This is a genomic window from Candidatus Poriferisodalis multihospitum (assembly GCF_028283155.1).
Classification (GTDB): domain Bacteria; phylum Actinomycetota; class Acidimicrobiia; order Acidimicrobiales; family Poriferisodalaceae; genus Poriferisodalis; species Poriferisodalis multihospitum.
The window spans coordinates 1-89,247 of the sequence record NZ_JAPYOK010000113.1 but is presented as its reverse complement, the minus strand read 5'-3'; the positions used below and the strand labels follow the sequence as shown (position 1 = coordinate 89,247).

The window sequence follows — 89,247 nt, the reverse complement described above, 5'->3', positions numbered from 1 at the left end:
GTCCATGAGCGCTGGATCAGTGCTGCGAGCCCACTGCCGCCCGTTCGGCGTTCGCACCGCCGCCAAGGCCACTTCGGGCGCCTCCCGGCCGTGCATGACGGTGTACGCCTCGACGGTGGCGTCGCCGCTGTAGTCGTCATCCAACTCGACCGACGGGAACTGGTCGATTTCATGCTGGCAGTCTTCGTGGCGGAAGCCGTCGGAGGGCGGCGAGGTCGAGTAGATCCCGAACGCATGCTTGGTGAGGTAGCCGCCGTTCGCCGAGCACAGCCCGATGCTGCCCGGGTTCTCGCGCAGTGTGTTGGCCATCGTGGCGATGGAGTGGGTGACGTAGTTGTTGAGCGGCCCGCCGGCGAAGGTGAGCCCGCCGGTGAGCGTCAGCTCGCGCTCGAGTCCGAGGCCCAGCTCGGTGGCGGAGATCTGCACCGCAGAGGGGAAGCACGAGTACAGGTCGACGTAGTCGATGTCGTCGACGTCCACGCCTGCCAGCTCCATCGCCCGTCGGCCCGCCACTCGGATGGCGGGGGAGCTGTGCAGATCGCCCCGGTTGGACACGAAATCGGTGTCGCGCCCGTCTGTGCCGGCATGGGGAAACACCCAGCGGTCGGTGGGCACCCCCGCGGCCGTCGCCGCCTGTGCCGAGCACACGATGAGCGCAGCGGCCAAGTCGAGGTCCCAGTTGGAATTCATCGACTTCGTGTAGGGGAAGCCGACGAGCCGGTTGCTGGGGCTCGGGTTGCGGATCTCCTCTGCCGTCATGGGCGTTCGTACCCATGAGTACGGGTTGGCCACCGCTGCCTGGTTGAACTTCTCCCACATCGCGGAAACGCGGTCGCGGTGGCCGTCCATCGACTCGCCTCGCGACGCCCGGAAGGCCGACTCGAAGACCGGGTAGAGGCAGATTGGGTCCCTCAGGCCGCGTTCGGTCTCCACATCGTTGTTCATCACGACGTCTTTGCCGAGATACTCGTCAGGCCACACATCGGTCTGGTCGGTGTAGGGAATGCGCTGGTTTGCCCGACGCGCCCGGCGTCGACTCCAGATGCCTTCCGCTCCGGCGATCAGCACGATGTCGGCCTCGCCGGCGCCGATGCGCTGGCAGGCTTCATTCACGAGCGACTGCGGCGTGTTGCCGCCGTCGGTGGAGAGCCCGGTCTTGCCGGTGGCCCCGAAGCGTTCGTTCAGCAACGCGGCCGGGTCGGAATAAGGCCAGGCACCCTTTACGACCCAGGTGTGCGTGGCGCGGCTGGTCAGTGCCGGTGCGCCAGCATCTTGCGCAGCCGCGGCCAGTGCCTCGGCCATCATGGCGATCGGTTCGAGCGCGTCGACCGGAACCTCGGGGCGCTGCTTGAACTGTCCAGCGCCCACAAGAACGGGGGTGCGGGGATCGATCTGGCTGTTCGTCATGGCGATGCGACCTCATGGTCGGGAACTGCGGGGTGAACGGGACGCGACGTTAGCGAACAGTGTTCTGGCGAGGCCGGGTCGACAGGCGCGCGCAGGAATCCTGGTCAGCGGCGTAGCGCTCGACGAGCGGAAGTAGCGTCACCGGTGGGAGGCCACCGGTGGCCCAACTGCCCGATCATTACGCGACGCTGGGAGTACGCCCGGACGCCGACACCGCCGCGATACGGCGAGCGTGGATCCGAGCGGCGCGGGCCAATCATCCCGATCAGCGCGGCGATGTCACAGAGGCCCAGAGCGAGCGTTCCGACAGCCGGATGCGGTCCGTGAACGAAGCGTGGCGCGTGCTCGGTTCCGCCGACTCGCGCCGCTCCTACGACGAGGAGCGCGCTGCCGCAGCGCCGCGGCCGTCCGAACCTTCGCCCCCAGCGAGACCGGCCGAGCGAGCGGCAGCTGGCGGCGCCAGTCACGACGAGCCCAGCGACCCGTGGTTTGACGACGGCGCCACCACCGTTGAGCCTGGCGGTCCAGGCGGCTTCGTGGTCCGGCACCGCAGTGCGGCGCTGGTGGTGCGGGTGCTGCCGTGGCTGGCGATCGCTGTGGTGGGCCTGGTGATCTTCGTGGCCAGCGCGTATATGACCGCCAGCGACAACGTGGATCAATCGAGGGTTGCTGCGCTTGAGGTGGGGGAGTGCTTCTGGTTTGATCCCGATGGCACGCTGTTCACGGTCGCGTGCGAATGGCCGCAAACCGACGGTGTGCTTGATGAGATCATCACAACGTCCGCCAGCGACCGCTGCCGTCATCCTGATGCTGCCGCTCACCCAGCCCCGATCGCTGGCCGCCGCCTCTGCCTGGTGCCCGTAGACCGCTGGGAGCCGCCTGCTGCGGAGTAGTTGCTGTCAGCCGCGCTCGGTGAGCATGAGACGCACGCCCAGGTTGTGCTCTGGCGGCACGATGAACATCGCGTCCTGCTGCTCACCGCCGCCGCACACGCCGACTCGTTGCGCGCCGGGGACGAGGCCGGGGTCGTCGAGCTGGAAGTGCAGGAGCTGCAGGCGGCCGGGCCGGTTGCCCATCCAGTGGGCCAAGTTGGCGTCGGTTGGCTGGATGAGCTTCAGGTTCCACGGGCCTGAGCGCAGGTCCACTCCGGTTCCGATATTGGGGTCTTTCCATTCGTCGGTCTGCTCCATGCCCAGCGGTCCTCGGAACAGCGCGGCTGCAGCTTGTACATCGGACGTCAAGTGGACCACGGTCGCCAGCGACGTGGGCCGCCCGTGGCGAGTGGGCGGCAATGGCGGGGCGTCGTCCCAGCCATCGCCGCCCGCCCAAGCGATCTGGATGACCATTCCCCAGCTGTCCTTGGGGTGGAGGAACGCTTCCTTCCACAGCGGGTTCTCTTCGTTGACCCCGATGACGTTGTAGCCGGCGTCGCCGAGCGCTCCGACGGTGTCGGCGAAGTCGGGCGTCTTGAAGGTGAAGTGGTGCGGGCCGGGGCCGTTGCGGGCGAGGAAGCGGTGCAGGAAATCGCTGCCGGGGTGCTCCAGCGGCTCGAGGATCTCGACCCGCGCGCCGCCGTCGAACGCCACTTGGCAGAAATAGAAGTCGTCGCCCGCCTGCGAGGCCGGGTCGTTGTCGGGACCGCCGATCCAGCGGCCGCCCAGGTCGCGGCTGTAGCGGATCACGTTGTCCCAGGCGCGTTCGCTGACCACCGCCACGTGGTCCATCACGAGCTTGTCTGTCGGCATGGCGTCGCAGGCTATGCCCGAAAGGAGGATTCGCTCCCGTTGGGCGAGGCAGGCGGAGCATTCACGGGCATGCCGCGGGCGATGTCGTCAGCCTCGATCAGGGCAGCAGCCAGGCGCTCGTACATCTCGGCACGGCGTGCCGGGTCGCTGTGGCCGAGCGGCGCCACCTCGTCGGGATCGGCCGCAGTGTCGAAGAGCTGCTCGGAGCCATCGCTGTGGCGGGTGAGGCGCAGATCGGCGGTGACGAGCGTGCGGGTCTTCACTGGGGTCCGGATGTCCAAGGTGAGCGCTCCCGGGAAATCGTCTTCGATGAGCACGTCGTCACGCACAGACGCCGCCGGATCATCCAGCACCGGCACCAGGCTCTTGCCGCCGATGCCGTCGTAGCCAGGCAGATCGGCAAGCTCCAGCAGCGTCGGCCCCAAGTCGATGCTGCCGGCCAGCGATTGGGTGCGGCCCGGCGAGCGCCGCGGGTCGACAATGACATACGGCACGGCAAGGGTGCCGCGGTAGTGCAAAAAGCCCTTCAGCATCAGCCCGTGGTCGCCCATCATGTCGCCGTGGTCGCTGGTGAACACGACGATGGTGTTGCCGGCCTGATCGAGCCGGTCGAGCGCAGCCAGGATCTGGCCGATGCCGTCATCGATCATCTCGATCATGCCGTAGGTGGCCGCGAGCGCCTCCCGCAGCATCTGATGGTCGCCAGCCACGCCGCACGGCGTGACCCAGCCGCGCTGATCGCTCGGGTGCAACCGGCTGATGTGCTGCACATATTGAGGGGCACCCTTCAAGTCGTCGTCGACCGAGACGGGAACTTCCATGTCGTCGGGACTGTGGCGGTCGAACCACTCGCCGGGCGGCGTCATCGGGTGGTGCGGGTCGGGAAAGGAGGCCCAAGCCAGCCACGGCCCGCCTTGCTTGGCTGCGTCTTCGATGAAGGCGATCGTGCGCTCGGTGACGAACGTCGTGGAGTGCAGCTCCGGCCCGTAAGGCGGTTCGTACACCTGCCACCAGCGTTCCGAGCGGCGGCGGGCCGGTGACTCCGCGGTCAACGGCACCATGAGGTCTTCGAGGCGGCCTCCGCAATCGAGTGCCCACAGCAGATGGTGACCGCTGACCCGTGCGCCGTGGTCGATGGCCAGCTCGACGTGTTCGAATCCGTAGAAGCTGTCGGGGAACTCGGGAGCTCCGTTCACGTAGCGCTCGGCATCTTCGAGCGTGTCCCAGCCCGCCGGCCAGTACTGGTCGACTGCGCCAGCGGGCGCACCTGTCGGTAACACCGCGTTACGAGACATTCCGTGCTGCAGGTGCGACTTGCCGATGAGTGCCGTGCGGTAGCCCGCGGCCCGGAACTGCCGCACATGGGTGTTGGCGCCCGGCTCGAGGGACCGGTCGTTGAACACCACGCCGTGCGCACTCGGCATGCGCCCCGTCATGATCGTGGAGCGGTTCGGCATGCAGATGGGGTTCGCCACCCAAGCGTTGTCAAACACCATTCCTCTGGCTGCCAGAGCATCCAGGTTGGGCGTGCGCACCACGTCGTTGCCCCCAAAGCCGGCATGATCGGCTCGCTGCTGGTCGGTGATGATGAACAGCACATTGGGTTGCGACGCAGCACCGTTTGCGGCAGCGGTCATGGCAATTCCCCGTCGATGGTGTGGGCTGCGGGATGGTCGGGGCGGTACGGGCGGCTCAGCCGAAGTTCATGGCGGCGGGGTTGCCGCCGTCGACCACCACGGTCTGGCCGGTGATCGACTCGGCTTGGCACAGCATCACGGTGGCGTTGGCGATGTCGATCGGGCTGCCCACCTGGCCAAGCAGCGACGCCCTGCGAGCGCCTTCTGAGATCTCGTCGGGCAGGCGGGCTGCCATTCGAGTGCCTTCCACCAGGCCCGGCGCCACGCAGTTGACCGTGACCGTCGGCGACATCGCCACGGCCAGGCAGTGGGTGAGATGGATGAGCGCCGCCTTCGAGCAGCTGTACGCGATGCTGCTGGAGCCGGGCAACAGCCCGCCGACCGAGGCGATGTTCACGACACGCCCGCCGCCATCGGCCTGCAACAACTCGGCCAGTGCTCGTGTCAGCAGGTATGGGCCGCGCAGATTGGTTTCCTGCACCCGGTCCCAGGTGGCCGAGTCCAGCGTTTCGAGATTCCGGAAGGGAATGCCGATGTTCCACGCAGCGTTGTTGACCAGCACGTCGCAGCGCCCGCCTTCGGCGATCGCAGCAGCGGCTGTGTCGATCGAGGCCTCGTCGCGTTGGTCGAGCTGCAGGATGCTGGCCTCACGTCCCGCCGCACGCACCAGCCCGGCGCTGGTCTCGGCCCGTTCTTGATCGCCCACGTAGGTCACGATCACGTCGGCGCTGGCCGCGGCCAGCGCTTCGCATATGGCGCGCCCGATGTCACCGGAACCCCCGGTGACAACGGCCAGCTTTCCTGTCAGGTCCATGTTCGGTTGCCTTTCGATCAGCGCCTCGTGCCGTTCAGTGTGCTGGACTGCTACACCCTCTCAGTTCGCGACCAGCTCGGCCATTGCCGCGAGCAGCGTCGGCGGGCCCGAGAGCTGCAGCACCGTTACCACGGTGTCGTCCCAGCGCCGCAGGTCTGCCGCGATTTTGTCCATCGGGCCGATAAGCGCGACCTCCTCGACCAGCTCGATCGGGATGGTCCCCGCTGCTTCCTGCTTGTGGCCGGTGAGGTACATGTCCTGCACTTCGTCGGCGACGTGCTGGTATCCCATCCGGCAGAAGACGTCGTAGTGGAAGTTGGCGTCCCGGGCGCCCATCCCGCCCATGTAGAGCGCCAGCATCGGGCGGATCCGGTTCGCTGCCCGCTCGATGTTGTCGTCGGGCACGACGCTCATCGGGCACACCACCTCGAAGTCAGCATCGGCGGGGATGCGACCGTCGTTACCGATCAGCGGCTTGCCCGCAGCGGTGAAACCGGCGTTCAGCGCATCCACGTAGAACTGGTTGTCCTTGGGAGCGAAGAACAGCGGCAGCCAGCCCTCGCACAGTTCGGCTGCGAGGGCCACGTTGCGGGGCCCCTCGGCGCCGAGGTAGATGGGCACGTCGGCCCGCAGCGGGTGCACGGTGGACTTCAGCGGCTTGCCGAGGCCCATGCCTCCCGGGTAGGGCATCTGGTAGTGGTCGCCGGTGAAGCTCACCGGCTTGTCGCGTTCGAGGATTGCCCGGACGATCTCGATGTACTCCCGGGTGCGGGCCAGCGGTCGGGGGTAGGGCTGGCCGTACCAGCCCTCGACGACTTGGGGGCCGCTGACGCCGAGGCCCAGGATGAACCTGCCGCCGCTGAGGTGGTCCATCGTGATCGCCGCCATGCCCACTGCGGCCGGTGTGCGGGCCGAGATCTGGATGATCCCAGTGCCGAGGCCGATGCGCTCGGTGTGGCTGCCCCACCACGCCAGCGGCGTCAGCGCGTCCGAGCCGTAGGCCTCCGCGGTCCAGAACGAGTGAAAGCCGAGCTGTTCGGCGAGCTGCAGCGTCTCCAGCGCATCGGGCGGCGGACCAGCCGCCCAGTAGCCGACTCCTGTTGCAAGCTTCATGTCACGCCGCCTTGTGATTTCTCATACTGCAGGAGTGCCCAGTATGGGCGCTGGGGGTCAAGCGATTCTCAGCTTGGGGGTACAGTCCGCGCGCACGCGGTCGCAGGCCGCACGATTGGCAGGCGGACGGGAAGGAAAAAGCCATGAGCACTGACCGCAGCGACGGCCCGACCAAGGTCGTTCTGGACGAATCCGAGATACCCACCCAGTGGTACAACGTCGTGCCGGATCTTCCGGCACCGCCACCGCCGCCCCTGCATCCGGGCACCCTCGAGCCGATCGGGCCCGATGACCTCGCCCCGCTGTTCCCGATGGGGCTGATCCTGCAGGAGGTCAGCGGCGAGTCCCACATCGACATCCCCGGCGGCGTGCTGGACGTGTACCGGCTGTGGCGGCCGAGCCCGCTGTACCGGGCCCGCCGGCTCGAAGCCGCGCTCGACACGCCCGCCAAGATCTTCTTCAAGTACGAAGGTGTCAGCCCGGCTGGCTCGCACAAGCCCAACACCGCCGTGCCGCAGGCGTTCTACAACCACGCCGAGGGCGTCACCAAGCTCACCACCGAGACGGGAGCGGGGCAGTGGGGATCGGCGCTGGCGTTTGCGACGGCGCAGTACGGCATCGAGTGCGAGGTGTGGCAGGTGGCGGCGTCGTACCGCCAGAAGCCGTACCGCAAGACGATGATGGAGATCTGGGGCGCCCGCGTGCACTCCAGCCCGTCGGAGGCCACCGAGTACGGGCGCTCGCTGCTGGCTGAAGACCCCGACCATCCCGGGTCGCTGGGCGTGGCGATCTCTGAGGCGGTCGCCACCGCGGCTGCTGACCCGAACGCCCGCTACTCGCTGGGCAGCGTGCTGAACCACGTGCTGATGCACCAGACCGTCATCGGCGAGGAAGCGCTGCTGCAGCTCGCCAAGGTCGGCGAGACGCCCGATGTGATCGTGGGCTGCACCGGCGGCGGCTCGAACTTCGCCGGGCTGGCGCTGCCGTTCCTGCGGGAGAAGCTGGCCGGGCGGATGGACCCGACTATCCGCTGCATCGAGCCGGCTGCCTGCCCCACGTTCACCCGGGGCGAGTACCGCTACGACTTCGGCGATCACGGCATGATGACGCCGCTGCTGAAGATGCACACGCTGGGGCACAGCTTCATCCCCCAGCCGATCCACGCCGGAGGGTTGCGTTATCACGGCATGTCGCCGCTGCTGTCGCACATCTACGAGCTCGGCCTCGTCGAGGCGCTGGCCATCCCGCAAGAGGAGTGCTTCGCCGCGGCGATCCAGTTCGCCCGCAACGAGGGCATCGTGCCGGCGCCCGAGCCCACGCATGCCCTGGCCGCAGCGCTGCGCGAGGCCGAGGCGGCGAAGCAGGCCGGCACCGAGCGCACGATCCTGACCGCCATGTGCGGGCACGGCCACCTGGATCTGCCGGCGTACGAGGCGTACCTGTCGGGTGCGCTCACCGATGTCGACCTGAGCGACGAGGCCATCGCCGAGGCCATGGCCGGTATCCCCGCAGTGGGCTGAGCAACCGTTTCGCGCAATCGAGTCCGCCGCTGGGTTCAGGCCCAGCGCTGCCCGATGGGTGGCAGGCTGAGGCTGTGGCCATCGAGCAGCGAGCGATTCCGTGCGTGCTGATGCGGGGCGGGACGTCGCGGGGGCCGTTCTTCGCCGCTGAGGACCTGCCCGACGAGCCGGCTCTGCGCGATGCGGTGCTGGCGGCAGTCATGGGCAGCCCGACCGGTCGACAGATCGACGGGCTCGGCGGCGGCACGACGGTCACCAGCAAGGTGGCCGTGGTGGGACCGTCGTCGCATCCCGATGCCGACGTGGACTACCTGTTCGCCCAGGTTGACCCGGTCTGGGGCACGGTGGACACCAAGCCCACCTGCGGGAACATGCTGGTCGGCGTCGGCCCGTTCGCCATCGAGCACGGATTGGTCCCCGCAGGCGATCCGACCACCTCGCTGGTGGTGCGCAACGTCAACACCGACAGCTTCATCGATGTGGTCTGCTGCACGCCCGGCGGCGAGCTGACCTTCCACGGTGACTATGAGATCGACGGCGTCGACGGCACGGCCGCGCCGGTGGAGCTGCGGTTCCGCGGCATCGAGGGCTCAGTGACCGGCTCGATGCTGCCGACCGGCTGCGTCAGCGAGACAGTCAGCGCCGCAGGCGTCGACGTCGAGGCCACCCTGATCGATGTGGCCATGCCGATGGTGATGGTGCGAGCGGCCGATCTGGGCAAGTCAGGCCATGAGGCCCCGTCCGAGCTCGAAGCCGACGCCGATTTCATGGCCGCCATGGAGGCCATCCGCCGCGAGGCCGGCGGGCGCATGGGCCTCGGCGACGTGTCCCGCAGCGTGGTGCCCAAGTTCGGCCTGCTGTCGCCTGCCCGCCACGGCGGCACGATCACGTCTCGCTACTTCACGCCCACCCAGTGCCACCCGGCCCACGCAGTCTCGGGCGGCATCTGCGTGGCGGCGGCCGTAGCCGTGCCGGGCACGGTCGCAGCGGCGCTGAGCAGCTCATCGGCCGAAGATGCGGCTGGTCGTGAAGTCGGCAATGCTGCCGATGGAACCGAGCTGATCGACATGCAGATCGAGCACCCGAGCGGGTCGCTGGCGGTTGCGCTGGCCATCGAGCACGCACGCGGTGACGTACGCATCCTCTCAGGCGGGGTCACCCGCACCGCGCGCAAGATCATGTCCGGCACGGTCCACGTGCCCGCCGAGGTGTGGTCGCGCTGACCCGTTGATCGGCCTGCCCGCCGCTGGGCTGGTCAGTCCCAGTCGAGCCAGAGTTCCTCGGGTCCCCGGAAGGTGATGTTCGGGAACGTCTGGTAGTCCTGCGGCGGCAGCCGCAGCGACGGCACCACCTGGGTCAGGATCTCCAGCGCGATTCGGGCCTCCATGCGAGCAAGGTTGGCCCCCAGGCAGAAGTGGATGCCCTTGCCGAAGCTGATGTGGCGATGCGGGTCGGGCCGCGTGAAGTCGTAGTCGTCGACGTCGTACTGCTCGGTGTCGGCGAACGCGCAGGGCTCCCGGTTGGCCGCCGCGAAGTTCAGGAACACGCGCGTTCCCTTCGGCAAGTGCATCCCAGCAAGCTCGGTGTCACGGGTGGTGACGCGGCGCCAGGCCACCTGGCTGGAGTCGAACCGCAGGGTCTCCTCCACCGCTGTGGGGATGAGCGACGGGTCGGCGCACAGGGCGTCCCACTGGTCGCGCCGCGGCAGCAGGCAGCGCAGTGTGTTGCACAGCAGGTTCGTGACCGGGTCGTGGCCCGCGAAGGAGATCCCGTAGATGATCGACTCCACCTCGCGGTAGCTGAGGCCGGTGCCGCCTTCGGGGTCGGGGTCGGCATCGTGCGCATCGAGCAGTTCCGAGCAGAAGTCGTCGGTGCGGTTGCGATGGCGTTCGGCCACGAACTCCCGGCAGTAGCGCCAGTACGCCAGCATTCCCTCGGCCATGTGGGCCTGCTCGGCAGCCGTGGGCTTGCCCCAGGCGAACGCCTTGCGGTTCACGCACCACGACTTCAGCATGAGGTCGTCGTCGGCCGGGAAGCCGATGAAGCGGAACACGATCTCCGCCGGCAGCGGGAACGCCACCGCCTTCACATACTCGGCCGGGGCCGGTCCGGCCAGCATCTCGTCGATCAGCTCGGTCGCTCGCGAGCGCATGTAGTCCTCGAGCGTCCGCAGGCGTCGCACCGAGAAGCCGGCCCGGGTGTGGACCCGGATGCGCCCGTGGTCGGGCTCGGCCCGGTTCGACATGACGGCCTGGGGGTCGTAGTCGGCTGCCGACAGCACGTCTGCTGCTTCGGGCGCCAGGGGGAAGATCGGATCCTGCACGTTGGACGAGGCATACGTGTCGGGATCCATGAAGACCGCCTCGATGTCGGCCATGCGCGTCACCACGACGTGGCCCATCTCGGCGGCGTAGAAAACCGGGTGGTCCTCGCGCAGGCGTGCGGCGATGGGGTACGGATCGGCCAGGTACTCCTCGCTGAGCGGCGACCAGCTCTCGTGCACCGGGCAACCGGGCGGCGGGGGAGCCAGCCGTTCCGGTGCGGTGTGGTACGAGTCTGTGCTCACTGGGCTGTCTCCTTGCGGATTGCCGAGCGCTCGCCGGCTCCGGCAGCGCCTATCATCGTCGGCCCGCGGGCGATTGGCTCAGATGGTTAGAGCGCTGCCTTCACACGGCAGAGGTCACTGGTTCGAGTCCAGTATCGCCCACGTCACCGGTGCTGGCGGAAACGCGCGGGGTCAGCCGTGCTCGGCAAGGTGGCCAAGCAGCAGCTCGGTGAAGACGCCCGGCGCCTCGTCGGTGACGAAGTGGTTCACGCCCGGCAATTCGGCGAACTGGTACGGGCCGGTCACGTAGTCAGCGGTGTTCTCGGCTGCCATGCGGCCGACGGTGACGTCCTCATTGCCCCACACGAACATCGTCGGCACGTCGATCACCGGCGTGGTGCTGGACTGGATGCTCGACTGGCCCATTGCCCGGTACCAGTTGACCGCAGCATCGAGTGCTTCGTGGCTGCTGAGCGCAGCGAGGTAGGCATCGATGTCGGCCTCGGGAACCGCGTTGCGGGCCATCGCGCGCCGAAGTGCGCCGGCATTGTCGACGAGCAGCGCGTCGGTCGCCTCGGGGCGCTGGAACGCCGGGTGATGGCGGGAGCGGTGCGGCTGATCAGGGTCGTCCCGCATGGCGGCCATGAACGCGGCCGGATGGGGCCGCGAGATGACGCTCAGCGAGATGACCCGCTCGGCGTGATGCGCTGCGATGAACCATGCCAGGGCGCCGCCCCAGTCGTGCCCGACGATGTGGAATCGATCTGCGGCGAGGCTGTCGGCGATGCCCAGTGCGTCGGCCATCAACAGCTCGACGCGGTAGTCGGCGATGCCGCCCGGGCGGGCGCCTTCGGAGTAGCCGCGCTGATCGGGGGCGCAGGCTCGGTACCCGGCAGCGGCTAGTGCTGCCAATTCGGCACGCCAGGTGTGGCGAGTCTGCGGGAAGCCGTGCAGCAGCAGGACGGCCGCACCGTCGTCCGGACCGGCCACGTCCGCGGTGAAGCGGAGCCCGTTCGCCTCGATCACGGTGGTGGCAACGCCGTTCGCACTCGTCATCGTCGCAGCCCTTCAGCGGAATGAGATGGCGCACAGCATGCCGCATCAGTTGGACGTGATGCCGGAAGTCGGCGAATATGGTCGCCCCTCAAAGTCAGCGCGGTGACCGCTGCTGGAGTTGACAGGCTCTCGCGCGCGCCTGCTCAGAACTCCATTGCGTCGAGATCGTCGCACACGATGAGCTGGCCTTCGTAACCGCCTTGACGGATTTCAGCCTCGAACTGCCGCTTCTCATCGAGGTTGCGGGGTGCCGGGACGAGGTGGGTCAGCATGAGCACTCCCGGGTCGGCTCGCTTCGCCATGGCACCCAAGGCGAAGGTATCGCTGTGGTAGTCGCCGATCGTCCGCGCCGTCGGATCGTTCGATCGTTCTACGAATGCATCAACGCGGAATACCTCATGCACGAGCACGTCGCATCCGCGTGCGAAGTCCTCGACTTCATCGCAGACTCTGGTGTCGCCGGAGATGACCACGGCGCCGTCTGGGGTCTCGACCCGGTAGGCCACGGCTGGGTCGACGGGATGGTGGTGCACGGTTCGGGAGAGCACGCGGACATCGTCTCGTTCCCAGACCGCAGTGGGTGCCGCGGTTGCATCGAATCCGATAATCACCGGTGCCGGATAGGCCCTGCCGCTGTGGTGGACGCGAACGGCAAGATCCTCGTCATAGGGCTCCAGCATGCGGTTGAGAAAGCGAATGCACGGCCCGTTGGGGGCCACGCATGTCAGGTTCACCGAGTCCGGACGGTTGAGCCAGGCGCTGAAGATCACGTCGACGACGCCGGTGATGTGGTCGCTGTGATGATGGGTGAGAAAGAGCCCGCTGAGTCGGGCGGGATGGGAACCTGCCTCCGCGATCCGCAGTGCGGTGGCCCGGCCCGCATCGAATTGCAGGACAGTGTCGCCGTGCTCGACCAAAACACCTGCGCCCGCGCGATGCGGAACCACAGGCGGGCTGCCGGTGCCGGTAATCGTCACTCGCGTCGGCATGTCCACACCTCAGTGCTTGATCAGGCCGAGAATCTCGGCGCGAATCTGGTTGTATCGCGGCAGGCCCTTGGTGACGATCTGGTCACGGGGTTTTGGCAGGTCGTTGCGGATCTCGTCGTTGACGGTCGCCGGACGTGCGGTGAGCACCACGATCCGATCCGACAGGTACGCGGCTTCGTCGACATCGTGAGTCACGAACAAGATGGCCTTGCCTGACGCGGCGTGAAGCTCGAGGATGAAGTCTTGAAGCTCTGCTCGAGTCTGGGCGTCGACGGCAGCAAAGGGCTCGTCCATGATCATGAGGGGGGCGTCATAGGCAAGTGCGCGCGCAATGGCGACGCGTTGCTGCATGCCACCCGATAGCTGCCATGGGTAGGACGTCTCGAACCCGGCAAGACCTACCGACGCCAAGGCTTCGTGAGCCTTCTGCTTCTGGGTGGCCCGGTTATGGGACCTCCGCAGCGGCAGCATGACGTTCTCTTCGACGGTCTGCCAAGCGAGCAGCGATCTCGAATAGTCCTGGAACACGAATGCCATGTGTTCGGGCGGTTCGGTGACCTCGACTCCTTCGAGGCGCACGGAACCCGAGGTGGCCAGATCGAGCCCGCTTACAGCGCGGAGCAGCGTCGTCTTCCCGGCGCCCGACGGGCCGAGCAGGCAAACGAACTCGCCCGGACCGACCCTGAAGTCGAGCTGGTCGAGCACATGCAGCGGCCCCTTGTCGGTCTGGAAGATCTTGTCGACCTTGGACACCGTGAGGAGTTCATGGCGGGATTCGTCGCCGGTCATCAAACATCCGTCCCTTTTGCATAGAACCAGTGGAGAATGCGCTTCTCGAACTGGGTGACGATGACGTTCAGCAGGTATCCGAGCGCACCCAGCATCGTGGCGGCGGCGAACATGTTGTCGAACTTGAAGGCCTCGTTCTCGGCGCGGAGATGGAAACCGATGCCGCGTGCCTCGCCCACCGATTGCACAACCACGAGCAGGATCACGCCGATCGACACCGATGTCCGCAATCCGGCGAAGATGTTCGGCGCAGCGGCTGGCAGGATCATCTTTGCGTAGCGGTCCCGGCGGCTGATCCGGTAGGACCTCGCGAGATCATGTACGGCTGGACTCACCCCAGCGACGCCGTCCATGGCGCCGAGCAGCAGCGGCCACAGCGCGCCGGACATGATCACGATGACGCTGGTGGTCGCGCCACTGCCGGCGAGGGCCACAATCGGCGTGATCAGCAGGATCTTCGGGATGCTGCGGATGAAGTCGAGCAGCGGCCGAGTCGTGGCGCTTGCTCGGCGGCTCGAGCCGATGAGCACCCCGAGTGCAATTCCCAGCACCAGGGTCACGCCGATGCCGAGCGCAATCGTCCACAGGGTCGGGAGGATGTCGGAGCCGAACCGCTCGAACCACCAGAACCCCGTCAGGGACTGCCACACCTCATAAGCCGGGGGCAGCCAGGTGCGGTCGCGGTTCGGCCACGGCCAGCTGAGGGCGCCGATCCAGTAGGCCACGAACAGCGTTGCCGGAACCCACGTTTTCAATGCGGCGTTGGCTACTCGCTCGTGAACACCAGCAGGACCGAAGTTCTCGCTCGGGCCGACAACACCCCGATCGACGGGCGCTGTTCTGGCGGCGCGGTCGTGGATGCTCAAGAACCCGATGGTCGCCTGGCCGGCGCTGCTCGCGGCCAGGCGCCAGATTCCTAGACAGAACAACAGGCTCGCGCCCGCCACGGCGACCACCATCAGCAAGCCGTCGAGCGCGCCGTCGATCACCCCGCCAACGAATCGCAACACCATGACGACGACGGCCAGCGCCGCGGCTCTCAGTGGCAGCGACAACACCTCGCGCACAGCGGCTCTCGCCGGCCCCACCGTCGCACCGGTCGCTGGGTCGACAATCAGGATTCCCGCTTGATCCTGTCCGAGCGAGCACCCGCGACGGCCGACCAGAAGCACCCGGTTGTACACGTGCACGGCTACTGCTGCTATCGACGCATGCATCATCCCCGATGTCGGAACGTCGACGTCGAACAGTCTCCCGACGGCGAGGCCGATGAAACCGCCGACGAGGCCACACAACAGGACGACGGCGTAGTCCAGCAACAATGCGGCGACGAGCCGTTGGGGTGTGCGAACTGGGATCAGCGCGTCGTTGACGCTCGCCCGACCGGTGCGGGCTTCCACGGCCGTCATGACTCCACCGGACGATTGCTGGGATGCCACGCCAGGGTTGTGCGGTCAAGCCAGCCGACGAATTGATTCAGCAGGACGCCGAGAACGCCCGCCGCGAGAATCAAGGCGTACACCTCTGCGTACAGGTCGTCCCCGCGCGCGATCACCACTTCACGGCCGATTCCCGGCGCTGATCCCCAGTACTCGGCTGCCACGTTGACGGTCAGGGCGATCGAAGCCGCGAGCCGGATGCCCGTGATGATGAATGGCATCGCCGACGGCAAGGCCAGCTTGAACAGGCGGTCGCGGGGGCCGATGCGGTACGCGGTCGCAAAGTCGCGCAGTGTCGCGCTCATCGCCCGTGCGCCGTAGACCGACTGGATCATCACCGGAAATCCGGCCGCCGTGGCAACTAGGCCGTACTTCATTCGCACCGCCGAGCCGAACAGGCCCACGAAGATGAAGATGAGCGCCACCCCCGGGATCGACCGCAGGAAGTCCAGGAAGCCCAGCGTTGAGTCGGCAAGAAACGACGATCGTCCGATGGCGAGCCCGATGGACACGCCGAGCACGATCGCCAGCGCGAGACCGATCGCCCAGCCCAGCGCTGTGGCCCGGACTGCATGCCAGAAACTGCCGTCCTGAACGAGACGGCCGAGCGCCGCAACAGCATCGGTGAACGAGGGGAAGGTTTCCTTGTCGACGATGCCTGACCCCACGCTCCATGCCGCAGCGACCGCCACGAAGACGAGGATCTGGGGCGTCCGCGTTCGGACGCCAGCGATCAACGTCGACATCTCGTCGTCATCTCGTCACCGACCATGGCGATGCGACCTCGGGCACGCAACAACCATTGATGATGGCCCGGGCTCATGGTCCGGGCCATCATCAATGGTCAGTTCATCAGTCGAAGACGTTCTCCACATCGACTGGGCCGTCGGTGAGCCCGAGCGCTTCGACAGTGGCGAAGATCGGGCCGAAGTCCCAATCGGTGACAGGGCCGCCGCCCACGTTGAGCGACAGAATCGATGTCGCTGCCTGCTCAGGCTTCATGGACGTGATGTCTGGGAGCAGCGCCCGCCAGCGCGCCTCGTCCTCGTTGGCGTACGCAGCCGATGCCCGCATCGCTGCATTCCAATGTTCGACAAGATCTGCGTTCTCGGCGGCGAACCCGTCGCTGACGGCAGTCACGCCCACGGGGATCCCGCCGGGGTAGGCGGACAGCGTCGACCCGATGATCACAGCGTCGTCCCCGACGACACCGCCGGCAAAGGGATAGGTGAAGCAGGTCGCATCGATGTCGCCGGCGAACAGCTTCTCTTTGAGGTCGCCGTTTGATTCGCCCTGGACATAGGTGGCCGCAGAGTTCGGATCGCCGATCCCGGCATTGATCATCGCCTGCTTGATGACGACTGTGCACAGCGAGCCTGGAGAGCGGATGCCGATGTTCTTGCCGGCGAAGTCGGCCGGGCTGGAGATGCCCGATGCCGGATTGGCGATGAGCACCAGGAAGTCGTTGCCCTCCACGGCGGCGGTACGGACCGAGGCGATCTGAATCGGCTGGGCGGCGTTGGTAACTGACGTCGCCACAGGCACTGCCGCGACGAGGCCGAAGTCAATCTCGCCGGCAGCGAGTCCGGTCACGATTCCCGGCCCATTCAGACCTTCGGCCAGAGTCACGTTCAGGCACTCGGCTTCGAAGAGCCCGTTCTGGAGCGCATAGTTCAGCAAGTCGTTCGGGTTCACCGTGGCTGCGACGACATCGTGCATCTCGGAGCACGCCATGTCGTCCATGTCGTCCTCCGCCGCCTCGTCCGACATGTCGTCCGTGTCGTCACCGGCCGATTCGTCTGCGGCAGCGTCTTCGGCCGGATCCTCGTCCATGCCGTCACCGGAGTCGTCGTCGCTCGCCGTGTCGTCCATGGCGTCGTCATCGGGGGTCTCGATGGGGTCTGCGGCAGCGGTGTCGGCCGCGGCTGTCCCCGTGTCGCTCGTGTCGGCGTCGTCCCCGCAGGCCGAGGCCACGAGAGCGGCCGCGAGGAGTAGGGCGAGCAGTCGCCAGAGTCGAGTGTGCATGATTCCCTCCCGGAACTCGTGAGCCCCGAATGGACCCGTCGGGCGCTCCGACACAGAAGGCGGGCCCTGTCGGCGAACGCGGCCTGCGGCATTGAGTTCCCGCAGATGACCGTATGTCGGCCGCTTCATCAGCAAAGGAACTCTCTAATTATGTCGTGATAGTTTTTAGTTATGGCCCGTGGCCGCCTCGGCCTGCTGGATGTCCGCTGCTTCGATGCCGTCGTGCGCGAGGGCTCGTTCCGGAGGGCCGCATCCTCGCTGCATCTGTCGCAGCCGGCGGTGTCAGTGCACGTCAAGAAGCTCGAACAAAGCCTCGGGACCCAGCTGCTCCGGCGGACGACGCGTGGCTCAACGCTGACAGATGCCGGGACGGCGATGCTGCCGCATCTCAGGAGTCTCCTTCGCGCGGAAGAATCCACTCAGCAGCACGCCGCTGCGGTCGCCGGAAGACGGTTCGGAAGGGTTCGAGTTGCCGCCGTGAATTCGGCCCTGACCGGGCTCCTGCCCGAAGCCGTGCGGATGGTCCAATCCGATCATTCCGCTTTCGATGTGGAAGTCGCAGAACTGACCTCAAAGGCAGTTGCTGACGGTGCGCATGACGGTACGTTCGACATCGGCGTCGCAGCTCACCCGGTCGATGCTTCGCCTCAATTGCGTGTCGAGACTTTGGCGCGCAGCGGATTGATGCTGGTTGCGCACGAAGGTCACCCGTTGCTGCATGGACCGGCGGTCACCCGGGAGACAGTGGCCTCCGAGCCGTTCGTCACGCTGCAGCCCGGCTACACCCTGCGGGACCTCGCCACCGAGTACCTGCGCCCGTACCCGCTCAGAATCGCTGGCGAAGCACTCAATCACGACACCGTTCGACGCCTCGTTGCAGCGCGGCTCGGCGTGACGATCATGCCGAACATGACTTTCGAGATCGTGGGGAAGGGCCAGGGCCTCGGCGCGGTGCCTCTCGCTGACAGCGACGAGATCATCCAGCTCAGCATGCTGCATCCGGGAGATCTCGCCGCTCCAGCAACTCGCGCCGTGTCGAGCGCCATACGCCGTGTCGCTCGACGGAGATTCGGCAATACCGCTGCGACGAGCGTCCAAACGATTCAGTGAGCATTCTCAGCCGCGGCGAGAGCGGCCGGGCTAGTGGATGGCGGTGTCGGGGTAGGAGACGTGGACCGAGACAAGGGCCTGGCGGCCTGAGCGGCAGACGTCGATGGCTTGTTCAAGCGCAGGTCGCAGCTCATCTGGCTCGTTGACATGCTGTCCGTGGCCGCCGTAGGCCTCGACCAGCTTCGGGTAATCGGGCACTGGCTCAAGGGAGCTGAGCGGCATCCTTGCGACCCGCGCGGCGGCACCCTCGGGGTAAACCGCCAGCGTTGAGCGGCGAACGGCGTTCCAGACTCGGTTGTCGGCGATGACGGTCAGCAATCCGAGCCCGAGCGACGCCGCGCCATGGTGCACAGCCAGCGGATTGGAGAACACATACGAGCCGTCGCCCGTGGCCCAGATCACCAGCCTGGAAGGATCGGCGAGCTTGGCGCCCAGAGCAGCGCCGCCGCCCCATCCCAGACCACCAGAGATTGCCGGACCGAAGAAGCTGCGCGGACCCGTGAACGACATCACCGCCGGGGCCAAGCCGAGTTCGTTCACGACGGTCGCGTCGCTGCCGATGATTTCGCTCAGCGTGCCGCTCATGAATTCAGGCGACATCGGTTGGCCGCCCGGGTCGTGCCCCGTCGCAACTTCCCGATCCCGGCGCGTACGCAGCTCCGCGGCGAGTGCCGCGCGCCTGCGCTGGGTCGGATCGGCATCCGCGAACCCGATGCGGTCGAGTTCGGCGGCCAGCGCCTCCAGACCGGCCGAGGCCGCAGAGGTGATGGTGACATCGCTGCGGCACGATCGCACCGGCGTGCCGGAGAACAGCGGATCGGGGCCGATCTGGATGAGGCGGGCATCAGGACGAGGCCGCATGGCGTTGGGCACCCACGGCACCATCGAGTCGATCACGACGACGCAGTCCGATTTGCCGAGCAGTTCGGCTGGGTTCTCGCCCGCGTACATCGGATGTTCGGTGGAGATCGCCACGCTCGTCCGCCAGAACTGAACGACTGGCAGCGCAAAGCGGTCTGCAGCCGGTCCAAGCGCGTCGAAGAGATCAGGCCCGCCTCCCGATGTGATGACGAGCGGCGCTTCAGCCTTGGCCAGCAGGCGAGCCGCAGCCTCGACCGCTGCCGGGTCGGGATGCGGCGGCGCCGGTGACTCCACGCTGCGCTCGCCCAGCGTGAATCCCTCGGGCAGCGCATCGGCCAGCACTTCCCGGGGCAGGCTTAAGTACACCGGGCCGGCGGGCTGGGCCTGTGCAATCGCCAGCGCCCTGTCAACCTGATCCACCACCTGCTCGCCGGCGCGCAGCTCGTAGTCCCACTTCACGAATTCGCGGACGACGCCTCCCTGGTCGAACATCTCCTGGCCCCAGTGGATGGGAGCGTTGCGGCTCCCCAGCCGGCCCTGCTCAGTGATGGGCGTGCGGCCCGAGGCAAACAGGATCGGCACCCGGCCCCGTGAGGCGTTCATCAGCCCCATCAAGGAATTGGCCACGCCCACGTTCACATGAACCATCACGCACTGGGGCCGTCCGGTCATCAGCCAGTAGCCGTGCGCCATTGAGGTCGCGACGGTTTCGTGAAGAACCTCGACCGTTCGTGGCATGGATAGCGGACCGTCGGCGTTCGCAGCAAGCGCTTCGATGACCGGGGCAAAGTCCGTTCCCGCATTGCCGAAGATCCACTCCACACCGCGATCGGTGAGCACAGTCAGAAAGGCCTCAGAGACTGTGCGGGGATGGGCGGCCAAGGGAGCACTCATAGCCGGCACAGCCTTGCAGATCGGCAACAGCGGAAGCCGCGGCAGCCTGTTGTCTGGCGTTCCTGAGACGCGAGTTGGATCGGTTGTCGCGACCTAGCGAATATGGTCGCCTCCGGAATCCAACAGGGCAAGCGCCGCGAGTGTGCCGGCGTGACCAATGCGGGAAATCTCAGCGGGAGGAGGCTGCAGTGATCATCGACTGCCACGGCCACTACACCACCGCCCCGCCGCAGTTGGGCGAGTACCGCGACGCGCAGCGGGCTGCGCTCCAGTCAGATCCGGAACATGTCGGCGCCAAAGGCGTGCTCGACATCAGCGATGACGAGATCTGCGACAGCATCGAGCACAACCAGCTTCGCCTGCAGCGTGAGCGCGGCTCGGACCTGACGATCTTCTCGCCGCGGGCGTCGTGGATGGGCCATCACGAGGGCAACGAGCACACGTCCCGGTTCTGGTCAGAGCACTGCAACGACCTCATCCGCCGGGTCTGCAACCTCTTTCCCGAGAACTTCGTGCCGGTCTGCCAGCTCCCCCAATCGCCCGGTGCGGCGATCGACAGCTCGGTGCGGGAGCTGCGCCGCTGCGTCACCGAGATGGGCTTCATCGGCTGCAACGTCAGCCCCGATCCCTCCGGCGGCTTCTGGACCGGCCCGCCGCTGAGCGACCGCTACTGGTGGCCGCTGTGGGATGCGATGTCCGAGCTGGACGTGCCCGGCATGATCCACGTCAGCGGCACCTGCAACCCGAACTTCCACGCGACCAGCTCGCACTACCTGGGGGCTGACACCACGGCGTTCGTCCAGATGATGATGAGCGACCTGTTCGCCGACCATCCCGGGCTGCGATTCGTCATTCCGCACGGCGGGGGAGCGGTGCCGTATCACTGGGGCCGGTTCCGGGGCATGGCCCAGGACATGGGCCTGCGGCCGCTCGACGAGTCGCTGCTCGGCAACGTGTATTTCGACACCTGCGTGTACCACCAGCCCGGCATCGACACGCTGGTCGAGGTGATCCCGCCGCAGAACATCCTGTTCGCATCCGAGATGGTCGGCGCGGTGCGGGGCATCGACCCCACCACGGGCTTCAACTACGACGACACCAAGCGCTACATCGACGCCGCAGACCTCAGCGACGATGCCCGCCGCATGATCTTCAGCGAAAATGCGTTGCGGGTCTACCCGCGGCTGGCTGGAGTCCTGGAAGCCCAGAAGAGTGCCGCAGCGGCGAGAGACCGGGAGGGATGATGGCGGCTCAGCACATCGTGAAGCGCACTATCGAGCGGACCGACAGCGAGGTCATCGCGGGTCTCGGCGATGCCGGCACCGCCACTGTGCACGAGGCAATCGGCCGCCGCGGCTATCTCGGCCCCGATCTGCGACCCATCCAGCAGGGCACCAAGGTCGGCGGGTCCGCGGTCACCGTGCTCTCGCATCCCGGCGACAACATCATGATTCACGCCGCTGTGGAGATCTGCCAGCCGGGGGACCTGCTGGTCGTCACCAACACGGCACCGTCCACGCACGGCATGTTCGGCGACCTGCTGGCGTCGTCGTTGATGGCTCGCGGCGTCGTGGGCCTCGTGATGGACGCCGGAGTCCGCGACACCCTGGACCTGCGCGCCATGGGCTTCGCGGTGTGGAGCCGGCACGTGTCATGCGAGGGCACGGTCAAGAACACCCCAGGCTCGGTGAACGTTCCCATCAGCATCAACGGCGTCATCATCGAACCGGGCGATGTCATCTGCGCCGACGACGACGGCGTGGTGGCGGTGCCCCGCAGCGAAGCCGACTGGGCGCTCGAGCAATCCAACGCCCGGCTGGAAAACGAAACGGTGAGCCGTGCCCGCTTGCAAGCAGGCGAACTGGGGCTCGACATGTACGGGCTGCGCCAGAAGCTGATCGACCTCGGCGTGGAGTGGATCGAGTGAGTGCAGGCCCTCATGACCCGGCAGCCTCGGGCGTTCGCTGCATGGTCATGCGGGGCGGCACCTCCAAGGGCACCTACTTCGTCGCCGGCGAGCTTCCCGACGACCCCGACGAGCGTGATTCGCTGCTGGCGCGAGTGATGGGCTCGCCCGACCCGCGCCAGATCGACGGCATCGGCGGCGCGCATCCGTTGACGTCCAAGGTGGCGCTGGTGTCGCCATCGTCTGACCCCGACGTTGACGTGGACTACCTGTTCCTGCAGGTCGGCGTCGACGATGGCTCGGTCAGCGACCGGCAGAACTGCGGCAACCTGCTGGCTGGTGTGGGGCAGTTCGCAGTGGAGCGCGGACTCGTCGCCGTCAGCGGCGCCGGGGCTGAGGTACGGATTCGCATGGCGAACAGCGACTCGGTCGCGACGGCGTCTTTCCCGCTTGACGTGGGACTTCCGGTCTATGACGGCGACACCGCGATCTCCGGCGTGCCGAGCACGGCGGCCGAGGTACGTCTCGACTTCGAGGCCACCGCGGGTTCGACGTGTGGGGCGCTGCTGCCTACCGGTGCCGTCGCCGATGCGATCGACGGCATCGAAGCAACCTGCATCGACAACGGCATGCCTACGGTTGTGCTCCGGGCGGCTGCTCTGGGCATCGCCGGCGCCGAATCGCCAGCCGCACTTGAGGCCAACGAGCTGTTCCGGCGACGCTTGGAGAACATCCGCCTACGGGCTGGCGAGCTGATGAAACTGGGCGACGTCAGCACCACGACCGTGCCGAAGATGACGCTGGTGTCCGCGCCTCGGGCGGGCGGCCACATCTGCACCCGCACGTTCATCCCGCACCGCTGTCATGAGGCCATCGGTGTGCTGGGCGCGGTCAGCGTGGCCACTGCCCTGCGCCTGCCGGGCGGCGTCGGCGCAGAGCTCCTGGAGCCCGGTGACGACCCCGATCTTGTCGAGATCGAGCACCCCACCGGTACGTTCATCGCCCGCGTCGAGCTCGCAGACGGCCCCACAGGCCCCGTCGTCGGCCGTTCAGGCATCGTCCGCACAGCCCGCAAGCTGTTCGACGGCATCGTCTTTCCCAGGAGCGCCTCATCGGGCGATAGCGAATGAAGGCACGCACGATCCTGCCGCCGCACCCCGAGCCGCACGCTCCCACGGCGTTCACACCGCCTCCGGGCGCCACCGATGCCCATTGCCACATCTTCGGCCCGGCGCACCGGTTCCCATTCGCCCCCGAAGCCACCTACACACCGCCCGATTCCGGCATCGACGACTTCGAGGTGCTGCAGCAGCGCCTCGGGCTGTCGCGGGCCGTTTTCGTGCAGGCAAGCTGCCATGGCACCGACAACGCCGCCATGGTGGACGCGCTCGTGCGAGGCAAGGGCCGCTATGCCGGCGTGGCGATGATCGACGAGTCGTTCGGCGAGGCCGACATCGGCGCGCTGCACGATGCCGGGGTCCGCGGCACCCGCTTCAACTTCGTCGCTCACCTCGGCGGCGCGCCCGAGCTCGACGTGTTCTGGCGCCTCGTCGACCGGGTGCAGCCGTTCGGCTGGCACATCGTGCTGCATTTCGATGCGAAGGATCTGCCGCGCTACGCCGAGTTGCTCGACCGGATGCCCTGCCCGTACGTGATCGACCACATGGCCCGGGTCGACGCTGCCGCCGGGCTCGGCCAAGAGCCATTTGAGGCGCTGCTCGACCTGATGAGGGACGAGCGCGCATGGGTGAAGGTGTCGGGCGCCGAGCGGCTCACCGCCGGCGGAACTCTGCCGTATGACGACGTCGTGCCCTACGCCCAAGCGCTCATCGCAGCTGCACCAGACCGGATCCTGTGGGGCACCGACTGGCCCCATCCCAACGTGCGCCACATGCCCGACGACGGCGATCTCGTCGACACCCTGGCGGCGTTCGCCCCCGACGAGTCGACCCGCAACCTCATCCTGGTCACCAATCCAGAGACGCTCTACGACTTCGGCTAGGGACGGCGGATGAAGACGCAGGTGGTCATCGTGGGTGCCGGACCGGCGGGAACGCTGCTGTCGCACCTGCTGGGCCGAGCAGGCGTCTCCCATGTCGTGCTGGAGCAGCAGTCACGGGCCTACGTGCTGGCACGCATTCGCGCTGGCGTCCTGGAATGGGGCTCGGTGGAGATCCTGCGGGATGCGGGGCTGGCCGAGCGCATGGACCGCGAGGGCCAGGTCCACGACACGATCAACATCGCGTGGCGTGGCTCGGAAATGCTGTCGATCGACTCCCATGAGCTGCTCGGGCGCCGGATGATGGCCTACGGCCAGACCAACATCCAAGAGGATCTCTACGAGGCAGTAGATGCAGCGGGCAACACGATCATCTTCGAGGCCCACGACGTACAGATCAGCGACCCCGCCCGCCGGCCGTCGGTGACCTTCGTGGCCAACGGTGTCAGCGAGCGCATCGACTGCGACTTCGTGGCTGGCTGCGACGGCTCTCATGGCGTGAGCCGCACCGCCATCCCGGCCAGCGTCCGCACCGAGTTCGAGAAGGACTATCCCTTCGGCTGGCTCGGCATCCTCTCGGAAACCCCGCCGCTGCCGCACTTGCTGTATGCCAACCATCAGCGGGGTTTCGCGCTGTGCAGCATGCGCAACCCGATGCTGAGCCGGTACTACGTGCAGTGCCCGCTGACTGACACCATCGACGACTGGCCCGACGACCGCTTCTGGACTGAGCTGCTGACTCGCATCCCTGCCGACAAGGCGGCGCTCATCGAGACCGGACCGTCGATCGAGAAGTCGATCGCTCCACTGCGCAGCTTCGCCTCCGAGCCCATGCGCTACGGCAGCCTCTTCCTGGCCGGCGACGCAGCGCACATCGTGCCGCCAACCGGTGCCAAGGGCCTGAATCTGGCGATCTCCGACGTGCATTACCTGGCGCGGGCCTTCGTCGATCACTACCAGCGTGGCGACGACGGCTACCTCGACAGCTATTCAGAGATGGCGTCGCGGCGGGTGTGGGGCGCCATGCGGTTCTCGTGGTCGCTCACGATGCTGCTGCACCGGTTCCCCGACATGAGCGACTTCGACCAGCGCGCGCAGGAGCAGGAGCTGTACCACCTGTCCACGTCGCAGTCGGCCCAGATCGCCTTCGCCGAGCAGTACGTCGGTCTGCCGCTCGAGGTCTAGCGCTGCCGTGCTTCCCGCTCTTGTTCGCTTCGCTCACGGGCCGCTCGGGCCACGGCTTCGCCTAGCGGCTCGGCCTCTGGCGTTCTGCAGGATCAGCAGGCCGTTGCCGGTGTTGGAGGTGGGCACGTGATGCATGCGGAACACCTCGTCGACTTCATCGTCGAGCACGCCCCGCATCACGAACCACATCACCAGCTCGATGCCCTCGGAGCCCGCCTCGCGGATGTATGCAGTGTGGGGGCGCAGGCAGCCGGTGTCGGGCTCGGCGACCAGTTCGTCCATGAACGCCAGATCGAACTCTGCATTGACTAAGCCGGCCCGCTCCCCTTGGAGCTGGTGCGACATGCCGCCGGTGCCGAAGACGGCAACCTTGAGCGAGTCGGCATCGGAACCGGCGTAGCTGTCGAGCGCTCGCCGGATCGCCCGCCCGAGACTGAGGCATCGCTTGCCTGACGGCGGCGGGTACTGGATGACGTTGACGCAGATCGGGATGACCCGGCACGGCCAAGCGTCGGGCTCGCCGAACATGACCGACAGCGGCACCGTGAGGCCGTGGTCGACGTCCATCTCGTTGGCGATGGTGATGTCGAACTCGTCGCCGATGAGCGACTCCGCAATGTGCCAGGCCAGCTCGGGATGTCCCTGCACCGTCGGGACCTGCCGGGGTCCGTAGCCCTCATCCGCTGGTTGGAACTCGGCCGCTACGCCGAGAGCGAAGGTCGGGATGAGCTGCAGCGAGAACGCCGACGCGTGATCGTTGTAGACGACGATGCAGACATCAGGCTGCTGTGCGGCCATCCACTCGCGGGCCGGCTGAATCTTCTCGAAGTAGGGGCGCCAGTAAGGCTCGTCCTGCTTGCCGTGGTCGATGGCAGCCCCGACCGCGGGGACGTGTGAAGTGCCGATGCCGCCGACGACTGTGGTCATGGCGTGCCCCCTGCAGAGCCGCTTGTCGCTGCGGACTCGCCGACGCGACGGTTGCCCTCGATTGACCGGCCGCCGTCGATCATCATCTGCGTAAATTCCTGACCGCTGACACCCGACATCGCGCCGCCGACGTCTTGCATCGACAGCCCGTCCAAGATCGCCAGCTTGAACGTGTAGTAGATGTTCCCGCCCTGCTGGAGCATCCCCAGCCAGTCCCGCTCCAAGACCGCCTGGCGCTGCTCAGGCGAAAGATCGAACCCGTCGACGTAGGCGGCCTCGTCTGCCCGGAATCGCTCCCGGTTGGCCTCGGCGTTCAGGCTCATACAGAACATGTTCAGGTGGTAGCCCTGCTGCGACCGCCGGCCGTCGAAGACGTACGTCCCAGGAATGTCGTCGTAGTCGCGTGTCGTCGCCATGGCGCCCCCTCGGCCAACCGAGGCTATTGACTTCAGATTCTGCCCGGTAGGTCTGTTTGCGCCGAGCGATCAAATCGGAATCGTCACAAGGTCCGCCTAGGGTCGGGGCCGCCAGCGGACAGGGGAGTGCGGTGAAGATCATCCTTGCCGGAGAGGGCGCTATTGGGCGCAAGCACATCGCTGCGCTGCAGCGGATTGACGATGTCGAGGTGGTCGCCATAGTGGGCGGCCTCGCCGACGACACTGAGGCGTTCGCAGACGAGTTCGGCATCGAGCGGTGGACGACCGACCTGGCCGAAGCGTTGGCGCTCGACGCCGATGCGGCGATCCTCGCAACCCCGACACAGATGCACGCAGCCCAAGCCATCCAGACCATGCGGGCGGGCAAGCACGTGCTGGTCGAGATCCCGATGGCCGACAATCTCGCCGACAGCTCCGAGCTGGTGCGGACCCAGCAGGAGACCGGCGTCACCGCAATGGTCTGCCACACCCGGCGTTTCAACCCGAGCCATCAGTGGGTGCAAGACCGAATCCGCCGTGGCGAGCTGACGCTGCAACACCTCGTCGTCGAGACCTATTTCTTCCGGCGAGAGAACCGCAACGCCATGGGCAAGCCCCGCACCTGGACCGACCACCTGCTGTGGCACCACTCGTGCCACACGGTGGATCTCTTCGGCTACCAGACGGGCGAACTGATCACCTCGGGCTGGGCACAGCAGGGGCCGACGCACCCCGAGCTGGGCATCGCCATGGACATGACGATCGGCATGAGCGTGCCGTCGGGGGCGCTGTGCACGCTGTCGCTCTCGTTCAACAACAACGGGCCGCTCGGCACGTTCTTCCGCTACATCTGCGACAACGGCACCTACATCGCCCGCTACGACGATCTGGTAGACGGCTACGACAACCCGGTCGACCTGTCGGGGGTGGCGATCTCCAGCGACGGCATCGAGCTGCAGGACCGCGAGTTCATCTCGGCGATCACCGAGGGGCGTGAGCCCAATGCGTCAGTCGCCCAGTGCCTTGGCGCGATGGAGACCATCGACATGCTGGAGAAAACCATCGCCGAGCACTGATCGCGCTCGCCGGACTCAACGCCGGCAAGAACCGATCTCAAGCGGGTCACGAGCGTTGGTGACACGTGCGCACACCTTGACGCGCTATCAAATGGGCCATGGCGGAACTGCGGAAGCCTGACGCCGAGTTCCCTGCCTATGACGAGGCGTTCGACCGCGACGGCTCCATTCGGCCCGTCTACGCGGCCATCGTCGAGCGATTTTCCAACTTCGACACGGCCGAGCTGCGGCGCCGCGAGGGCATCATCGAAGAGGAATTCCGCCGTCAGGGCATCACCTTCACCGTGTACGGCGACTCGCAGGGCACCGAGCGGACCTGGCCGATGGACTTGTTCCCCCGGCTCATCGCCGCAGCAGAGTGGCGCGAGATCGAGCGGGGCCTCTCACAGCGCGTCACCGCGCTGAACAGGTTCCTGGCCGACATCTACACCGGCGAGGGCGCGGCCATGGCCGACGGCGTCGTGCCTGCGTGGCTGGTGCAGTCGTCGGACGGATTCGAGCGCAACGCGTTCGGTGTCAGCGTGCCGCACGACGCGCACTGCGTCATCGCTGGCATCGACCTGGTGCGCGATGCCGAGGGCCAGTACCGGGTGCTCGAGGACAATCTGCGCAACCCGAGCGGGATCAGCTATGTCATCGAGAACCGCGCGGCGATGACCAAGGCGTTCCCCCGCGTGTGGGAAGACCACACCGTCGAGCCGGTGAGCCAGTACGGCCGGATGCTGCGCACGGCGCTCGAGTCGGTGGCGCCCACCGGGTCGGGCGACAAACCGCTCATCGTGATCCTGACGCCGGGCATCTACAACTCGGCGTACTTCGAGCATGCGTTCCTCGCCCGGGAGATGGGCGTGGAGCTGGTAGAGGGCCCCGACCTCGTCGTGGACGAGCATGTTGTGTACCTGCGCACCATCGAAGGGCTGGTGCCGGTCGACGTGATCTACCGCCGCATCGACGACTCCTTCTTGGACCCGGTCTCGTTCCGGCCCGACTCGACGCTCGGCGTGCCGGGGCTGCTGGGCGCCATGCGTGCGGGCACGGTGACGGTGTGCAACTCGATCGGCAACGGCGTGGCCGACGACAAGGCCATCCATCCCTATGTCACCGACCTGATTCGCTACTACCTGGGCGAGCAGCCGATCCTGCCCAACGTCGAGACCTACGTGATGTGGGAGCCCGACCAGCGGGAGGCGGCGTTCGACCGGCTCGACGAGCTGGTCATCAAACCGGTCGGGGAGTCGGGGGGATACGGCATCGTCATCGGCCGCGACGCTTCCGATGAGGAGTTGGCGGATGCCCGGGCCGAGATCGAGCGGGACCCGCGCAACTGGGTGGTGCAGGAAGTAGTGGAGCTGTCGACGTTGGCCTCCCTGTGCGACGACGTGCTCGAGCCGCGCCACCTCGACCTGCGGCCGTTCGTGATCACCGGCGAGCGGACGCAGGTGTTCCCCGGCGGCCTGACGCGCGTGGCCATGCGCAAGGGCTCGCTGATCGTGAACTCGTCCCAGGGCGGCGGTTCGAAGGACACCTGGGTGCTGGCCGACGGTGCCCACTCGAACGGCGCCGCAGCACAGGACTCCGCCCGATGATCCTGGCCCGCCACGCCGATTCCCTGCTGTGGGCCGGTCGTTACCTGGAGAGGGCCGACACCATCGCCCGCTGCGTGTCTGTGGAGACCAACGCGGTCATGCACCGCCAGGCCACTGAGGCCCGGTTGGCCTCGCGCAGGCTGGTGCAGGCCTTGGGGCTGCAGGACGAGTTCGTCGCCGCGCAGGTTGGCACCGGCCCGTATGCCGTCATGGATTTCCTGGTCTCGGACGACTCGCATCCCGGCTCGGTGGTGTCGGCGGTGCAAGCCGTACGCGAGAACCTGCGCATCGTGCGCGATCGCATCCCGGTGGAGCTGTGGGAAGAGGCCAACAGCCTCCACATCCTGATGCAGAGCGCCAAGTCTGTCGGTGCCGCCGCGCGGGAGCAAACCGGCGGCGAGGTGTCGCGCATGTCGGTGATCACTGCCCGGCGTGGGTGCCGCTCGCTCAGCGGCGTGATGACCGAGTCGATGAGCCGCGACGAGGGCTACGCGTTCATGGAAGCGGGCCGGCTGCTCGAGCGGTCGATCCTGACCGTGGAGTTGCTGAAGTCGGGCCTCGGGACCGGCAGTGACGTCTTCGACGGCAACCGGCTGCTGGCGTTCACACACTCTCTGCAGGCCGCCCGGCGCGAGCTGGGGCACTCGCCGCAGTGGCCTGCAGTTGCCAAGTTCCTCCTGCAGCACGAGCAGATGCCCCGCTCGGTGCTGTGGTGTCTCGGACGGGTGGAGCTGCGCTTGGAGGATCTGGCCGCGGCAGCGGGCGCCGTCGCCACCCCCCGCCGTCGCGCCGGAGCACTGCGTGCGCACCTGGAGTACGGCGAGCTCGACGAGCTGCTGGTCGAACCCGAGGCTGAGCTGGCGTACCTGGGCTCGGCGCTGGCCGAGCTTGCCGCCGATGTGCACGCCAGCACGGTGGCGAGATCGAGCTTCGCCGAAGTGCATGCGCAGTTCGTGCGCCCCGGCGACGGGACGGGCAGGCTGCGATGAGGCTCGACATCGCCTACCGGCTGCACTTCACCTACGCAGAGCCCGTTTCGGAATCGCAGAACGAGATCCGGGTACGGCCCCGCGACGACCTGCGTCAGCAGGTGCTGTCGTACCGGTTGACGACCACACCGGCGACCCGGGTGTTGCAGACGCGCGACTACTTCGGCACCACCGTCGATCACCTGGGCATGCGCGCACCGCACGACGATCTGCTGGTGGTGGCCGAGGCATCGGTGGAGACCACGCCCGCCGACGGCGCCCCGGCGCCGGTGAGCTGCGAGCGGCTGAGTGACCAGCAGTTCGTCAACTCCCACATCGAGTACCTCGCGCCATCCCAGCATGTGCAGTGGGGCGAACTGGTCAACGAGGTGGCCTCGTGGGCCGTCCGCAGTGCGGCTGATGACGTGTGTGAGCGCGTGCTCGCAGTCGCCCAGGCCGTCCCCACGGTGCTCACCTATGAGCGAGGTTCGACCGCTATCGGCGTGACGCTGGAGGAGTTGATCGACGGCGGGCGGGGGGTTTGCCAGGACTTCGCACACCTTGCGGTGGGAATGCTGCGGTGCACCGGCATCCCGGCGCGATACGTCTCGGGGTATCTGTTTGCGCTCGATGAGACGCGTCCCGACCATGACGCTGATGGCGATTCCGATTCGACGGCCATCTCGGTGCAGACCCACGCATGGATCGAAGCCGCGGTGCCCGGTTACGGGTGGCATGCGCTCGACCCAACTAACGGCGGGCCGGTTGGCGAACGCCACGTCGTGATCGGTTACGGCCGTGACTACAACGACATTCCGCCAGTGCGCGGGGTGTTCAACGGAGCGGCCGACGCCAAGGTTGACGCGGAGGTGATCATCGCCCAGCCGACGGCGCCGGTCTCGATGGTGACCGAACCGATCCGCCGGCAGGCTCGTGTTGCGGTGAGCCCGCCGGCAGACGCGGCGGCCCAGCAGCAGGCCGCACAGCAGCAGCAGTAGCGGCCGGGGCGGCTACCAGGGGTCGATGGGGTGCTTGCGCCCCTCGCGCGGAGCCGGCGGCGGGAACGTCGCGAGCAGGCGGGCGATCAGATCCCGTGTTTCGGCCGGGTCGATGATGTCGTCCAGCAGGAACGAACGGGCGAACTCCAGGCCGGTATTGCGCTCTTTCCACTCGGCGACGCGCCGATCGCGGATCTCGCGCTGGGTCGCGTCGTCGGGCGCAGCCTCGAGCTCGTCGCGGTACACGATGTTCACCGCGCCCTCGAGGCCCATGCCGCCGAACTCCGCGGTCGGCCAGCCGACGTACAGGTCGGGGTCGAGAGCGTCGGAGCCCATGGCGTAGTAGCCGAGGCCGTACGCCTTGCGCAGGATCACGCCCAGGATCGGCACGTCGGCAGCGCTGATCGCCACCAGGGTGCGGGCGCTGTGACGCACGATCGCAGACTTCTCCGCAGCCGTGCCGATCATGAAGCCGGGGGTGTCGCACAGGAACAGCAGCGGCAGGTCGTACGCATTGCACAGCTCGACGAAGCGCGAGAACTTGGCCGAGCCTTCCGAGTCGATGGCACCGGCACCGAACATCGGGTTGTTCGCCAGCACGCCGATGCGGTGCCCCTCGATGCGGCACAGCGATGTCGACAGGCATCGCCCGAAGAGCGGGCGAAGCTCCATCACCGAGTCTTCGTCGGCCAGGATCTCCACGATCTTGCGCACGTCATAGGCGCGCCGGGGGTTCTCGGGCACCATCGTGCGCAACGGGGTCTGGTCGTGGGCGACCGGCGGCGGGGGAGCTGCCACGTCGGTGAAGTACGACAGGTACCTGCGAGCTGTCTGCAGGGCCGCTGTCTCGTCGTCGACCACCAGATCGACAGCACCGGTCCGTTCATGCAGCGACATGGGGCCGAGTTCTTCGGGGGTCAGATCCTCGCCGGTCGCCGACCTCACCAGCGGCGGCCCCGACAGTCCCATCGTCGAGTCCCTGGTTGCAATCACCACGTCGGAGGTGCCGGCGATGTTGGCTTGGCCGGCAAAGCTCGGCCCCGACAGGATCGTGACGATCGGCACCAGGCCCGAGAGCCGTGCGAGCTGGATGAAGGTAGTCGCCGTGCCGCTTTCGTAGAACAGCTCGGTGGCACGTGCCCCCGCGCCCTCTGACCAGAAGATGACCGGCCAGCGGTTTCGCTCGGCAACCTCCATCAACCGGTCCACCTTGCGATGGTTGGTCGGGCTCTGGCTGCCGCCCATCACGGTGTAGTCGTAGGTGAAGGCACACACCGACACGCCGTCCACCTGCCCGACGCCCATGACGAGGCCGTCAGCCGGCCCGTCGCCCAGCGAGCGGATCTGGGGCTGTGCGAGTTGGCCGTACTCGACGAACGTGTCCGGGTCGAACAGCGCGGCGATCCGTTCCCGGGCGGTCCACCGGCCACGCGCGTGCTGGCGAGCCACGGCCTCGGGCCGGGCCTCGTCCAGCGTCGCCTCCCTCGCAGCCATGGCCTTGGCCAGCAGCGGTGGCATCTCTGGTTCAGGGGCAGCTTCGTCACTCACGCGCCAAGAACTTAGGGATCGCGCGGGCGGGCCGCAGCGGCGGCGTTAGGGTGCGCGGCGTGAAGCCGACTGACGAGGCGTTGGCCGAGCGGCGGGCGCGGGTCGCAAAGCGCTGGGAGCTGACCGACGAGGTAGTGGTTCTGCGGGCGGGCGAGCCGTCGGGCTGGTCGGGAACTGACCAGCATTTTGCCTTCCTGCCCCACCCAGATGTGGCGTACCTGGCCGCCGTGGGCTCGCCGGGAACGACGCTCGCTTACGACGCCGCGGCGGGCGAATGGGAGCTGTTCGGGCCGCGCTTCACCCCAGAGCGGCTCGTGTGGGAGCAACCGCCGACGCCCGTCGGGCGGCCCCTCGACGAGCTGGAGGAGTGGCTGGCGCAACGCAGCGACCGCACGCTGATCGAGCTGGGAGCCGGCGCGATGATGCCCGACGTGCTGCCCGCGCCAGCAGAAACGAACGATGAATCAGGGTCTGATGGCACCGCAGCGGAAGCCGGCGAGCTCGCACCCGGGGCGGCCGTGCTTCGGCTGAGCGCTGCCGTCGCGCTCGAGCGCATGACCAAGGACGAGGCCGAGCTGGACGACATCCGGCGCGCCGCCACAGCCAGCACCGCCGGATTCGAGTGGGTCTATGCCAACGCGGCACCGGGCATGACGGAACGTGACATCCAGGTCGGCATGGAGGCGCAGTTCTACGCCGCAGGAGCACCCCGGGTGGCCTATGACAGCATCGTGGCATCGGGGTCGCACGGTGCCTACCTGCACTACGTGTATGCGGGCGACGACCCGCTGCGGCCCGCGACCCGGACGATCGAGGCCGGCGACCTGCTGCTCATCGACGCCGGCGCGCAGTTCGGCGGCTACGCCAGCGATGTCACCCGCACGATGGTCGTCGGCGCCGACCCCACCGACGAGCAGCAATTCCTCTGGGACTTGGTGCTCAGCGCGCAGCAGCAGACCATCGACATGTGCCGCCCCGGCGCCGTCTGGAAAGAGGTGCACCTGGCCGCTGCACGCATCTTGGGCGCAGGTCTGGTCGAGATGGGGCTGCTGCGCGGCGATCCGACTGAGTTGGTGACCGAGGGCGCCGTTGCGCTGTTCTTCCCCCACGGGCTCGGCCACCTGCTGGGGCTGTCGGTGCACGACATCACCAGCGTCCCCTACAGCCGCGAGCCGAGCGACGATCCGGTGCTAGCGAAGCTGGGGCCCAATCGAGTCCTCGAGCGCGGCATGGTCACCACGGTCGAGCCGGGCATCTACTTCATCGACGCGCTGCTGGGCGATCCAGCCCGGCGGGAGAAGTTCGCCGAAAGCGTCGTGTGGGAGCGGGCGGATGAGCTGCGGGGGTTCGGCGGCATCCGCATCGAGGACGATGTGCTGGTGACCGACGGCGACCCCGAAGTGCTCACCGCCGCCATCGCCAAGCCGCTCCGCATCGGCTAGGGCATGAGCTACGACGCCGTCGTCATCGGGGCAGGTGTCATCGGAACGGCGGTCACCTATGAGCTGGCCCAGCGCGGCTGGCGGGTGGTGGGCGTCGATCGCAACCCGGGCGCCGGCCAGGGTTCCACCAGCTCGTCGTCGGCCATCGTGCGGTTCACCTACTCCACCCGTGCGGGCGTTGCGATGTCCTACGAGGGTCTGCAGTACTGGCTGAACTGGCCTGCCCACATCGGCGATTGCGACGAGGCCGGCTTCACCACGTTCACGAAGTGCGGGATGCTGACGCTGATCAGCGGCGACGGCCCCCACCTGCTGCCCGTGCCGCACTTTGAGGCACTCGGCGTGCCCTATGAGGTCTGGGATCGTGACGAGGCGGTCGCCCGACTTGGGCACCTCGACCTGTCACGCTTCGGTCCGCCCAGGCAGATTGGCGACCCGGAGTTCTGGGCCGAGCCCACCTCGCAGCTGGAAGGCGCACTGTGGACGCCAGAAGCCGGCTATATCGGCGACCCGCAGCTCGCTGCCCACAATCTCCGGCTGGCGGCAGAGGCCGCCGGGGCCGAGTTCCGCTTCGGTGAGACCGTCACTGGGGTCGCAGGCTCCGGCCGTGCCGAGGGCGTCGTGCTGGCCGGCGGAGCGGTGCTGTCAGCGCCGGTCGTGGTGAATGTGGTCCGGCAGGCATCGACTTCGAGCGCGTGGGTGCGGCGATGGCCGATGACGACTGCGGCTGCTACGTGCGACCCGAAGTGGGCAACAACATCCTGATCGGTTCGCTCGAGCTGGACATGGACGACTTGGAATGGCTCAGCACCGACGAGATCGACGACTGCTCGCAGGATCTCACCCGCGAGCAGTGGGAGACCCACGTGCTGCGGTTCGCCCGGCGCATGCCCGAATTGGGCCTGCCCCACCAGCCGAGAGGCATTGTCGGTGTGTATGACGTCACCGACGACTGGATCCCGATCTACGACCGCACGTCGCTCGACGGCTTCTATGTGGCCATCGGCACCAGCGGCAACCAGTTCAAGAACGCCGCAGTCGCCGGCCACTGCATGGCTGAATTGATCGGTGCGATCGAAGCCGGCCACGACCACGATGCCAACCCCCTCGTGGTGACGGGCAAGCACACCGGCTTCGACATAGACATGGGCACGTTCTCGCGCAAGCGCGACCTGCACGGCTCGTCGATGTCCGTGCTCGGCTAACGCCAGGCGCTGTGTTTGATGGTTCGCATGGTCAAGACCATGCGAACACGGGCTGCTCCAGTTCGTCGACGCGGGTGGTGAGGCCGTCGTAGGCGACGGCCCGGAATTGGTAGAGCACGGCGCCGGTGGGCGCGTGAATGAGGTCGCCGCCGATGGGGACCTGCACGACGGGGCGGTCGCTCTCGGGGATGCTCACAAACCGTGGCGAGTCGGGCCGGACCAGCTCGCGCAGCGCGACGCGGTGCACCGAAGCGACCTCGGCGGGATTGGCGACCGGTTCCCGATCATCGGAAAGCCAGAACACGAACGGGCTGATGACATAGCCCGAGCGGGTCGGGTAGTCGTCGAGCTGGCCGAGCAGGTCGTGACTGGTCAGCTCCAGCCCGACCTCTTCCGAGCACTCCCGGATGGCCGCTTCCAAAGCTGTCTCGCCTGCATCCATCCGACCGCCTGGCAGCGCCCACTGCCCGCGATGACCGCGCAGGTGCGAGCCTCGCCGGGTCAACAGCACCGAAGCGCCGCCCGCAGTCCCTTCGACGTCGCCGGTCAGCATCGGGTCGTCCACCGCTCCGGGAACCTCGGCCAGCATCTGGCGGCGCTCCTCGGCATTGAGACCGCTGAACTCGGGATCCGCTCCGTGCAGCTCAGCGTCGCTGTCCAGCACGATCACTGCTACCGCAGCGTGCTTGCGTCCCTGCGCCGGATGCCGGCGAACCTCATGGCGCGCCAGATTCGCTGCAAGCCGTTCCCGAAGGGCCTCGTCGTGGGCAACATCGGCTCGCGGAGACGTCGGCATGGGCGTCGAGTCTGACACTTTGCTGTCCCGGCCCGCCGGTGAGCCGTCGTGCGGCGCGATGGCTCTCTACCATCGCTGGGCGTGAGCGCTCAGCGTCAGATCGTGCTGGTGGGATTCCTGCAGGCCCAGAACTGCACCACCATTCCCGCCGCGTGGCGGCATCCCGACGCCCGCCACGACGTCACCACCTTCGACTACTACCGCCACATCGGCCAGGTGCTGGAGGCCGGGCGCTTCGACTTGGGCTTCTTCGACGACCGCTTGGCGATGCCCGACATGTACGGCGGCGACCACCGGCACACGGTGGAAGCGGGCATCCGCTGCGTGAAGCTCGACCCGGTCGCGGTGCTCACGGCGATGGGCATGACGACCAGCCGGCTCGGCCTGGGCGCCACCTACTCCACCACCTACTACGAGCCGTTCCATGTGGCCCGGGTGTTCGCCACGCTCGACCACCTGACGGGCGGGCGAGCGGCATGGAACGTCGTCACCTCGGTCAACGACAACGAGGCCCGCAACATGGGCCTGGCCCGGGCACCCGCCCACGACGTGCGCTACGACCGGGCGGACGAGTTCATGGAGGTGGTGCACGGCCACTGGGACACCTGGGAGGCCGATGCCATTGCCGCCGACCGGGCCGCAGGCCTGTATGCGCACGGTGACCGGGTGCGCCGGCTCGATCACCAAGGGCAGTGGTTCTCGTCGCGTGGGCCGTTCACGGTGCCACGCACGCCCCAAGGCCATCCGGTCGTGATCCAAGCCGGCCAGAGTGGGCGCGGCACCACGTTCGCCGCCCGCTGGGGCGAGCTGCTGTTCGTGAGCCAAGTCCGGCTTGACAGCGCGGTCGAGCACTACGCCGCCGTGAAGTCCCAGATCGAGGCACTCGGCCGCGACCCCGACGAAGTGAAGATCACCAACCTGACGTTCCCGGTCGTGGGCCGCACCATGGCCGAGGCCGAGGACCGCCGGGCCGCCTACGACGAGCTGCCGACGCTGGTCGACGATCTGTCGCTGCTGTCAGAGGGGCTGAACTTCGACTTCGCCAGCCGAGACCTCGACGAGCCGCTGTCCGACGACGACCTCGATGCCATGACCGGCATCCAGGGCATCCGCAACCAAGTGCTGCAGATCACCGGACGGGCCAACCCCACTGTGCGCGACTTCGTGCAGGTGTCAGGCCGGGGCCGGCTGGCTCACCCGACCGTGGGTGGACCGGTCGAGATGGCCGACTACTTCGAAGAGTGGTTCACCGAGCGCGCTGTCGACGGATTCGTGATTGCGGGCACGCACATGCCGGGGGCATTCGAGGACTTCGTCGAGCTCGTCGTGCCCGAACTGCAACGCCGCGGCCTGTTCCGCACCGGGTACTCGGGCAACACGCTGCGCGACCACCTCGGCCTGCGCGTGCCCGAGCCCGGTTCTTGGCGTCTGGCCTAGCTGGCCGCCTGCACTGCAGCGTCAAGACTTCCAGGGACAGTGTCAGGCGAGCCGCGGTGACTGCCTGGCTCAGCGCAGCGTCGAGCGCGCGTGGACAGCCAATTCGCTCGCGGTGGCGGTGTGGATGTTGCCGAGCGCCATCACCTGGGCGAGTGCTGTGTCAAGCGTCGGCACGCGGAACGGCTGGCCCGCAAGCCACGGTCGCAGAGTCAGCATGAGCAGGCGGCTTCCGGCGGGATGCTCGGCGCCGTCGCGGTGCATGCGGGCGGCGGCGCCGGTGACGATCTCGCGCCAGCCATCCAGCGGCACCCGCCGGTGCCACAGCGCGAACTCGTCGTCGGCTTCGAGGAACAGCGGCAGCGACACCATCGGCGGCGTGGCATCGGGCCTGCCCACCCCGGCCAACACGCCCTCAGTCGCCATGAGAACCGGCTGCTCGTCGTTGGGCCAATCCAGCACCGTGTCGATACCGGCCTCTGCCAGCAGTGCCGGGGTACGGAACGATTCGACCCCCTCGGCGGAGAACCACGTTGTGGGGCGGAGCCCGGTGGCCGACTCGATCGCGTCGAGGCTGCGCGCGATGGCATCCCGCTCCTCGGTCTCGGAATTCTTGGAGGTGATGAGCCGGGTGGCCGCGATGCCCCGACCGGCGATCTCGCATCCGCGCTCAGCCAGATGCGAGACGAGCCAGCCGTAGTGCTCGGCGGTGAGCGCATCCACGGCGACGGTGGCGGCGATGCCGTGGCGGTCCAGCAGGTCGAGCAGGCGGAAGATGCCGACCCGGTGGCCGTACTCGCGGATCGTGAGCTGGGGGTAGTCGGGTGCGGGCAGGCGTGCCAAACCGCCGCTTCGGCGGCGCAGCGAGTAGGCGTCGGAGGGAGGCTCCCACTCGACGTGCTCGAGCACGACGACCGCGCCGACGGCCAGCGGGCTGCGGTCGGGCCACTCGAATCGGGGTCGGCTCGGCAGCGGCGACCAGTCGTAGTAGGGGTGGTCCATGCCGTGCTGGTGCTGGGCCGGGCCGAATTCGTAGGCCTGGGCTGGGTCACCGGCAACGGCGCTCCCCTGTGCATGGCCGGCCGGGCTTGCAATGCCAGTCGACGCAACCTTGGGTCGAGCGTTCGGCGACTCAGGTTCGTGGGCGATGAAGTTGTCGTAGTGATGATCGAGGAAGTGCTGGGCGATCTGGCTGGCTGTGGTCTGCCACACGTCGTCGTGACTCATCAGGTAGTCGAGCATCGCCGCCAGCCCGTCGACCCGGTGTGGCATCCCCATCAGATAGGGGTGCAGCGCCACGCACATCACCCGGCCGCCGGCGTCGTCGTCGGCTTCGCGTCGTAACACGTCGAGCTGCGCCTTGGCCATCGCCACGAATTCGCTGGTGTCGAAGTGCTGGGTGAACACCGGCACGTCGTTCAGCTCCATCGAATAGGGCACCGACACCAGCTGCTGCCCGCTGCGGGTTGCCAGCGGTACGGGCTGATCGTCGTGGAACCAGTCGGCGTGGTAGATCAACCCGGCTTCGGCCATGAGATCCGGAGTCAGAACGGTGTTGGAGACCGCCGGGCCGAGCATGCCGCGCAGCTGCTGCCCGGTGTGGCTGCGCAGCGCCTCGATGCACTCGATGTAGAAGGCCCGCTCGGCGGTCTCGTCAATCGAGGAGATGTAGCGGGTGTTGTAGATGCCGTGGGACATGATCTCCCAGCCGCGCTCGACCATCGCAGCGCCCACTTCGGGGTAGTGGTCGAACACGGCGAGATTGGTGGAGGCCGTGGCAACGACGCCGAAGCGATCGAGCACTTCTGCCATGCGCCAGAAGCCCACCCGGTTGCCGTAGTCGCGGTAGCCATAGCCCTGCACATCGGGATGCGGCGAGCGCGTCCAGGTGTTGCGCTGGGGATCACGCGGCGGCAGGAACTCGTAATGCTCGACATTGGGGGCGATCCACAGCGCCACGCGCGCATCGTTGGGCCACCGGATCCGCGGCCGGTCGGTGATCGGCAGGTACCGCACCCGGTGCGGCGCCAAGCTGCCCGGCAGCGGTGCAATCAGGCCAGGCGCCGTGTCGTTCATAGGTGGCTCCTCTGCCGGCCACTCACGCGAGCAGCCCCATCGTGGCGGCGAGTTGGGCGCTTGTGACGTTACGCCGATATGCAACTCGAACTCGCTCGATACTGCGGAAGTAGCATCAGACCGTGACCGACGATCAGGACGCAGCCGGCATCAGACCGGTACCGGGTGACAAGCGGCCCCGACCCGCACCGCCTCCGTCCGAGCGCGATACGAACGATGCTTCGTCCCGAGACGATGACGAGGCCGGACTGTGGTCACCACTGCCTCCCGGGAAACCACGGCCTGCGCCGCCTCCCGGGTCAAACCCCGAACGGCCATGGAGGTACGTCCCCCGACAGGCGCCGGGCGAGCTGCGGCGGATTCCCGATCTCATTCGTGATTCGTTGTCGCTCATCGGTCGGCGCTGGCGACCCTTCGGGGAATTCGTCCTGATCGGTGTCGCGGGATACCTCGTGGCATTCGTGATGCTGTTCTTGGGGTTGAACGCGCTGTTCAATGGACAGTTCTTCTCCAAGATCTCCGAGCTGACGGACCCGACGGGCGGCACGGTGGTCGACTACGAAGCGTGGCTCGAGTCATTCGATGTGACGCCGACGACCACGGCCATCGTCCTGCTGTTCGCCTTCGGGTTCGCGTGCTGCCTCGGCTTTCTGGTGCAAGAAATCGCCGTAACGCGGATGGCTTTCGATGACGTCCGAGGACGACCCATCAACTTCGGGGAAACACTCATGGCGGCCATACGGCGCATGCCCAAGATCTTCGGCTTGTCAGTACTCCTCGGCTTGGTCATGGCCCTGGTGGGGTGCGGTCTCAGCGTGCTTCTGTTGTGGGCCGCACCTGTGCTCGGTGTCCTCTGGCTGCTGGCGTATCTCGTGGCATTCGTCGTGTTCTTCCCGCTGCTGGTCGTCTACTTCGTGATGGCCTATGTCGAGCCTCGCATACCTTCGCCACGGCGCTGGTGGCGACTCATTCGTGGCAGGAAAGCGGCCATCTGGGGGCGGGTCATGCTGCTGGGTTTCGCAGCGAACCTCGTCGGTTTCGGGCTCACCGCTGGATTGGGTGCGCTGCCGCTGCCCGCCTTGTACGGCGACCTCTTCATCAACGCCGCCGTCTTCCCGCTCATCTTCGTCCTGGGTGCGGTGTTCCACCTGCTGATCTACGTCGATCTCATTGCGGGCGAGCAGTCCGCAGACCCGCAGGTCGAGGTCGAGCCACTGGGCTGACATCGCTGGGTCCGTTTGATTCGGCCGAAACCGTCCGTTGTTCGAGAGGTTCGCTAGCTTCGCTGCGTGCCCGTCGGCCGCCCGCCGCAGCAGGAAACGCCGCTGATCGTCCGTCAGATTCCCCGGGCAGAACCTCTCGATGCGGTCGAAGCACCCGAAGAACCGCCGAAGGACCCGCCTGAGCCGTTCTTCTGGACCAGAACCTCCGAACCCGAGCCCGGAGTGCTTCGACCCATTCGGGCTCTCATCGGCGACACCTTCCGCTTCGTCGTGCGTCAGTGGCCAGCAATGCTGTTGGCGGCGGTACCCGTCGTCGCGCTGGTGGTGCTCGCCGGTTTCGTGCGTTGGGGGGCATACGAGCAGCTCGTAGCGCCTGCCGAGGCGAACCGCAGGTCGTTTGCCGGTTTCGCGCTCATTTCCGTGATCAGCGGATGGGTGACTGGACTTGGGATTTACTTCCAAACCACCGCCGTTGCTTTCCTTGTTCGGCAGCATGCCCAAGGCGAATCAGTGCAGTCCGGAGCGGCCTGTGCTGGCGCCCTGCGGCGCCTCCCGCGAGTTGTGACCGTCAATGTGGTGTACGGACTGCTCGTGGCAGCGGTGTTCGGCGCCCCGCTCTTCTTCTTGGGGCTGTACTTGGCCGAACGCGACCTCTGGCTGCTGGAGGCTTGGACCTACTTGATCGCAGGCGTCGTTGCATACACGGCGCCGCAGATCAACATCTACTTCAGTGCTGTCAAGCTCGAAGAGCGACGACCGAAGTTCCGCTGGGCACGGGAACTCTGTCGCGGCAAGGCGGGTGCCATTTGGGGGCGCGTCCTGCTCTGGCAGTTGGTGTACATCGCTTTCCTCGCCATGTGGCAGATTGTCGCACCCGAACCGTGGAGCATCGGCTTCATCTTGCTCTCGGTGGTCTACGTCGTGGTGCCTGGAGCAATCCTGACAACCGCGTACATGCTCATCTACGTGGATCTCGCCGGTACCGCCAGAGACGGAAAGGTCCCTGTCGACGAGGGTGGAACCGGGGACATCCTCCAGGTCCCGGCTGGGACCTAGCATCTCGCCGTGGCTGATGATGACCTGCGGCCGCGTCCGGCACCCGCGCCCTCTGGATCGGGACATGGTGGGCGCCCGCGAGATGCGCATCGCGGCATGGGTGCCCTGTGGGCTGGAACGTTCCGGGTGGTCGGCCGGCGTTGGCGTGACCTTGCCGTAGCCGCGACGCTCGGTGCGGCCTCGTGGCTTGTGGCGTTCGTCAGCGCGTACGTGGGCGTGAACGAACTGTTCGACGGCCAATTCTGGGCCAAGCTCGACGCCCTGTTCAGCGGCGAAATCGAGACAACAGCCGAGATCGACGCATGGTTGGCGTCCTTCGAATTCACCTTCACGCCGCAGGCGGCGGGTCTCCTGCTTGTTGCGCTCGTAGCAAGTTTCGTCAGCATCCTCCAGTCTGCCGCAAGCGCTCAGATTGCGCGCCAAGAACTGGCTGGTATCGACGCCGGTGCCAGCACCGCCGTGAGCATCGCGCTCGGCCGGTTGCCGGCACTGCTGCTCGTCAATGTTGTGCTCACGGTCGTTCAGGCGGCCGTATTCCTCATCGGGATCGGACTCGCTGCAGTCGCGGACCCGCTCGGTGCCGTGTGGGATCTCCTTACGTTCCTTGTCTCCATTGTCGTTCTCCCCCTGCTGGCCATCTTCTGGGTCATGGTGTACGTGGAGCCTGGATTGCCGTCGTTGCGCCGGTGGAACCGGCTACTCGGACGCAACAAGCTGGCGACATGGGGCCGCGTGATGCTGTTCGACGTCGTGCGCATGGTCTTCGCGGGGATCGTCTTCCTTGTAGCAGTCGTCAGCCCGCTGTCCTTCGCGTATTCGCTGGCGATCGTGACTGTGCTGGTCTGGCCCGCAACTGTTGGCATCGTCACCGTCACCCACGTGATCATGTACGAGGATCTTGCGAGCGGCATGGGGTCGGGCGACGACTCGGCCCGCAGCGGCCAAGGCTGAAGTTTCACGGCCGCCCACATCGCATCGCCGCCAATCGATGCCTCCACGGCAAATGGGCGCAAGTGCGCGTGCTGAAATGTGCGCATGAGTGGGGATACGAATTCCGATGCCCGGGGCGTTCTGGCCGACTACCGCGTCATTGACCTGACCGACGAGCGCGGCCACCTGGCCGGGGCGATCTGGGCGCAGATGGGTGCTGATGTGATCGCGATCGAGCCTCTCGAAGGCTCGTCGGCGCGCAGGTTGGCCCCCTTCGCAGGCGATGTCGAAGGACCGGAGCGCTCGCTGCACCACTGGTCCTACAACCGTGGCAAGCGCAGCGTGGTGCTCGACCTCGGCACGGCCGAAGGCGTCGAGCACGCCAAGGCGCTCATCGCCGGGGCCGACGTCGTGTTCGAGTGCTTCGAGCCCGGTGAGGCGGAAGCGCTGGGCCTCGGCCGCGATGTTCTGGCCGAGCTCAACCCTGCGCTCATCCATGTCTCGATCACGCCATTCGGCAGCGACGGACCCAAGGCCAACTGGATGGCATCAGATCTGGGGCTGCAGGCCTCAGCGGTGAACATGGCCGTCACCGGCGACAAGGACCGTGCGCCGCTGCGTGCCGGGGGCACGCTGCCCCAAGCCATGCACAATGCCGCCTCCGAAGGGGCCGGCGCAGCACTCATTGCCCTGTGGGAACGCCAGACCCGCTCGGGGCTCGGCCAGCACATCGACATGTCCGCACAGCAGTCGATGAGCCAGGCATCCATGTCGTCGACGCTCAACACGTCGCTGAATGCCACCGTGACTCAGCGCATCGCCGGCGGCGCCAGCCTGCAAGGCATCGACATCCAGCTCATGTGGGCCTGTGCCGACGGACACGCGTCGGTGACGTTCCTGTTCGGGCCCGGCTTCCGCGCCTTCACCCAGAACCTCATGGACTGGGTGCACGAAGAGGGTTTCTGCGACGAGGCCACGAGAGACAAGAACTGGACCGAGTACGCCATGATGCTGCTCGACGGCCGTGAGCCGGTCTCCGAGTACGAGCGGCTCAAGCAGCTCCTGACCGGGTTCTTCGCCACCAAGACCAAGGCCGAGCTGCTCGATGCGGCGATGAGCCGCCGGCTGCTCATCACCCCGGTGTCGACGACAGGCGAGGTGGTCGACTCCGAGCAGCTCGCGGTCCGTGAGTACTGGGAGGACGTCGACCACAGCGATGTGGTGCCTCAAGATGAGACAGGTGCGGGCGCAGGCTCGTTCGATCCCGCTGCAGTGCGCTACCCGGGCGCGTTTGCGAAGTTCACCGAGACCCCGCTCGTCAACCTGCGACGAGCGCCCACGCTGGGCGAACACACCGGCGAAGTGCTGGCCGAGCTGGACGCATCGGAGCGCCTGCCAGCCGTGCCGGCGTCGATTGCTCCGGTGGCGCACACCTCGCCGCCGCTGGAGGGCGTGAAGGTGCTCGATTTCATGTGGGCCATGGCCGGCCCTGCGGCGTCGCGGGTGCTCGCCGATTACGGCGCCGAGGTGATCCGGGTCGAGTCGGCCATCAAGCTCGACGCTGTGCGCTCCATCCAGCCGTTCCATGACGACGTCGGCGACCCTGACGGCTCGGGCCTGTTCAGCAACTTGAACGCAGGCAAGCGCGGCCTCGCGCTCGACATGTCCAAGCCCGAAGCGCTCGACGTCATCTGGGACCTCATTGACTGGGCTGACGTGATCCTGGAATCGTTCTCTCCCAAGGCCATGACGGGCTGGGGCATGGGTTGGTCCCAGGTGCTCGAACGGCGGCCGGACGTCGTGATGGCGTCGAGCTGCCTGATGGGCCAGACCGGGCCGCTGGCGCTGCTAGCGGGCTTCGGCACGATGGCTGCGGCAATCTCGGGGTTCTTCTATCCCGTCGGGTGGCCCGACCGTGCACCGGCGGGACCCTTCACCGCGTACACCGACTACACCTCGCCCCGCTGGCTGGTGGCTGCGGTGATGGGGGCGTTGGAGCACAAGCGGCAGACCGGCCGGGGGCAGTACGTGGACCTGTCCCAGTCCGAAGCGGCGCTGCACCTGATGGCGCCCGCCCTGCTCGAGCGGACCACCAACGGCCGCATCTGGGAATCGGCCGGCAACCGGGACTTGGTGTTTGCGCCCCAAGGTGCGTACCAGACCGCTGCAGGCAGCTCGGCCGGTGATGACCACGACGACAACTGGATTGCGATCTCGAGCTGATGGCCGAGCTGCAAGCTGCGGGCGTGGCCGCCCACATCGTGCAGAACTCGCCGGAGTTCACGGTGGATCCGCAGTTGCTGCACCGCAACGCGCTGGTTGAGGTGCCGCATGGCAAGCAGGGCACCACGACGGTCGAGAACACGCGCTTCGTGATGTCGCGCACTCCAGCTCAGGTGGACCGCGGCGGACCGACGCTCGGCGAGCACACCTTTGAGGTGCTCACCGAGACGCTCGCCTACGACGGCGACCGCATCGCAGAGCTCGCGGTGGCAGAACTGCTCGAGTAGCGCCGCGGTCGCTGCACGAAGGCGCGGCGCCCAAGCCCGAACGGCGCTGCGCGTCCGTGCTGAAATGTGCGGATGCCTGACGCCTCGACTGATTCTGAGAACGCATCCATGCTGAGCCCGTTCCGGGTGCTGGATCTGACCGACGAGCGGGGCCACCTGTGCGGGGCGATCCTCGCCCAGATGGGCGCCGATGTCATCGCGGTGGAGCCTCCCGAGGGCTCGTCCGCACGGCGGATGGCCCCCTTTGCCGGGGACGTCCCCGATCCCGAGCGCTCACTGCATCACTGGGCCTACAACCGCGGCAAGCGCAGCGTGGTGCTGGACCTGGCGGACGACGATGGCGCAGAAACGCTGCGGGATCTGGCTGCGGCGGCCGACATCCTGATCGAATCGGCTGGCCCGGGCCAGATGGAGGCCCTGGGGCTGGGCTACGGCACGCTGTCGGAGATCAATCCCGAGCTGGTGTACGTGTCGATCTCGCCGTTCGGCTCCGACGGGCCCAAGGCCGACTGGGCAGTCTCGGACCTGACGTTGCAGGCATCGGCGGTGAACATGGCGATGACCGGCGATTCCGACCGGGCACCGGTGCGCACCGGCGGCCTGTTCCCGCAGGCATTCCACAACGCGGCCTCCGAGGCTGCAGGGGCCGCGCTGATCGCCCTGTGGGAGCGCCAGACGGTCTCGGGTCTCGGCCAGCACGTGGACATGTCGGCCCAACAGAGCATGAACCAGGCCTGCCAGTCGTACGCGCTGTCAACACCGCTGGGCGCGACGCCGCCGACCCGCCACGCAGGCGGCGTGCTGGTCGAGGGCTTGCATGTCCAGCTGATGTGGCCGTGCAAGGACGGGCATGCCTCGGTGACGTTCCTGTTCGGGCCCGGCTTCCGTGCGTTCACGCAAAGCCTCATGGACTGGGTGTGCGAGGAGGGCTTCTGCGACGAGGCCACCCGCGACAAGAACTGGACCGAGTACGCCATGATGCTGCTCGACGGCCGTGAGCCGATCTCGGAGTACGAGCGGCTGAAGCAGATCCTGCACGACTTCTTCGCCACCAAGACCAAGGCCGAGTTGCTGGACGCGGCCATGAGCCGCAGGGTGCTGATCACGCCGGTATGGACCGCCGACGAAGTGGTGGATTCACACCAGCTGGCCGCCCGCGACTACTGGGAGACGGTCACTCAGGAACTGGTTGACGGGGACGGCAGTCCCGCCGAGGTGCGCTACCCGGGCCGCTATGCCCGCTTCAGTGCCACGCCGATGCAGCCGCTCGGCCCGCCGCCGAAGCTCGGCGAGCACACGGCTGAAGTCTTGGCCGAGCTGGACGAACAGTCCGAGGGTGAGGCAATCCGGGCGAGACCCCGTATCGAGGCCACTGGTGCCGACGTGAGCGCCCAGACAGCCTCGACTGCGCGTCCGCTGGAGAACGTCAAGGTGCTCGACTTCATGTGGGCGATGGCGGGGCCCGCAGCAGCGCGGGTGCTGGCCGACTATGGGGCGGACATCATTCGAGTCGAGTCTGAGACGCGGCTCGAAGTGGCCCGTTCGCTGCAGCCATTCCGTGACGACATCGGCGACCCCGAGTACTCAGCGCTCTACAACAACATGAACGCCGGCAAGCGGGGCATCTGTCTGGACATGTCCAAGGCGGCTGCGCTGGACGTCATCTGGGATCTCATCGACTGGGCCGACGTGATCGTGGAGTCGTTCTCGCCGAAGGGCATGGCCGGCTTCGGGATGGGTTGGGAGCAAGTGCGTGAGCGCCGGCCCGACGTGATCATGGCGTCGAGCTGCCTGATGGGCCAGACCGGGCCGCTGGCGATGCTGGCGGGCTTCGGAACGATGGCCGCGGCGATCTCGGGATTCTTCTACCCGGTGGGTTGGCCTGACCGGGCGCCCTGCGGGCCGTTCGGCGCCTATACCGACTACACCTCGCCCCGCTGGCTGGTCGCGGCGGTGATGGGGGCGTTGGAACACCGGCGGCGCACCGGCGAGGGCCAGTACATCGACATGTCCCAAGCAGAGTCGGCGCTGCACCTGATGGCGCCGGCGGTGCTCGACCGCACGGTGAACGGCCGGGTGGCGCATCGGGTGGGCAACCGCGACCGGCACATTGCACCCCAGGGCGTCTACCAGACAGCCGCCAGCGACCAGTTCCACGCTGTCGTGCCCGACGACAGCTGGATCGCGATCTCGTGCGTCGACGATGCCCAATGGCAGTCGCTGGCCGCGCTGATGGGCCGCGGTGACCTAGGCGATCTGACCGTGGCGGAGCGTCAAGAGCGCCACGATGAGCTCGACGAGGTCATCGCCGGATGGGCCCGCGGCCACGACGGCGTGGCATTGATGCACCGCCTGCAAGACATCGGCGTGGCTGCGCACATCGTGCAGAACTCGCCGGAGTACACCGTCGATCCGCAGGTCATCCACCGGGGTCAACAGGTCGAGGTGCCCCACGCCAAGCAGGGCACCACCATCGTGGACGCCTCCCGCTTCGCGCTGTCTCGCACCCCAGCGCAGGTGACCTACGGCGGCCCGACGCTCGGCGAGCACACCTTCGACATCCTCACCGAGGTGCTCGGCTACGACAGCGACCGCATAGCCGAACTCGCCGTCGCCGAACTACTGGCCTGACTCACGCCGGTTCGACTCATCGAGGCCGGCCGGCGACGGCGGTCGCTACCAGGTGTCGACCATGGGGCGTTTCTTGCCGGTGCGGGGGGCTGGCTCGGGGGCCGAGAGCAGGGCCATGCGGATCCAGTCGCGGCTCTCGGCGGGGTCGATCACATCGTCGATCTCGAAGAACGTGGCGGTGTTGACGGCCTTGCCCTGCTCGTACAGGCGGGCGACTCGCTTCTCGTACTCCGCGATGCGTTCTTCGGGGTCTTCGATGGCTTCGAGCTCGCGCCGGTAGCCGAGCTTGACGAAGCCTTCGAGGCCCATGCCGCCGAACTCGCCGGTCGGCCACGCCACGGTGAAGATGGGCGCCTTGAAGCTGCCGCCGGCCATCGCCTGCGCGCCCAGCCCGTAACCCTTGCGCAGCACGATGGTCATGAACGGCACCGTCACGTTGGCCGCTGTCACGAACATGCGCGCTGCGTGACGCACCGTGGCCTCGTACTCGGCCTGAGGGCCCACCATGATCCCGGGCGTGTCGCACAGGAACAGCAGCGGGATGTCGTGTGCATCGCAGAGCTGGATGAAGCGCGCCGCTTTGTCGCCGGTGTCGGCATCGACGGCGCCGCCGAGATGGTGGTTGTTGTTGGCCACCACCCCGATCGGCCGACCCTCGACACGTGCCAGCGCCGTCACACAGCCTGGCCCCCAGCCGCGGCGCAGCTCCATCACCGAGTCGACATCGCAGAGCTTGTCGATGATGTCGCGCACGTCGTAGGCCCGCAGGCGATTCTCGGGCACCAGGTGGCGCAGCTCCCGCTGGTCGTGGCACTCCCATTCGTCGACGGAGCCCTGGAAGTACGACAGGTACTGCTTGGCGGCCACGATCGCCTCGGCTTCGTCGGCCACCAGCACATCGATCACGCCGTTGGGCCACTGCACGTCGACCGGGCCGACTTCTTCGGGACGGAACACGCCCAGGCCGCCGCCTTCGATCATGGCGGGGCCGCCGACGCCGATGTTCGAGCCCTCGGTCGCGATGATCACATCGCAGCAGCCCAGCAGCACCGCATTGCCCGCAAAGCAGCGGCCGTTGGTGACGCCCACCAGCGGCACCAGGCCGCTGAGCTGCGCGAAGAACGTGAAGGCCCAGCAGTCGAGGCCCGAGCCCCCGATGCCATCGGTATCGCCCGGCCGGCCGCCGCCGCCCTCGGCCAGCAGCACCACCGGCAGGCGGTTGTGCTCGGCGATCTCGAACATGCGGTCCTTCTTGCGGTGGTTGTTGCCGCCCTGGGTGCCCGCCAGCACCATGTAGTCGTACGACATGACCATGGCCTGGGACTGCTCGGGGCCGAACAGGTCGCCGTTGACACTGGCTACGCCGGCCACCATGCCGTCGCCCTGGGTATTGGCGATCAGGTCTTCCATCGAACGGCGGCGGCGCTGCGCCGCCACCATCAGCGGGCTGTACTCCACGAACGTGCCGGGATCGACGAGGTCGGCCATGTTCTCGCGCGCCGTGCGGTGGCCCCGACCGTGACGCTTCGCCACGGCGTCGGGCCGGTTCTCGTCGAGGCCGAATCCGCGGCGGTCGAACACTTCGGCCAGATCGGGCCGGATGTAGTCGAGATCGACTGAGGAGGCTGCTTCGGCGAGCTCCACGGAAACCTCGGCCTCCTCGACGAACAGCAACGAGTGCCCCTCGTACACCGTGTCGCCGGGCGCCACGCCCAGCATCCGCACGATGCCCGTGACCGTGGAGGTCACGACGTGCTCCATCTTCATCGCTTCCATCACCGCGACCTGCTGGCCCTCGGCAACGGGATCGCCTTCGGCGACAGCGAGCGAGACGATCGTGCCCTGCAGCGGAGCCGCAACTGCGATGCTGCCGTCGGGGCCGGTCACGGTCGCCACCGGTACGCCGTGGAGCGAGGCCGTGCCCGCAGCCATGGCTTGAGCCCGAACAGCATCAGATGCGGCCCGGTCGGCAGGGGCGTCATCGATGTCGCCGTGGTGCAGCACGGCCAGCGGATCGTCGCCGACCGTGGCACCAGCCCGCCCGCCGGCACCGGCGGCGGCTGTCGGCTCGGCGGGCGCCCAGACCGATGCCGCCTGGGCAGCAGCGGTGCACAGCGCCTCGGCGTGATCGGCCACGAAGCTAGTGGTGAGCTCGTTGCTGGTCACCTCGGGCCGGTCGAGCAGCGAGGTGAGGAACCCCAGGTTCGTCGCCACGCCGTCGATGCGGAACTCGCCCAAGGCCCGGCGCGCCCGGCGGACCGCGTCGGCGTAGTCACGGCTCGGGCTGTAGGCGATCACCTTGGCGAGCAGCGAGTCGAAGCTGGGGTTCGTGCCATATCCCACGTAGCCGTAGGTGTCAGTGCGCAGCCCTGGACCCGTGGGGGGCTCGAAGGCGGTGAGCACACCACCGCTTGGGCGCGAGGTGCCGTCTGGCTGCATCGTCTCGGTGTTGACGCGGCACTGGATGGCGTACCCGCGCGGCGATGGCACGTCGGGCTGGGCCAACCCCACATCGGCAAGGCGGGCGCCGCCAGCGATTCTGAGCTGCGCAGCTACCAGGTCGACGCCGGTGACTTCCTCGGTGACCGTGTGCTCGACCTGGATGCGAGCATTGACCTCGCAGAAGGCGATCGTGCTCGGCTTGTCGGCGTCGATGAGGAATTCCCAGGTGCCCAGGCTGCGGTAGCCGACTGCTCTGGCCATCTCCACCGCGGCGTCACACACCGCCTGGCGGGTATCGGCCGTGAGCGTAGGCGAGGGTGCGATCTCCACGATCTTCTGGTTCTGGCGCTGCAGCGTGCATTCCCGCTCGCCCAGATGGGCAACCGACTCGCCGTCGCCGACGATCTGGATCTCGATGTGGCGGGCGCGCTCGATCAGCTGCTCCACGTAGAGATCGCCATTGCCGAACGCGGCGGCAGCCTCGCTGGCGCAGCGCTCATAGGCCGCCTCGAGCTCGTCCGCCGAGCGCACCACGCGCATGCCGCGCCCGCCGCCCCCGGCCAGCGCCTTGATCATCATCGGCCCGTGCTCGGCGAAGAAGGCCTGTGCGGCCTCGACCGAAGTCGGCTCGGACGTGGCGGGCAGCAGCGGTACGTCGTGCTGCTGCGCGAGCGCCCGCGCTGCGAGCTTGTCGCCGAAGAGCTCGAGTTGCAGCGCGCTGGGCCCCACGAAGGTGATGTCGGCGGCCTTGCAGGCAAGCGCCAGGGCCGGGTTCTCGGCCAGGAATCCGTAGCCGGGATGGATCGCATCGCAGCCGGCCTCCGCAGCGGCGCTGACCACCTGGTTGACATCGAGGTAGGGGGCCACGCCGCGTCCGTCGAGCGTGACCGACTCATCGGCCACACGGGTGTGCAGTGAGGCAGCGTCGTCGTCGCCCGCAATAGCGACCGTGCCGATGCCGAGCTCGCTGGCCGCCCGCGCCACCCGCACTGCAATTTCGCCGCGGTTCGCAATCAGCAGCTTCTTGAAGCCCATCGATGCTGTCTCCCTGTTCGCAACCCTGCTGGATGCCGGCACAAACTGCCGCGAACCCTCCGCGGCAGTCACGGTGCGCCATTTCCGCCCCGCGTGTTTACCGCAGAGCGCCCAGTTCGCGTCGATTGAGCGCCAGATCTGTACTAGGGCCATGCGGATTTTGGCGCAGGATCACCAGAAACATGAGCGCTCGTCCATCTGAGGCTTGCATTTGCCTCATACAGGTCCACTACCCTCCGGCGGGCCCTATGGCCGCATCCATGACCAGCGACACGTCGCCGGACTTGCTCGGGAGCTACCGCTCGGTGCGAGCGCACACCGATGCGCTCACCGCACCGCTGAGCGATGAAGACCAGTGCATCCAGACGATGCCCGATGTCAGCCCCACCAAATGGCACCGCGCGCACGTCACCTGGTTCTTCGAGACGTTCCTGTGCAAGCCGCATCTCGCTGGCTACATCGAGCACGATCCTGCCTTCGGATTCCTGTTCAACTCGTACTACGAGACCATCGGGAAGCGACACCCGCGCCCGGAGCGGGGCAACCTGTCGCGCCCGTCGTGCGCTGAGATCACGGCATACCGCCGCTACGTCGACATGGCGATGGAACGGCTGCTCTGCGGCGGCATCGCCCCCGGGATCGCAGACCTGGTGACGCTGGGCTTGCATCACGAGCAGCAGCATCAAGAACTCATCCTCATGGACATCAAGCACGTGCTGTCGTGCAACCCGGCACTGTGGCCGGCGTACCGAGAGTCCTGCAACGCAGCGGCAGCCGGAGCTGGCGAGGCCTGTGCCTCCGAGGCCCGCTGGGTGAGCTTCGACGGCGGCGAGATCGCGGTCGGTCACGACGGATGCGGCTTCGCCTTCGACAACGAGGGGCCTCGCCACCAGGTGCTGACGGCACCGTTCCGGCTCGCCGACCGCCCGGTGACCTGTGCTCAATGGCTGGAGTTCATGGCCGATGGCGGCTACGACACCCCGACGCTGTGGTTGTCTGACGGCTGGGGCCAACGCAGCGTTCACGGCTGGGACTCGCCGGCGTACTGGCATCTCGGCGACGACGGCTGGCAGGTGTTCACACTCGGGGGCCTCAAGGCGGTTGCACCCAACGAGCCGGTGTGTCATCTGTCGTACTACGAGGCGGACGCGTTCGCTCGTTGGGCCGGTGCGCGGCTGCCGACCGAGTTCGAGTGGGAGCACGCGGTGACCGGCCTGCCTGAGGTCGGCAACATCGGGGACGGCGCCAGACTGCACCCCGCTCCGGCGTTGGCTGTGCCGCAAGCATGCGCATCCAGGTCAGCGCCGCTGCAGCAGATGTACGGCGACGTGTGGGAATGGACGTCCAGCCCCTACAGCGCGTATCCGGGCTTCCGTGTCGCTCCCGGCGCCGTGGGCGAGTACAACGGCAAGTTCATGATCAACCAGATGGTGCTGCGAGGCGGCTGCTGCGCGACACCTGAAGGTCACATCCGGCCCACCTATCGCAACTTCTTTCACCCCCACACCCGCTGGCATTTCTCCGGTTTGCGCCTGGCGGTCGACGCCTGATGATGCCCCCCGAGCGGGCGGCGCCTCCCGCCGCCGATCCCGCGATCGACAATTGGCTCGACGCCGGCTGGTCCGATCGGGAGTTGCGCGCCGATGTCTCGGTGGGCCTCTCGTCGAGCCCCAAGGAGCTGCCGCCGAAGTGGTTCTACGACGACCGCGGCAGCGAGCTGTTCGACGAGATCACCCGTCTCGACGAGTACTACCCGACTCGCCGCGAGCGGGAGATTCTTGAACGGGAAGCCGATGCCATTGCAGCGGCAGCCGGAGCTGACTGCATTGCCGAGCTGGGATCGGGCACCTCGACGAAGACGCGCATCCTGCTCGACGCGTTCGCGGCCGCCGGCCAGTTCCGCCGGTACGTGCCGTTCGACAACAGCGAAGCGACGCTGCGCAACGCTGCGGGGGAGGTGGCCGCGGCGTACCCCGATCTGGCTGTGCAAGGCGTTGTCGGTGACTTCGAGCACCACCTCGGGCACCTGCCGCTCGATGACGCCGACGCACCGTTCGGCGCGCCGCCCCGTGCGCCGGCGATGTTGGTGCTGCTCGGCGGCACGATCGGCAATTTCTCGCCGGCACGCCGGCCGGCGTTCCTGGATGCTGTTGCCGGCGCCATGCGAACCGGTGACACATTCCTTCTGGGCACCGATCTCGTCAAGGATGTCGACCGGCTGGTGGCGGCCTACGACGATGCGGCCGGCGTCACGGCACGGTTCAACCTCAACGTGCTATCGGTGCTCAACCGCAGGCTCGGCGCCGACTTCGACCTCGACGCCTTCGCCCACGAGGCAGTGTTCGACGCGGACAACGAGTGGATCGAGATGCGCCTGCGTTCCCTGCGCACGCAGACCGTGCACATCCCGGCGTTGGAGATGACGGTCGACTTCGCGGCGGGCGAGCGGATGCGCACCGAGATCAGCGCCAAGTTCCGACCCGAGCGCGTGCGCTCAGAACTCGGCGCCGCAGGCCTCGTCGTGCAGCGGATGTGGACCGATGCCGACGGTGACTACGCCCTCACCCTCGCACGGCGGGTGCTGTGACGCAGCCCGCCGATTCCAGCTAGACAGCGGGGCAGCGCAAGTAGGGGGAGTGCGATGCCCGTCGAAGCCAGAGTTGTCGTCATCCCGCAGGAGGCTGGTGCCGGACCTGAGGTGATGGACGTGACGCTGCCCGATCCGCGCGGTCATCAGGTGGTGGTGAAGCAGTACGCGTCGGGTGTCTGCCACAGCCAGCTGCACACCATTCACAACCCGCGGGCGGCGCCGCAGGTGCTGGGTCACGAGTCCACCGGCGAGGTGATTGCAGTGGGTGACGACGTGACCAGCCTTGCGCCGGGGGACACCGTGATGGTCACGTGGGTACCGAAGGACCAGGCGAGCGCGCGCCGCCGGGGCGGTCCGTTGCAGCTCGATCTCGGCGACGGCCGCACGGCGACCTCCATCAACGTGTTCACCTGGGCCACTCACACCATCGCCGATGAGATGTTCGTGGTGAAGGTGCCCGAGGGCATCGACGTGGAGGCCACCTCCATCATCGGCTGTGCGGTCATCACCGGCGCCGGTGCCGTGCTCCACACCGCAGGTGTGAAGGCAGCGGACAGCGTGGCCGTCTTCGGTGTGGGAGGCGTCGGACTGGCTGCGGTGGCTGCGGCGAGGTTCGTCGGCGCCGACCCCATCATCGCCGTGGACCTCTCGGAAGAGAAGCTGGAGTTCGCGAAGCGCTTCGGGGCCACCCATGGCGTCAACGCCTCCAGCGCAGATCCCGTCGAGGAGATCAGGGCGCTCACGACCGACGAGCAACGCTTTGACATCCTGCGTCAGCCGCTTCGCGGTGTGGACTTCGCCTTCGACTGCATCGGACACCAGAGCACGATGGAGCAGATCCACCAGGCCACTCGCTCAGGCGAGTTCGGCCAGAGCCACGGCGGAACGGCGGTGCTCGTCGGCGTGCCCCAGCGCAACCTCGAACTCGACACGCTGCACCTGTTCATCGGTGAGCGGGCGTTCATCTCCAGCCTGGGCGGCAGCTGCGAACCGGCGGTCGATTTCCCTCGCTTCCTGCAGTGGCACGCAGACGGCGACCTTGACCTCGACGCGCTGGTGACACAGCAGTACGCGATCGACGACATCGGCCAAGCAGTCGACGACCTCGAGAACGGTCGGATCGCCGGCCGATCGATCCTGGTCTTCGACTGACCGGCGGTTACCAGCCGTTCATGTGGACGAAGTCGTCGAACGGCTTGCGGCGGCCGGGCTTGAAGTCGGTGCCGATGGTGTGGGCCACGGGCAGCAGCGCCACCTGTTGCACGTCGTCGTAGGGGATGCCCAAGATCTCGGCGACTTCCTGTTCGCGGGCCAGGTGCACGGTGGTCCAGCAGGTGCCGAGGCCCCGGTTGCGGGCGGCGAGGCAGAAGCTCCAGGCCGCCTGGATGACCGAGCCCCAGCGCAGTGCCTGCAGGCCCGCGGGCGCACCGTCGAGCCGACCCTCGATGCACGGCACGAAGATCGCCGACGTACGGGGGAAGTTCTCGGCCAGGTAGCGGGCCGAGTCCATCATGCGCAGCCAGTCGACTCGAGCTGCCGGGTCGGTCTCGGCTGCTGCCGCCTTGGCCAGGTAGTTGTCGTCGATGCGGCCCAGCCAGACCTCCTGGTAGATCGTCCCGACGGCCCGGCACTGCTCGGGATCGGTCGACACCACGAAATGCCAGTCTTGGCGCAGCGATCCGGTGGGCGCTTGCAGGGCAAGCTCCAGGCATTCCCGCAGGAGCGCCTCGTTGACCGGGCGGTCGAAGTCGAGCCGTCGCCTGACGGCTCGCGTGGTGGCGAGTGCCTCGTCGACGCTCAGCGACAGTGTCATGGCTGCGCTAGTCGGCGAGTGCGGCGTTGATGGCAGCGACGCCGTCGGCCAGTGCTTGCGCCTCGCCGGCGTCGAGCACGCCGTAGATCGGTGCAACGAGATCGTCGGTGAGGGCCTCGGCGGCGTCCCACTTCGCCCGGTGCTCGTCGGTGACGTCAGCGTCGCCGGTCCAGCCGAACATCTCGACGTCGTCGGGGCGGCGCACCCGGTGAGCCATCTCGGTGCTCAGGCCCGAGGCCACGATGGCAACCAGGTGCAGGCTCCCGCGCAGCTCCCGCAGGACGGCGACGTTCTGGAACGCCCGGGCAGCGGCCTCGTCGCTGCGGGGCTCCGATGCGATCGCTGCGAAGAGCGCCTGTGCGGAACTGTCGACGAGCCCGGCGTCGATCACCTTGTCGGCCGCGGCATTGAAGGCGTCGAGACCTGCGACATCGCTGAGCTTGGCGGCGCCGAAGGCGCCTGCGCATTCCATGTAGAGCCGGCCCCCGTCACGAGGCGCCATGACCTCCTTGGCCGAGTTCCAGATCTTCGCGATCAGATCGGGATTGAAGTAGCCGAAGGCGCTGTGCACGACCGTGGACTCGACATCGCCGAGCACGCCGCCGCGGCCCAGCGCGTAGAGCCGGAAGCCGTCGAGTCCGGCTTCCTTCCCGCGCGTCAGCGTTGCGGGGTCGAAGTAGAACATCGAGCCCATCGTGGCGATGGGCGGGCATACCTTCTGGACAAGTTCACGTGTTTCCATGGGGCGACAGTGTGGCACCGCGCCCCGGCGCCCGCCCGTTCAATGCTTCCCGCTCTAGCTCCCTGTTCCGATTCGATACGGGCTCGCGGGCCGCTCGGGCCACGGCTTCGCCTGTCGGCTCAGCCTCAGTGCAGGCGGCGGGCGAACATGTCCAGCAGCAGCTCCCAGTGGCGCTCGGCGGTGGGCTTGTCGTACACCTCCCGCTGGGGGAACACGAAGCCGTGGTGGGTGCCGTCCACCCAGTAGGTCTGCGCATCGGTGCCGGCATCGGCGAACGCCTTGCACAGCCGGTCGTAGTGCGCCCGGTCGACGTAGTCGTCGTGCTCGGCGGACATCACCAGCACCTCGCCGCCGATGTCGGGCGCCCGCAGGTGCGGCGAGTCGTCGGCGTCGACCGCCAGCCGCACCCCGTGAATCGACGCAGCGGCCGTGATCTGGTCGGGATAGTCGGCGGCCAGCCAGATCGCCATCGGGCCGGTCATGCAGTAACCGGTGGTGCCGACCCGCTCGGTGCTGGCCGCCGGATCCGCGTCGGCGTACCGCATCAGCGCCGCTGCGTCACGCGACACCATCGCATTGGACAGGTTGGTCATCAGCTCGAACATGAACTTGCGGCTGGCCGGGTCGTCACGCTGCACGATGAATCCCGGCACGTCGCGGTAGTACAGGTTCGGCAGCAGCACGTAGTAGCCGACGGTGGCGATGCGCCGGGCCATGTCGTGCAGCTCTTCGCGCTTGCCGGGCGCGTCCATTAGGAACAGCACCGTCGGGAACGGCCCCGGTCGGCGCTCGCTGGGCTCGGGGTGCACCACGAAGGTGCTCATCTCGCCCTCGCCGGTGTCGATCGAGACGTGGTCTTCGAACATCGCTGCCTCCTTGGGTACGGCCGTGCCCTTCCACGGCCTGCTGCCAGCCCTCTGGCATACCATCCCGGCCATGCAGGCACTCGACTTCGAACCGCAGTACTTCGTCTACGAGGAGATCCGGCCCCGGGTGGCCCGCATCACCATCAACCGGCCCGAGGTGCGCAACGCCATCAACACCCCGGCCCACAAGGAATGGTCCGACATCTTGGACCACGCCGCCGCCGATGACGACGTGTGGCTGATGGTCATCACCGGCGTGGGCCGGCAGGCGTTTTGTGCCGGGCGAGACCTCAAGCACCTGTCGATGATCCGCCAGTCCGACGAGGCCGCCCAGGCTGCCGATCGTGAACTGATGGACCAGGTGACTCGGCTCATCGAGCGGTTCGACTACCCCAAGCCGCTGATCGCCCAGGTGAACGGCGTGGCGCTCGGCGGCGGCTTCGAAGTGGCCATGGCCTGCGATCTCGTGGTGGCCGCCGACCACGCCCAGTTCGGGCTGACCGAGCCGCTGCGGGGCCTGTACGCGGGCGGCGGGGGAGTGCACCGGCTGCCGCGCCAGATCCCGATGAAGCTGGCCATGGAGTACTTGCTGACCGCCCGCACCATGAGCGCGCAGCGTGCGCTGGAGCTGGGCATCGTCAACGACGTGGTGCCCTACGACGAGCTCGAAGCGGCCACCGACCGGCTGATCGACGACATCATGCGGTGCGCGCCGCTGTCCATCCAGGCCACCAAGCAGGCGGCGATGCGCGGGCTCGACATGCCGCTCGGCGAGGCCTTCCATCACCCCTACCCGGCCGTCGCTCGCCTGATGGCCAGCGAGGATGTCAAAGAAGGCCCCCGAGCCTTCGCCGAGAAGCGCCAGCCCAACTGGCAGGGCCGCTAGAGGGCGGCTGCGCGAGACTGCGCCGTTGACGGCGGGGCTGCGGGCTGGCACAGCGAGCGGCCGATCCACAAGAACGACCCACAGCGACAGGGGCGAAGATGAACGATGCAACGGCACTGGCAACACGTGTGCAGGCTGGGGAGATCGACGCCGCGGCGACAGTCGAGGAGGCCATCGCCCGCTGCGAGCAGCTCAATCCGACGATCAATGCCATTGTTGAGCCGACGTTCGATGATGCCCGGCGTCGGGCCGCGGGCGCGGACGCTCAGGAGGATCGGGATGGTCTGCTGGCGGGAGTGCCGATCGCGCTGAAGGACCTGTTCTGCCCGGTCGAGGGCGAACCCGCCTATCAGGGCAACCGCCGGCTCGCCGAGCTCGACCACCGCTACAGCGAAACCGGGGCAGTGGCGCGCCGGTGGGCCGAGGCCGGTGCGATCAGCATCGGCCATTCGCACAGCCCCGAGCTTGGCGGCGGGCAATGCCCCGGTGCGGCCGAGACGATGCTGTATGGCCCCACCCGCAACCCCTGGAACACCGACCACACGGTGCTCGGCTCCAGCGGTGGCGCGGCGGCAGCCGTGGCGGCGGGCATCGTGCCCATCGCGCACGCCAGCGACGGCGGCGGCTCCATCCGCATACCCGCCAGCGCCAACGGGCTCGTGGGACTCAAGCCGTCACGCGGCCGGATCTCGAGCGCCCCGGCCGGCGAGGGCTGGGGCGGCGGCACCACCGACGGCGCCGTTGCGCTGACCGTGCGCGACGCGGCGCTGGCGCTCGACGTGCTGGCCGGGCCCGAACCCGGCGATCCCTACGTGCCCGCCCATCCGGCACCGGCCAATCGCTACGTCGCCGAGGTCGGCCAAAGTCCCGGGCAACTGCGCATCGGCGTCAGCTCCACCATCTCGTTCGAGGACACCGATCCGTTCTGCACTCAGGCCGCCGAAGCCGCTGCCAGCCTGCTTGACGGCCTCGGCCATTGCGTCGAGCAAGCACTGCCCGAAGCCATGGCGACCAACGACTACATGTACGACTACGTCCGCATCATGCGCGCCAGCGCCACAGCGACGATGCGATCCTTCGAGAGCGTGCTGGGACGCCCGTGGAGCGAAGACGACATGGAGCCCGTCGCGTGGATCAACTACCAGCGCGGCGCCAAGATCAGCGGGGCTGACATCCTGGCGAGCCGGGAGCGCCTGCACCTGTTCACCCGCCGCCTCGTGCAGTGGTGGAACCCCCAGCCCGGCACCGGCGACGGCTTCGACCTGCTGCTGACCCCCACGCTGGGCCTGGTGCCGCCCCCGGTCGGCTACCTGGTCGAGGGCGACGAGCGCACGCTGGTGCGGCGCTTGGCCAAGGTGACGCCCTACTTGCCGCAGTTCAACGTCAGCGGCCAGCCTGCCATCTCAGTGCCGCTCGGCACGCCCGAAGGGATGTCGCCCGAGGGGCTCCCCATCGGGGTCCAGCTCGTGGCAGCGCCAGGCCGCGAGGACGTGCTGCTGCGGGTCGCCGCCCAGATGGAACAGGCTGCACCCTGGTCGGGGCGCCGCCCGCCGGTCCACGCGACCAACTGAACAAGCTCCCGGCTGCGACCGGCGACGTCAGCTCGCCGTCAGCCCTAGGTCAGCTTCGTGCGGGACTGGTCGAGCACCACGGCTGCGAGCGCGAACATCACCACCGCCATCCCGACGAACTGCCACAGCGACACCTGATCGCCGAGGAACACCCACGCCATCAGCGTGCTCGTGACTGGGATGGCCAGCGTCATCGTGGAGCCCAGCCACGACGGGATGCGCACCAGCGACCAGTTCATCAGCATGTGGCTGGCGACACCGGGTCCGATGGCCATGATGCCCAGCCACAGCCACGCCCCCGCCGATGGCCAGTCGAAGACCTGCCCCGAGGCCAGCGCGAACGGCGTGGCCACCAACGAGCACACCAGCGCACTGCCGCCCGTGTATTGGGCCGCAGCGATCTTCTGCGTGCTGAGCTTGGAGAACACGAAATAGCCCGTCCAGGCGAACAATGCACCGAACGCCAGCAGGTCGCCGAACACGCTCCACTCGGTCAGGCCCGATGAGCCCAACACGACGATCGCGATGCCGCCGATCGCCACCAGCGCCAGTCCCCAATGGCGCCGGCCCGGCTGCTCGTCGAAGATCCTGGGTGCCAGGAACAGCATCAGCAGCGGTTGCAGCGACGCCACCACCGTGGCGTTGGCCACGGTGGTCATCCTCAGGGCGATGAAGAACAGCATGATGTCGAACGCCAGCGAGAATCCGCCCCAGAACGAGACCTTGATCGACGACAGCCGCAGCGGGGTGCGGTTCGCCCACAGGAACAGAGCGACCAGCCCGGTGTAGAGCCACATCCGCCAGAACACGACGGCCAGCGGCCCGAGTTCGGAGATGCCCTTGGCGATCACGCCCGAGGCGGCCCATCCCACCATCGCCACGGCAGCCGCGGGCACCCCCAGTGCGCACTCGGACAGAGCAGGTGCACCGCGCCCCCCGTACGGCGCTCCCGGCGCCGTGCCCGGTCCGCTGTCGGCCATGTGCCTGCTCCGCCCCGCCGTTCCAGCCTGCAAATCGCGGCCGCGGGCAAGCCGAGCCGATACCGGAAGACTACGCCTCGGTTGTGCCAGTCTTCTCGACAAGAGGCTGAGCCGTTAGGCGAAGCCGTGGCCCGAGCGGCCCGTGAGCGATAGCGAACAAGAGCGGGAATTGACTGGTGCGACCACGAGAAGGTTCACCTACCTGCGCGGCTCCACAGGAGGAAGCCATGGCAACAGCAGAACACCGACCGACCGAGCTCACCGACGACATGCGCATGAAGCTGAACGCGGTGTCCACGGCGACGCTTGCGGGCCAGATGCAGAGGCGCGGGATGCGCAACAGCTTTCTGAACGGGCTGAGGCCGCTGAACGAGGGTCAGCGAATGCTCGGCTACGCCCACACGCTGCGCTTCGTGCCCAAGCGCGAAGACTTCGAACGCCGGCTGGAGGGTCCGAACGCGCAGCGCCGGGCCGTGGAGTCCATCGAGCCCGAAGAGGTGCTCATTGTGGAGGCGCGTGGAGAGCCGCATGCCGGCACCATCGGCGACATCTTCACTATGCGCATCAAGCACCTCGGCGCTTCCGGCTTCGTCACCGACGGCGCGCTGCGCGACACGCCGGCCGTGGCCGATGTCGGCCTGCCCGTGTATCACCAGTCATCCCACGCGGCGACCCTCGGCCGCGTGCATACGCCGCTCGAACACCAGGTGCCCATCGCCTGTGCCGGCGTCACGGTGTTTCCGGGCGACATCATCGTGGGCGACGGCGAGGGGGCCGTGGTCATCCCGGCGCTGCTCGCCGAGGAGGTCGCCGACGACTCCTATGCCCAGGAGCTCGAAGAGGAGTGGGCCATCGAGCGGGTCGCTGCCGGCGAGAGCTCGATCGGCACATTCCCCATCGCCAAGGATCGTCGTGCCGAGTTCGAGGAGTGGCTGGCCAAGCGCCAGGGCTGACGTCGACGCCCCACAGGCCGAAATGCGGGTGGGGCTAGGCTCCTCTTACAGAAGCAGCGGTCGGCTGGAGGCTCCGGCAACACATCCGACAAGGCGGTCAGTCCATGAGCGAAGCGATCAAGAAGCGCACGAGCGCAGTCACGCCGCGGGGCCTGAATCACCTGGTGCTGAACGTGCGCGACATCGAGGAGTCGCATCACTTCTGGTGCGACTTGCTGGGCTTCAAGCAAGTCGGCGAGCTCGAGCCGCGTGGCGGCAAGCCGCCGGCCATGAACATGCGCTTCTACAGCGGCGTCATCGACGACGTGAACCATCACGACATCGCGCTCGTGGAGCGTCCGGAGCTGCCGGCGCCACCCGAGAAATGGAGCATGGTCGAGGGCGCGTGCGCGGTGAACCACATCGCGATCACCTATCCGGATCGGGAGTCGTGGCTGGAACAGGTGCAATTCCTCGAGGAGCGGGGAGTGCCGATGAACGTCCGCGTCGATCACGGCATGACTCACAGCGTGTACGTCAACGATCCCAACGGCTACGGCGTGGAAGTGCTGTACGAGCTGCCTGAGGAAGTCTGGAAGCACGACATCAACGGTGCCCTCAACTACGCCAAGCGACTGCCTCCCGAAGATCTGCTGGTTGACGACACCGACTACGAGACCGACTTCTCACCAGCCTGAGCTGCCTGGCCGATGAGGGCAGGCACACGGGGGCAAACGAGATGAGCGGGCCGGCTGAGACACGGTCGCCGATGACCGGCGACGAATACGTCGAGAGCCTGCGCGACGGGCGCACGGTGTACTTCCATGGCGAGAAGGTGCGTGACGTCACCACCCATCCGGCGTTCCGCAACAGCGTGCGCTCCATTGCCCGCCTCTACGACGCGCTCGGCGACCCTGCCCAGCAAGACGTGCTGACGTGCGAGACCGACACCGGCTCGGGCGGCAAGACGCACAAGTTCTTCCGGGTGCCTCACAGTGCAGACGACCTCGTCGGCGCCCGCGACGCCATTGCTGGCTGGCAGCGCCTGACCTATGGCTGGATGGGTCGCAGCCCCGACTACAAGGCGTCGTTCCTGGCCACCCTGGGAGCGATGCCGGAGTTCTACGGCGACTATTCCGACAACGCCATCCACTGGTATCAGCGCAGCCAGGAGGAGGTGCTGTACTGGAACCACGCCATCGTGCATCCGCCGGTCGACCGTCACCTTGGTCCCGATGCGATTCGTGACGTCTGCATGCACGTCGAGCGCGAGACCGACAACGGCCTTGTCGTGTCTGGCGCCAAGGTCGTGGCCACCGGCTCGGCGCTGACGCACTACAACTTCATCGCCCACTACGGCCAGATACCCATTCAGGACCGTGACTTCGCCATCGTGTGCACAGCGCCGATGGATGCCGACGGGGTGAAGCTGATCTGCCGCAACTCCTATGAACTGCAGGCGGCTGCCACCGGAAGCGTGTTCGACTACCCGCTGTCGAGCCGGCTCGACGAGAACGACTCGATCCTGGTGTTCGACCAGGTGCTGATCCCCTGGGAGAACGTGTTCCTGTACGGCGACGTGCCCAAGGCCAACAGCTTCTTCCCCTCCATCGGCTTCCTGCCTCGGTTCACCTTCCACGGGCTGGCCCGCCTGTGCGTGAAGCTGGACTTCATTGCCGGGCTGCTGTCGAAGGCGCTGCGCGCCACCGGCACCCGCGACTTCCGGGGTGTGCAGGCCAATCTGGGCGAGGTGATCGCCATCCGTAACCTGATGTGGGGACTCAGCGACGCAATGTGCCGCAACCCCGATCCGTGGGCGAACGGCGCTGTGCAGCCGTCCGTGCTGTACGGCTTGGCCTACCGCACCTTCACGCCGTACTTCTATCCCCGCATCAAGGACATTGTCGAGCAGGTGGTGGCGTCAGGCCTGATCTATGTCAACTCGAACGCCGCCGACTTCAAGTCCGACGAGATCCGGCCGTACCTGGAGCGTTTCGTGCGAGGCTCGGACGGCATCCCGGCGCTCGAGCGGATGAAGGTCATGAAGCTGCTGTGGGATGCCATGGGCAGCGAGTTCGGAGGACGTCACGAGCTGTACGAGCGCAACTACGCCGGCAACAACGAACAGATCCGCTACGAGAACGTGCATGCGGCCGATGGGGCGGCACCCGGTCAGGAGTCCTTGACAGCGATGCTCGAAGGCTTCGCCGAGCAGTGCATGGCCGAGTACGACCTCGACGGCTGGACGATTCCCGGTTTCTTCAACCCCGACGACGTCTCGATCGTGGGCCGCGACTGGGACTGAGCCGCTCCCGCAGCGGGCGCACGCTCGATCACAACCCAGAGTCGAACGCGGAGTAGATTTTCTGGCGAGCCGCAAGGAGCACGCCGTGAAGTCGATCTTCTTCCACCTGATGCCGTACCCGGAGCTCCCGCCGGACTTCCCCGAGCAGCACCGCTCGGTGTGGGTCGACATCGACCCCAAGCTGTATGACCCCACGGTCGGCCACGAGACCTACAACACGTACCTCGACCAGCTCGAGTTCGCGGCCGAATGCGGGTTCGACGCCGTGGGCATCAACGAGCACCACTCCAACGGCTACGGCCTCATGCCCAGCCCGAACATCATCGCGGCGGCGCTGTCGCGCAACTGCCCCGACACCAACATCGTGGTGCTGGGCGACTCGGTGGCGCTCTACAACCCGCCGCTGCGGGTGGCCGAGGAGATCGCCATGCTCGACGGGATCACCGGCGGGCGCATGATCGCCGGCTTCCCGGTGGGCTCGCCGATGGACACCATCTACGCCTACGGCCAGAACCCGGCCACGCTGCGCGAGCGCTACCACGAGGGCGTGGATCTCATCCGCCAGGCGTGGGCGTCGGACGAGGTGTTCAGCTTCAACGGCAACTACAACAAGCTGCGCTACGTCAACGTCTGGCCCCGGCCGGTGCAGCAGCCCCACCCGCCCATCTGGATTCCCGGCGGCGGCTCGGTGGACACCTGGGACTGGTGCGCCGCGGAAGACCTCGTGTACTGCTACCTGAGCTACTTCGGCTACAAGGCCGGCTTGCGCACCATGCAGGGCTTCTGGAAGAAGGTCCAGGAGCTCGGCAAGGAGACCAACCCGTTCCAAGGCGGCTTCGCCCAGTTCATCGCCGTGGCCGACACCGAGGCTGAGGCCTGGGAACTGTACCGCGAGCCGGCTGAGTACTTCTTCAACACCTGCCTGCACGTGTACGCCGGCTATGCCGACCCGCCTGGTTACAAGACGCCCAACACAGTGCGTGCCGGGGTGGAAGGCATGGTGGAACGGGCCGCGCGGGAAGCCACCGCCCGGCGCGAGGCCAACGCCGCCGATGCCGCCAAGGCCGGCAGCGCGAAGCCCTCCTACGGCTCGAAGAAGCTGAGCTTCGAGGACATGGTGGAGAAGGGATACATCATCTTGGGCGACCCCACCCAGGTCACCGAGCAGGTGCATGAGCTGGCCACCACCATGAACGTGGGCCACCTGATGGTGTTCAGCCACTTCGGCAACATGGATCCCGAGCTGGTGAAGATGAACACCGAGATGTACGCCACCAAAGTGATGCCGGAGGTAGCCGGCCTGTTCGAGGACGACTACGAGGACCACTGGTGGCCGAAGACCGACCACCAGCTCGAGCCCGTGGGAAGCCGCGCCCGATGAGCACAGGCACACCGCTGGCCGGTCACTTCGCGCCCGGCACGCTGCCATTTCGAGACGGGCATGTCGGCATCGTCGAGCTGGGTGAGGGTCCGACTGTGGGCTACCTGCACGGGATGCTCGGCAATCCCGGCGTGCACGCAGTACTCGAGGAGCTCGCCGCAGTGGGCCACCGCGTGGTGGCGCCGAGCCTTCCGGGCTTCACCGGCTCCAGCGAGCCTGACGGTCTGCGCAACCTGCACGACTGGGTCGTTGCCACCAGCGAGGTGGTCGACGTGGCCGGCCTGGCCGGCGCGCCGCTGGTGGCCTCCAGCGTGGGCGCAATGCTGGCGCTGGAACTGGCCGCGGTCCGGCCCGAGGCGTTCGGCCCGATGGTGCTCGTGGCGCCGTTCGGCCTCTGGGACGACAGCGACCCGGTGGCCGACCCCTTCGGCACGACGCTGAGCGTGCAGCGGGCGATGCTGACCGAGGACACCGAGGCGTCGGCGGCGTTCTTCGACGACCCGACCGACCTGCCGGCCGACATGGTGGTGGAGCACGGCGTGCACCGCTATCTCACGCGTACCGCCGCCGCGCAGCTGATCTGGCCGCTGCCCGAATGGGGTCTGGCAGAACGGCTGCACCGGGTGACCAATCCCGTAACGCTGGTGCACGGCGCCAAGGACCGGATCATTCCGGCGTCGTACCTGGAGCGTTGGGCCGAAGCACTGCCGAACGTTGCCAGCACGCACCTGCTAGACGACGCCGGCCACCAAGCCGACTTCGACCAGCCCGCCGCAGTAGCCCAGATCGCGACAGCGGCCCTCGCCTAGGCAGACACTGACCCCATAGCGGCGGAGGCGGCAGCGAATTCTGCGACGTTGCGACCTGCCGGATCGCTGGTCGCAGAATTCGCTGCCGCCTCCGCCGCGGGCGCGCGGCTGCTAGACGGACCGATCGCGTAGCGCCCGGCGGGCCTCGCGATCCGTTTCTCGCTTGCGAATGGCCTGCCGCTTGTCGTACAGCCGCCGGCCCCGGGCGAGGGCGAGTTCCAGCTTGGCCCGCCCATCGCGGAAGTAGATCTCGAGCGGGATGAGCTGCAGGCGGTCCTGCTCAGTGCGGGCCCGCAGCCGGTTGATCTCGCCACGATGCATGAGCAGCTTGCGAGGGCGTTCCACCTCATGTCCCAGACTCGGCGACGCATGGGTCCATGGGGCGATGTGCAGGCCCATCAACCACATCTCGTCGTCGCGCACCCGGGCATAGGCATCGCCCATCTGGGCGCCCCCGGCACGCAGCGACTTCACCTCCGTGCCGCGCAGGACCATGCCGCACTCGAAGGTGTCGAGCACTTCGTAGTTGCGGCGCGCCCGGCGATTCGACGCCACGACGGTCCGGTCGCTCTCCATCAACCCGAGGGTACGGTTGGCGCGGCCCGTAGAATCCTGAGTCAATAGGTCAGGAATCGCCGAGGCGGCTTGCACGTTCCTGGCCGGCAATCACCCAGCCGCCGAACCGGGAGCTCCGATGGCTGTCACCGTCCGCCTGCCGACCGTCCTGCGTCCCCACGCCAACGGGCAGTCACGGGTTGACGCCGAGGCCAGCACCGTGGCTGAGGCCATGTCGTGGCTGGTCGGCGAGTTTCCCGGCATCGCCCCCAACCTGCTCGCTGAAGACGGCAGCCTGCACCGCTTCGTGAACGTGTATGTCAACGACGAGGATGTGCGCTACCTGTCCCAGATGGACACTGCGCTGTCCGACGGCGACGAGCTGTCGATCCTGCCGGCCGTCGCCGGTGGCTGAGCCGGTCCGGCCCCGCTCCAGTACGCACCACTGAGCCGGCACGTGGCCGTCTATCGCTCTGTCGACGAGCTGATTGGCGCCACGCCCACCCTCGACGTCAGCCGCCTCAGCCCCAACCCGTCGGTCGCGCTGTACGCCAAGCTGGAAGGGCACAACCCGACCGGCTCGGTCAAGGACCGGGTTGCGCTGGCGATGCTGGATCGTGCTGAAGCTGAAGGGGGGCTCACGCCCGGATCGGTGATCATCGAGCCCTCGTCGGGCAACACCGGCATCGCGCTGGCCATGCTCGGGCAGCGCCGCGGCTACCGGGTCAAGATCGTGCTGCCGGGCAACGTCACCGCCGAGCGGAGGCAGATGCTCGAGATCTTCGGCGCCGAGATCATCGATAGCCCGGCTGAGCAGGGCTCCAACGGCGCTGTGCGGATGGCAGTGGAGCTGGCCGAGGCCAACCCCGATTGGACGATGCTGTACCAGTACGGGAACGAGGCCAATCCCGAGGCGCACTACCGCTCCACCGGCCCCGAGATCGTCGCCGACGTTCCGGGCATCACGCACTTCGTGGCGGGGCTGGGCACGAGCGGCACGCTGCTGGGCGTGGGCCGGTATCTCAAGGAGCACTCACCGACGGTGCAGGTGTGGGCGGTCGAGCCTCCGGCGGGCGAGCAGGTGGAGGGCCTGCGCAGCCTCGACGACGGGTACGTGCCGCCCATCTTCGAGCAGTGGGGCGGCGTCGATCTGCTCGATCGCAAGATGATCGTGCGCCCGAGGGAGTCGATCGAGGCGACGCGGATGCTGGCGGCCGAGGGCGTGTTCTCGGGCATCTCGGGCGGCGCGGCGCTGGCCGGTGCACGCAAGGCTGCTGCCCGCATCGACGATGGCGTCATCGTGTTCGTAGTGAGCGACCATGGCTGGAAATACCTGTCGGTCGGCGCCTGGACCGACGACCTCGATGCTGCCGCTGCCCAAGCCGAGAACGTCATCTACTTCTGAACGTCTCTGCAGGCAGTTCGGCGGTTGATCGCCCGAGTCTCTGTCGTACCGTTTCCGGCATGAGGGGCACCACTTCCCGTTGCTGGGCAGCGGCGGTGATTGTGGTGCTGGCGTCGGCCGCGGGCGCCTGCACGGGTCCGCCGCTGCGGGTTGCTCCCACTCCGCCGTCCACCAGCGCCCTGTCCCTCGACATCACCGCAACGACGCTGCTGCCCTCGCGAACATCATCTGAGCGTCCTGCTGCAGTGCTGGTGACAGCTCCGGCGGGAAGCGATGCGGGTACGGCCTCCGACGCTGCGGCTGCGACAACAGCGCCCCTGCGGCTGGGTGGGGCGGCAGTGCCCCGTCCCGAAGGCGTCGTGCTCGCGAGCGACGGCCTCGGTCTCGTGCCGTTCGGCACCGACGCACAGGCTGCCCTGGACGTGCTCACACGCGCGCTCGGCCAGCCGGTTGCCGACAGCGGCTGGACCGACACGTTCTCGATCTACGGGGACTGTCCCGGCAGCCGGCTGCGAGCCGTGGAATGGCCAGGCCTGCTGGCCCTGTTCGGGAATGCCGAAGACGGCTACCAGCACCGCGACGCCGGCGATGAGCACTTCATGACCTGGCGGCTGGGAGCGTTTGGACCCGACCCGTACATGCTGCAAACGGCCGAGGGGATCGGTGTCGGCGCCGGCCGTGCCGAGGTCGCCGAGGCATACCCGACGGCCACATTCCACCCTGCAACCGTCAACGAGTCGGCCTCGGTATCGCTCGTAACCAGCGGCGGGCGGCTCGTCGGCGTTTTCGACGAAGCCGGCGTCCTCCGGTCGCTCGAAGCAGGAACGCGCTGTCCGATCGGCTGAAGTTCTGCTGGGCTGGGCACGATGTGAGAAGCCCCGCCTACCTGCGTAGTATCGGCCTCCGTGAGCAAGCTCTCGGTGACGGTGTTGGGTTGTTCGGGCAGCTACGCCGCCGCTGGCGAGTCGTGCAGCGGGTACCTCGTGCGCAGCGAAGCCACGAACCTGTGGGTGGACTGCGGGCCCGGCACCTTCGCCAACCTGCAATCCCATGTGCCCCTGGAGACGGTGGATGCGCTGCTGGTGAGCCATCACCACCCTGATCACTGCGCGGAGCTGCCAGTGATCTACAACGCAGCCAAGTGGTACATGGGCATCGAGAGCATGCGGGTGCTCGCCACCGAGGGCGTGCGTGAGGTCACCGAGGTGTACGGCGACAGCTCTGATCTCTTCGGCTGGGAGATGGTGAAGGATTCGTCGGAGGCGCGTGTCGGCGACATCGACGTGCTGTTCTCCCGCACCGATCACCCGGTGGAGACGCTGGCGATGCGCTTCGAGTGCGACGGCAAGTCGATCGTCTATACGTCCGACACCGGTCGTGGCTGGGCACTGTCTGCGCTCAGCCGTGACGTCGGCCGGCCGTCGCCGGACCTCGTGGTGGGTGAGGGCACGCTGCTGCACGCAACCGACAATCCCGAGATCCCACATGTCAGCGCAGCTTGGCTGGCAGCCGACGCCAACGACGTCGGTGCACGCCAACTCGTGGTGACCCATGTGCCGCCCGGTTCGGATCCGCAGGATCATCTGACCGAGGCGGGCGAGGTATTCAACGGCGACGTGGCAGTCGCACGCACCGGAGCAACGTTCTGGGCGTGAACGATGTGCTCGCGGTGAATGCAAGGACCCGGTTGTGACGCGCGCCGACGGCCGGACGCCGGGCGCCCTGCGGCCCGTCACGTTCGAACGCGACTTCACCGACCAGACACCGGGCTCGGTGCTGGTGTCTTTCGGGCGCACCAGGGTGCTGTGCACCGTGTCGGTCGACGACGACGTGCCGCGCTGGATGCGCGGCCGGGGGACCGGCTGGGTGACTGCCGAGTATGCGATGCTGCCCGGCTCGAGCGGGGAGCGTGTCGGCCGGGAATCGAAGCGAGGCAAGCAGAAGGGGCGCACGCTTGAGATCGAGCGCCTGATCGGGCGGGCGTTGCGGGCCGTGTGCGACATGGCGGCGCTGGGTGAGCGCGAGGTCACGGTCGACTGCGATGTGCTGCAGGCTGACGGGGGAACGCGCACCGCTTCGATCTGCGGCGGCTATGTGGCGTTGCACGACGCATGCACCCGTCTGGTCAGCAGCGGTGCCATCAGCCGGCATCCGCTCATCGACGACCGTTCGACGACGCCCAGCTCAGCGCAATGCTGGCCCTGGCCCGTTCGGGCATCAGCGAGATCGTCGATCTGCAGCGAACGGCACTGGCCACGCCGCCGGCCTGATGCTGCGCAGCGACGCGAGTCTCTGAGCAGGCGGGCCCGATGCGCGTTGCTGACGGGGCTTGAGGGCATGCGACTGGTGATGGCTTCTGCGAATCCGCACAAGGCGATCGAAATCGCCGCGGTGCTGCAGGCGGTGATGCCAGATGTCGAGATCGTGCCGCGGCCGCCCGGATTGGGCGATGTGGTCGAAGACGGCGAGACGCTGGAGGCCAACGCGCTGATCAAGGCCCGGTTCGTGTGCGCAGCGGCTGGCGAGCCGGCCATCGCCGACGACACGGGACTGGAAGTCGATGCGCTGGACGGAGCCCCCGGGGTGCACAGCGCCCGCTTCGCCGGGCCTCGGCAGGACGCCGCCGCGAACGTGGCCAAGCTCTTGACAGCCCTGCGGGATGTGCCTGCGCACGAGCGCACTGCGCGATTCCGCACGGTGGTGGCGGTGGTGTTCGGCGACGGGCGGGAGGTTCTCGCCGAGGGTGCGGTCGAAGGCAGCATCACCGCAGTGCCGGGCGGCGAGGGCGGATTCGGCTACGACCCTGTCTTCGCTCCCGGTGAGGCATCCCCGCTCACCTTCGCCGAGATGTCCGCCGAAGCGAAGAACCAGATCAGCCACCGAGGTCGCGCCTTGCGGGCCTTGGCCGAGCGACTCTGAGCTTGGCCGCGGCGCCTGTGGCCGCAGCTGGCCCAAGCGGCTGCGCGGCGAGGAGGCTCACCCGTCGACGCGGCTGCTCATCGACCAGGCTGGGCTCGAAAGCCCCGTCGGTAGCCTGCGGCGCATGACCGATCTTCCATCGATCTCATGCAGTTCGTGGCCTGCGACGTGGCCACTGTCTGCTTGGGGCTGGGCGCCTCGATGGGGCAGTTCCTGCTGACCGCAGGAGCGCCGGGCAAGCGCTATTGCCTGCCCCACGCCAGGGTGATGATGCACCAGCCGTCCGGCGGTGTCCGGGGCCAAGCATCAGACATCGCCATCCAGGCCGAGCAGATGGCCTACGTCAAGCGCCTGATGGCCGAACGCACGGCCCTGCACAGCGGACAGGACGTGGAGCAGATCCTGCTCGATTCCGAGCGGGATCGTTGGTTCACTGCGGAGGAAGCGAAGGCGTACGGCTTGTGCGATCACGTGATCGTCAAGCGCGGCGAGATGATCTAGCTGGTTCAGCCAGGCGCAGCAGTGCTCGTGCGCCTGGCTTCACCCAGGCGCAGCAGTGCAATTGCGGGTCACGTAGTCCACGACCCGTTGGGTGGCGGCATCCTGCGTCTCGAGGAACGGGTCCTGTGCCGCGATCACGGCAGCGGCGCGGTCGAACGTCTCGCGTGAAGCGGTCTCGGCGACGGCCTCGGACAGCGCGGCAGTCAAGTCGGCCAGCAGAACCATGTCAGAGCGGATCTCTGCCGGCGCCGCCGCTGCGGCATCTGCGAATTGGCGGGCTGTGCGATCCATTGCCTCACGGGTGCTCGTGTCGTCATTCGGGTTGACCGTCAGGCTGAGCTGATCGACGACCAGCAGGTGGGCGAACTCAGCGCAGAACTCCTCGACGGAGGGTTCACCGCTGTCGCGCCACAGCGTGAGTCGCAAGGCAAGTGCGATCGCTACGACGGCGGCGGCGACGAGGAGCCAGCGCCGGCGAGCTGTCACGGTCATCACGCCCGGAACGCAGCCTCCGCACGGCAACGCAGGTCCGCGCCGGCTGAGCGTCCGGTGCAGGTGCGTCACCGACTCGGCGTGCACGATCAGCATCTCGCATCCGGCGTCGACGTAGGCGCCCAGCATGGGGTCGGGGTCGGCGACCATGAGGTGCGCCTCGAACATGACGCCGGCGTGGGGGCGGCAGGCCGCGATCACATCGGGGCCGAACGTCAGGTTCGGCACGAAGACGCCGTCCATGACGTCCCACTGGATCCGGTCGACACCTGCCGCCTCCAAGGCAGCGCACTCGTCGCCGAGGCGCGCGAAGTCGGCAGGAAGGACAGATGGGACGATCTGGATAGACCGGGGTGCCGTCGGCGAAGCCGTGTTCACCCGGCCAGTGTTGCCGACGCGCCGCCCCGAAGCGCGGCAGTTATCGGCTCAGCTGCTGGTTTGAAGCAGCGATCTAGTTGAGGCGCTCCACGATCATGGCCATGCCCTGACCGCCGCCGACGCACATCGACTCGAGCCCGAAGGTCTTGTCGCGGTCGGAGAGGCCGTTGAGCAGGGTGGTCATGATGCGGGCGCCGGTCATGCCGAACGGGTGGCCCAGTGCGATGGCGCCGCCGTTGAGGTTCAGCTGGTCGACGATGTCGATGCCCAGCTCATCGGCAGACGGGATCACCTGGGCAGCGAAGGCCTCGTTGATCTCGACCATGTCGATGTCGCTCATGGTCATGCCCGCGCGCTCCAGCGCCTTCTTGCAGGCCTCGATCGGGCCGAGGCCCATGATCTCGGGGTTCAGCGCCGACACTGCCGACGAGATGATGCGCGCCAGCGGCGTGATGCCCAGCTCCTCGGCGCGCTTGCGGCTCATCACCATCACGGCGGCAGCGCCGTCGTTCAGCGGGCAAGCATTGCCGGCAGTCACCCGGCCGTCGGGGCGGAATGCAGGCTTCAGCTGCGAAACGGCTTCGTAGGTGACGCCAGCACGCGGACCGTCGTCGGTGCTGACCACACTGCCGTCAGGCAGCTCCAGCGGGGTGATGTCCATCTCAAAAAAGCCGCGCCCGATGGCGTCCTCGGCCTTGTTCTGGCTCATCACGCCGTACTCGTCCATGGCCTGGCGGCTCACGCCCTTGTGCTCGGCCACGTTCTCGGCGGTGAAGCCCATGGCGATGTACAGGTCAGGTAGGCCGACCGGCGGTGTCCAGTCGCCGTGACCGCCTTCGCCGCGCACCTTGGTGCGCTCGCCTGCGGCCTTGAACTTGGGGTTTGTGGTGCCGGGCAGGCTGTCGGAGTTGCCCTTGTCGTAGCGGCTCACGCACTCGACGCCGGCGGCGATGAAGGCATCGCCCTCGCCGGCACGGATGGCGTGCGCCGCCATGCGGATGGTCTGCAGCGAGGACGAGCAGTAGCGATTGACGGTGGTGCCGGGCACGTCGTCGAGGCCGGCCAGGATGGCCGCGGCACGCGCGATGTTGAAGCCGGCCTCGCCGCCGGGCTGGCCGCAGCCCAGCATGAGATCCTCGATCTCGCCGTGGGGCAGCTCGGGCACCTTGTCGAGCAGCTTGGTGACGATCTGCGCCGTCATGTCGTCGGGCCGCATCTCGGTCAGCGAACCCTTGAAGGCTCGCCCGATCGGGCTGCGGGTGGTTGCAACGATGACCGGGTCGGTCGCCGCATCAGTACTCATGTGGTGTCCCCTCGCAGGGCGCGCCGAACCCGTCTGCAGAGCCGGTCACGCTGGGTGTGCGAGCACAGAGGCTAGGTCATTGCCCGGCGCTTCGTCCGGGAAGGCGCGCCACACCACAAGCGGGTGCCAGATGCCAGCGTCTCGGCGGCCGTAGCGCTCTGCGCCGGAATTGCACAGTAGCGATCAAGTCCATTGCAGATAGATGGCTGCATCTGTTGCATTTCGTTGATCCGCTCTATTGCACTCCAGTGCTGCTGTTCGAGTCGTTCGTCGTGGTGACGGCCTTCGGGTACGCATATGACCGTCTCGACGGGGTCGCCGTAGTGCCCGTCACCACCCTCGGCCCCGAGCGTGCTTGGGGGAGGCGCGGCGGGGAGCGACGGTACGATTGCGGCGGCGGGGGGTGAGGGATGCCGGTTCGGATTCGGCCTCAGCGCCAAGAGCGTGCAGAGAAGCCCGTCTATCGACGAATGCGGGCGGACGACCTGCCTCCGGCGATGGCCGAGCGGACCAAGCGGGAGCACGTGCCGCTGGTGTCCTTCGTCCGTGAGTGGGATGCGTGGCCCGATGAACGCCGCGCCATGATCGCCGACGCCCCGACGGGCGACGACGCCGACGACCTGTGCCGCATCGCCGCGGTAGTCCACGCGCTTTGCGACCGCGTCCCGGTGCCGGCGTGGGTGTTCGACCACCGATCGGAGGTCGACATCGCCTGGGGCCGAAACTGCGTCATGGAGGGCTTCATCTGGGAGCAGACCGTCGCTGATGCCCCCGCCGCGTGCGCCTACCACCGCGTCTGGTTCGACCGCGAATTCGTCGGCATCCCGTCCGAGCACCGCCGTCGCCGGACTGGAATACGCATCACAACCGCCGCCGTGGCCTGAGCCGTTCTACGGGGTGCCGAAGCCTGTTGGGTGCCCCATGCCATGCGACAGAGCGAGGCGTTCTGATTCGGTCACACCCCTCTGAGAACATGGGCATCCATTGAAGAACGGGAACCCACCGGCGAGGAGCGCCAATAGGGTGACGCGGATTGGTGTCGTGGAGATCGTGATGCCTCATCAGATCGACATCTCATGTGCTGGGATGCGTCGCCCATGAACGCGCGATCTGAGCCGGCCGCATTGGGCGCGATGTCGACGAGCTCGGTCGCGGCGCGGATGGCCGAGCTTCTTGCGGTGACATACGCGGACTGTGAGGATGGGCGCGGCGTCGGCCATCGAGCCGGTTCTCACGGCATCGCCATCGCCGGTGGCGAAGATCACGGCGCGAAGGGCACGTCTTCGGTGTCATTCGATACCGATCGGACGGGAGACGGTCAGACCTCCTGTGCGCCGCTATGCGAGTGCAGCATCGCCGCCGACGTACAAGTGAGCCGAATGCTGGGCCGTCTCGGCACGATCAGCCATCACCCCACCGGCAGTGAGGTTGGCGCGTTCGTGGATTCGGTGCCGAAGAAGGACCGCTCCGGCTTGGCACGGCACTTGATGATCCATAGCCGCGTGGTCTGCGCCGACCCCGAGCCGCGCTGCGCAAGTTGTCCGCTCATCTCGTTCTGTGAGACAGGTCGCAGCCGCGTCATGTCTCAAGAAGGGAGCGCTACGACGGTTGATCTCTTCGGTGGTGCCGGTGCTCTCGGGTTGGGGTTCAGTTGGGCTGGCTTCACCATTGTGGCGGCTGTCGAGATCGATAGGGACGCAGCGCAGACCTATCGTCTGAACCATCCCGGTGTGCCGGTGCTCGAAGCCTCGGTCGAGGATGTCACGGCAGAGAGGCTGCAAGCGTGGCTACCTGCCGTGGCCGCGCCGTCCGCGGTGATCGCCGGGCCGCCGTGCCAGGGCTACTCAGCGGCGGGATCACGCGACGCCGACGACCGGCGCAACCTGCTCTTTCGGCATGTGGGACGCCTTGCTCGCCGACTTGGTGCGCGGTCGGTGGTAATCGAGAACGTTCCCGGGCTGCGCCGTGTGAACGGCGTTGCCTACACCGACAAAATCACAGCGTCGCTGCGTCGCTGCGGCTATCGGACGTGGAAGCAGCCCATCGCCCTCCGAGCGTCCGACTTTGGCGTGCCGCAGAATCGTCAGCGGCTCTTCTTCGTCGGGGTCAAGGCTGGGATTGAATTGCCTGAACCCCCGGTTCCGACACACGCGCCGCATGGCACCGACGTCGTCGGTCCGTCGCTGTGGCGAACGCCTTCACTGGCAGAGCGTCTGGAAGACCTGCCACCTCTCGCGTCTGGCGAGGGAGCCGAACGGCTACGGCTACCGGATGGGCGAGTTGTGCTGAACTCACAAGCGATGGCGCATTCGCCGAGGGTGGTCGCGAAGATCAATGCGATACCGGCTGGCGGCGGCCCGATCTCTTACCGTCGGCTCGAGAGCGACGTAGCGCGCACGTTGGTGGCTGGCCACCGTGCGCTGCCCGTGCATCCCGATCAGAACCGCACGATCACCGTTCGTGAGGCGGCCCGCATTCAGGGCTTTCCCGACGACTACTTCTTCTGTGGTCCGCGCTCAGTACAGCCCCTGCAGGTGGCGAACGCCGTGCCTCCCGCGCTCTCCAAGGCTCTCGCTCGGCAGCTGTTGAAGTCGTTGGAGGCGGTGTGAGCGCCAAGCCGGGCACTCAGGCGGCGACTGATGCCCAACTGACGGCCGACATCAGGGCCAGCACTCGAGAAGAGCCGGTCAGCGCGCGCCTGACGACCGATGAGCGCGTCTTGGCCCGTGTCACGGATGGGATTTATCGGCAGCCAGGGTCGGCCATTCGAGAACTGGTGTCGAACGCCTACGACGCCGACGCGACCCGTGTGATCATCAAGACCGATCGGCCGCGATTCGAGACGCTGACAATCGAAGACGACGGCAACGGCATGACGCCTGATGCGCTCGCGTACCTGCTTCGTCACATCGGTGGGAGCGCGAAGAGATCGTCGGATGGCGCCGACCTGGGAATCACCGACCAGGACGATCCCCTGCAGAGTCCAAACGGTCGACGGCTGATTGGCAAGATCGGGATCGGCTTGTTCTCGGTGAGCCAGCTCACCAACCGGTTTCACCTGGTCACCAAGATCCGGGGCGACGATGCGCTTACCGTGGCCTCCGTCGTGCTTCGCCAGTACTCCGACCACGGCCCAGCAGAAACCGACGACGAAGGCAACTACGAAGCAGGCCTCGTGAAGGTCTGGCGCGAGCCGACTTCGGACCTGGACGCACACGGCACGACGATCACGCTGACCGACATCCGGCCTCAGACCCGCGACGCGCTTCGCAGCAACGAAGTGTGGGCGGTCGTCGACGCGGATCCGTCGCTGGACCCGGAGGAATCGCGATCGGTTGAACCCCCGGTGTTCCACATCGGGCGAGTCAAGCACGATGATCCATCCAGCTTCGAGGGCGATACGGGCTCGCACGACAACCTCCCGTGGACGTCCGGCGATGAGCCCGACATCGCTTTCGAGAAGCTGGTCGACGCCGTATGGGCTCAGGTCGAGGGCAAATCTGCGAATCCGCGGCTCGGCAACATCTTCGACTACTACCTGCGCATGGTCTGGCAGCTCAGCCTGTCCATACCGGCGCGCTACGTGCGCGGGAGTCCTTTCGAGCTGGCCATTGGCGATGGGATGTACCTCTACGAGATCCCGAAGGCCACCAGAGCAGCCGCCCAGCGATTCGAGCTTGCCGAGGGCGAAACGATTCTCGGGACGCGTTCGATCGGGCACGGTGCCAGTGTCGGCGATGACTTCGCCGTCCACGTCGACGATCTTCGTCTCGCTCGTCCCCTCAAGTTCGCGGACCTGCCGCAGACGACCCACGCTGTGCGCAAGCCAATCTTGTTTGTGGGTCGTTGCCGCGAGGAGTTCAAGGGCATCCGTCATGAGCTGTCCGGAGGACCGCTTGAGTTCGAGGCGTACCTGATCTGGACACCGAAGGTGGCGCCCACCGAGCACCAAGGTGTGCTGGCCCGAGTGCACGGCTCCAGCGGGACGCTGTTCGACCCGACGTTCATGCGTTACCAGGTGTCCGAACAGACCCGACTGCGGCAGATCACCTGCGAGATCTTTGTCTCCCAAGGCCTCGAAGCTGCACTGAACATTGACCGAGAATCGTTCAACTTCGCGCACCCGCATGTCGTGTACATCACTCAGTGGCTGCACGCGGCGCTGCGCCGCGTCGCAACTGCGCAGAAGAGCATCGCTGCTGAGATCCTCGCAGGGCGTCGAGCCAGCACGGCAGCGAAGAAACAGGCCGCCTTGTCAGAGGTTGCTCGCAGGGCATGGCGTGAGGAGTCAGACGATCCCGGCGCAGAGCCTCCCCATGTCGTATTCGACGAAGATCCCGACGAGTCGTTGTTCGCTGAGCCGGGCACCTACCGATTCCGGCGCCAGCCGATTCTCGGTGAGAAGCCTGCCCGACCTACAGCCGCGGAGACGACGGCTGAAAGGCAGATGGAGGCACTGGTGCAGCTGCTCGCGGCATTCGAGTTGCTCGACAGCCTCTCAGAGCAGCAGCAGGAACGTCTTCTGGCCGGCATTCGCGAGATTCTTGGGGCGTCGGCGCAGTGAGTGACGCTTCGGGCGACAACGATGAACTTGTCGCGGGCATATTCGGCGATCTCGGCTACGAGATGGCCGAACTGGAGGAAAGGGAGTTCAAGCCGTGGCACCGGCCCAGGAAGCAGTTCGTTCGACGCGAACAATGGGCCGCACAGATCAAGCGCATCTACGCCGACCGACCAGCGGACGCTCCGGTCCGCTACCTCGGTCTGCCGGGCACGGACCTCATCGACCTGAGATACCTGCACGACCAAGTGTGCCAACCGGATCATCGGCCGCTGATCTTCCTCGGACTCAATTCAGATGCGCGTTCGGACAGTCCAGCCCGAAGCGAACTCGACGTAGCGCTCTATGAGGTGAGCCGACTGCCGCATGTCGTCGAGGAGCACTCGGCCGTGATCCGCGACAACTTCCGGCGCCTTGCGGACGAGTCCTCGATTGCCTGGAAGCGCGCAAGCGCGCTCGGGCCGTTCGACGTCGTGAACGTCGACCTGTGCGACGGATTGGCATCCGATTCTCCGGCGATGCAGCAGTCGATCTATGACGCCCTCGGCCAAGTGACGGCCTTGCAAGGCCACAGCTTGACGCCTTGGCTGCTGCTCATCACTACTCGAATCCGCCCGAACATGTTCGACGCCGACGCCGAAGCGGCGCTTCTCCAGCGATTCCACGACAACGCATGCAACTGCGACGGCTTTGCCGAGGAGTGCCAACAGCACCTGGGCGTCGATGCAGCGACCATCGATGCCTCTTCTTGCAGCGACGAGGACTACCTCAAGCTCATGATCGTCGCCTTGGGCAAGTGGCTCGCGAAGCTCGTCCAGGTTTCAAGAAGCAGCCAAGTGGTGCTGGCCAGCACCCTCGGCTATCGGGTGGATCAGAGCGCTCCATGCGAGGATCTCGTCTCGATAGCGCTGCGGTGCGAGCCGATCTTCCCACGCCCCGAGAATGCGCTGTCTCCGACCCCGCCTCAGCCGTTCGACGAATGCAAGACTGCGAAGCGCATCGTCAGACGCACGGCGAGCCGCAAGGACGTCGACTCCCTGCTCGAAGCCGACTCGGACATGCACGAGGCGCTCATCGTCGAGATGGAAGACCTGCTGAGCGCGGCTCGCTACGACAGATCGCTCTATCGGCCGTGGCTGGACTCGCCCGCTTGACGACGGCGGCAGCCAGCGGGCGCTACCGCTCTGGCACACCTGAGCGAACTGGCGCGTCCGGGTGGGCGTAGGCGCAACGAACCGGCCCCCTTCAGCTTCCGGTCTCCACAGACAGCCCATCCTGCCAAGACAACCACCGAACGGTGAGACCTTTGCGGCAACATGGCATCGCGCGGCGCTTGCTTGGGTCGCAGGGCGCAAGGAGAAGGAAAGTGATCACCATCGACATTCCGATCTGGCTCCAGTGGTCGGCTTTGGTACTGGCCGTCGCGTATGCGGTGCCCAAGGCAATCCGCGTGGTCGTTGTCGCGGCGGTGTATGCGTCGTGCCTGCTTCGTAGGGAGTGGCCTATGCGGACCACGGACCAGCATGGCCGGCACTCGCTCTACGCGACTCGCATTCGTGGCGCTGTCGGCTGGGTTGTCGACGACATCGTGGCCTGGGCATTCGGCCACGCGGGGACCAAGAGCACCAGGAACTCGAGCAAGTGACGAACTCAGCTACGGAGGGATGGACCAAGGTTCGTTCCGAAGACTCTCGAACCGTCGGCGACAGGCGGATGCTCACGCCGTGCCGTTGCTCCGGAGGGGCCTGCAGTGACCAGTCGGCGCGATGGCGTTCGCCGACCAATGGAGCCTCGGCTGGTCCACGCGAGACGGAGCGGCATGACGCGGTCCTGCTGCGCGCGCGGCAGACGTGATGACTGATCCACTTCAAGGGCTCGCCGACGGCCTTGCGATGGGTTTGAAGCGAATCAGCCGATGGTTCGAGGAACACCCAGAGGCCATACGCCAGACGCTGGAAGCGGTTCAGGTCATCAAGATTGCGGTGATTGACGACATCGCTGAGAGCGAGGACTCGCTTGCTCGTGCGCAGATGCTCGACCCAGAGGTGGTCCGAGCGTTGGCTCGGCACGGCTGGTACCCGCCGTCCGACAAGTCTCTGATGCAACTCAGTTTCTGGGCGCAGGCGCTTGAAGATCCCGATACTGAGCAGACCGAGTCAGCGCGTCAGATCGGCTTGGAGATGTTCCGCAAGGACGCTCCTGAGATTGAAGCGAGACTGATTCAGCAGGTACCGCACCGCGAGAGCATCCTGCGCGAAGCGTTTGAAGCGCATCGGCAAGGGCAATACCACTCGTCGGTGGTGCTGTTTCTGACGCAAGCAGACGGGATCTGCCAGGAAGCGATCGGCAAGAGCATCTACAGCACCAAGGTCATCGCCAACGCTGGAGACATTCGTGAGCAGCTTCGAGAGGGGGTCTTGCGCGAGCTACTCATGGGGTTGATGTGGGATGGCTGGCCGCTCGTCTTGAGCGCTGGCAATAGACCCGATGGGTTCTCAGAGTTGAACCGACACCAGGTGCTGCACGGCGAGAGCGTTGACTTCGGCACCGAGGAATGCAGCCTCAAGGCGATGTCCTTCTTGAACTTCTCCGCGTTCGTGCTCGAGGGCGTCGAATCTTGACGGCGGATGCAGCGCGAAGTCTGTCGTCAGGGGCGGAGGGTGCCTGTCATTTGTTCGTAGAGGCCGAAGAGGTGCTGAAGGCGCTCGGATTCTGACTTGAAGGTGGGCCGGGAGCGGTAGAGGCGGTCGACGGCGCGGTCGAGGTCCCGGTGTGCCTTTCGCAAGTCGGTCGGCATGAGGTCGGGGTCGTAGAGTTCGGCGAGGGCTGCGTCGGGATGTGCTGCGCGCGCGTCGAGCACGGCTTGGGCGGGAGCGTCGAGCTTCGCTGATACGCCGCCGTCGCTGAAGCCTTGGGGTACGGGGAAGGTGTTGTAGACGACTCCGACGGAGTAGCGGTAGTCGCTCTTCATCCGCCCAGCGACTGCGCGCAGCCACGTCATGTGCATCGCCGACATCAACAGGCCGAGCTGGGCGAGCGATGCCTCCATGAGAACTTTGACCAGGTTGCTGGGGATGATCGGTGGTTCGAGCCAGCCGATGGGCACGTACTCACGCCGCTCGGAGCTCACCTCCGGTAGCACCAGGTATGGCTCGTGAGGGATGACGTTCACGTGCCAGAGCCGTGGTGTCTCGGCCAGCTGCTGGGTCGGCTTGCTCGTGCTGCTACGTCGATAGTCGCGCACGGCCGCGATGCGCTCTCTGACAAGCGGCGACGCAGATAGGTCCTTAGGTGAGGCTTCGTGCAGGGCGAGAATCCATCGGTCACCGCCTTGGAGATACTCGCGCGCACCGACGTAGGGCCTCAAGTACTTCTCAGCACTCGGCTCCAGGTCAAGGAATAGGGCTCTTTCTTCGCTGTCAAAGATGTAGTGGCCGTTGTCGATCGGCTTTGATCCGATTCTGAGGCGAGGCATGCCGTTGATTGGCTGGCTCGCCGACTTGACGAGGCGATGCGGGTCTTTGAGTCTTGTGCCGTCGAGCAGGTAGGGCGTGATGGCCTTGCAGGTGCCGACGAGGGGCTCGCTGTTGATATCGGGGTAGGTGTACAACGGGCGGTCCGTCGGGACGTGCTCGGCGGGGTCGAGGCCGAGGATCACTACGTGGACGTGTGCCTTGCCGCGCGCATCGGAGCCCCACGCGAAGGTTTGATGCGCGTATGAGATCTCAAGATCGTGACGCTCGAGGATGATCGGCCAGAACTGGGCGACCTGTTCGCCTTGGGTGATCGAGTTGGTCGCGACGAACCCGATCCGCGGAGGCCGCTGTCCGAGGCCTGCCGCGGTGTCGGTTTGGCGGACGTATTCGGCGGCGCGTATGAACCATGCGGTGACGTAGTCGAGTGTCCCGCCGCTGCCGCCGAGTTGGGCGACGCGGTGTACCTGCGCTCGCTGCTCGATGCTCTGATACTTGGCACCGATGAAGGGTGGGTTGCCGAACACATAGGAGCACTCCTCGGGCGGCAGGAATGTCGCCCAGTCGAGCTCCAGTGCGTCGTCGACTTCGATGTGGGGCGACTTCTCAAGCGGGATACGCACATACGGCTCGCCGAAGGTGTCGGCGAGTTCCCGGTTCATGAGATGATCCATCATCCACAACGAGGTGGCGGCGATGCGCGCCGGGAATTCGCTGATCTCGATGCCGTAGAACTGGTCGACGTCGATCACCGATTTCACTTCGAATGGCATCACCTGCTGGGCCGACGCACGGGTACGCGCCGCGATCTCATCAAGAATGTCGATCTCAAGTAGGCGTAGCTCTCGGTAGGCGATGATCAGAAAGTTGCCGCATCCGCATGCCGGATCGAAGAATCGCAGCTCGCCGAGGCGATTCCGGAATCGGTAGAGCTCGGCTACCGCTTCACCGCTGTGCTTGGTTACGAGGGTGTCAAACTCTGCTCGCAGGTCGTCAAGGAACAGCGGTTCGATCACCCGAAGGATGTTCTGCTCGGTAGTGTAGTGGGCACCTTGGGAACGGCGCTCGATCGGCTCCATCACGGACTGGAACAGCGCGCCGAAGATCGCCGGCGACGTCTTGGACCAGTTGAACCGGCATGCGTCTAGCAGCGCCGCGCGCATCTCGCTGTCGAAGTCAGGGGTCTCCAGCCGCTCAGCGAACAGTTCACCGTTCACGTAAGGGAACTTGGCCATGTCCTCGTCCAGCTTGCGCTGCCGCTGATCAGCCGGCTTGTTCAGCACTTCGAACAGCCGCGTGAGCCACAGACCTAGATCAGAACCGTCGACTGAGGTGCGGTCCTCCACCAGATGCAGAAACATGTCCTGACGGGGGAAGATCCCCGAGTCGTCGGCGAACATGCAGAACACCATGCGTACCAAGAACCGCTCGAGATCGTCGCCCTGGTAACCGGATTCATCGAGTGCGTCGTGTAGCCGGCCCATCAACTCGGAGGCCTCGATGTTGACCGGGTCCTCTTCCCGCAGTGCCCGGCGCCGCTGACCGACAATGAACGCGAAATTCTCGACCTGATCGGGTAGCTCGGCCAGCGGGAACCGGATCTCCTCACGCGTGTCGCGGTCGAGCAGTTCGAACGTCTTGAAATCGCACAAGAGTTGGTAGCGCGGCCGCTCACGCTCAGGTATGGCATCGAAGTAGATACCCGCCTGCTCGGCAGCGGCAGTCAGGCTGCGCCCCGCGCTCTTTTGCTCCACCAGCAGCACCCCGGGCCAGAACAAGTCGATGAAGCCGTGCGAGTCATCCAGCTTCTTGACGTGCTCCTCGTAGCGGGCGACATCACGCCGACGCTTGCCAAACACATCGAAGAATGCGTCGTAGAAGCTCTGCGTTTCGCTCGTCTCAGACGAAGCATCCGCCCACTCCGCAGCGAACCGGGCAGCACGCACCCTGATCTCGTTCCACGAGAGCATCACGGCAACCTAACGGACGGGCTTAGGACGATCCCGCACGTGCAGCGAGGCCGATCAATCGCTAATGCCCCCAGGGGCACTGCGCGGGGTCAGGCGTTCTGCAGTGCCCGCCAGACATTCTGCGGGCTGCAGGGCATGTCGATGTGGCCGATGCCCAGGTGGGCCACCGCATCGCACACCGCGTTGTGCACTGCCGGCGTGGAGCCGATCGTGCCCGACTCGCCGATGCCCTTGGCGCCCAGCGGGTTGCGCGGGCTGGCGGTCTCGGTGTTGGACACCTCGAAGCTCGGCAGTTCCGCCGCCGACGGCACCAAGTAGTCGCCGAGGCTCGGGTTGCGGGGCTGGCCGTCGCCGTCGTACTCGACGTGCTCGTACAGCGCCTGCGCGATGCCTTGGGCAATGCCGCCGTGCTGCTGGCCGTTCACGATGAGCGGATTCATGATGGTGCCGCAGTCGTCGACCGCCACGTGGCGCACCAGTTCGACCTCGCCGGTGTCGCGGTCGACTTCGACGACGGCCACATGGGAGCCGAACGGGAACGTGGAATCGGTCCCGTCGAAGTTCTCCTCGGCCATCAGGCCTGCCTCGAGACCGGACGGGCGGGCGCTGTCGTCGTTGGCCAGCTGCGCGATGTCGGCCCAGCTCACCGAGCTGGTCGGCACGCCGGCAACGGCAAGCCCGCCTTCGGCCACCACGATGTCGTCAGCAGATGCCTCGAGCAGGTGTGCGGCGAGCTGCTTGCCCTTCTCCAGCACTGCCTGGCTCGACAGGTACACCGCCGAGCCGGCCGTCTGCAGCGAGCGAGAGCCCAGCGTGCCCGCACCCGATGGCACCTCGGCCGTGTCGGCGTCGAGGTGGGTGACCTGCTCCATGGGAATGCCCAGCACTCCCTCGACGATTTGGCTGAACGCCGTGTCGTGGCCCTGACCGTGGCTGGACGTACCCACCCGGATGGTGGCCGTGCCGTCTTCGTGCACCTCAGTGCTGCCGTATTCCACGTGCAGCCCCACCGGAGCGGTGATCTCCACGTAGGACGACACGCCGATGCCCAGCAGCCTCGAATCACCGGAGTCGCGCCGAGCCTGCTGCTCGGCTCGCAGATCGGCATAGCCGGATGCTTCGAGCACGGCGTCGAGGGCCTGCTCGTACTCGCCGGAGTCGTAGCTGACGCCCGTCTGCAGGGCGGTCGGGAAGGCGTCGGGCTGCAGGTAGTTCTTGCGCCGGATCTCGGCCGGGTCCATGCCGATCGCGGCAGCGGCCTTGTCCAGGATGCGCTCCACCATCTGGGTCGCCTCTGGACGCCCGGCGCCGCGGTACGCGCCGATTGGCGTGGTGTTGGTGATGACCGTCTGCGAGACGAAGTCGATGACGGGGATGTCGTACACGGCCTGGCTGAGCATGCCGGTCAGCATCGGCAGGATCGCGCCGATGATGGGGTACGCGCCGGCGTCGGCAATCACGTTCGCCTTCAGGCCCACGATGCTGCCGTCGTTGCGCACGCCCATTTCGACGTTCATCACCATGGCGCGGCCCTGCACCATCGACAGCATGTTCTCGGTGCGGTTCTCGGTCCACCTGGCGGGACGGCCCAGCTCCTGGGCCGCCTTGCCCACCACGATGTACTCGGGGTACACCGCGGCCTTCGGGCCGAAGCCGCCGCCCACCCACGGTGCGGTCACGCGCAGCTGATCGGGCTCCAGGCCGAGTGCCGGGGCGAGCGCCTCATGCTGGGAGTGGGCATTCTGCACCGACAGGTGCATGGTCATGCTGCCGTCATCGCCGGGGACGGCTACGCACCCGTTGGCCTCCATCGGGGCACCGGCCAAGCGCTGGGTGACGATGCGCTCCGAGACGACCTGGTCGGCGCCTGCGAGAGCATCAACTCCCGGCCGCTCGCCGGTCTCCTCATCTGGGCCCGGGATGGCGAAGGGGAAGCACACGTTGGACGGCTGCCCGTCCCACACGACGGGCGAGTCGGGATCTGCAGCTCGCTCGAAGTCCGAGACAACCGGCAGCGGGCTGTACTCGACGTACACGGCCTCGGCGGCATCGTTCGCCTGCGCCTGGGTTTCCGCCACCACGGCGGCCACCATGTCGCCGACGAAGCGCACGCGGCCTGCTGCCAATGGCGGCCGGTTGAAATCCGGCGGCATCATCGGGAAGCCTTGGAAGGCATCCATCGGCAGGTTCTCCGCGGTGTACACCGCCACGACGCCCGGCATGGACGAGGCGTCGGAGGTGTCGATGGAGGTGATCTCGGCGTGGGCCTCCGGCGATCGCACGAAGGCGACCCGCGCCGCGTCGACGTCGAGGTCGTCCACGTAGTGATTCGCCCCGGTCAGCAGCCCAGGATCTTCCTTGCGCTGAACAGGATTCCCCAGGATCGAACCCGATGCGGCCATCGCTTGCCCCCTTGTGGCGGGCACCCCGCGCAGGGTGCCGGATTGCGTTCAGAACGGCGTGCCCGGCCGCGGTCGGCCCGGCATCAGCCGCGACAGTAGCCCAATGCTCGGCAGGCGCTGTGCGCCGCAAGACGTGCTGCAGGGCAGTTCGATCAGGCCCCGGCTGACGCCGCCCCAGTTCTGTCGAGCGATGCCAGCCAGTTCGCCACAGTGTGCGCCGCGAGGCCCGGGTTCTCGCACATCCACCAATGGCCGACGTCGAGCAACTCCGTGACTCTGGCGCCGGCGCGGGTGGCGATGCGGCGGTGCATGACACCGCCGCCGGTGAAGTGGTCGCCGGCCGCCAAAATGCACAGGCCGGGCCGCTGGCCGGCTGCGGCGATGTTGAAGCCGAGATCGGCCATGGCGGGCTGGGCAGCGTCGCGGTACAGCGCCAGGATGCACCGGCCCATGTCGGCGTTGATGTGCGGCACGACGGATTGGGCCACCTCGGGTCCCATGCCGAGGCCGGCGTAGAACGCGATTCGCTCGGGGTCGGGACGGCTGATCATGCGCGCTATGGATGCGTCGCCGTCGGGCGTTTGCCAGAGCTGCGCCGCGTCGTGCCAGACGTAGTCCGCGTCGAACAGGCCGATGACGTCGGTGCACCACGACCGGATCAGATCCGGTCGCTCCATGGCGATGCGCATGACATGACCGCCGCCCCAGTCGTGCCCCAGCAGGTCCACGTGCTCGGTGCCTGCCGCGAGCAGCCCCTCCAGCTCAGCCGCGAGCCAGTCCCGGTACTCGTTCATGGTGGCGCCGAAGCCGTCGGGTGACGGCACGCCGAAGCCGGGGGGCGACAGCGCCACGACATCGTCGGGACCAATGCCGTGGCGCTCGAGGGCGGCGCGCATCGGGTCCCAGATGGCGGTCGTCTCGGGGTTGCCGTGAACGAGCACGAGCGTCATGGACAGCGTCTCCCTGTTCGGGTCTCGGGCGGGGGCTCAGCCGGTCGGCGCAGCGGTTCGGTCGGCTGCGCGCAGCCGGGAGGTCGCTTCGAAGTCGACGGATCGACCGTCGTCGCCGATGACTACGCCGTAGTCGCGGCGGGCGCCCTCGACGCTGACGACGTCGTCCATCACGTCTCGCAGCACGGCGTCGGGCTCGCGCTCGAACGCGTCGCCCCAGCCGCCCCCGCCGGGCGTGTCGGCGATCATGCGTGCGGGACCCATCCGCTTCACGCCGTACTTGGGCGGCACGAACGTCGGGCCGTCGTGCTCCGCGTCGACGGGGACGATCCACTCCAAGCCGACGCCACCAGTGCCGCCGCCGCGCACACCGTGCCCGGTCGGCGTGTCCAGCCCCTCGGCCCGGAACGACCAGATGGCGGGCTCCAGAATGTCGGCCTCGTACCGCACGCCGGTGCCGCCGCGCCGCTGCCCCGGGCCGGCGTTGTCGCAGCGCTGCTCGTGGCGGACATACCGGACGGGATACATCTGTTCGTGGAACTCCAGGTTCGGCAGGTCGAGGCCGCCGAGCGTGATGAGGTGCCCCATCTGCGGGAAGCCGTCACGCTCGGCGGTGGCGCCGGGCGTGGCCATCGCGTGCCACTGGTACATCACCCAGGTGGTGCCGTCGTCGCGGCGCCCGGCGACATGGCCGTGCATGGTCTTGGACCATGCGGCACAGGCCCGGTCGGGGTCGGCGTGCGCGAGCGCCTGCCATACGGCGATCACGATCTCGTGGGCCACGAAAACCGTGTTCATCGTCATCGGCGCCGGCGGCAGGGCGTTCACGATGCTGCCCTCGGGGGCGATGATCGTCAGCGGCCGGTAGGTGCCCTCGTTGCGCGGGATCGATGTGTCGAAGAATGACGACACGGCCAGGAACACCGAGGAGTAGGTGTTGGCCAGCGAGCTGTTCTTGAAGCCGTCGATCTGCGGATCGGTGCCGGTGAAGTCGAGCGTCATCTCGTCACCGTCGACGCTCAGGTGCACGCGCACGGCGATGTCGGCCGGACCGAAGCAGTCGTTGTCGGTGCGATCCTCGCCGTAATAGGCGCCGTCGGGCAGCTCGGTGATGGCTGCGCGCATGCGTCGCTCGCCGTGGGTGAGCACGCCGTCGAGGTAGGCCAGGTAGGGCTCGACGCCAAGTTCGGCCACCAGGCCGAGGACCCGCTCGGCACCGATGCGTGTGGAGCCCAGCATCGCCAGCAGATCGCCGTCGAGCAGTTCGGGCGTCCGGCAGTTGATGAGCAGCAGCTCCCACAGGTCGTCGCGGACCTTGCCGGCCTCGATCAGCTTCATGACCGGCAGCCGGATGCCCTCTTGCCAGATCTCGGTCGCCTCGGGGTTGTAGGTGCCGGCGAGCCCGCCGCCGATGTCGGACTGGTGGGCACGATTGCAGCAGAAGCCGACGAGCGTGGGCTCGCTGCTCTCCTCAGCCGTGAACACTGGCCTGGCGATGACCCAGTCGGGCAGGTGGTTGCCGCCCGCCACGTAGGGGTCCGACAGTAGGAAGACATCCTCCGGGTTGATGCGTCCTTCGTAGCGCTTCAACAACGCACGCACGGCAAATCCGCCGCCGCCGGTGTGGATGGGGATGCCGTCGGCATTGGCCACCAGCGTCCCGTCGGGCGTCGTCACATAGCACGAGAAATCGTGGCTCTGGCTGAAGATCGTGCTGCGCGCGGTACGCGTCATCACCCAGCCCATGTGCTTGCTGATCTGGTCGAGTCGGTTCTGCATGACCGCGAGCACGATCGGGTCAAGCTCGACCCCATTCGAAGCGCTGCGAACCCGGCCGGATTGGACGCTGCGGGAGACGGACGCATCGCCCGACCCTGAGGCACTCTCGGTTTCGTCGGTGGGTGCCAGATCGATGAACAGGTCACCGTTCGCATCAACCCACAGGCGGTCACCCGGTCGTGCAACAACCGTCGTGGTCAGCTCCTCGACGAGTGCCGGTCCCATGATCGTGTGGCCGCGCCGCAGTACTTCGCCGTCGAACACCGGTGTGTCGCACCAGCCGAACGGGCCGTGCCAGACCGAGCGCCTCTCGATGGGCTCCGGATCACCCTCTGCTGGCTCCGTCTCGGA

74 protein-coding genes, 1 tRNA gene and 2 pseudogenes are annotated in these 89,247 nt (G+C 67.1%); 47 read left to right on the top strand and 30 right to left on the bottom strand.

Annotation, left to right across the window (positions count from 1 at the left end; translation table 11 throughout):
- On the bottom strand, positions 1-1,407 hold a 1,407-nt coding region (locus VI480_RS13785), incomplete at its 3' end, for a hypothetical protein (RefSeq protein ID WP_323673437.1).
- Positions 1,408-1,565: 158 nt separating this feature from the next.
- On the opposite strand from VI480_RS13785, the gene VI480_RS13780 reads away from it, so the two are divergent.
- Positions 1,566-2,300, top strand: a complete 735-nt coding sequence (locus VI480_RS13780) for a J domain-containing protein (protein WP_323673436.1) — start codon at positions 1,566-1,568, stop codon at positions 2,298-2,300.
- Positions 2,301-2,306: 6 nt separating this feature from the next.
- Here the strand turns inward: VI480_RS13780 and VI480_RS13775 are convergent, their stop codons facing one another.
- Genes VI480_RS13775 through VI480_RS13760 form a run of 4 tightly spaced genes read right to left on the bottom strand, consistent with a single transcriptional unit; the run spans position 2,307 to position 6,716 of the window.
- Positions 2,307-3,152, bottom strand: coding sequence for a VOC family protein (locus tag VI480_RS13775; protein ID WP_323673435.1), 846 nt, complete (start codon positions 3,150-3,152; stop codon positions 2,307-2,309).
- An 11-nt stretch (positions 3,153-3,163) separates the two neighbouring features.
- The gene (locus VI480_RS13770) at positions 3,164-4,789 is read right to left on the bottom strand and encodes a sulfatase (protein WP_323673434.1); all 1,626 of its coding nucleotides are present in this window, start codon (positions 4,787-4,789) and stop codon (positions 3,164-3,166) included.
- A 55-nt stretch (positions 4,790-4,844) separates the two neighbouring features.
- Positions 4,845-5,603 (bottom strand): SDR family NAD(P)-dependent oxidoreductase, encoded by a 759-nt coding sequence (locus VI480_RS13765; protein ID WP_323673433.1) that lies wholly within the window; start codon positions 5,601-5,603, stop codon positions 4,845-4,847.
- 60 nt (positions 5,604-5,663) lie between these two features.
- On the bottom strand, positions 5,664-6,716 hold the full coding sequence (locus VI480_RS13760) for an LLM class F420-dependent oxidoreductase (protein WP_323673432.1): 1,053 nt from the start codon (positions 6,714-6,716) through the stop codon (positions 5,664-5,666).
- 143 nt (positions 6,717-6,859) lie between these two features.
- On the opposite strand from VI480_RS13760, the gene VI480_RS13755 reads away from it, so the two are divergent.
- Positions 6,860-8,236, top strand: coding sequence for a TrpB-like pyridoxal phosphate-dependent enzyme (locus VI480_RS13755; RefSeq protein ID WP_323673431.1), 1,377 nt, complete (start codon positions 6,860-6,862; stop codon positions 8,234-8,236).
- 74 nt (positions 8,237-8,310) lie between these two features.
- Complete coding sequence (locus VI480_RS13750) at positions 8,311-9,459, top strand: 4-oxalomesaconate tautomerase (RefSeq protein WP_323673430.1); 1,149 nt, start codon at positions 8,311-8,313, stop codon at positions 9,457-9,459.
- A gap of 32 nt (positions 9,460-9,491) precedes the next feature.
- Here the strand turns inward: VI480_RS13750 and VI480_RS13745 are convergent, their stop codons facing one another.
- Positions 9,492-10,802, bottom strand: coding sequence for a cytochrome P450 (locus tag VI480_RS13745; protein ID WP_323673429.1), 1,311 nt, complete (start codon positions 10,800-10,802; stop codon positions 9,492-9,494).
- A 67-nt stretch (positions 10,803-10,869) separates the two neighbouring features.
- Between VI480_RS13745 and VI480_RS13740 the strand changes: the two genes are divergently transcribed.
- Positions 10,870-10,943: transfer RNA gene (locus VI480_RS13740), tRNA-Val, on the top strand.
- Between the two features lie 30 nt (positions 10,944-10,973).
- On the opposite strand, the gene VI480_RS13735 is transcribed toward VI480_RS13740, so the two are convergent.
- The 6 genes from VI480_RS13735 to VI480_RS13710 form a co-directional block, all read right to left on the bottom strand.
- Positions 10,974-11,837, bottom strand: coding sequence for an alpha/beta hydrolase (locus VI480_RS13735; protein ID WP_323673428.1), 864 nt, complete (start codon positions 11,835-11,837; stop codon positions 10,974-10,976).
- A gap of 143 nt (positions 11,838-11,980) precedes the next feature.
- Positions 11,981-12,826 (bottom strand): MBL fold metallo-hydrolase, encoded by an 846-nt coding sequence (locus VI480_RS13730; RefSeq protein WP_323673427.1) that lies wholly within the window; start codon positions 12,824-12,826, stop codon positions 11,981-11,983.
- Between the two features lie 9 nt (positions 12,827-12,835).
- Complete coding sequence (locus VI480_RS13725) at positions 12,836-13,615, bottom strand: ABC transporter ATP-binding protein (RefSeq protein ID WP_323673426.1); 780 nt, start codon at positions 13,613-13,615, stop codon at positions 12,836-12,838.
- The gene (locus VI480_RS13720; RefSeq protein ID WP_323673425.1) at positions 13,615-15,024 is read right to left on the bottom strand and encodes an ABC transporter permease subunit; all 1,410 of its coding nucleotides are present in this window, start codon (positions 15,022-15,024) and stop codon (positions 13,615-13,617) included. Before VI480_RS13720 ends, VI480_RS13725 begins: the two co-directional genes overlap by 1 nt.
- Complete coding sequence (locus VI480_RS13715) at positions 15,021-15,800, bottom strand: ABC transporter permease (RefSeq protein WP_323673424.1); 780 nt, start codon at positions 15,798-15,800, stop codon at positions 15,021-15,023. The genes VI480_RS13720 and VI480_RS13715 overlap by 4 nt, the downstream gene beginning before the upstream one ends.
- 106 nt (positions 15,801-15,906) lie before the next feature.
- Positions 15,907-17,079, bottom strand: coding sequence for an ABC transporter substrate-binding protein (locus VI480_RS13710; protein WP_323673423.1), 1,173 nt, complete (start codon positions 17,077-17,079; stop codon positions 15,907-15,909).
- Between the two features lie 171 nt (positions 17,080-17,250).
- On the opposite strand from VI480_RS13710, the gene VI480_RS13705 reads away from it, so the two are divergent.
- Positions 17,251-18,189: a LysR family transcriptional regulator gene (locus VI480_RS13705; RefSeq protein WP_323673422.1), complete on the top strand. Its 939-nt coding sequence runs from the start codon at positions 17,251-17,253 to the stop codon at positions 18,187-18,189.
- A 30-nt stretch (positions 18,190-18,219) separates the two neighbouring features.
- On the opposite strand, the gene VI480_RS13700 is transcribed toward VI480_RS13705, so the two are convergent.
- Entirely contained in the window at positions 18,220-19,944 is a 1,725-nt protein-coding gene (locus VI480_RS13700; RefSeq protein WP_323673421.1) for a thiamine pyrophosphate-requiring protein, read from the bottom strand.
- Between the two features lie 188 nt (positions 19,945-20,132).
- Between VI480_RS13700 and VI480_RS13695 the strand changes: the two genes are divergently transcribed.
- The 5 genes from VI480_RS13695 to pobA are packed head-to-tail and all read left to right on the top strand — an operon-like array spanning position 20,133 to position 25,034.
- Positions 20,133-21,188 (top strand): amidohydrolase family protein, encoded by a 1,056-nt coding sequence (locus tag VI480_RS13695; protein WP_323673420.1) that lies wholly within the window; start codon positions 20,133-20,135, stop codon positions 21,186-21,188.
- Complete coding sequence (locus VI480_RS13690; RefSeq protein ID WP_323673419.1) at positions 21,188-21,871, top strand: 4-carboxy-4-hydroxy-2-oxoadipate aldolase/oxaloacetate decarboxylase; 684 nt, start codon at positions 21,188-21,190, stop codon at positions 21,869-21,871. The genes VI480_RS13695 and VI480_RS13690 overlap by 1 nt, the downstream gene beginning before the upstream one ends.
- A 41-nt stretch (positions 21,872-21,912) precedes the next feature.
- Entirely contained in the window at positions 21,913-22,980 is a 1,068-nt protein-coding gene (locus VI480_RS13685) for a 4-oxalomesaconate tautomerase (RefSeq protein ID WP_416246701.1), read from the top strand.
- Entirely contained in the window at positions 22,977-23,852 is an 876-nt protein-coding gene (locus VI480_RS13680) for an amidohydrolase family protein (RefSeq protein ID WP_323673417.1), read from the top strand. Before VI480_RS13685 ends, VI480_RS13680 begins: the two co-directional genes overlap by 4 nt.
- A 9-nt stretch (positions 23,853-23,861) precedes the next feature.
- Complete coding sequence (gene pobA, locus VI480_RS13675) at positions 23,862-25,034, top strand: 4-hydroxybenzoate 3-monooxygenase (protein WP_323673416.1); 1,173 nt, start codon at positions 23,862-23,864, stop codon at positions 25,032-25,034.
- A 33-nt stretch (positions 25,035-25,067) separates the two neighbouring features.
- Here pobA and VI480_RS13670 read toward each other — a convergent pair whose 3' ends face one another.
- Complete coding sequence (locus VI480_RS13670) at positions 25,068-25,961, bottom strand: class III extradiol dioxygenase subunit beta (RefSeq protein WP_323673415.1); 894 nt, start codon at positions 25,959-25,961, stop codon at positions 25,068-25,070.
- On the bottom strand, positions 25,958-26,377 hold the full coding sequence (ligA, locus tag VI480_RS13665; protein ID WP_323673414.1) for a protocatechuate 4,5-dioxygenase subunit alpha: 420 nt from the start codon (positions 26,375-26,377) through the stop codon (positions 25,958-25,960). Before ligA ends, VI480_RS13670 begins: the two co-directional genes overlap by 4 nt.
- A gap of 131 nt (positions 26,378-26,508) precedes the next feature.
- Here ligA and VI480_RS13660 point away from each other — a divergent pair, with 131 nt between their 5' ends.
- The 4 genes from VI480_RS13660 (at position 26,509) to VI480_RS13645 (ending at position 31,005) form a co-directional block, all read left to right on the top strand.
- Positions 26,509-27,453, top strand: coding sequence for a Gfo/Idh/MocA family oxidoreductase (locus VI480_RS13660; protein ID WP_323673413.1), 945 nt, complete (start codon positions 26,509-26,511; stop codon positions 27,451-27,453).
- 98 nt (positions 27,454-27,551) lie between these two features.
- Complete coding sequence (locus tag VI480_RS13655) at positions 27,552-29,039, top strand: circularly permuted type 2 ATP-grasp protein (RefSeq protein WP_323673412.1); 1,488 nt, start codon at positions 27,552-27,554, stop codon at positions 29,037-29,039.
- Positions 29,036-30,028: an alpha-E domain-containing protein gene (locus VI480_RS13650; protein ID WP_323673411.1), complete on the top strand. Its 993-nt coding sequence runs from the start codon at positions 29,036-29,038 to the stop codon at positions 30,026-30,028. The genes VI480_RS13655 and VI480_RS13650 overlap by 4 nt, the downstream gene beginning before the upstream one ends.
- Entirely contained in the window at positions 30,025-31,005 is a 981-nt protein-coding gene (locus VI480_RS13645; RefSeq protein ID WP_323673410.1) for a transglutaminase family protein, read from the top strand. The genes VI480_RS13650 and VI480_RS13645 overlap by 4 nt, the downstream gene beginning before the upstream one ends.
- 12 nt (positions 31,006-31,017) lie before the next feature.
- Here the strand turns inward: VI480_RS13645 and VI480_RS13640 are convergent, their stop codons facing one another.
- On the bottom strand, positions 31,018-32,553 hold the full coding sequence (locus VI480_RS13640) for an acyl-CoA carboxylase subunit beta (protein ID WP_323673409.1): 1,536 nt from the start codon (positions 32,551-32,553) through the stop codon (positions 31,018-31,020).
- Between the two features lie 59 nt (positions 32,554-32,612).
- Between VI480_RS13640 and VI480_RS13635 the strand changes: the two genes are divergently transcribed.
- The 3 genes from VI480_RS13635 to VI480_RS13625 are packed head-to-tail and all read left to right on the top strand — an operon-like array spanning position 32,613 to position 35,200.
- Complete coding sequence (locus tag VI480_RS13635) at positions 32,613-33,995, top strand: aminopeptidase P family protein (RefSeq protein ID WP_323673408.1); 1,383 nt, start codon at positions 32,613-32,615, stop codon at positions 33,993-33,995.
- Between the two features lie 3 nt (positions 33,996-33,998).
- Positions 33,999-34,760: an FAD-dependent oxidoreductase gene (locus VI480_RS13630; protein WP_323673407.1), complete on the top strand. Its 762-nt coding sequence runs from the start codon at positions 33,999-34,001 to the stop codon at positions 34,758-34,760.
- Positions 34,703-35,200, top strand: coding sequence for an FAD-dependent oxidoreductase (locus VI480_RS13625; protein WP_323673406.1), 498 nt, complete (start codon positions 34,703-34,705; stop codon positions 35,198-35,200). The genes VI480_RS13630 and VI480_RS13625 overlap by 58 nt, the downstream gene beginning before the upstream one ends.
- A 31-nt stretch (positions 35,201-35,231) precedes the next feature.
- On the opposite strand, the gene VI480_RS13620 is transcribed toward VI480_RS13625, so the two are convergent.
- On the bottom strand, positions 35,232-35,996 hold the full coding sequence (locus VI480_RS13620; RefSeq protein WP_323673405.1) for a CoA pyrophosphatase: 765 nt from the start codon (positions 35,994-35,996) through the stop codon (positions 35,232-35,234).
- An 81-nt stretch (positions 35,997-36,077) separates the two neighbouring features.
- Between VI480_RS13620 and VI480_RS13615 the strand changes: the two genes are divergently transcribed.
- Complete coding sequence (locus VI480_RS13615; protein ID WP_323673404.1) at positions 36,078-37,433, top strand: LLM class flavin-dependent oxidoreductase; 1,356 nt, start codon at positions 36,078-36,080, stop codon at positions 37,431-37,433.
- 69 nt (positions 37,434-37,502) lie between these two features.
- Here the strand turns inward: VI480_RS13615 and VI480_RS13610 are convergent, their stop codons facing one another.
- Positions 37,503-39,506: a polysaccharide deacetylase family protein gene (locus VI480_RS13610; RefSeq protein ID WP_323673403.1), complete on the bottom strand. Its 2,004-nt coding sequence runs from the start codon at positions 39,504-39,506 to the stop codon at positions 37,503-37,505.
- 122 nt (positions 39,507-39,628) lie between these two features.
- Between VI480_RS13610 and VI480_RS13605 the strand changes: the two genes are divergently transcribed.
- The 6 genes from VI480_RS13605 (at position 39,629) to VI480_RS13580 (ending at position 47,856) form a co-directional block, all read left to right on the top strand.
- Complete coding sequence (locus VI480_RS13605; protein ID WP_323673402.1) at positions 39,629-40,729, top strand: hypothetical protein; 1,101 nt, start codon at positions 39,629-39,631, stop codon at positions 40,727-40,729.
- 66 nt (positions 40,730-40,795) lie between these two features.
- Positions 40,796-41,785, top strand: coding sequence for a hypothetical protein (locus tag VI480_RS13600; RefSeq protein ID WP_323673401.1), 990 nt, complete (start codon positions 40,796-40,798; stop codon positions 41,783-41,785).
- A 9-nt stretch (positions 41,786-41,794) separates the two neighbouring features.
- Positions 41,795-42,736, top strand: a complete 942-nt coding sequence (locus VI480_RS13595) for a hypothetical protein (protein ID WP_323673400.1) — start codon at positions 41,795-41,797, stop codon at positions 42,734-42,736.
- Between the two features lie 84 nt (positions 42,737-42,820).
- Positions 42,821-44,938 (top strand): CaiB/BaiF CoA transferase family protein, encoded by a 2,118-nt coding sequence (locus VI480_RS13590; RefSeq protein ID WP_323673399.1) that lies wholly within the window; start codon positions 42,821-42,823, stop codon positions 44,936-44,938.
- On the top strand, positions 44,938-45,225 hold the full coding sequence (locus tag VI480_RS13585) for a CoA transferase (RefSeq protein ID WP_323673398.1): 288 nt from the start codon (positions 44,938-44,940) through the stop codon (positions 45,223-45,225). Before VI480_RS13590 ends, VI480_RS13585 begins: the two co-directional genes overlap by 1 nt.
- A 72-nt stretch (positions 45,226-45,297) precedes the next feature.
- On the top strand, positions 45,298-47,856 hold the full coding sequence (locus VI480_RS13580; protein WP_323673397.1) for a CoA transferase: 2,559 nt from the start codon (positions 45,298-45,300) through the stop codon (positions 47,854-47,856).
- Between the two features lie 45 nt (positions 47,857-47,901).
- Here VI480_RS13580 and VI480_RS13575 read toward each other — a convergent pair whose 3' ends face one another.
- A complete protein-coding gene (locus VI480_RS13575; RefSeq protein WP_323673396.1) occupies positions 47,902-51,333 on the bottom strand; it encodes an acetyl-CoA carboxylase family protein in 3,432 nt (1,143 codons plus the stop codon).
- A gap of 260 nt (positions 51,334-51,593) precedes the next feature.
- Here VI480_RS13575 and egtB point away from each other — a divergent pair, with 260 nt between their 5' ends.
- The 3 genes from egtB to VI480_RS13560 are packed head-to-tail and all read left to right on the top strand — an operon-like array spanning position 51,594 to position 55,075.
- Entirely contained in the window at positions 51,594-52,883 is a 1,290-nt protein-coding gene (gene egtB, locus VI480_RS13570; protein ID WP_323673395.1) for an ergothioneine biosynthesis protein EgtB, read from the top strand.
- On the top strand, positions 52,883-53,920 hold the full coding sequence (gene egtD, locus VI480_RS13565; RefSeq protein WP_323673394.1) for an L-histidine N(alpha)-methyltransferase: 1,038 nt from the start codon (positions 52,883-52,885) through the stop codon (positions 53,918-53,920). Before egtB ends, egtD begins: the two co-directional genes overlap by 1 nt.
- Positions 53,921-53,974: 54 nt before the next feature.
- A complete protein-coding gene (locus VI480_RS13560) occupies positions 53,975-55,075 on the top strand; it encodes a zinc-binding dehydrogenase (protein WP_323673393.1) in 1,101 nt (366 codons plus the stop codon).
- A gap of 7 nt (positions 55,076-55,082) precedes the next feature.
- On the opposite strand, the gene VI480_RS13555 is transcribed toward VI480_RS13560, so the two are convergent.
- From VI480_RS13555 to VI480_RS13545, 3 genes are all read right to left on the bottom strand, one after another.
- Positions 55,083-55,736 (bottom strand): nitroreductase family protein, encoded by a 654-nt coding sequence (locus VI480_RS13555; protein ID WP_323673392.1) that lies wholly within the window; start codon positions 55,734-55,736, stop codon positions 55,083-55,085.
- A 7-nt stretch (positions 55,737-55,743) separates the two neighbouring features.
- Positions 55,744-56,478 (bottom strand): SCO6745 family protein, encoded by a 735-nt coding sequence (locus VI480_RS13550; RefSeq protein ID WP_323673391.1) that lies wholly within the window; start codon positions 56,476-56,478, stop codon positions 55,744-55,746.
- A 125-nt stretch (positions 56,479-56,603) separates the two neighbouring features.
- The gene (locus VI480_RS13545) at positions 56,604-57,344 is read right to left on the bottom strand and encodes a dienelactone hydrolase family protein (protein ID WP_323673390.1); all 741 of its coding nucleotides are present in this window, start codon (positions 57,342-57,344) and stop codon (positions 56,604-56,606) included.
- A 70-nt stretch (positions 57,345-57,414) separates the two neighbouring features.
- Between VI480_RS13545 and VI480_RS13540 the strand changes: the two genes are divergently transcribed.
- Positions 57,415-58,230: an enoyl-CoA hydratase-related protein gene (locus VI480_RS13540; RefSeq protein WP_323673389.1), complete on the top strand. Its 816-nt coding sequence runs from the start codon at positions 57,415-57,417 to the stop codon at positions 58,228-58,230.
- A gap of 98 nt (positions 58,231-58,328) precedes the next feature.
- Entirely contained in the window at positions 58,329-59,801 is a 1,473-nt protein-coding gene (locus VI480_RS13535; RefSeq protein WP_323673388.1) for an amidase, read from the top strand.
- A gap of 44 nt (positions 59,802-59,845) precedes the next feature.
- Here the strand turns inward: VI480_RS13535 and VI480_RS13530 are convergent, their stop codons facing one another.
- Entirely contained in the window at positions 59,846-60,781 is a 936-nt protein-coding gene (locus VI480_RS13530; protein WP_323673387.1) for a DMT family transporter, read from the bottom strand.
- 227 nt (positions 60,782-61,008) lie between these two features.
- On the opposite strand from VI480_RS13530, the gene VI480_RS13525 reads away from it, so the two are divergent.
- The 5 genes from VI480_RS13525 (at position 61,009) to VI480_RS13505 (ending at position 66,208) form a co-directional block, all read left to right on the top strand.
- Positions 61,009-61,734 (top strand): hypothetical protein, encoded by a 726-nt coding sequence (locus tag VI480_RS13525; protein ID WP_323673386.1) that lies wholly within the window; start codon positions 61,009-61,011, stop codon positions 61,732-61,734.
- 104 nt (positions 61,735-61,838) lie between these two features.
- On the top strand, positions 61,839-62,411 hold the full coding sequence (locus VI480_RS13520) for a VOC family protein (protein ID WP_323673385.1): 573 nt from the start codon (positions 61,839-61,841) through the stop codon (positions 62,409-62,411).
- Positions 62,412-62,452: 41 nt separating this feature from the next.
- Positions 62,453-64,018 carry a 4-hydroxyphenylacetate 3-hydroxylase N-terminal domain-containing protein gene (locus VI480_RS13515; RefSeq protein WP_323673384.1) on the top strand — a complete coding sequence of 522 codons (1,566 nt, stop codon included), beginning with the start codon at positions 62,453-62,455 and terminating at the stop codon, positions 64,016-64,018.
- Between the two features lie 85 nt (positions 64,019-64,103).
- A complete protein-coding gene (locus VI480_RS13510; protein ID WP_323673383.1) occupies positions 64,104-65,399 on the top strand; it encodes an LLM class flavin-dependent oxidoreductase in 1,296 nt (431 codons plus the stop codon).
- A complete protein-coding gene (locus VI480_RS13505; protein ID WP_323673382.1) occupies positions 65,396-66,208 on the top strand; it encodes an alpha/beta hydrolase in 813 nt (270 codons plus the stop codon). Before VI480_RS13510 ends, VI480_RS13505 begins: the two co-directional genes overlap by 4 nt.
- 111 nt (positions 66,209-66,319) lie before the next feature.
- Here the strand turns inward: VI480_RS13505 and smpB are convergent, their stop codons facing one another.
- The gene (gene smpB / locus VI480_RS13500) at positions 66,320-66,784 is read right to left on the bottom strand and encodes an SsrA-binding protein SmpB (protein WP_323673381.1); all 465 of its coding nucleotides are present in this window, start codon (positions 66,782-66,784) and stop codon (positions 66,320-66,322) included.
- Between the two features lie 118 nt (positions 66,785-66,902).
- On the opposite strand from smpB, the gene VI480_RS13495 reads away from it, so the two are divergent.
- The 7 genes and pseudogenes from VI480_RS13495 to VI480_RS13470 all read left to right on the top strand — a co-directional run.
- Positions 66,903-67,178, top strand: coding sequence for a ubiquitin-like small modifier protein 1 (locus VI480_RS13495; protein ID WP_323673380.1), 276 nt, complete (start codon positions 66,903-66,905; stop codon positions 67,176-67,178).
- 42 nt (positions 67,179-67,220) lie between these two features.
- Positions 67,221-68,168, top strand: coding sequence for a cysteine synthase family protein (locus tag VI480_RS13490; RefSeq protein ID WP_323673379.1), 948 nt, complete (start codon positions 67,221-67,223; stop codon positions 68,166-68,168).
- 59 nt (positions 68,169-68,227) lie between these two features.
- Complete coding sequence (locus VI480_RS13485) at positions 68,228-69,013, top strand: hypothetical protein (RefSeq protein ID WP_323673378.1); 786 nt, start codon at positions 68,228-68,230, stop codon at positions 69,011-69,013.
- A 60-nt stretch (positions 69,014-69,073) separates the two neighbouring features.
- A complete protein-coding gene (locus VI480_RS13480) occupies positions 69,074-69,823 on the top strand; it encodes an MBL fold metallo-hydrolase (RefSeq protein ID WP_323673377.1) in 750 nt (249 codons plus the stop codon).
- A gap of 34 nt (positions 69,824-69,857) precedes the next feature.
- Positions 69,858-70,438 (top strand): annotated as a pseudogene (gene rph / locus VI480_RS15715) (ribonuclease PH).
- Positions 70,439-70,505: 67 nt separating this feature from the next.
- A complete protein-coding gene (gene rdgB / locus VI480_RS15710) occupies positions 70,506-71,087 on the top strand; it encodes an RdgB/HAM1 family non-canonical purine NTP pyrophosphatase (RefSeq protein ID WP_416246700.1) in 582 nt (193 codons plus the stop codon).
- 141 nt (positions 71,088-71,228) lie between these two features.
- Positions 71,229-71,588: pseudogene (locus VI480_RS13470) on the top strand (ClpP family protease); the annotation flags it as partial.
- Positions 71,589-71,627: 39 nt separating this feature from the next.
- Here the strand turns inward: VI480_RS13470 and VI480_RS13465 are convergent.
- Both VI480_RS13465 and VI480_RS13460 read right to left on the bottom strand, forming a co-directional pair.
- Complete coding sequence (locus tag VI480_RS13465) at positions 71,628-72,458, bottom strand: hypothetical protein (protein WP_323673374.1); 831 nt, start codon at positions 72,456-72,458, stop codon at positions 71,628-71,630.
- 73 nt (positions 72,459-72,531) lie between these two features.
- Complete coding sequence (locus VI480_RS13460; protein WP_323673373.1) at positions 72,532-73,761, bottom strand: acetyl-CoA C-acetyltransferase; 1,230 nt, start codon at positions 73,759-73,761, stop codon at positions 72,532-72,534.
- Positions 73,762-74,258: 497 nt separating this feature from the next.
- Between VI480_RS13460 and VI480_RS13455 the strand changes: the two genes are divergently transcribed.
- The 6 genes from VI480_RS13455 to VI480_RS13430 all read left to right on the top strand — a co-directional run bounded on the left by VI480_RS13455 (position 74,259) and on the right by VI480_RS13430 (position 80,943).
- Positions 74,259-74,645: a hypothetical protein gene (locus VI480_RS13455; RefSeq protein WP_323673372.1), complete on the top strand. Its 387-nt coding sequence runs from the start codon at positions 74,259-74,261 to the stop codon at positions 74,643-74,645.
- A gap of 213 nt (positions 74,646-74,858) precedes the next feature.
- Positions 74,859-76,370: a DNA (cytosine-5-)-methyltransferase gene (gene dcm, locus VI480_RS13450; RefSeq protein ID WP_323673371.1), complete on the top strand. Its 1,512-nt coding sequence runs from the start codon at positions 74,859-74,861 to the stop codon at positions 76,368-76,370.
- A complete protein-coding gene (locus VI480_RS13445; RefSeq protein ID WP_323673370.1) occupies positions 76,367-78,325 on the top strand; it encodes an ATP-binding protein in 1,959 nt (652 codons plus the stop codon). Before dcm ends, VI480_RS13445 begins: the two co-directional genes overlap by 4 nt.
- A complete protein-coding gene (locus VI480_RS13440; protein WP_323673369.1) occupies positions 78,322-79,476 on the top strand; it encodes a PP_RS20740 family protein in 1,155 nt (384 codons plus the stop codon). Before VI480_RS13445 ends, VI480_RS13440 begins: the two co-directional genes overlap by 4 nt.
- Positions 79,477-79,688: 212 nt before the next feature.
- Entirely contained in the window at positions 79,689-79,967 is a 279-nt protein-coding gene (locus VI480_RS13435) for a hypothetical protein (RefSeq protein ID WP_323673368.1), read from the top strand.
- 208 nt (positions 79,968-80,175) lie between these two features.
- Positions 80,176-80,943 carry a hypothetical protein gene (locus VI480_RS13430; RefSeq protein ID WP_323673367.1) on the top strand — a complete coding sequence of 256 codons (768 nt, stop codon included), beginning with the start codon at positions 80,176-80,178 and terminating at the stop codon, positions 80,941-80,943.
- A 26-nt stretch (positions 80,944-80,969) separates the two neighbouring features.
- Here the strand turns inward: VI480_RS13430 and VI480_RS13425 are convergent, their stop codons facing one another.
- The 4 genes from VI480_RS13425 to VI480_RS13410 form a co-directional block, all read right to left on the bottom strand.
- The gene (locus VI480_RS13425; RefSeq protein WP_323673366.1) at positions 80,970-83,765 is read right to left on the bottom strand and encodes a DNA methyltransferase; all 2,796 of its coding nucleotides are present in this window, start codon (positions 83,763-83,765) and stop codon (positions 80,970-80,972) included.
- 89 nt (positions 83,766-83,854) lie between these two features.
- Positions 83,855-86,167 carry a xanthine dehydrogenase family protein molybdopterin-binding subunit gene (locus VI480_RS13420; protein WP_323673365.1) on the bottom strand — a complete coding sequence of 771 codons (2,313 nt, stop codon included), beginning with the start codon at positions 86,165-86,167 and terminating at the stop codon, positions 83,855-83,857.
- Between the two features lie 152 nt (positions 86,168-86,319).
- Positions 86,320-87,117 carry an alpha/beta hydrolase gene (locus tag VI480_RS13415; RefSeq protein ID WP_323673364.1) on the bottom strand — a complete coding sequence of 266 codons (798 nt, stop codon included), beginning with the start codon at positions 87,115-87,117 and terminating at the stop codon, positions 86,320-86,322.
- 36 nt (positions 87,118-87,153) lie between these two features.
- On the bottom strand, positions 87,154-89,247 hold a 2,094-nt coding region (locus VI480_RS13410), incomplete at its 5' end, for a hydantoinase B/oxoprolinase family protein (RefSeq protein ID WP_323673363.1).

Bases quoted from the DNA above. Each gene is read 5' to 3' on its own strand.
- VI480_RS13775 (WP_323673435.1), bottom strand. From the start codon at position 3,152: ATGCCGACAGACAAGCTCGTGATGGACCACGTGGCGGTGGTCAGCGAA.
- VI480_RS13770 (WP_323673434.1), bottom strand. From the start codon at position 4,789: ATGACCGCTGCCGCAAACGGTGCTGCGTCGCAACCCAATGTGCTGTTC.
- VI480_RS13765 (WP_323673433.1), bottom strand. From the start codon at position 5,603: ATGGACCTGACAGGAAAGCTGGCCGTTGTCACCGGGGGTTCCGGTGAC.
- VI480_RS13760 (WP_323673432.1), bottom strand. From the start codon at position 6,716: ATGAAGCTTGCAACAGGAGTCGGCTACTGGGCGGCTGGTCCGCCGCCC.
- VI480_RS13755 (WP_323673431.1), top strand. From the start codon at position 6,860: ATGAGCACTGACCGCAGCGACGGCCCGACCAAGGTCGTTCTGGACGAA.
- VI480_RS13735 (WP_323673428.1), bottom strand. From the start codon at position 11,837: ATGACGAGTGCGAACGGCGTTGCCACCACCGTGATCGAGGCGAACGGG.
- VI480_RS13730 (WP_323673427.1), bottom strand. From the start codon at position 12,826: ATGCCGACGCGAGTGACGATTACCGGCACCGGCAGCCCGCCTGTGGTT.
- VI480_RS13725 (WP_323673426.1), bottom strand. From the start codon at position 13,615: ATGACCGGCGACGAATCCCGCCATGAACTCCTCACGGTGTCCAAGGTC.
- VI480_RS13720 (WP_323673425.1), bottom strand. From the start codon at position 15,024: ATGACGGCCGTGGAAGCCCGCACCGGTCGGGCGAGCGTCAACGACGCG.
- VI480_RS13715 (WP_323673424.1), bottom strand. From the start codon at position 15,800: ATGTCGACGTTGATCGCTGGCGTCCGAACGCGGACGCCCCAGATCCTC.
- VI480_RS13710 (WP_323673423.1), bottom strand. From the start codon at position 17,079: ATGCACACTCGACTCTGGCGACTGCTCGCCCTACTCCTCGCGGCCGCT.
- VI480_RS13705 (WP_323673422.1), top strand. From the start codon at position 17,251: ATGGCCCGTGGCCGCCTCGGCCTGCTGGATGTCCGCTGCTTCGATGCC.
- VI480_RS13700 (WP_323673421.1), bottom strand. From the start codon at position 19,944: ATGAGTGCTCCCTTGGCCGCCCATCCCCGCACAGTCTCTGAGGCCTTT.
- VI480_RS13690 (WP_323673419.1), top strand. From the start codon at position 21,188: ATGGCGGCTCAGCACATCGTGAAGCGCACTATCGAGCGGACCGACAGC.
- VI480_RS13685 (WP_416246701.1), top strand. From the start codon at position 21,913: ATGGTCATGCGGGGCGGCACCTCCAAGGGCACCTACTTCGTCGCCGGC.
- VI480_RS13680 (WP_323673417.1), top strand. From the start codon at position 22,977: ATGAAGGCACGCACGATCCTGCCGCCGCACCCCGAGCCGCACGCTCCC.
- pobA (WP_323673416.1), top strand. From the start codon at position 23,862: ATGAAGACGCAGGTGGTCATCGTGGGTGCCGGACCGGCGGGAACGCTG.
- VI480_RS13670 (WP_323673415.1), bottom strand. From the start codon at position 25,961: ATGACCACAGTCGTCGGCGGCATCGGCACTTCACACGTCCCCGCGGTC.
- ligA (WP_323673414.1), bottom strand. From the start codon at position 26,377: ATGGCGACGACACGCGACTACGACGACATTCCTGGGACGTACGTCTTC.
- VI480_RS13655 (WP_323673412.1), top strand. From the start codon at position 27,552: ATGGCGGAACTGCGGAAGCCTGACGCCGAGTTCCCTGCCTATGACGAG.
- VI480_RS13650 (WP_323673411.1), top strand. From the start codon at position 29,036: ATGATCCTGGCCCGCCACGCCGATTCCCTGCTGTGGGCCGGTCGTTAC.
- VI480_RS13645 (WP_323673410.1), top strand. From the start codon at position 30,025: ATGAGGCTCGACATCGCCTACCGGCTGCACTTCACCTACGCAGAGCCC.
- VI480_RS13630 (WP_323673407.1), top strand. From the start codon at position 33,999: ATGAGCTACGACGCCGTCGTCATCGGGGCAGGTGTCATCGGAACGGCG.
- VI480_RS13625 (WP_323673406.1), top strand. From the start codon at position 34,703: ATGGCCGATGACGACTGCGGCTGCTACGTGCGACCCGAAGTGGGCAAC.
- VI480_RS13620 (WP_323673405.1), bottom strand. From the start codon at position 35,996: ATGCCGACGTCTCCGCGAGCCGATGTTGCCCACGACGAGGCCCTTCGG.
- VI480_RS13610 (WP_323673403.1), bottom strand. From the start codon at position 39,506: ATGAACGACACGGCGCCTGGCCTGATTGCACCGCTGCCGGGCAGCTTG.
- VI480_RS13590 (WP_323673399.1), top strand. From the start codon at position 42,821: ATGAGTGGGGATACGAATTCCGATGCCCGGGGCGTTCTGGCCGACTAC.
- VI480_RS13585 (WP_323673398.1), top strand. From the start codon at position 44,938: ATGGCCGAGCTGCAAGCTGCGGGCGTGGCCGCCCACATCGTGCAGAAC.
- VI480_RS13580 (WP_323673397.1), top strand. From the start codon at position 45,298: ATGCCTGACGCCTCGACTGATTCTGAGAACGCATCCATGCTGAGCCCG.
- VI480_RS13575 (WP_323673396.1), bottom strand. From the start codon at position 51,333: ATGGGCTTCAAGAAGCTGCTGATTGCGAACCGCGGCGAAATTGCAGTG.
- egtB (WP_323673395.1), top strand. From the start codon at position 51,594: ATGACCAGCGACACGTCGCCGGACTTGCTCGGGAGCTACCGCTCGGTG.
- egtD (WP_323673394.1), top strand. From the start codon at position 52,883: ATGATGCCCCCCGAGCGGGCGGCGCCTCCCGCCGCCGATCCCGCGATC.
- VI480_RS13560 (WP_323673393.1), top strand. From the start codon at position 53,975: ATGCCCGTCGAAGCCAGAGTTGTCGTCATCCCGCAGGAGGCTGGTGCC.
- VI480_RS13555 (WP_323673392.1), bottom strand. From the start codon at position 55,736: ATGACACTGTCGCTGAGCGTCGACGAGGCACTCGCCACCACGCGAGCC.
- VI480_RS13550 (WP_323673391.1), bottom strand. From the start codon at position 56,478: ATGGAAACACGTGAACTTGTCCAGAAGGTATGCCCGCCCATCGCCACG.
- VI480_RS13545 (WP_323673390.1), bottom strand. From the start codon at position 57,344: ATGTTCGAAGACCACGTCTCGATCGACACCGGCGAGGGCGAGATGAGC.
- VI480_RS13540 (WP_323673389.1), top strand. From the start codon at position 57,415: ATGCAGGCACTCGACTTCGAACCGCAGTACTTCGTCTACGAGGAGATC.
- VI480_RS13535 (WP_323673388.1), top strand. From the start codon at position 58,329: ATGAACGATGCAACGGCACTGGCAACACGTGTGCAGGCTGGGGAGATC.
- VI480_RS13530 (WP_323673387.1), bottom strand. From the start codon at position 60,781: ATGGCCGACAGCGGACCGGGCACGGCGCCGGGAGCGCCGTACGGGGGG.
- VI480_RS13525 (WP_323673386.1), top strand. From the start codon at position 61,009: ATGGCAACAGCAGAACACCGACCGACCGAGCTCACCGACGACATGCGC.
- VI480_RS13520 (WP_323673385.1), top strand. From the start codon at position 61,839: ATGAGCGAAGCGATCAAGAAGCGCACGAGCGCAGTCACGCCGCGGGGC.
- VI480_RS13515 (WP_323673384.1), top strand. From the start codon at position 62,453: ATGAGCGGGCCGGCTGAGACACGGTCGCCGATGACCGGCGACGAATAC.
- VI480_RS13505 (WP_323673382.1), top strand. From the start codon at position 65,396: ATGAGCACAGGCACACCGCTGGCCGGTCACTTCGCGCCCGGCACGCTG.
- smpB (WP_323673381.1), bottom strand. From the start codon at position 66,784: ATGGAGAGCGACCGGACCGTCGTGGCGTCGAATCGCCGGGCGCGCCGC.
- VI480_RS13495 (WP_323673380.1), top strand. From the start codon at position 66,903: ATGGCTGTCACCGTCCGCCTGCCGACCGTCCTGCGTCCCCACGCCAAC.
- VI480_RS13485 (WP_323673378.1), top strand. From the start codon at position 68,228: ATGAGGGGCACCACTTCCCGTTGCTGGGCAGCGGCGGTGATTGTGGTG.
- rdgB (WP_416246700.1), top strand. From the start codon at position 70,506: ATGCGACTGGTGATGGCTTCTGCGAATCCGCACAAGGCGATCGAAATC.
- VI480_RS13460 (WP_323673373.1), bottom strand. From the start codon at position 73,761: ATGAGTACTGATGCGGCGACCGACCCGGTCATCGTTGCAACCACCCGC.
- VI480_RS13455 (WP_323673372.1), top strand. From the start codon at position 74,259: ATGGCCGAGCGGACCAAGCGGGAGCACGTGCCGCTGGTGTCCTTCGTC.
- dcm (WP_323673371.1), top strand. From the start codon at position 74,859: ATGAACGCGCGATCTGAGCCGGCCGCATTGGGCGCGATGTCGACGAGC.
- VI480_RS13430 (WP_323673367.1), top strand. From the start codon at position 80,176: ATGACTGATCCACTTCAAGGGCTCGCCGACGGCCTTGCGATGGGTTTG.
- VI480_RS13425 (WP_323673366.1), bottom strand. From the start codon at position 83,765: ATGCTCTCGTGGAACGAGATCAGGGTGCGTGCTGCCCGGTTCGCTGCG.
- VI480_RS13420 (WP_323673365.1), bottom strand. From the start codon at position 86,167: ATGGCCGCATCGGGTTCGATCCTGGGGAATCCTGTTCAGCGCAAGGAA.
- VI480_RS13415 (WP_323673364.1), bottom strand. From the start codon at position 87,117: ATGACGCTCGTGCTCGTTCACGGCAACCCCGAGACGACCGCCATCTGG.